The organism is bacterium (assembly GCA_023228325.1).
Taxonomy (GTDB): domain Bacteria; phylum Auribacterota; class UBA6266; order UBA6266; family UBA6266; genus UBA6266.
In genome coordinates, this window is sequence record JALOBK010000001.1 from 692,057 (window position 1) to 807,399 (window position 115,343).

The window sequence follows — 115,343 nt, forward strand, 5'->3', positions numbered from 1 at the left end:
TCATTATCCCGCCTTCTCTTACCGTCTGCCACAGGGTTTTCCCTTTTTGAGCGGAATCATCCCGGGCCGGTTCCTGGCAAAAGGCGGCCGATACGATGCATATAATAAATATTACAGCTAAAAAACAACAAAGAATTTTTTTCATCCTGTTCTCCTTTATTTAAAGATTATTCATTCTTTTATAGGCTTCTTTCCCTGCTCCGGAAGAAGGGCTGATTTCGTAAATTTCCTTATAAAGGCCTTTCGCAAGTTCCGGTTTTCCCGTCTTATCAAGACATTCGGCGGCAAGCATTTTAGATTCGGCCACCAGTTCGGGCGTCTCGGGATAAAGGACATCGATTGACAACAGTTTCATAGCGGCTTCCTCATATTTTCCCTCCGCCATAAGACGCATGCCTTCTATGTAGCAGTAAAACGCCATATCACCCTTTTCTATCGATTTTTCCCTGTCTTTGTAAGAATCCACCTGCAGGGGCCGGACTTCACCCGCCCGCAGCCGGCAGTAATCGGCCCTTATCGAACAGTGGAGGATAAGACTCTTATCTCCTGTCTCGTCCATAACTTTCCTGTAGAAAACAACCGCTTTATCGGGTTTATCGAGCGCCAGGTAACAGTCGGCTATTTTTGAAATTATACTGTCTCCGCTGACAAGCGGGTCCGGGTTCTGCAGCAGTTCATGATAAGCTTTTATCGCCTCTATAAACTTTCCCCGGCCGAAATATTCTTCCGCGGTCTTATATCCTTCGGAATAAAGGGATTCAAGTTTCACGTCTTCTTTATTAACCGTCATTTCACCGTACTGGTCCAGCTTCACGGTCAGCTCCCCGTTTTCATCTTTGACAATCTCGCCGTTTATAACCTGTCCGTTTTTAAGCTCGATGACTCTCGCTTCCGAAGCGGCCGAAACGGCAAAAAGTATAAGCGCCATTGCTATCAGGCTATATTTTCCCATTAAATTCCTCTTTCGCTTTTGCCGCCGCATCCGTATCCGCAAAATCATTTAACAGCTCCTCATAACACTGGCGGCTTTCCTCTCTCTTCCCCTCCCCGCTTAAAATCTCAACGCATTTCAGCAGCGCCTTCGAAGCGATGTCCCTGTCATCGCCGTAAAGGAGCGAAATTTTCCTGAAGTTCATTAAAGCCTTGTCCGTCTGTCCGGAAGACTCATAGCACCCGGCAATCCCGTAAAGCACAGCCGGTTTCCTGATTTCGGGAGCTTCCCTTAAAAGTTTTTTCCATATCTCAAGGCTGCCTTCATAATCGCCGTTATCCATAAGGGTGACGGCCAGTTTATACCTTGCCTCTTCAAGCGGGATATCAACCGCGTCCGCGATATCCATTTTCAGCGCGGCTTTCACCTCTTCAAGGCTTTCGCTGTTTTTGCCGCGGGCCCTCAGTATATCGGACAGGCCTATCCTGCTCATAAAAACAAGTTCCCGGTCATCGCTGTTTTTCGAGATTAACTCTTCAAGCAAAGGTCCGGCGTCATCATACCTGCCGAGCAGAATATCCGTCTGCGACACGATATAAATTTCCCAGGGGGAAAGTTCCTGGAAAGCCGACCGGACGCTTATCCCGAGATACTTTTTCCCCGAATCGGGGATATCCGCATTTATTACAGCGCCGGCGATGATATCCGCTTTCCATTTCCCGCTTTCCGAGACGGCAGATTTTTTTAACATATCCATCCACTGTTTTTTAAGGTTTTCATCCTTCTGCTCAACCGCCATATCCATAAGATTTTTCAGGGACAGGCAGACATACCTGCTTTTATCGTCTCCGGAGGAAAAAATCCCGATATATTTGTTAAACGCGGATTCTGTTTTCCCCATATTCTGTTCCAGGAAAGCCGCGCGGTATTTGAATTTGGCTTTGTCTCCGTCGGTTTTGGCGTTGTTATACGCCAGCAGGTACATTTCGACTTTCGCGTCGTTTCTTCCCGCGCCGGTGTAATATTTGTCAAGCCAGGAATAACAATCTTTAGTAACCTCGGAACCGGGATAGTTCTTTATTATATCGAGCATTGTTTTCTCGGTCTGCTCATAATCGCCCTTGTTCGCGTAAGCCTGGGCTATATCAAAATCCACAAGGACTTTTTTATATTCCGTGTTGAGCCTGGACTTGTCGATAGACGACAGCTCCTTAATGGCGTCATCGTTCCTGTTGAGGTTTATAAGGCAGGCGCCTATCTGTATCAGGATATCGGGAGCGTCATCGGAACCCGGATTCTTGCCCAGGTAGTCCCTGTAATACTGCAGGGCTTCGTCATATTTCCCCGCCGCGAAAAACACGTTGGCTTTTTCTCTTCTTGCCCTCGAGGCATACTCATCGGAAGGATATTCCGCTATCAGAGCGTCAAAATACACTACGGATTCATCCGTTTTCCCTTCATTATTCAGGCACACGCCCATCCCGAAAAGGCTCTCGGGAATGATAGCGGGGTCGTGTTTATCTTTATCCGTAATGATTCCGGAATATATTTCCGAGGCTTTTTTATAATCGGACTGCTCGATAAAAGCCGCCGCTTTCAGCGCTTTTGCCTCCGAATATATATCAGGCCGGGAACTGTTTTCCACGCACCTTGAGAATTCCGTTATCGCCTCGCCGTATTTCTTCCCGGCAAAAAACCTTTTGCCTATCGTCAGGAACGCGATAGCGACTTCCTCATCTTTGGGAAAAGTTTTTTCCATCCTGCCTGCTATGCTGAGACACCTGTCCACTTCGCCGAGTTCAAAATAACAGTATATAAGCTCCTTATAAGCCTGCTTCACATAATATTCATCTTCTATGTTTTCAATGATATAATCCGAAAGGATGATATCGCGGTAAAGGCTTCCCATATCGCGGTAACACAGGCATCTTCTCATATACGCCACAAGACCTATGTCCTGTTCGGCGTCGATTTCCCGGTACTCTTTTGTCAGCTTATTAAGCGATTCCGTTATCTGCGACCTTTCCCGTCCTGAAGATTCTTTCTGCCAGATTTCTTCTCTCTGCTTTCTCAGGACACTTATCCTGCCGGCAAGTTCGGACAACACTTCCTGTTTGGTTTTCACGTTGCGGTAGTTTTCTATGGCTTTCATCTTATTGCCCGATTCGTCATATATCTCGGCGATAAGGAACAGGGCTTTATTCGCCAGGATAGGGTTACCCGATGATGAGACAAGTTCTTTGAGGATTCCCACGGCTTTTTCGGCGCTTCCCTCTTTTTTATAAATAAAAGCTTTCAGGAAGAGCGCCTGACTCTTCGCTTCCGCGGAAGGCGGAGAGCTGATTATCGAATCGAGTATTTTTACCGCGTTACCGTACTCCCGCGCGAAATAATAATTATAAGCCTTCTTAAAAATAAACTGGCTCTTGATATCCGGATTCTGATATTTATTGACGGCGTCATCTATAATGCTGTTTGACTGGCTGTATTCCTTTTTAGCGCTGTAGCAATCCGCAAGAAGCAGGTAACATAAAGGGGTAACATTATCTTCGGGAAACTCTTTTATCATCCTTCTTAACGCGCTGACGGCCTTGTCATATTCTCCGGAGCCGAAATACGCGAACCCCAGGTTGTAATACGCCACCGGGACAAGCTCATGCGTGGGAAAATCTTCCGCTATGGTTTTGAAACAGGCCGCGGCCGGAACATAATCCGCCGCATCCAGCAGTTCTTCGCCTTTCCTGAAACTGTCCAGGGCTTCATCGGAAAATGAAACCTGACATATTAAAACAAGAAAAAATCCTATAAATATTCTGATTCTGCTGAACATATTCCAAATATCTTTTTGTGTATACGGACAATACAAACATTGACTATATCATATAATATTAAGACAAAGCGTTTAAATGGACAAGATTAAAACCGCAAATAATATCTGTGTTTAACCGGTTTATTTTAGTATAATTTATTTTCTATGGTTAAAAAACCTATAAAAGTTAAACGGTATTTCCCCCTTGAATTCCAGCTGTCAAAACGCCAGTGGGACACTTACAGGCTTAAAGAAGGCATCTTTAACGATCCGGAAGAACCGAAACCTCCGTGCCTGCCGCTTATAAGGAAAATCGTAAAAAGGATTTATGAGATTAAAGGCCATGAGCTTTTCGCGAAAAATCCTCTCAGGGCGGGAAAGCTTAACGCCGCCGGGCTTATAAACGAGGTTTTCCGGCATATCATAATGTTATACGAGAACAACACCAACCCGGAAGCGTTGAAGAAAACGCTGGATTACTCTTCAAAAAAAATGAAATCCCCGGATTTCCTCGAAACTTTCATCAGCCATTTCCCGCCCTACGACGTAATAAGGGCCAGGCGCGCGGAAAAGGAATACCTGCTGAACAAAACCGATTCAATGCCCAACACGGAACTTACCGCCCTTGAAATGATTCTTCTCCACCTGGCCAACAAAAACAAGGCCGTTTCCTCTTACCGCGAATTCTTCGACGACAAAGAACTGTCGGAGAAAACCCCTTACGCTAAAACACTGAAAGCTTTCAGGGAATTCCTTGATAAAGAGCCGGGGTTCGGCAAAAACAACAAACCCATAATAGATTTTCTTTTAGAACCCATACAGGCCTCGGAAGATTCGCTTGAAGGCCAGTTGAAATATATAAAAGATAACTGGGCGGAATTTCTCCCGGAAGATATATTAAACAGGATATTAACGGCGCTCGACGTCCTGAAAGAAGAGGAGAAAGAAGGATGGCTCGGGAAAGGGCCCAATCTGGTAATGCGCTTTAAGGACCTGTCGGATTACCCGGAATACGCGAAATATACCCATTCGCCGGAATATGAACATTTCTCCGAAGACAAAAACTGGATGTCGAAAGTTGTCATAATAGCCAAGAGCACCTACGTGTGGCTCGACCAATTATCGAAAAAATATTCCAGGCCCATAAATAAAATCGACCTGATCCCCGACGAAGAGCTCGACCGGCTCGCAGACTGGGGTTTTACCGGCCTCTGGCTTATAGGAATATGGGAAAGAAGCCCGGCGTCACAGAAAATAAAACAGATTTGCGGAAATCCCGAGGCCCTGGCATCGGCTTATTCTCTTTACGATTACACCATAAGCGCAGACCTCGGCGGCGAAACCGCTTTCCAATCACTCAAAGCAAGGGCCTGGCAGAGAGGGATACGGCTCGCGACAGATGTGGTCCCCAACCATATGGGCGTCTATTCAAAATGGGTAATAGAACACCCCGACTGGTTTATCCAGCTTGATTATCCTCCTTATCCGGGTTACAGCTTTTCAGGTCCGGACATTTCCGATGACCAACGGGTTTCGATACAGATAGAAGACGGTTACTGGACAAAAAGAGACGCCGCGGTGGTTTTCAAGCGCTACGACAAACATACGGGCTCCACAAAATACATGTACCACGGCAACGACGGCACAAGCATGCCATGGAACGACACGGCTCAACTTAACTTTTTAAAAGAAGAAGTAAGGGAAGCCGTCATACAATCCATTTTAAATGTCGCTAGGCATTTCAGCATCATCCGGCTTGACGCGGCCATGACGCTCGCGAAAAGGCATTACCAGAGGCTCTGGTTTCCCCATCCCGGAACCGGCGGCGGCATCCCTTCGCGCGCGGAAAACGGTTTAAGCACCGAAGATTTCAACCGCCTGATGCCGCGCGAATTCTGGAGAGAAGTCGTGGACAGGGTGAATAAGGAACTGCCCGATACACTGCTTCTCGCGGAAGCGTTCTGGCTGATGGAAGGGTTTTTTGTCCGCACGCTCGGGATGCACAGGGTTTACAACAGCTCTTTTATGAATATGCTTAAAATGGAAGAGAACCAGAAATACCGCCAGGTCGTCAAAAACATCCTTGAATTCAACCCGCAGATATTAAAACGGTTTGTTAATTTCCAGAACAACCCCGACGAAGAAACCGCGGTCGCGCAGTTCGGCAAAGGCGATAAATATTTCGGCGTCTGCCTGATGATGGTAACCATGCCCGGGCTTCCGATGTTCGGCCACGGCCAGATAGAGGGGTTCGCCGAGAAATACGGCATGGAATACCGGAAAGCCTACCGGGACGAAGAAACCGACTGGGACCTTGTAAAACGCCATGAAGCCGACATCTTTCCCCTGATGAAAAAGCGGCACCTGTTCAGCGAAGTCGATAATTTTCTTATGTACGATTTTTACAGGAATGACGGTTCCGTTGATGAAAATGTCTTCGCATTCTCGAATATTTGCGGAGGGGAAAAGGGCCTCGTAATATATCACAATAAATACGCGTCGACATCCGGATGGATAAAATCTTCCTGCGCGATCTCAGTTGAAACCGGACGCGGGAAAAGGCATCTCATCCGGAAAACACTCGCGGAAGGCTTGAATATAAAAAATTCCGAAAACACTTTCTATCTCTTCAGGGACTACAAGTCGGGACTCCAGTACATAAGAAACGGCCGCGACCTCCATGAAAAAGGCCTGTTCCTCGGACTTGAAGCTTACCAGTACCATTCATTCCTCGACTTCAGCGAAATCGAAGACACTAAAGGGCATTACAGGGAAATCGCGCGGCTGCTCGACGGGAAAGGCATATATGATATCCGGGAAATGCTGCGGGAAATGATACTTTCCCCTGTCCACAACTCTCTTTGCCATATAATCAATAACCATTTTATCAAAGAACTGCTTGTGCAGGATAAAAGAGCGTCGGAAGACTTACCGAACCGCCTCGAAAAGTTTTACGGCGCGGTCAAATCCTATTATGAATCCGCCGCCGACATAAAAACCATCGCCAAAGACGCCAAAAAGGAATTTGACAGCCTTTTGGACATCGCCAAATCCCCCAAAACCGGAAAAACAGGGCAATATCTGCATTCGCAGGATTTGGACAGCGTCAATTTTTTCAAAAAAGCCGTCCTGATAATCATCTTAAAACATCTTAAGGAAATATACGCCGCGGACAATATGCGGATAATCGAAGAATTATCGCTCGAGAAAGCAATCTTCCGGGAACTTAAAGAAACAGGGCAGGACGACCTCCCGGCTTCGCAGGACAGCCTGCTCCTTAAAATCGTCTCGTCGTATCCCGAAGGGCTCGGCGAGGCGAAAACCGAAAAACCGAAAGACGCGTTAAACCGCATATTCAAAGACGGCTTTGTATCCCATTACCTTGATTTTAACGAATACGAGGGCATCCTGTGGTTTAACAAGGAAAAATTCGAGATTCTGCTCTACTGGCTTTTCATCACCGCGCTGATCAACAGCCGGGAACCAGGAAAATCCGCAACCCTTTATAAGCCTGTATCGGAAATTTACAAGGCGCTGCAGAAATCCGAATATAAAGTCAACAAACTTCTGGAACTTATCGCTTAATTCTCTTATTTTCCAAACAGCCCTTTGAATTTATCTTTTATGGAGTCAACCGATCCTTTCACGCCTTCCTTAACTCCCTCGATATTTTCTCCGTCCGTTATATTTTTGAGCTGGTCAACGGCCTGCGTCGCCTGTTCACTGACGCCCGATACAATATCTGAAATACTGCCTTCAAGCGCCTTTAAATTGAAGTTGGCAAGCTGCGCGATCGTTGTTTTCGCGAGTGTCCTCGTAACAAGAAGCGTCACAAGTTTGTAGGGATCGGTAATATTCTCAAATTCCTCATCTATATTTATATCGAAAGAATAGACTTCGGGTGTTTTGCCTTTTGAATAATCTTTATAGACCGCTTTATCTATTTTCAGGCGCAGTTTATCTATCTGCCATGTCATAGGCCGGGTTTCCGCGGGTTTTTCCGCCGCAACTTTTTTCGCTTCCGCGGGTTTTTCTCCCTTTTCGGCAACAACTTTAAGCGCGTTCAGGTTCAACTCGCCCTTCGCGTTTTTTATGACAGACAGTTCCGCAAGATGTATTTTCATGTCTTCAAGATGCACGTGCTTTTTCAGCATCGCTTTTACATCGCAATCGACATATATTGCGGGGAAATCGAACATTATTTTGTCTTCGAATTCCGCCGGGTTCCTGAGCTTAAGCCCTTTAATGTCCACCGTCTGGTTCTGCAGGCCGATTGCAAGGCTCTCCATTGTAAGTTGGAGGCCTGTCATATCTTTCACGGCTTTCTCTATCGCGCCTTTAATGATAGTATCTTTAAAGACAATCAGGCCGGCGACAACAACAAGTATTATCACTATTACGGTCAGTAAAAACTTTTTCATATTCATCCCCCCGATTTTTAAAATTTAAATTCCGAAAAAGGATTAAACCCTTTCCTGACAAACAAATACCACGCGCTTGAATGGACATTTATTCCCGTCATATCAGTCGGGTCGTCAGGCCACCTGCTCTGATTCGCCACTCCCGGAAGCCCGCGCGTTCCCGGATAATACCTGCTTTCCATTATCGCTTTTTCCGTTTCGGCCAGGTAATATTTTTCTCTCTTCTTATCTCCCATGGCCTGGAATGCCGATACAATCTCGATTGTGCACGATAATTCAAGGCGGCCTTCCGTATAGTCTTGCGGCATATAGGCAAACCCGGCCATTTCTTTGCCGGACGCGTCTGCTGTTACGCTGAGTTTATAATTTTTCTCAAAAAATTCCAACGGATATTTATCCGCGTCAAGAAACACAAGATACGCCCATGCCTGAAGTTCGCTGTCAGTTTCGGAAACCGTCGTGCCTATCCTTATGCGCTTCTCACCGGGTATATACATGGAATCAAGAAACTCCTTTATCTCATTTCTGACAGATGCTTTATCTTCAAAAGGGGCAAGGGCGGCGTACGCGTCAAGATTTCCTTCGGACGATTTTGCCCTGAGCATTGTCCTGCCGTCCCCCGTAAATCCGTACCAGAGCCCGAAATCCCCCGTCTCATAAATCTCATTACCCTCTTTGTCCTGCATATCGCCCAGCCAGTCGGCTATCGCTTTCATCATATCATCATATTGCCGCTCCCCTGTTTCGCTCTTATAAAAATTAAGCGCCATGAGCAGCCAGGAGTTATCGCCTACCCACCTGTAAGAATTCCAGTCCGCCTCGCCGCTGGATGGGCGCCTCATCTGCAAAAATCCCCTTTGGGTTATGCCTGGGCCCGAAAATTCTTCCGCTTTTTTATTTAAAAAATAATCAAATATCTTTCCGGCTCTTTCATAATCCCCGTAAAGGGTAAACACCATAGCCGCCGTTGAAAGCTGGTAAGTCGAACAGATATCAACTCCTTCGGCGCCCTGAAAAAGCCCGTTTTCATTCTGGGCCGAGCAGAACCATTCATACACGGATTTTTCCTTATCATCGGCAAACCGGGTTTCCGCGGAATAAACGGGGCGGGCGGCAAAAAGGGAAACAAAAAACAGCAAAACCAAAAATAATCTTCTGAAAATAAACTCTTTAAAATCTGTTTTTCTGATTTTCATTTTATTAAAAACCGAAGATAATTTCCTTTGAACAGGGTGGCAGACTGATTGTTCCCGCCTTCGCGGACGCGGTTTCCCGGCCGTTGATTTTCATATATTTTATTTTTTTATTTACAGGTATTTTGATTTTAAATCCGCCTGAAGGAGGCGCTTTCATCCCTATATCAAGCCTGATAACTTTTTCTCCTGCAAGACATTCAAGCCTGAAACTGATTTTTCCGAAATGCGTCGGGGCATCTTTAACTTCAATGCTTTTTCCCTCTTCAAACCAGCTTTCAGGAACAGCCGGGCAAAGAACGATTTGATTGTTTTCCTCTCTTATGAGCATATTCCTCAAAAGCAGGATATAAAACGCCGCCGACCAGCCGTGCGGAACATCGCCTATGATGCCGACCGCTATTTCCCATTTCCCGTTTTTATCCTTTTTCGCGGGCATAGCTTCCATCCAGCCGCCGGGGCACGACTGGTTTTTTATTCCCCACTCGATATTCTTCAGCGCAACATCTTCCATACCCAGATACATCATCGGATGGGCAAGCAAAAAATTGTATCCCCAGAAAACTTTCTCATATTCAACAAACCATCCGCCGTCATAAGAAGAAAAACTTCCTGCCTTCTTCCAGTATTTTTTATATGACTCTTTAAAAAGCTTTTCCGGTATTTTTAGGCCGAGGCTCCTTCCGGGGAATAACGCCGGGCGGTGAGCCCATGCCATCTGTGTATCGCCGAGAATCCTGTGTCCGCCGTCAACTTTCCTGTCCGCGGGAGGCCAGTAATCGGCAAAAGCCGGCATATAGGATATCTTTTCTCTTTTTAAGACTTTTTCAAGGCTGTCATTAATCGCGTTTTCCAAAGACAAGTATTCTTTTTTAAGCCACAGGATATCTTTTGTCTTCTTAAGCGTTTTCGCCGCAAACACGGCGCACCTCAAGCCGACAAGCGCCCACCAGTTATCAAGATAAAGATGGGCGTGCGTCCCGAAATTATCCTGGCTCACCGAGGTATGAAGCAACCCGTAGAACGGGGATTTTTTAAGCTCCGGTGAAAGCTGGGGCGCTCTTTTGGATTTAATCAACCCCGCGCTTTTGATAATGCGGGGATACACTTCCTTTAAGTACTTAACATCCCTGTTCAACCTGAAATGGTCGAAAAGCGCGAAAACGCTTCCCCCGAGCCCGTCAAGGTAACCGTCCCCTATCCTGTAATTGAAAACATCGAGGGCCTTCTCCGCAATATTGCGCAGGCCGGAAATATCAATGGCATTGACAATTTCCACCGCATCGTGCAGATAAAAATACTTATAATTCAGAGGGCCGGGGCAGATTTCTTTGCCTTTCATCATTATAAGAAGATAGTAGAGCGAGGAATAAAACAGGTCGGCATACCGTTTATCGGGCAGTTCCAGTTTAAGGGGAATAATATCATCCCAGTATTTTTCGGTTTCGGAGAGTTTCTTATCAAAATCAATATTCTTAAAAGAAAAATTTGCGGCCGCTTCCCCTGAAGGGACACATATATAAACCGATTTTTCTTTACCGGCGTCCAGATTTAACCCGCAGGATAAAACCGCCCTGCCCTTATCAAACTTAGAGGCCGCGCCTTTTATATAAATACATTCTACCCCGTTGACTTTCAGGGAACTTTTACTGCCCGGCTCGACTTTCTCTATTCCCGCCGATTTGAACCTCAAAAGCGGATTGGGAACAACATCTATGACTAAAACCAGTTTTTTACTGTTTCTATCCTTATTGGTTATGGAAACGCGGGCAAGGTTTAAAACCCCGTTTCCCTTATGCTTCGCGGCAAAGATAGTCTCTTCGACAGAGCACGCACCGGCCTGCCATTTGATGATATTTATGGGGAATCTGCCTTTGTGAAGCGACCAATCGGTTTTTAATCTTTCGGGGTCGTAAATTTTGCCGGAGGTTTTATCAAATAAACTGAACTTCAGCTGGAAAGGATACGGTTCAGGGGCAAAAGAGCCGTCTTTTCCGATGAAGGTATTCCACGGATAAGCCGTCCACCCCGCCAGCCCTCTTGAATTTTCAATGTTATTCAAAAAAGCACCCCCTATAGATTAAAGAAAATATCACCAAGCGTCCAAAATAGCAAGAGATACTAAGCGCCCAATAATAGGTTGACAAATCCGCCTAATTCACTATAATTTCACAGTCTATACTGTTCTTTAAAAACATTTGTTCCCCTGTAGCTCAGTTGGTAGAGCGGATGGCTGTTAACCATTAGGTCGCTGGTTCGAGTCCAGCCGGGGGAGCCAGTTTGAAATAAAAAACCCTGCTCATTTATTGAGTAGGGTTTTTTATTAAACAGAGCAATCGAGATTAGAAATTAGAAAATCAATTGCGGTCTAATGCTCTATTGTTCTAGTTTCCCCCCCAACAAACACCTTGTAAAACCCCGCTTAATCTGATATTTTAGCTTTAAGAAACCATAGGAGAAACTGATAGTGAAATGGTGGCAAATTCATCTTATCGTGCTGTCATCTTTAACCCTTGCAGCTTGTTTTTTTATCTGTTTTATTCTCTTCGTTTTAGCGTGGGGAGGAATCGATTCCAGTTGGCTTACAAAATCCCCTGAGCTTATAGTAGCGGCTAATGTTTTATCTATACCTCTCTATATATACGCCTTGTCGAAGGGCTGGAAATATGTATATAACACTTCTATAAACTTAATATGTATAACTCTATCTCTTCATTACGCAACACCTGATCAGTTCACCACAGATGACAGAGTATTTGTTACATCTATCACCTTAGGCATTCTGGGAATAACCACATCAATTCTTTTCTCTTTCTTTTCAAGAAAAAAGCGGAAAAAAGGAAATAGCATCAACCCTCCAGCAAATCAGTCTTAAGCGTCTCAAAATAAACACCTTGCAAAATCGCATCTATTTTGATAATCTGTCTTCTGCAATTTGCAGAAGAATGATGTTTTAAGTTGTAAACTAACTTTGACATTCTATTTATAACAAGCAATTTAACTCATTATCCGAATGTAAGATAAAAAACTTTTCGGATATGGACGAAAGCCCTTAAGCTGAAAAGTTTGAGGGCTTTTTAGTTTTGAGAAAGGAAAATATAATGAGAGCGAATGAAAATGGGGACGGTTCTAATTAATAAACGGAGCTATATACCTTGTTTCCGCCTTCAATTAGGTGTTTACCCTTAGTTAATATTGATCCGATCAATATCTTGTAAAATCATACTTAATCTGATAACTTAATCTTTTCAATCTGGAAAATTAAAAACATCCAGAACAATCAAAGGCTATATGATTAAGAAAAACCGGGAAGATATAAAAACTTTACTGGATTATATATGGAAAGATGAAGAGACTCATTATCAATCTTCTCCACACAAAAATCATATTTTTGTTGTTTTGAAACGACTGGCAAAAAGAATTAACTATAAGAATGCTTAATAAACCGTTTTCAAAATGCAAAAACTTATAAGAGGGAATTCCATCACTCTTTCCCCATCACCCAAAAATAACCGACGACCAAGCACAACCTCCGTCTACCCAGGAAACCTTATTATTCGGCCCCCAACAGATATGGCTTCTTTTACTTATAAGTTCCTCCATAAATCCTGAAAGCTCATCAATGTTTTTCTTAACCCCCGCGATATCTTCCGCTGTCGCGGGAATCCAGAATGTCCACATATCATCTTCCCAGTCGGGCGAAGTATATTCCCTGAAACAGCAAATAAATAACTGCCCGCAGCTAACACATTTCACAACTCCCACATCAAGATGGCTCGATTCAAGAATGCTTTCCTCGACCCATGTCTGATTTTTGAGATTATTGTGGGTGAGCTTACCTTCTTTCGCCAAGTCTATTAAATGACAACCCATATATCTCCCGTCAAACATACCACAACTGAAACTGCGGATAGGTTTCCCTGTCGTCAAAATCCAGATATTTATCATCTTCCCATACAATTTCGGTAAAAGTTTCTAGATCCTCGCTGTATCCCCGGCACATCACTTTTAACCTTATAAAAGGATTAAAGCGGAGGATCAATTTCGCTAATTTTGGTGAAAGATTAATAGCCATAATTTTTATGTAAGCCGGTAATAACCGCGGGAAACAAAATCTAAATAACCTTTGTCCCGCAGTAACTGTAATTGCTGCCGAATTTTATCTTTAATATGCTTGTTGTCCGGATGTAATTTGCTTAATTCCCCTTCAAAAGTATATATTTCATCAAGTGTAAATTCTCTTTTGCCGAGTTTATCGACACAGCGCATAACATCAAGCAGCCAACCTTTTGCCGATATCTCTTTTTCTTCTCTTAAGAACAATGTTTTTCGCCAATTACTAAGCACTTTTTTCTTCGACTCGATTTGCCTGTTGTGAACAAAGAATATTTTCCCTGTTTGTGGAATATTATTAAGGATAATATTACAGCCAACCCAGCCGGCTCGCCGGGCTGTCAGGGCAAGAGGTTTTCTCTTCTCTATTATTTCCGGAACGAAAAAATGTTTAGGGATAACCAGAAAGTTTATTACTTCAAGGTTCGCCAAATCATAATTCAGCAGGAAAAAATTCGGGTTGTTACTGCTTGTAAGCCGCTCAAGCATTGTGCGGTACGCGCCGTCCACAATTTTTGTCCCGAGAGCGCTCTGCTTGCTTTTCAGTTCGTAATCTTCACGACAATTCACGCAATAGAAATCGGCAACGGGCTGGTTATTGGGATATTTATCAATATTAAGATGACCGCAGTTCGGGCAAAAAACGGAATTATCAACCCATTGTTCAGTCAGGATACGCGCTTTTTGTGAAGCGTTTTTGTAGTTTGCCGCCAGTTTTTTATCAAGTATTAGCTTCATATTTCAAAACATCCGAATTAATTTAACATAATAAAACAAATGGAGCAATTCCTTAATTTTGCATCGTGATTAGGAAAAGATTCCCTTGACAAGTATACGCCATTGACGTATAGTCTAAACATAGGAAAAGAAATAATATGCATATAATAGAAACTCCAATCTTTACCAAAAAAATAACAAATTTTCTTTCTGATGAAGAGTATGGCGAGTTGCAATGGGCACTTATAATTAATCCCGAAGCCGGATTAGTTATTCCGGGATGTAAAGGTTTGAGGAAATTGCGATGGACATCTTCTGGAAAGGGAAAAAGAGGCGGGCTAAGAATTATCTATTATCTATACGTAAAAGATGAAGTAATATATATGTTATTACCATATAAAAAGTCAGAACAAAAAGATTTAACAAAAAAACAAATGAAGATTTTAAGTAATCACGTGAAGGGCGGTGTATTATGAAAAAGAATGATTTTCAAGAATTATTAACAAGCATTGACCAAGCTCGAGAAATACATAAGCGCAAGTTAAAGCCGGGTAGAATTTTCAAATTTAATCCCGCGGCTGTGAAAAGAATACGCAAAAAACTTCACGTATCTCAATCCGAATTTGCTTATATGATAGGAGTGAGTATAAACACATTACAAAATTGGGAGCAAGGAAGAAGAAAACCCGAAGGACCTGCATTAGCATTGCTCAAAATAGCGGACACCAACCCAAAAACTATCCTTACTGCTTTACATATTTAGCCGGCCTATGCATCAGCAAAGCAGATTAGGGGTCAGACCTTGAAATGTGAAAAGAAAAAACAATAATATCCCTCTTTTAAACCTTACTGGTATAATGAAAACAACAAAGCAAAGGTTGATCATGAAAAAGTTTTACAGCCCGATAATACTGGTTTCGACAATTCTTATCATCTTCGCATATTACGCGCATGCTGACAGCAAAAGCTATGTGGACGGGGTTTATACCGGAGAACACTCGTTCGTAAAAGTCCGTGTCACGGTCGAAGACGGGAAGATATCGGACATTGAAATTCTCAGTCACGGAGGAGGAGGAAAAAAATACGAAAAGATGATAGAGCCGCTGAAATCAGATATTATCAAAGCTCAATCCACAGAAGTAGATTCCATAACCGGGGCAACAGTCAGCAGTAAAAACCTAAAAAAAGCCGTGGAAAACGCGCTGAAACCAAAATAAACAGGCCGCCTACTTTTTCTCAAATTGCATTTTATTAAGGAACGCTTTCCATTCGCCTCTCTGAGAGGTGATGAGACTCAAAATAAAGGGTACCGCTGCCCCCTTTTAAACTCAAAAGAAAATCTTGTGGGTAATCCGGGTAATTTCCTGTTTGAGTTTAACCATTTAAGAAGACATGAAGAATTGAATTATATCTCTCCTCTGATAAACTTCAAAAAGTTACCGAATTACTGAGCTAGTACATCTGCCCCTATTTTCTTGCGCAAATAAAACACCACAAAATATTTTATTTAAAATTGATAATCCGCTTAAATTCAGTTACAATGCAAACAAATAAGCAGCTGACAATGCCAAAGAGTTGGATTGAATGATATTCAGCCTTTGGGAAGAAGAGAGAGCTCCGACAATCGGAAAAAATTTAATACATCTTTCTCCCCAAAAGAAGATTCTCCCCGCCCAACTTTATTCCGCTTATTAAGAGATTTTATATAAGCAGTGATTAGCCAAAAACGGAGAGAAAGATGAAAAGAGCCCCGCTTTTTTTGATATCAATTTTTTTAAGTTTTGCTGCTTGTCCCCTGTTTGTTAGTGCGGAAGTGCAGGACATCGGAGCCGGCAGTACGCCGGTAGATCCTTTGACCGGACAGGTGGACGGCGTAAATTTCACTGCGGACGGAGAAGCTACACTGACTGACGGGCAGCCTCTAAATTCTAATTTCACCAATCCTGTTGCCGCGACAACCGAAGAGGACGGCACCGGCACTCTTACTTTTACCGGTTCTTCTCTTGTTTGGGGTAATGCCGGCGAAGAGGATGGAGCCCTGAAAACCGTAAATCTAACGGGCGATAACACGACGACGGTAGAGATTACGGACAACCTCTATGCCAATACCTTAAACTTCGGCGGTGATGGCGAATCAATAATAGGCGGTATGATTACTCTCGGCACTGTTACCAACAGCAGCGGCGTCAATAACTCCGGCAACCTCTTTTTCCATAACAGTTCCACTGTAACAGGCAACGTTGGCGCAGCCGGCGCCGCGCTTAACACTGTTTGCTATGACGATAATAACGGGGTAATAGATCTCCAGGGAGACGTCTTTGCCGCTACCCTGAGCTTTGGCGAGGGAGAAGAGCACAGCGAGGGCGAAATACAGATAGACGGAACAGCTGCACTCGGCGTTGTTTCCACCCTTTACGACGACTTCGGCACCCTAACGTTCGGAGGAAATGCCACTGTAACAGGTAACACCGGCGGAGCGGGCGTTATGCTTAAAGTCATAAACGCCGACGGTGAGAGCACACTAATAGATCTTCAGGGTGATGTTTATGCCGGCGTCTTAAACTTCGGCGGCGACGGCGAAGTGCGGTTACATGAGACGATGAGTTTTGACAGCGTTACCAATACTACAAGCGGCCAAGGGACTCTTACATTAAATGGCGCCGCCGCGCTTACCTGTGATATCGGTTCAACCGGAGCCGGAATTAAACTTCTAAATGTCGGTTACGGCCTTGTAACTCTTGACGGCGATATTCTCGCGGTTGCCACCAATTTCGCGGGTGATAATGAACTTCAAATTGCCGACGGACACAGTATTACCGGCGCCGTTACAACATTCACGAATAACACAGGCACACTGACATTCGCGGGCACCAGCACAATGACAGGGCAGATTGGGACAAGCACTAATCTTCTTAAAAAGGTGAATGTCGGAGCCTGGCCCGCAAAGGTTACATTCAACAATGATATCTACGCTACAGAAATCTATGTTGAAGACGACGGTGAAATCGAATTCGCCGATGGCGTGGATTACAATCGGAATGCCGCGGCGGGCAGTATTACTACCGAAAGCGATAGTTACGGTTATTTACTCTTTAAAGGTTCCAGTGTCATAAACGCTTCTGTCGGCACAACTGATGATCACTTTTATGAGATAAGGCTTGATTTCGCCGATCCTTCATCTGTAGCACAGATTACAGGCGATACTTATGTTGCGTACAACGGTGTAAACTTCGACCACGACGGTGAATTGCAGGTGGATGGGGATTTCTACGGGCCGGTTGAGAACGACAGCGGAATCGCTGACACCGCTACTATTACCTTTGGCGGCAATGCTGAGATAGATTGGCTGGGCGGGGCCGGCGTCAACACACTCAAAACAGTAAACGCAAACGGCACCGGCACTTTAGTAGAAGGCGCTGATTTCTATACCCAGACCATAAACTTTGGCGGCGACGGCGAAGTGCGGTTACATGAGACGATGAGTTTTGACAGCGTTACCAATACTACAAGCGGGCAAGGGACTCTTACATTACATGGTGCCGCCGCGCTTACCTGTGATATCGGTTCAACCGGAGACGGAATTAAACTTCTAAATGTCGGTTACGGTCTTGTAACTCTTGACGGCGACATTCTCTCTCTCTCCACCAATTTCGCGGGCGACAATGAACTGCGTCTTGCCGACGGCAGCAGTATTACCGGCGCCGTTACAAATACGACGAGCGGCGAGGGCACGCTTACATTACAAGGCGCTCACGCGCTTGTCGGTAATATCGGTTCCACCGGCGCGGGGCTCAAACTTTTAACAGTCGGGAACGGCCTCGTAACCATTGACGGAGATATTCTCGCTCTCGCCACCAATTTCGCGGGCGATAATGAACTGCGTCTTGCCGACGGCCACAGCATTACCGGCGCCGTTACAACATCAGGCAGCGGCACGGGAACTCTCACATTTGACGGCGCGACAACTACCGGCGGGGATATCGGCGTCGCCGGCACTCCCCTGAAAGCAGTCAATTTTAACGGAGCCGCCACGCTGGCCCATAACATTGCCGCTACAACGACGACAATCGCAGCGGGCAGCACTACAACTTGTAACGGAGACAGAACTGTTACGGGTAACCTTACGCTTGCCGCGGCAGCCAACGCCGTACTGGATATAGGAACCACCACCCTTGATGTTACCGGAGTTTATACGCAAAACAATCTTTCAAAATTAAACGTCGGGGTAAACGGAACAACGGCGGGACAGATTACCTCCGCAAGCAGCGCGGTTGTGAGCGCCGCAAGCGCGCTAAACCTCACTGTTTCCGATTACGTACCGAGCAATACCACTTTCACCATTATCGACGGGGCGGCAGGGGCAGGCGTTAATGTTCCCGGCATAATCAGCTCAAACAGCCCCATACTTACTTTTTCCGGAACGGTTGTAAACGGAGACCTTTTCATTACGGCCAATCGTACCAACACATACAATACTATAGCTTCCGGTAACGCCGGAGCGGTGGGCGCGATCCTCGAACAGATAGGCGCCGCAGGCGCCACCGGCGATATGCTCACAATATTGGACGCGCTCGATAGTCTGCCCGATAATGCGAGCATTCAGGATGCGCTTGATACGCTCGTTCCCCTGTTCGACAGCGGCGTGCTTAACGGCAGTAACACTATGCTCAACCAGTTTATAGGAATATCGACGGGCAGACTGGAAGGACTGTTCGCAGAGGCTCATAATTCCGGAAACGGAACAACGGGTATTTCCGCGGGAGACAACGAGCGCAAAGGTATAGATATCTGGGGTCAGGGCTTCGGCGAATATCTGCGCCAGAAACCGCGCGGTGTAAGCAACGGTTATCGCGCAACCATATGGGGTACCGCCGTCGGCGGAGATATTCCCGCTTTCGACGACAAAGTCCGCCTGGGTATCAGCGGAGGATATGCCCGGAGTGACATCAATTCAAAAGACAACCACGGACAGACCGATATAGACAGTTACCAGGGCACTTTGTACGCCGGTTATATTGACGGAGAGAAACCGTATTATGTTAATGGCGCATTCTCGTTCGCGTATAACACATACAAAAGTTCAAGGCGTATAGTTATCGGAACTGACACAAGAACCGCAAAATCCGATTACGACGGCCAGCAGTATTCGGTTATAGTTGACGGTGGATACACTTTCAGTGTGGAGCAATTTCGTATAACCCCTATTGCGTCGTTGCAGTATATGCGCCTGCACCTTGAGAGCTATACAGAAACCAACGCAGACGCGCTTAACCTGAAAGTCAAAAGTCAGAACTATGATATGTTACAATCCGGCCTCGGGATGAAATTCGAGCGCCCTTATGAGACAGAACTCGGCACTTTGATTCCCGAAATCCATGCCAGGTGGCTTTATGATTTCATAGGGGATAAACAGGAAACTACTTCAACGTTCTCCGGAGGCGGAGGTTCATTCGCAACCGAGGGTTTCGATCCCGCGCAGAACTCGCTTAATGTCGGGTGCAAGTTAGTCCTTATTACAAAAGGTAACTGGGATTTCGAAGCCAATTACGATTTCGAATATAAGGAAGATTTTTTAGCCCATACGGGCTGGGTAAACATCAGATATAACTTTTAACTTTATTTGCTTTCAAGCCGCATCTTGTTTAAAAAAGCTTTCCCCTCGCCCCTCTCAGATGTGCTGAGAGCTATACTCAAAGACTCGACAGGCCCTATGGAGTCGGATTTTTCTCCTCCCCACCAGTATTTAATATCCTCTGAAGTGATAACAACCTTTTCCCATGCGCCGTCAAATTTGAGGTTATCGATTTTTTTGCCGAAAATACACCCGTAGGAATCTTTGATTTTAAATTCAAGCCCGGTCTTCAATCCTTCGCCTTTAAAATAAAAACTGAATTCATATTTTTCGGGAAGAACACCGCTGATTTTTTTGGTGATATCAACCCAATGCCAGCCCTCGGGGCCTTTCATAACATATACTATACCCAGAGCGCTGCCTTCCTGCCCTTTTTCTTTGTTAAGCATAAGGATATCGTCTTTTGAGCTCGCTTTGCCGTAATCGTTGACATTAAAATCAACCAATTCTTTTTTGCCCAGCGCAAACGCTTTTTCCTCTTTCGAATTCGCTTCGGCCTCAGCCGTCAGGATATCCGAAAGCGCGTAAACATTATTTTCCGCGGCGGCGGCGAAAAAGTATTTTTTGCCGGGTTCGAGTTTCCTCAAAAACAGTTTTTTATCGTCATACCCGATATTCATATGCCCCATATGCGAAACATCATCCGCGTTATTAAAATCTTCTTTGTCTTTTATGGGATGTTCCGACATTTTTATTCTATAGGCGGCGATATTTCCTTCTTCCTCATGCGCCGGCCGGGCAAGTTTTAATTTCAATTCCACATCGCCCCTGTTCTGTCCGGTCACAGCTTCCAGGACCGCAGGCGCAGGAGGAAGCTTGCCGTAAAACCTGTTGGAAAGATGCACAAAGTCAATAACCGCGCTGCCGCCGGTTTTTCTTCTTCCCGTATTAAAATAAAAAGAGATTCTATCTATTGATTCAAGGTTTAATCTGAGTTTTGATAAATCGTAATAACAAAGTTCCCACGAGCCATCCCTGACTTTCGCTTTTAAATCCAGCTTTTCTGTTTTGCCGTCTTTGTCGCGCAGAATTATTTTAGGCTCGACTGTCCCCTCTTTCCAGAAGGCAAGGTACCTGTAAGGCGAAAAATCCTCAAGTAAAGGAGACACCTCAAAGAAATCTTTTCTCCCTATCTTATTGAAAATTATCTGAAGGGCTTTTTTCCCCTCCTTGACATTTTCATCCTGCCTGAAGAATCCGTAATCACCTCTTTTCGAAACCCATTCGGCGTAAGGGGGAGAATGCCTGCTCTCGTCAAAATTATCTATTATCGCCGCAAATCCGACTTTCTCCATCCCTGCCTTTATGTGTTTGTTATTCATAAAATGTTTCCAGACAGTCCCCGAAAGGTAATTCCCGAGCATAATAATGATAGGCCCCTGGTCGATTCCGAGGTATTCCCTGCTCCAGAAATCTTTTTTTATGTTATAGCTGTCGGTAAACCCGTATTTCTTGAATATCTTATCCCCGAAATTCTCATAGATATATTTCATATTCGAATAAGATTCTTCAGGTGTAAACGGCATAAAGCTGAGCGCCGCCGTCGGAGCTATCGTGCCGTCATTATCCCTGCCGTTATACGCAAGAGGAGCTCCGGGTATCACCGGCGCCGCGTAATCGCCGTATTTGCCGGGCCCCGCGCACACGTTAAGGCCCCACATATCCGGGCCGAACCCCATTTGGCTGTTATCAATGCACCATTGCCTGCCTGCCAGGGAAAATTCCCTCAAATTCTGGAAATAATCCAGGAAATAATCTTTTTTGAGCCGGGGATCCATAAAACAGAACGGCCACTGGTGAGTGTAGGCGGCGCCGTCGCCCACATAATTATACCCGCCGTAAGAGGCATGATAAAACGTGTTGCCCAGGTTAAACCAAGTCTCGACGGGAATCGGATGCGTTGGAGAAGATATCCCGAGAATAACCGGCAGGAGCCCCATTTCAGACGACGTGTACCAGCCGCCGAATCCTGTTGCGGGTTCCCACCCGATATAAAACATATTGTTTTCTTTATTTACAAACCACATCCAGTCAACATTCCTGTATATGTCATCCGCCAGTTTTTCTATCTCGGTGCCTTTAAAATATTCCCCCGCGGTAAGCACACCCGCTATGAAAGGAGATGTGTCGGACGCGTATATCCCCTCGGAGCCTATCCATTTGCCCGTATGGATATTCACCCAGTGGTAATGGTGCCCGTGTTCGTCTTCGACAGTTATTTTGCTCGGGTTCCCCGGATAAGCGATAAAACTCTGCAGTGTTTTTAAAACCCTGTCGTAAGCTTCCTCATAAGTTATCCAGCCCTGCTCGTGGGCGATACAGATAGCGGCAAGCCCGAAGCCGACAACCGAGTTGCTGCAGTTACGGTTGCCTGTAGCGTCGGGTATAAGCCCGTTTTCAGGGTTGGCTTCATCCCAAAAATATAAGAATGTCCTTCTGGCGACTTCTTTGATTAATTCGTCTTTCTCTGCATCGTCACCGGCATAACTATAAACGCACATCGAAAAAACAACCGCCGCCAAAATTACAATGTTAACGGTCTTTAAAAACATTTATATCCCTTTTATTAATAATAGATTTTAACTTCTCTCGCATCGGAAGGAACAGGTATCTTATCCGTTAAAACACCTTTCAACGGAATACCGTCAATTGCAACACCCGATATTTTTTTCCTCAAAGGAGAACAGATCACATACCCGGCTTCGGGCGGAGCGATATTGTCGAAGGAAAGTTTTATGAAACCGTCTTTTATAAAACTTTCAACTTTAAGGCTTACATCGCCGAAATATGTCGGCGCGTTCTTAAGTTCTATGACTTTGCCGTCGTCAAACCATTTTTCGGGAACGCAGGATAACAGCAGAAGAAAACCGTTTTCTTCGCGCAGGAGCATATTTCTTAAAAGCAATACATAATAACCCGCCACCCAGCCGTGGGGAACATCCCCGATTATCCCCTCTCCGATTCTCCGGAAACCCTGCCCGTCTTCAACACTCGGCATAGCCTCCATCCATCCCCCGGGACAGGACAGATTGCTGATGCTCCACTCAAGGCTTTTCAACGCCACGTCTTCCATCCCGATATACATCAGGGGATGGACAATCATTATATTATACCCCCAGAAAACCTGTTCGTACTCAACATACCATCCGCCGTCATAACCGGAAAATTTTCCGGTTACATCCCAGTAATGACGGTATGAGCGGGCAAATAAATCCTCAGGAACATCTATCCCCAGGCTTTGTCCGGGGAAAAGCGGTGTCCGGTGGGAACTGCACATCTGCGCCTCGCCCAGTATCCGGTGGTCGGGATCGACTTTTCTTTCTTCCGGAGGCCAATAATCGGCAAAAGCCGGCATATAAGATATATTTTCTCTCTCCATAACTTTCTCGATGCTGGCAAGAGCGCATTCCCTGAGGCTGTCATATTCCTTTTTCATCCATTCGGCGTCTTCTTTCTTCCCGAGGACATTTGCCGCTTCTTCTCCGGCCTTAAGGCCTATCATACTCCACCAGTTATCCTGGTACAGGTGCGACGGCAGGCTGAAATTATCCTGGCTTACAGACGGGGGCATAAGCCCGTAAAGCGCGGTATCTTTAAGCCCGGGCCTGAGATTCGGCTTCCTTTTTTCTCTTATGATTTCGCAGGCTTTCAGTATTCTCGGATATACGCTTCTCAGATATTCCTTATCTTTTGTTATCCTGTAATGTTCAAAGAGAGCGAAAGAACTTCCTCCAAGACCGTCCAGATACCCGTCACCCTCATTATAAGTAAAATATTTCAGCGCCCGGCGCGTCACTTCGCTCAAACCGACTTTATCGAACGCGCCCGCCATCTCGACGGCGTCGTGAAGGAAAAATGTTTTATAGGCAAACGGCCCCGGGTAAATTTCATCGCCGTTCATCATAATCAGCATATAGTAAATGGAAGAGTAGAAACAGTCTTCATAGCGTTTGTCGGGAACTGTGAGTTTAAGCGGCGCAATCCCTTCCCAGAATGTCCTAGTAAGCTCAAGGTTTTTTTCAAAATCCAGGTTTAAAATCTCATCGGCTGTCAACGCCGCGCCGTTTTCCGACGGGACCATAACACAATATGATTTTTCCTCACCGGCGTTTATCTCGGTTTTATAGACAACGGCTCCTTTTACTCCGGCGTTATCATCCCTGAGCCCGGCGCCCGAATTAATAACCTTATACCCCGCAAACTCAGGAACCTCAGCGGCGGAAACATTTATTTTCTCTTTCAAAAATATACTGTCTTTCCCGTCCGCCCGGATAATGTTCCCGCCCCGGCGCTCAAGGGATTTTACAAGGACTCCCCACAATTTCAGCATAGGGTTCGTCCGGACATTTACATACACTAAAAACTTTCTGGGCACAGGACTCTCGTTCCTGATTTTTATGGAAGAGAAGTTAACCATTACGCCTTTTTTCTCGAGCCGCGCAAAAATCGTTGTTTCCGCTTTGAACCCGTCGCCGCGCCAGCTGATTATATTCACGGGAAGGCTTCCCCCATCCAGCTTCCACTCAGTTTCCATAGTCTCAGGCGTATATAATTTCCCCGCTTCTATATCATATACCCAGAAACCGACCCGGAAAGGATACGGCTCAGGGCCGAAAGACCCGTCCCTTCCGACAAAAGTGTTCCACTTAAAACCTTCCCATCCCGTAAGCCCGCGCACTATATCAAGATTGCTTTTTCCGGCGATATCCGCCCAGTCCCTGAATTCTATTTCCCTGATTTCGCACCCGGGCGCGCAAACCAGCCTGATATAACGTTTGCCGACTATATTCGCGTTTACCTGCTCAGTTCCGCCGGACACCGGGGTTCCTTTAAAAACAGTGTTCCATTTTTTCTTATCATCTGAAACCTGCAGTTCAAATCTTTTCGCGTAATTTTCTCCCCAGTGTATAACAATTCCCCCGAGGTCTTTTTCTTTTCTTAAATCGATTTCAATCCATTCCGCGTCCCCGCCTTTTCCGGCCTGCCACAATGTCTCAAGGTCCGCGTCAAATATATTGTCCGGACGTTTGCTCCCGTCCGCGAAAGAAGAAGCGTCCACATACAGTTCTTCATCCGGCCCTTTTACAATAATCTCCCAGAGCGAATAGCCCCAGGAAGTCCCTCTCTCCTTAAACTGCACCTTTATATAACGCGCTGTCTTTTTGCCGAAATAAATGTCGTCGCAGAATTTTCTTATGCCGCTGTCTTTCTGATAAACCCTGTCCCATTCTCTTCCGTCTTTTGATATTTTTATTTCGTAAGACTTGCCGAACGCGGCCTCCCAGTATAGTTTCAAACCGACGATATCTTTTTCCTCTCCGAAATCGATTTCCAGCCATTCATCATCCGTAAAGTCACTGCTCCACCTGGTTGACATATTATTATCGATTACATTCTGCGGCCCCAGTTCATTATTATTTTCCTGAACAGATGAAGCCTTCACAGTCACGGAAGCTCCCGCAGCGTTAGCGGCAAATAAAAGAAAAAATGTTATCAGGGTTATAATGTTAATATTTTTCAGCCGATTTCCCATAATGCTATGATAGCAGACAAAACCATTTAAGTGAAATCCGAAACAGAAAAATAACCTCGCTGTAGAGAGTATACTTCTCTCATCGCGGATAAAAATCTGAAAAAACCATAGGAGAAAAGGGATAAATTGAGGTTAAGCTGATGACAGTGTAAAATAGGCGCCAAACCCAGAAGATAATATAGACCTCTCAACGAGATAAAACCTTACTGAGAAACCCCGCCGGAATCTTTAAAATATTTATAATACTCGCTGTCGGTTGTAAGAATTAAAGTTGTGGATTTATCAACCGTTTTTTTGTATGTTTCGAGAGTCTTTAAAAATGAATAAAACTCAGGCGATTTATTATACGCGTCAGCGTATATCTTTGTAGCCTCGGCGTCAGCCTTGCCTTTTATTTCCTCGGCAACGCGGTATGCTTCCGACTGTATCTGGTTCAGTTCTTTTGCTCTTTTTCCTTCGATTTCAGCTCTTTTCCCTTCGCCTTCCGAACGGTATTGCTCGGCTGCGCGTTTTCTTTCGGATATCATTCGCTCAAATACTTTTTTCTGAACATCGGGAACATAATTTATGCGCTTAATCCTCACATCAATAAGTTCTATGCCGTACTGAGGCACGATTTTCGATGCCTCGTCTAAAATAGCGCGCGTCAAGGCTTCCCTGCCGTAATATATTTTCTCAAGCTCTTCAACCTGCCCCATAGCATCATCATCTTTGCTTTCCGCTTTCTCTTCTATAATCCTATTGCTGTCCCTGACTGTTTCAACAAGCTTCTGGTTTGTAACCGCGTCTCTCGTAGCCGAGTCAATAATATCGTCAAGTCTCGCCTGCCCGCCGGTTTCATTACCAACTGACTGGAAAAATTTTAAAGCGTCTTTTATTCTCCATCTCGCTGTTGTATCAACCGATATATATTTTTTGTCTCCTGTTGGTATTTGATTCGGCTCGCCATCCCATTCCAATATCCACTTATCAAAATAGTTTGCCTGCTGGATAAAAGGCATTTTAAAATGAAGCCCGGCTTCGGTAATAGGCTTGCCTATCGGCTTGCCGAACTGAGTTACAACAACCTGCTGAATTTCATTTATTGTGTAAAGCGCTCCGCTTATGACAAAGACTGCGATAATAATAACTACAGTAATTAGAATTGAAAAAACCTGTTTCATTGCGCACCCCCTTGATCCTTAAGATTCATAAGAGGCAAAATACTTTTTTGGCTTGGGTCAACAATATATTTATTGCCCGCTTTGGATAAAACTTCATTCATTGTTTCCAGATACATCCTTTTTCTTGTTACATCTTTTGCGTTTTTATACTCCTCATAAACAGAAATAAATTTAGCCGCATCGCCCTTTGCCCTGTTTACTCTGTTTAGCTGATATCCTTCAGCTTCGCTTATTGTCTGTTCAGCTTCACCCCGGGCTTTGGGAATAATTTTATTGTAAGCTTCCCATGCCTGGTTAATAAGTTTTTCTTTTTCCTGTTTTGCTTCGTTTACTTCGTTAAAAGACGGTTTTACAGGATCTGGAGGGTTAACGTTCTGCAGTTTTACGGTAACTATCTGTATACCGCTGTCATATGAATCAAGAATTTTCTGAAGTTTCTCCTGCACTTCCATGTTTATTTCAACCCTGCGGGTCGTAAGAACTTCATTTACTGTGTGGTCACCGACAACCTGTCTCATAACAGCTTCTGAAATGTTCCGTATCGTCCTTTTATAATTTCTGATATTAAATAAGAGTTTTACCGGATCTTTAACCTTAAACTGGGTTATCCATTCCACAACAAGCACATTCAAATCGCCTGTCAGCATAAGTGATTCATCAAGGTAATTTTTAGGAGAGTACTGTGTTACAACGCCGGCTTTTGCGGTCCGATAACCAAATTCCTCTTTGAAGATATATTTTACTTTTACATTTGTCACATTTTCTATCAGAGGAATTTTGATATGAAGACCGGGTGTTGTCGTCCTTATATATTTGCCGAAGCGCTGAATTATACCTACTTCATCGGGGCCGGTTGAATATATTCCCGATGCCATAATACCTACCGCCGCAACAATTATTACAATGAAAAATATCCCTCCGCTGAAATGCAAGTCAGGCATTTTAATACCCATTTTCTTTAACAGCTCTTTGGGATTATCAATCTCATTTAAATCCATTATACCCCCCTTGCTATTCGCAGTAGGCTACATCATCTTCCGATTATATGTCAAGGTATTATATATTACACAACTTGCTTGTACAAAGGCATACAACTGTCAACTAATTATTTACCTGACGGCTTACTACGGGATAACAAGCGCGGTCTATCTCCGGCTTAAATATTTTTTTCCATCGATAGGCTGTTATGATATAATCCAGTTTCCGGCGATGGGGTTCGCCGTTAACCGCCTTAACAGGCTGATAACTCCTACAAAATAAAGGATACGGCTCAGGGCCGAAAGACCCGTCCCTTCCGACAAAAGTGTTCCATTTTTTCTCTTCCGAAATCGATTTCCAGCCATTCATCATCCGTAAAGTCACTGCTCCACCTGGTTGACATATTATTATCGATTACATTCTGCGGCCCCAGTTCATTATTGTTTTCCTGGACAGATGAAGCCTTTACGTTAATGGAAGCTTTCGCAGCGTTAACGGCAAATAAAAGAAAAAACGTTATCAGGGTTATAATGTTAATATTTTTCAGCCGATTTCCCATAATGCCATGATAGCAAACAAAACCATTTAAGTGAAATCCGAAAGAATGAAATTGCCTTAGGTCTCCCGCATAAAATTTATCCCTGTATTATATAAAAACCCGGACGACTATTGACTTTATGCTCTTTATGTCATATAATAGCACAGTTGTGACAATAATTGTCACAACAAGTCTTCTTAGGGAGGTAGTACGCAAGTGCAACTGACTGTTAGAGATGTATCAAAATTGATGAATGTTTCCGAGCGTTCGGTTTACCGCTGGATTAAACAGAAATCCATCCCGGTATACCGCGTGCTTGACCAGTTCAGGTTTAACCGGGCAGAGCTTTTAGAATGGGCTTTAAGCAAAAAAATTCCCGTTAATCCCGATTTCTTCCAATCCGGCAAAGAGAAAGATTTAGTTCTTCCGAGCCTTTCCGAAGTCATTAAAACGGGGGGCATCTATTACAGAGTTTCCGGCGATACAAAAGAATCTGTTTTCAAGAACATAGTGGAGCTGCTGCGCCTGCCCGGTGAATTCGACCAGGATCTGTTGATACGCCTTTTATGCGCCCGGGAAGAAATAGCTTCAACCGGTGTCGGAGACGGCATAGCAATTCCTCACGTGCGAAACCCTATAGTATTAAATGTGCCTTTCTCCATGGTTTCTTTATGCTTTCTGGAAAACCCGATAGATTTCGGCGCTTTAGATAAAAATCCGGTTAACTGTATCTTTATGGTCATCAGCCAGACCGTAAGGATACACCTGCATCTGTTATCCCGCATTGCTTTCTGCCTGCACGACGCTAAATTTAAAAAGGCCCTTCTAAGCCAGTGTTCCCGCGAAGAAATCGAACATCAACTGAGAAGAATGGAAGAAAACCTCAAATAATCCGGCGGCGGAAAAAAACATATGTTTGAATTCATATTATCAGTCCTTATCATGTTTACCAGCGGTGTCATTGCCTGCATATTCGGCCGTCATCCGCGAAAATCCTCCTTTATCGGCGCAGGAGGAGCGGTTATCGGCAGCATAACAGGATTAACCGCGGCTATCCGGACAATCTTCAATGATGTCACAATATATAAAAAAGGTATATGCGCATTTAATATCGGGGCGCTCTCAACAGGCATTGATCAGCTATCCGCTTTTTTTCTCGCGCCTCTTTTTGTCCTGGTCGCCGCTTCATCTATTTACGCTGTCCAGTACCTGAAACCATTTTACGCAAAAAAAAACATCGGCTTATTTTGGCTGTTTTTCAACCTGCTGGCATCAAGCATTGCAACTCTTGTTATTACAAGAAACGGCGTCTTCTTCCTTGTTGCGTGGGAGATAATGTCGGTTTCATCATATTTTCTGGTTACATTCGAGGATGAACACAAAAGCGTCCGACAGGCGGGCATAATTTATCTTATATCAAGCCATATCGGCGTTATGTTCCTGTTCTTCCTGTTTGTCATGATGGGCAACGCCTGCGGTTCGATGGAATTCGCGGATTTCAGCTCCGGGCTTTCAAACCTCCTGCCTGTATCGTCCATAATTTTCACACTGGCAGTCATCGGGTTCGGGGTAAAAGCGGGTTTTGTTCCGTTTCATTTCTGGCTGCCACAGGCCCATCCCGCCGCCCCAAGTCCGGTTTCGGCTTTAATGTCGGCTGTAATGATAAAAACCGGGATTTACGGGTTGCTGCGCATCCTGATGTTTATCGGCCCGCCCCGGCTGTGGTGGGGCATAGCTTTGCTGGGAATCGGGCTTATATCCGGAATTCTCGGAGTTTTATTTGCTCTTGCCCAGCATGATGTCAAACGGTTGCTCGCTTATCACAGTGTCGAAAATATAGGTATCATCGCTATCGGCATAGGATTGGGGCTTATCGGATTGAATAAAGAACTGCCGATTCTGGCTTTATTCGGTTTTGCCGGAAGCCTGTTGCATATTATTAATCATGCTTTATTTAAAGGGCTCCTGTTTCTCGGCGCCGGAGCGGTTGTACAGCAAACAGGCACAAGAAACATAGAGCTTCTCGGCGGCGTTTTTAAAAAGATGCCCGTGACAGGGATAACTTTCCTCATCGGCGCCGCGGCAATATCCGGACTGCCTCCTTTGAACGGGTTTGCCAGCGAGTTTTTAATCTATTTCGGAAGTTTCAGTTGTATAACAGATTCCTCTTTGACGCCGGCAATATCTTCCCTGCTGGCTATTACCGGACTTGCTCTTATCGGAGCCCTGGCTGTTGCATGTTTCACTAAAGTTTTCAGCATAGTATTCCTCGGCCACGCACGCTCTGCTGCTGCGGAAAAAGCATCCGAACCCGGAAAAATGATGCAGTCAAGCATGGTTTTTCTCGCTGTTTTGTGTATTTTGATAGGCATAAGCATGCCGTTGATAATTCCCGGTTTTCGGGGACTCCTGGCCGAAGTCAGCGGGCTGGCTTCTTCTGAAATAAACCTGTTTTTAGGCCAGGCGAAAACAACTTTTGTTTTTATAAATAAGATTTATCTTGTTCTTGCGGTTGTTTTTGTTTTCCTCCTTTTATTGCGAAAAAAAATGCTGGCAAAAAAACCTGTCCGGACAGCTCCGACATGGGATTGCGGATACAATCAACCGTCCCCCAAAATGCAGTATACGGGCTCATCTTTCGCCCAGCCTATAACGGATTTTTTCAATTTTATCCTGCGCGCTGATAAAAAAGCTGAACTTCCTTCGGACACATTTCCGAAGAAAATCTCCATGCACACGGAATCCAATGACATTTTTATGCGGTATATATACGAACCGTTATCTGCCAAAATTTATTCTCTGATAATGAAACTGCGCTGGATTCAGCACGGGAGGCTGCAGGTTTACATCCTTTACATTGTTGTCACTCTTTTGATTTTAATCATATGGAAGTTGGGATGATTTAATATGAAATTTGCGCTGCTAAACATAATATTGGCGTTAATTGCGGCTCCGTTATTATCGGGTATTATTAACCGCGTTAAAGCTATGTTTGCGGGCCGAAAAGGACAGCCGCTTTTTCAATTGTATTACGACCTGCATAAACTCCTGAAAAAAAGCGCGGTGTTCAGTCCGGCCACAACTTTCTTTTTCTGGGCCGGGCCTTTAACAGGATTTGCCGTTTTAGCAGGAGCATTGCTTATTGTCCCCCAGGCGCAGGGAAAAGCTTTCATACAGTTTCCGGGAGACATTATTCTTTTTATTTATTTATTTGGGCTGATGAGGTTTTTTACAGTTGTCTCAGCCATGGATACAGGTTCAAGTTTTGAGGGAATGGGAGCTTCGAGAGAAATCCAGTTTGCGGTATTTGCCGAACCCGCGTTATTTCTCGGGTTAGTGACGTTAGCCAGAAAAACGGCAAATTTATCTCTGTCCGGAATATATTCCTCGTTTTCCTGGCATGACAGCACTGTGCTTATACTTGTTTCCGCCGCGTTTTTTATTATATTTCTCGCGGAAAATTCCCGGCTGCCGGTAGATGACCCGAATACACATCTGGAATTGACGATGATTCATGAAGTCATGGTCCTCGACCACAGCGGCCCGGATCTGGCCGTCATATTTTATTCGGCCTCTTTAAAACTCTGGATATTGGGTTCCCTGGTCATCGGAGCTATTATGCCAATATACACCGGGAAGATTATTTTTGATGAACTTATTTTTTTATCGGGCATGGCTGTTTTAAGTATTGTAGTCGGTATTGTAGAGTCCTGCATGGCGCGGTTAAAACTATTAAAGGTCCCCCAATTTTTGATAGTGGGGTTTGCTCTGGCGATAATAGCTTTGATTCTTCAGATAATGTAAATGTAAAGGTGCGGTTATGGTAATAAATATATTAATAACGTTTCTTCTTATTACAAACATAGGGGTTGTCGCGTCCGGCAGGTTAACATACTGCATAAGGGTCGTGGCCGTTCAGGGCATTGTTATAGGTATTTTGCCCTGTCTGATTTACGGCAAGCTTGCGTTACTGCCTATTGTCATCGCAGCATTTACCATAGCAGTTAAAGGAATTATTTTCCCCCTGCTTTTAGGCTGGTCGCTGAAAACAGCGCAGGTAGAACGCGAAGTCGAGCCGCTGGTGAGTTATCCTTTTTCCATTATCATATCCGTACTGATATTTGCCCTGTCTTTCTGGTTAAGTTTCCATTTATCCTTGCCGGAATCTTTTTGTGTATCGCTGCTTGTCCCCGTGGCTTTCTCCACAATCATGACAGGCTTGTTTGTAATCGTAAGCAGAGTCAAAGCGTTGACACAGGTGCTGGGTTACCTGGTAATGGAAAACGGCATCTATGCTTTCGGAGCGGCATTGCTCCGCGAACAGCCTCTTCTGGTCGAACTGGGTGTTTTGCTGGATATGTTTGTGGCAGTTTTTGTGATGGGAATAGCTATTTTCCATATCAGCCGGGAATTCGACCACATCGATACTCACATCCTTGACAATCTTTCCGACAGGATTCCCGCCGATATCCGGACGACGGAGGAAACATGATATTCCTGTTGGTCCTTATCCCTTTTATCTCGGGTATCACAGCTTTTCTTCTGCGCGACAATACGGCGCGCAGAGGATTGATTGTCGCTACCGCCGCCGCGCATTCAGGATTAACCGCGGCAATCTGTTTTATGAATGTTAAAACATCTTCCAACTGGCTGTTTTTAGACGAGCTCGGGGCGTTGTTTTTGTGCATCACAAGCATTCTTTTTCTTGCCGCGGCGGTTTACTCAATAGCTTTTTTCCGGGAAGGGTCGCATTCAGAAGAAGATGAAAAACAAACGGCGCTGATTTCATTCAACACCAAGGAAGCTGTTTTCAGCGGATGTTTACTCCTGTTTTTAGGTTCTATGACACTGGTAATTATAAGCCGCCATTTCGGACTCCTGTGGGTGGCAATGGAAGCTACGACTTTAGCAAGCGCGCCCCTGATTTATTTTCACAGAAACGAGCGCTCTCTTGAAGCCACATGGAAATACCTGTTGATTTGTTCCGTCGGAATCGCGTTGGCTCTTTTAGGCAACCTTTTTCTCGGCGTAGCTGTCTCTCTTTCAGGCAAAGGGGATTTAGGTCTTATTATTTCCCAGCTCGACCTGTCCGGCTCGGAAACAAGTATACCGTGGTTGAAAGCCGCGTTTCTTTTCATATTTGTCGGCTACGGGACAAAAATGGGCCTGGCGCCATTTCATACATGGCTGCCTGACGCTCACAGCGAAGCTCCGTCGCTTGTATCCGCTTTGCTCTCGGGAGCTCTCCTCAACTGCGCGTTTCTCGGCATATTGCGCGCGCATCAGGTTTGCGCCGCATCCGGAATAGGTTCATTCAGCAAAGATATACTCGTCTTATTCGGACTTTTATCTATGGCAGCCGCAGCGATATTTATTTTCGGGCAGCATGATTACAAAAGACTGCTCGCATATTCCAGCATAGAACATATGGGGATTATGGCTTTAGGCATAGGATTAGGGCAGACTGCGGCGTTCGGCGCGCTGTTCCATGTTTTTAACCACTCAATAGTAAAAGGCTTTTTATTCTTCACAGCAGGCAATATATTTTCCGTTTACCATACCAAAGAAATAAAAAGCGTCAAAGGGATGCTCCAAATCATACCTGTTTCAGGAATTTTATGGATGCTTGGGATATTGGCAATAACGGGAACTCCTCCGTTCGGAGTGTTTGTCAGCGAGTTTATTATCTTCAGAAGCGCTATGGAACAAGGGCGCGATATTACCGCTGTTATTTACCTGATTTTACTGGCAGCTGTCTTTATAGGAATGTTCCTGATTGTTCCTGAAATGGTTCAGGGAAAGAGCCCTGAGAGCATAAAACATCCCGGGAAAAAAGAAACCATATTCAGGGTCCTTCCGGGCCTGATCTTATGCGGATTCGCATTATGGCTGGGATTCTGTATTCCCGATTGGCTGCAAAACATATTACAACGGGCATTAATAATAGTGGAAAATTTAAAATGAAAAATGAAATTATTGTCTCCAACTGCAGTCCGGTAAATTTAGAAAATATATCCGGGGTTCCTATCGGGGAATTTCAGGATAAATTATTAAAACTCTGCGGCCAGGCATGGAGGATAGTCAATTATTTTGCCGTGCCTGACAAAAAACAGTCAGTCAATCTTTTCGCAGTCTTGGCTCATGATGCAAACGGCAAATTAAATATTTTATCCAGCGAGAAAATAGAAAAAGACTTTCCGTCGCTGACGCCTGATTGCATTCAGGCACATTTGTTTGAACGTGAAATAGCCGAGAAATGGAACATTATCCCTGAAAATCATCCATGGTTAAAGCCTGTCCGGCTTCACAGGCCGCAAAACCCAACTGTATTTTTACAGGCTCAGTCGGAAGAAATACATGAAGTGGCTGTAGGTCCGGTTCACGCCGGCATTATTGAGCCGGGCCATTTCCGTTTCCAATGTTCCGGAGAAAAAGTATTGAATCTCGAAATATCGCTCGGATACCAGCACCGCGGAATAGAAAAAGCTCTCATCGGAGGGCCCGACCTCAAAACTATTCATTACATCGAAACATCCGCGGGAGATACAACAATAGGGCATACGTTAGCATACGTCCAGGCTGTAGAAGCTTTTGCTGACTGCAGCGTCAGCGCAAGAGCTCAAACGCTAAGAGGCATTATGCTTGAACTGGAACGCCTCGCAAATCATACCGGCGACCTGGGAGCGCTGGCAAACGATATAGGATACCTGCCTACTGCTTCCTACTGCGGACGTATACGCGGTGATTTCCTGAACTTAACCGCATTAATCTGCGGAAACAGGTTCGGGCGAAATATGATATGTCCCGGCGGCGTCCGGTTCGACCTCGATAAAAGAATTATCGGGGAATTCCTTAAGCGGCTGGAAAAAATATTCGCCGACCTGACTAACGCGGTGGAATTACTGTGGAATACCCCTTCGGTTATGGACCGCTTTGAGGGCGCGGGTAAAATTTCACGGGAAACAGGAGAAAAACTGGGATTGGTGGGAATTCCCGCGCGCGCATGCGGAATAATGCGTGACATACGCTTTGATTTTCCATCCGGCATATACCGCCTCGCCCAATTGCCCGTCTCCACATATAACACCGGTGATGTCTTCGCGAGGGCTTACACCAGATGGCTTGAAATACAAAAGTCAGTCGAGTTTATAAATAACCAGTGTAAATCACTGCCGGCGGGGGAAACAAAAATTTCCTGCGGCTCTTTGGTTCATGACACCATGGTTGTTTCTTTAACTGAAGGGTGGAGGGGAGAAATCTGTCACACAGCCATAACAGACGAAAAGGGTTCTTTCAAGTGTTATAAGATAGTCGACCCTTCTTTCCATAACTGGACAGGTCTGGAGATGGCGCTGAGAAACGAGCAGATATCGAATTTCCCTTTATGCAATAAGAGTTTTAATCTTTCTTATTGCGGCCATGACCTGTAACAGAAAAGGAATAATATGTTAAAAGAAATTTCAGCCCGTATAAAACAGGGTTATAAAACATCAAAGTTCCCTGAAGAAAAACCAGTATTGCCGGACCGGTTCAGGGGATATCCGGTTATTGACAATTCAAAATTTGAAAATAACCGCGAATCTTCTGATGATATTTGCCCGACAGGTTCCTTATCCTGCAAAAAGGGTTGTTCCATTGACCTTGCAAAATGCATCTTTTGCGGAGCGTGTGAATCCGCCTATCCGAAGGGAGCCATTTCTTTCTCAAATGACCACAGCCTTGCCGCGTCAAGGAAAGAGGATTTATTGGTAACCGGCAACCGGCCGTCACGCGCTACCGTCACGCAATATGAAAAATGCAAGGCTTTCGGCAAATCTCTCAAGCTTCGGCAGGTAAGCGCGGGCGGATGCAACGCATGCGAACTGGATACGAATGTTTTGACAACTCTGTTTTTTGATCTATCACGATTCGGCATTCAGTTTGTAGCGTCGCCGCGCCATGCCGACGGCCTGCTCGTAACAGGGCCCGTCACAAAAAATATGGAATACGCTTTAAAGAAAACATACGATGCCATACCCGAACCTAAATTAGTAATCGCCGTGGGGGCTTGCGCATTATCAGGAGGAATATACCGGGATCACCCGGAAACCTGCGACGGAGTTGATAATATCATCCCCGTTGACCTGTATATCCCGGGATGCCCGCCGCATCCATTCACAATTTTAGACGGGCTTCTCCGTTTGCTGGGTAAAAATATCGACCCGTCAAAAAAAAATAAGGGGCAGGGATAGATATGATTAATCTGCAAAAATATATTTTCCCGGAATTGATTGTAACCGGTATAGACGCCGGGACAAAAGAAGAAGCCATAAAACTGCTTACGGAAAAAACTTTTGCATTCAGGGCTGATTGCGCCGGAACGGCTTCGAAAGATACGGCGTATAAAGAGCTTCTGGAGCGCGAGAAGCTCCAGACCACCGGCTTGGGAGAAGGGATGGCCTTTCCCCACGCCCGCATAAAAGGATGGGGACAATTTGTAATGGCGTTAGGCATAACAAAAAAAGCGATAGATTTTTCCAGTCTTGACAAAAAACCCGTTCATTTTATATGTGTAATGATATCTTCCCAGGACGACCATTACATAATTCTCCAGGCAATGTCAGCTATAATGCGTTTTATGAGAGATACCGGGAACATAAAAACTTTGTTCGGCAATTCGAACAGCGAAGAAATAGCCGCTTCACTGATAAACTATAACCTCGAAACCGGTAAAAGTATCCTGGCCCGGGATATTCTCAGGCCTGTCAAAGCTTCGGTAACTTTAAATACAACCGTTGAAGAAACAACCCGGATAATGCATTTAAACCATCTGGATATCCTGCCTGTCGTGGACGAACACAACAATTTTTGCGGGCATATTTCATGTTTCGATATCTTTACCTACGGAATCCCCGATTTTTTCACACAGCTGCATACAGTCTCATTTGTAAAACACATAGACCCCTTTGAAAAATATTTCAAGATAAAGAAAGACCTTAAAGTCGAATCTATCGTAAACAAAAATTGCACGACTGTTTCGGAAGACGCGACTTTGCTTGAAATAGTTTTCCAGCTTGCGGTAAAAAACAACCAGAAACTTTTTGTAGTGAAACACGGGAAACTCGAAGGCGAAATAGACCGTTTCAGCATTATAGACAAAGTCTTGTTTTTCTAAAACAAAAGGATATTTGACCGTGAATACGATATTCGCTGTGCTTATTTTCGCGGTAGTATACATTTTTATCGCGTCCGAAAAACTTGAAAAAACCGTAGTCACGCTAATCGGCGCTTTTTTAATGCTGTCTTTCCGTCTCGTCCCTTTCGAAAACGCCATCGCGGCAATAGACCTGAACGTAATCTTCCTGCTGGTGGGGATGATGACATGCATTTACATACTGTCAAAGACAGGATTTTTCGAATGGATGGCGATAATCGTGGCAAAACATTCCAAAGGAGAACCCATAGCCATAATGGTTTTATTCCTTGTCATAACCGCGGTTTTTTCCGCGTTTCTGGATAATGTCACCACGATTATCCTGCTGGCTCCCGTGACGATACTGATAGCCGGCATTCTGGAAATATCCCCCGTCCCATTCCTTATATGTGAAGTCATTGCCTCAAACATCGGCGGAACCGCAACTTTAATCGGAGACCCTCCCAACATTCTTATCGGGTTACAGGCCGATTTGACTTTCAATGATTTTCTTATTAACTTAACTCCGGTAACAATCATTGTTTTCCTGTTCTTTCTCGGCACGGTATATTTTATCTTCCGCAAAAAAATCCATATCCCCGAAAACATTAAATCAAGAGTGACCGAAGCTATCCCTCATCTGGCCATAATCGACAGGCCCAATATGATACGGGCCCTGTGGGTATTAGGGCTGATTTTCCTGGGTTTCCTGACTCACGGAATTACTGAGATCGAACCGGGTATCATCGCCCTGGGCGGCAGTATGCTTATGATGATTGTCTGCAGGTCTGAAATAGATTCGACTTTTATGCGTGTTGAATGGGGAGTCATCTTCTTTTTTATCGGACTTTTTATAATAACCGCGGGACTCGAATACACGGGGGCGATTCAAATGATAGCTCAGGGCGTTATAAACATGGCCGGCACGAATATGTTTCTTTTGTGCATGATAATCCTTGTCGGCAGCGCGCTGATATCCTCATGCCTGGATAATATACCCTTCGTCATAACCATGATACCTATGGTCAAACAACTAATTATTTACCTGACGGCTTACTACGGGATAACAAACGCGGCTGAAATACAGGCACAGATAGCCCAGCCGCTATGGTGGTCCCTGGCGCTGGGAGCATGCCTCGGGGGAAACGGGACTTTGATAGGCGCGACTGCAAATGTTGTAATGGCCAAAATCAGCGACAGGAACAAACATCATATAAGTTTTTTAACTTTTTCGAAGTACGGGTTCCCTTTTATGGTCCAGTCAATCCTGATAAGCGCGGTCTATCTCTGGCTTAAATATTTTTTCCATCGATAGGCTGTTATGATATAATCCAGTTTCCGGCGATGGGGTTCGCCGTTAACCGCCTTAACAGGCTGATAACTCCTACAAAATAAAGGAGGTATTGGGATGTTAAGGTTTTTTTATGTCGCAATCGGCGGCGCCCTCGGAGCTGTATTGCGTTATGTCGTTTCCGGCTGGTCGCACCGCATCTTCCCGGGTATCCTGCCCTGGGGAACACTGGTTGTCAACCTTTCGGGTTCTCTTATCATCGGGGTTTTATGGGCAGTTTTTGAGGGAAGCATCATATCGCAAAATATCCGTTTGATGATTCTGGTAGGTATTCTCGGCTCTTACACAACATTTTCAACGTTTTCGCTGGAAAGCTTCAATTTATTCCGGGACGGAGAATACGGATTTTTCTTCCTGAACATTTTCTCTAATCTGATTTTAAGCCTTGGATGTGTTTTCGCGGGCTATATTTTAACCAATTATATCTTAACTACCGCAAAATAAAGGAGATTATAAAATGAAACTGCCCGAAGAAGGAATGCTTTTGAGAATTTTTATCGGTGAAAGCGATAAGCACAACGGAAAACCTTTGTATGAACAGATAATCCTGGAGGCGAGAAAACTCGGACTTGCGGGGGCTACCGCTCTCCGCGGTATAATGGGTTACGGCGCGGACAGCAAAATGCACACGGCAAAAGTGCTCAGGCTTTCGGAAGATCTGCCTGTAATAATCGAAATTGTCGACACGGAAGAGAACCTGAATAAAATAATCCCCTTCCTTGACAAGATTGTAACCGAAGGATTAATCACCATGGAAAAGGTGAAAGTCATCAAATACAGGCATTCTTAAAAGAATTCCCGTCCTTAAGGAAGGAACATCTTTTTCCCATTACCAGTCAAACAAACCGCTTATCCGGGGCGGAGGACATTGAATGGAACCCGGATGGGCTGGATATGGCTGATGCCGCTCTGAATGTTCTTGAAAAACGCGTTTATCCCGATTACCATATCAATTATTATATTCTTTGAAAATAACATATCTCTTTTAAACCGGAGAAGCATTGTTGCCAGTGAAATACAGCAAATATATTTTTATTGCCGTTTCCGCCTGCGCGCTTTTAATATGCGCGTCCTGCTCTTCGGTAAACAGCCGTATAAAACAAGCCGATACCATAGCCTCAAAAGCTTCTCTGCGGAAAGAACCTGTCGCGGGGAAAAATTTCCGCCTTATAACTTTCCGGAAAATAACGGATTCCAAAGCCGCCCTGCATGTTTATATTGAAGGGGACGGAAGGGCGTATGTAAATCGCGCAATGGCATCGCACAATCCCACGCCGGGAAACCCGGTAGGACTAAAACTGGCTTCAATCGACCCGTCTCCGAATATCTTATACATCGCAAGGCCTTATCAATATTATGAATCGTCTGAATCATTTGCATACCAGTCAAAATACTGGACTACTGCCAGATACTCGGATAAAGTAGCGGGCGATATAAATGAAGTAATCACACAGGTAAAAAACAAAAGTAATATCAGGGACATAATTTTAATCGGTTATTCAGGCGGCGGCGCTCTGGCGGCATTGATCGCCGCCGGAAGAAATGATGTTACCCTGCTCGTCACTGTCGCGGGAAACCTGGACACCGACTTTCATACAAGCCTGCATAATGTTTCCCCGCTTGAAGAGTCTTTGAACCCGGCGGATTTCCCGGACAAACTTAAAAATGTCAAACAGATACATTTTGTGGGAGGAAGGGATACGGTTGTGCCTCCTTCTGTTGCCGAAAGTTACCGGAAAAAAATCGCCCCGCAGCCTGAAAATTTCCGCATCATCGAGATTAAGGAAAACACTCACGGCAGGGGTTGGGAAAAGGATTGGCGCAACACGGTTAATAAATATTTTAATTCTTGACCTCGGGTTTTCGCTTCAGGACAAACACCTATTTTATACCTCTAAAATTTGTCCCGTCTTCAGGGAAATGAAATCGGCTTTGTATTCCCGTTTAAATATATCTTCCGCCGATTTCCCGCTGCAATGTGTCGGCCCGGCTTTCTTTACTTTTATTTTTCTGAAATTTTCGGCAATAGACTCAATAAAAGCCTTGTCCTTATTCATAAGGTGAAATCCGCCCAAAACCGCGTATATATTTTCTTTCGGGAAAAATCCTTTTGCTTTTTTGACCATCTTGACAACACCCGGATGGGCGCAGCCGGTAACAACGGAGATACCGTTTTCTGTTTTCAGAACCAGAGCCTGCTCGGGCATATATTCCCCTTTATATTCGCCCGCGATCTCTCCCGTAACAAAAATATTTTCTGATATTTCGGTAAAATCTCCTGTCTCATTAAGTTTGCCGCCGAGTTTTTTGACTTTGGCCTTGAATTCAGCGCTAAAATCAGGGCACGCGTAAACCGGAAGTTTTTTTCTTTTCTTCAATACTCCCCACAACCCGCCCGTATGGTCCCAGTGGTCATGAGAAATTACCACAGCCTTTAATTTTTCAATATCTGCGTTCAGGAGCTTCATATTTTTCATAAGCCAGGAACCGTTTTCCCCGGTATCAAACAATACCGTTTCGTCGATTAAAAAGGAAAGCCCCCAGCCGACACGCAGGTTTTTATGTTCAGTGGTTTTATCAAAAAGAACCTTTATTTTCATTTGCCGCCGCGCCTCATATTTTTTCCTCCAATTTTTTCCGCATAAAATTCCATGCGGCGGCAATTTCTTTTCCCGCCGGGCTGTTTTCTGAATGTTCTATTATCGTTTTCCCCTTAACCATGGCTTTCACAACAGATTCGTCAAATGGGATTTTTCCGACCAGACCGATGCCCCCTGATTTGCAGTATTCCTCTATTTTTCCCGTCATATCGGTATTAAGGTCGTATTTATTTACTATCAATTTAACAGTCACCCCGAAGTATTTCGCCGCTTTTATAACTCTGTCGGCATCATGCAATCCCGAAAGTGTAGGCTCTGTCACAACTATAGCGCAGTCCACTCCGGAGATTGAAGCGATTACGGGACAGCCTATCCCGGGCGCTCCGTCCACAATAACCCAATCGGAATTGTTTTTTTCCGCCAGTTCTTTCGCCTGCTGCCTTACCAGCGAAACAAGTTTTCCCGAATTTTCTTCCGCTATCCCGAGCCTGGCATGCACCATGGGGCCAAAGCGCGTTTCGGAAATAAACCATTCGCCCGAAATATTTTCCTCCATCCTTATAGCGCCGGCCGGACAGGCAAAGCTGCAGAAAGCGCATCCTTCGCAGGAAACAGGGTCAACAACAAAATTTTCTGCTATCGCGTTAAACCGGCATAATTTCACGCATTTGCCGCACTTAACGCATTTTTCAGCGTCAATAACGGCAGTTTTGCCGCTTCTGAATTCATTTCTCTCTTTGATATCCGGTTTCAGCAGAAGATGCAGGTCGGCAGCGTCAACATCGCAGTCAGCCATAACCTTATTTTCCGCCAACGCGGCAAACGCGCCGGTAATAACCGTTTTTCCCGTGCCGCCTTTTCCGCTGATAATAACAATCTGTTTCATTGCACCTGTCCAGCAATATCTTCATATAATTTGATAAACTCTTTTTTATACTCCGGGAAAGCCATAACAATAGGCTCCCCTTTTGAATAAGCCATCGCTATCTCTTTTTTAAAAGGTATCCGCATAAGGATCGGGATATTTTCCTTGTCACAATACAAATCTGTTTTTTCATCGCCTAAATCCGCGCGGTTAATTACAACTCCAAATGGAATTTTAAGTTTTCTCAAAACCTCAACAGCAAGCATTAGATCGTTTAATCCAAACGGTGTCGGCTCGGTTACAAGCACACAGTAGTCGCTCCTTTTCAATGTTTCAACTACGGGACATGATGTCCCCGGAGGCGCGTCAATAATCACCGTGCATTCGGTTTTAATATGTTTTTTGATTTCTCTTATCACCGGAGGCGCCATTGCTTCTCCTATATTAAGGCGGCCATGCGCAAACTCTATTGAACCGGCATACCCCGTTTCGATTTCTCCTATTTCCCTGTTTACTTCCTTTATCGCTCCTTCCGGACAGAAGTAGGAACAGCTTCCGCACCCGTGACAGAGATTCGGGAAAAACAGCGTTTTGCCCTTCCTGCCCGCTGAAGGCGGTATTACGGCTATCGCGTTATACACGCAAACCTCGCGGCAGCGGCCGCAGTAAGCGCATTTTGCCTCATCAATTTTCGGAACGGGAATAAAAACTTTTGCGGTTTTCTTTATTTCGGGTTTTAAAAAAATATGGGCATTCGGTTCTTCGGCGTCGCAATCCAGAAACTGCACATTATCATTTATGGAAAGCGCGAGGTTTACCGCCACCGTAGTTTTTCCCGTCCCGCCTTTACCGCTCGCAACTGAAATAATCATAATTTTTACACACCCGGCTTATCTGCTATCAATATTTCCTGGAAGCCGCTTTCAATTATCTCTATTTTTAATCCTTTTCCGGATAAAAATCCGCCCATATCCCGCAGGCTGAATCCGGATACATCGTGTAAATCTCCTTCCGCGGCATGGAGTTTGTTCACCACTTCAAAACCGGCTTTATTGAAATCGGCCAGAATAATCCTGCCCCCAAAATCAACAACCCTGTTAATTTCATCCATAACCCTGAAAGGATTTTTAAGATGATGGATTGTATTGACAGAAAAAACAATATTAAAACTTCTATCCTTAAAGCTTAACCGTTCCGCGTCCGCAATCCTGAAATCCACAAGGTTTTCCAGATAAAAATATTGAAGGTTTAACCTTGCAATCCTCTGTTCCTCTTCGGACACATCTATGCTCGTAAACCTGTGCCCTTCTCTTGCAAGAACAAAGGTGAAATGCCCTTTCCCGGTTCCCACCTCAAGGATACGGCCGGATACAGGGCCGGCTTTGTCAAAAATAAATTTACGCTCTTTATCTATATCAAATCCGTAACTTTGATAAAGCTTTTTGCGCTCCAGGTACCGCTTGTGATTTCCCAAAATTTCGTTTTCCAAAACTTGCCCCTTTTACTGCCTCATCATTTTTGTCCCGCACTTAGGGCAATTAATGGAATAACAGGGAACTCCCGCCTGATGGGCGGCTTCCGCTCCGCAATTCGGGCAAACACAATTTCCGCCCGGTCCCGATCCCGGACGATTTCCACCGCCGACACCTCTTCCCAAACCTTGCCCGCCTGCTCCTGAACCCCGCCCCAAAGGGCCTCTTCCATCTTTTCCCGGCATTTTTTCCTCCTCTATTTCATTCCAAACTTTGATTTTACACTCGGAGCTTGTGTAGAGCTGAATCCGCCTTTTTTATATTTTTCAACCGCTTCCCTGACAGTTCCGGAAGCTCCCGTGACTATTTCCACGCCGGCCGCCTGAAGTGTCTGAAAGGCGTTAGGCCCCACATTTCCCGTAATGACGGTTTTTACGCCTGTTCCCGCAATGAGCTGGCCTGACTGTATTCCCGCCCCGCCCATTGAATCAATATTAGGGTTTTGAATCGCCTCGAACTCAAGGTTTCCCGTATCAACAATAATAAAATATCCGCATCTGCCGAAACGCGGATCCACCGTTGAGTCTAAATCGCTTCCCGAAGAAGTAACGCATATTTTTGCGCCTGAACCTGATTTTTTGTCACTGCACATAATTCCTCCAATAATTAATGCTCATCATTTTCTTCATGCGGATGGTCGCATATTGTTTTTTCCACACCGTAACCTTTTCCCGCTCCCGGCTTGCAAAGGCTTTCCCCGCCTTTCAATGTCCCTTTTTCCAGGGCTTTAATGACATCATCCACTTTACCGCTTATACCCACAATCGTCTGTATAGCCAGTTCATTGAAAAATCCCGCGGCCCTCATGCCCATTCCGCCGCAGACAATACAGTTGACGCCTTTTTGATGCAGAAAATTCGGGATATATCCCGGCTCATGCCCGGGGTTTTTAACCGTCTCTTTTCGCCCTATTTTACCGTCTTTTATCTCAACAATTGTAAATATCGGACAACGCCCGAAATGAGCCGATACAAAATCACCATCGGTTGAAATCGCCACTTTCAAAATTACCCTCCTTAATGAGGCCATTATTTACGCGGCCAAAGGAAGCATAAATAATAAGGCCGAATTAATCCCGCCGAGCGCCGGAGAATTATCGAAGAGACTTCTATGGCACTCTTGCGAGGCGGGATATTTTTACTTATCTTTTTTTTATTTCTGCGCAGATTCTATATCTTTCAGGCGCAGGTTTATGGCATTTATTTCTTCCTGCATAGCCCTTGCTTCCGCCTTCAGCATATCTGCCTCCTGAGCGGGCGTAATATTAGCAGGATATGATAAGCCGGCATAGGGATTGTAAGGATATGAATCCCATCCAGGCCTGCCAAAAGCAAATCCTCTGCCCCAGCCGCGGCCTCTCCCTCTGCCAAAACCTCGCCCGTAACCGAAGCCCCTGCCGAAATATCTTACCCCGGCAGTCCCTCTGGAAGTTCCTTCAGGAAGAACGCAGAATCCTCTGCCGCCTCCTGTCATAGGTCCCTGGCCTAATGGCCCTGTTCCGTCAAAACCAGGCATTTCAACCACCTCCTTAAATGAAAATCATTTTCAGTTATTCCCAAAAAAATATAACCATTATTTCATACTGCAATTGCCGCAAATCCCGTAAAACTGTATTACATGGTTCTTAATATCAAAATTATATTTTTTAGATAACCCTTTTTCCGTTTTTGTTAACAGTTCAATCTCATCTTCAATAAAATCGGTATAATCTATAACCCTTTTACAATTTGTGCATACCAGGTGGTGATGGTGGGCAACTTCTTTATTCGGTCCCTCGACAAGTTCGTATCTTGCTCTGCCGTCCCCGAAATCAAATTTAAACACCAGGCCCATTTCCACAAGTATTTCCAGCGTTCTGTAAACCGTGGTCAGCCCTATTCCCGGATAGGTTTTCTTTACAGCCAGATAAATATCTTCGGCGCTCAGGTGCTTATCGGTTTTCATCAGCGCATCCAGTATAATCTCCCTTCCTGCCGTCACGCGGTACCCGCAACCGCGAAGCCTGCCCTGCCACCACGAATTTCCCCTGCATCTGCCCATAGATTCTCCCTTATTGATAATGGTTTTCATTATCAATATACTTGAGCTTTCACATTTAGTCAAGTTATTTGTTACAATTCGATAATCAGGCTTTTTTTACCGCCAACATAAGGCATATCAGCGATAGTACTATACCGGTAACAAGGAACAACCAGCCATAAGAGGCGAGGTACGCAACCAGCAGGATGCCAAGCCCGACGCCTACCAGTACCTTTGAGACCACGAAGATGATAAACATGGGTGAGGAAAGTTTCTTTACGCCGCCGATTAAATCAGCCATAATTACCCTCCCTTTTTACACAATATTCTACCAGTTTAACAGCTCTCGGTGAATTTATTAAATATAGTTGACAAAAATATATTTTTAGATTAAATTATTTTTTAGTGGTAAACAAGAGGTACTGAAGTCTTACAGCCGCAAAGGTGAAAGATGAATACCTTGCGGTTTTTTTATTGCTTCAGCGGTTTACCGCAATCTGAGAAAAAGGAGGTGTTGTTAGCAATGACAAAAGGAACAGTAAAATGGTTCAGTAATCAAAAAGGTTATGGATTTATTACTTCTGAAGACGGCAAAGATGTTTTCGTGCATCACAGTGTTATTCAGGGCGAAGGTTACAAGACTTTAGAGGAAGGCCAGCAGGTTGAATTCGATGTACAGCAAGGCCCTAAAGGTGAGCAAGCCACTAATGTAGTAAAACTATAAATCGCAAAGAAAAAAGCCCGGCATTATTATGCCGGGCTTTTTTTATACCGCATCACTAAATTCGCTCCTGTATTCGGCCGTTCCCGACAGATTACCGTTATAAGAACGGTCAAGAACCAACACCATAAAAGCTTCGTCCGGCATATCCCATTGGCTTTTTACATTATATTTTGAGGCTTTTTCAAACCCGAAGCGCGGATAATATCCGGGATGGCCAAGCACTGTTATGAAAGGGCACTTTTTTTCCTTCAATATTTTTATTCCTGCCGAAATGAGCATTGTCCCTATTCCCTGTTTCTGCACTTCAGGCATAACGGCCATGGGCCCGAGTCCCATACCCGCGACTTTTTTCTTTTTCCTGTTTATGACAACAGGGCTGAACAGGATATGCCCGACAACCCTGTCATCCAGTGTTCCCACTATGGAAAGTATATCTTTGCAATTCTTCCTCAGAGCATTTACGAGTTCCGCTTCCGTCACCTGGTTAAAAGTCCGCCGGTTTATTTCATATACCGCGGGGCGATCTTCTTCCGTCTCAATTCTTACCTTAAACATATCTATTCACCGTATAATAAACATATTCTGATGTCTGGCCTTGCTGAAAAAACTAAGTTAACATATAATAACAGCCATACTTAATTCCGCAAATATTACCGGCAAGGAGAACCGAAGATGGAGAAATTCAAAAAAGAAGTTTTGGCACTGGCCGATTTGATAGATTACCAGAAAGATTCCGTTGTAAGCAAGGAAATCATAAAAAAAGGAACAGGCACAGTAACGCTTTTCGCTTTCGACGCGGGGCAGGGATTAAGCGAACACACAGTCCCTTTTGACGCTATGGCCAATATACTGGACGGCGAAGCCCGGATAACGATAGGCAATAAACCGTTTAAAGTAAAAACCGGCGAGATGATAATAATGCCCGCAAATGAACCTCACAGAGTTAACGCCGAACAAAAATTCAAAATGCTTCTTGTGCTTATTAAAAAATAAACCTTACTTATGACAAATAAAGAACCGCACAGAATATATCTGGGAATTATACTTGTTGTAACCGCTTTTTTGTTCGGAGCCATCAGAAGCGCATTTTCCAAAATTCTTCTTCAGGAAGGAATATCAGCGCAGGTAATATTACTGTTCCAGACAATCATCGCTCTTCTGATTTTGCTTCCGTGGATATTGAAAAACGGGACAAAAAGTCTCGCCATAGGCAATTTGAAACAATTCGCCGTAAGGTGCGTCAGCGGTTTTACCGCCATAATCTGTTTTATAATATCGCTGAAATATACAACACTTGCCAAAGCTGTCCTTCTTAACAACGCTTCCCCTTTATTTCTTCCCATTCTCTCAGTTTTTTTCTTCCGCAAAAAATTGAAAATCCGGCTGCTGTTTATCCTCGCGATAGGATTCACCGGCATAATAATGATATTGAAACCTGAAACAGGAAATATGAACAGGGGCGACCTTCTGGCTTTTTTGTCGGGGGCGCTGGCAGCCGTATCAATCGTGTTCGTCCGGCTGATCCAGAAGGGAAAAAACCAAAATACCCAATCAATCATATTTTATTATTTGATTTTTATAATTATATGTTCGGGATTGCTTTCCGTTAAGCACTGGGTTATCCCCCATAACAGGATATTATGGATGTTTATACTGATCATGGGAGCCACTTATTCACTATTCCAGATAAGCTTCACAACCGCTTTTGTTCATGCCCCCGCATCCAAAATATCCCCTTTCATTTATTTCGGAGTTATATTCGCGGGCCTGATCGATTGGGCAGTCTGGAAAAACGCGCCGGACATTTTATCGGCTTTAGGCATGATAACCGTTATTATTTCGGCAATATTTTCCGTAATATTCACGGAAAAAAACCCGCCTTAAAATATTTTTTGAAGATTTTTTGCATTATAGCCGGGCTTTCCTGTTATAATCATTTTTTTGGGAGGACAACTTATGGAAGGCGAACAACAAATATCAAAAAACACAAAAGATGAAAACATCAAAGAGGTAAAAGTTTTTTTCGAAAAATGGGACACTTACCGGAAAGCCATGGATAATGACTACGCCGGCCATATGGAAGCCTACAAAGCGCTCGGCGATTTCCTGAAAACCAATATTGATAAACCCTTCGCGATTTTTGACCTCGGATGCGGCGACGCGGATCTCATGGCGCAATCTTTAAAAAATACCCTTATCCAGAGATACGAAGCGGTTGATATTTCCGACACCGCGCTGGAACTGGCGAAAAAAAATATGTCGCATCTGAACTGCGAAAAACATTTTTTCGCCGGCGACTTTATAAATGTTATACATAACAGGGAAAACTCTTTTGACGTTATCTGGGTAGGGCTTTCATTCCATCACTTATCCCTGAAACAGAAAGAAGAGCTGCTCAATAAATGTTCTTCTCTTTTGAGTAAAGACGGTTATTTTATTATTTTCGACCCTGTCTTGTATGATGACGAGACACTGGAAGGATTCAGGAAAAGATGGTGGAAAACCTGCCAGCTTTACTGGAATGCCTTAAACCATGAGGAAAAATTGTCAATTAAAGAGCACGTTGATAACTCCGATTTCCCTGAATCTCTTGCCATTTACAGAGAGCTCGGAAAAAAATACAGTTTTACCGAAGTGCAATCTATTTTCACCGACCCTACGGAAATTTATCAGGTAATATATTTTCAAAAGACATAAAAAAGAGGGCATTCGCAAGAATGCCCTCTTTTAAACTCTCCGCCTTAAACTCTTATTCGCACGCTCTCGCCGGAGTTTCAACCGTATCAACAACCGCATCCTTCGCGGTTTTGCCTGTTCCTTTGATCGGAGTGGTAACGATCTCAGGCGCTTTTTCAACATCGCCTGTCAATGTTTCCCCTGTAGCTTCGACTGTGCCTACCACTGTTTCGGTGGAATTTTTGACGACATTTCCGCCCGTTTTCACAGTCTCTCCAGTCAGCTTAAAGGGATAAGTAACCACTTTCTCCGCCGCGCTTTTATCGCCGGTCGCCTGTGTGTCCTGTGTTTCGCCTTTCTTAGCCATGGCGAACAGGGGCGATACGACAAAAACAACAACCGAAAGAGCTACCAAAAACATCAATGCCTTCCTCATGTTTCTCTCCATTGTTATGCTGTTAAAGGCCCTTTTACTAACTGTTAATTATAATACAACCTTTTTAAAAAACAATAGCTAATTTCAGTAGTATGAGCCGTCGATAAGCTCCCCGGGTGTTTCCCGCGGAAAAGCGCATGTAAACCTTTTGTCATTCAGCTTAAAAACCAATACAAAATATTTGGGTTTATCCTGGCTTTTGAAAATAAAATAAATATGGTATTTCCCTTTTCCCTCTATTTTTTTTGATTCGACATCCATTTTTCTGTTGTATGAAGGTATTTTCAGCGCAGGGAAAACAGGTTTTTCGCCTATCAGCTTGCTGTCTTTATCATATAAAAAACACATAGGTTCGAACCCCTCAAAATTCCCCTTTTCATTAACTTCAAATTTGACCAGCAGGGCCCTGTCGCCGAAATGTTTACAGCCGGAATCGGGAAGGGCTGTTATTTTGACCATGCCGAAAGATATTACATCTTCAGCCGCTTTATTTTGAACCGATTTGCCGCCTTTGACGGATTGTTTAAGCTGGTCCAACGAAGAACCGCAGGAATAAAAAGAAAGAAAAAAACACAAACAAAACTGAAAAAGATAAAACAATTTTTTCATGCCGCACCCGGGATTTTATATTATCTATCTCTTTTGATTTATCAGCGCGTTTATTTCGTCGCTCGGGCCTATTACAACGGGGCCGGCCCATATGCCTCCGCCGCCGGTCCAATCGCAAACCCTTACCGCCAGAACATTACTATCTTTAAGCATCTTCCTATCAATAAGATATATACGGGGTGTATCCCACGCGGTGCTTTTATCGGGAGGGAACCTGCCAGTCCTGCCTATCTGCAAACCGTTAAGATATGTTACATCCGCATCATCAACCGCGCCTAACAGAAGAACTATCTTCTTGCCTTCCCATTTTTTTAACTCATCTTCGGTAATCGCAAATTTACACCTGTACCACGCAATACCGTCATATCCGGGCAGGGCGTTTTTCTCCCAGCCCTCGGGCACATTAACCGGTATCCATTTATTTTCCTGATAATCCTCTTTCGCCCTTTCGGGATTATCCCCTTTTTTAATAATCCATTTCCCTTCAAGGCTCTTGTACGTAGGGATTAAAAATTTATCCTTCCACGAATACACCTCTTTCCCGGCGCGGGATATCACGGTCTCAATACCGCAGACAGAACCTTCTTGAATGTTTTTCACGGGTATATTGATATCCACCAGAGGATTATCATCTCTTTTCTTCTCTTCAAAAGTATCTTTCCCTTCCGCCACGAGATTTCCATTGTTGTCATAGACTTTCCAGCCCACATCAAACTCTTCATTTAAATCGTTAAGGAACTTATCCGGGAAAAGATGCAGCGCGATAAATCCGTTACTGACATTATCCTGTTTCCAGAAAAACTTCTGGATAAAGGGCTCATCATTATATTGAAGCATCCTGAAAGTCCCGTCAGATTGTTGTTCAATAAGGCTGACGGCGCAATTCTTGGGCCCGAACCTTCCTTTCGACTCCAATTCAAGCAATACTTCCATCAGCCTGCTTCCCGTGCAGTAATGTCCGACAAGCAGAATTGACTGGCCCGTGCCGGAATACAGCTCTATCCTTTTTTTCGCCTTTAAAAATTGAGCCAATCCTTCTGAAGCATTGCGGGGCTCATACATCCGGGTAGAAGAAGCATCTCTTAATTTGAAATATTTTTCGTCAAACAGTTCTATCAATCCCCCCTCGGGAATAGTTTTTGAAGGGACGGTCGAAGATGTGATATCAAAACATTTTTCATCTATCTCGGGCCAAATCTCGGCGGTGATGTTATGGCTTTTTAAATAAGGTAAAATGGTATATTGTGTCCTGTACATAGGGCTTACAAACACGTGGTCAAACCGGTAATTTTTTAACTTATCACTTATATGCTCTACCTGGGTAAGTCCTTTTGGCGAGAATTTCCTCTGGTTTTCTTCGGAATAATTGCCTGTGACATTACCCATTGTTTCGGCATGGCGGGTTATATAAACTTTTAAACCTTTATTTCCGTCAGCCCCGGCAGGGATGCAGACAAAAACAAAAGTGAACAGTAAAAAGAACCTTAATAAAATATTTCTTTTCCTATGCATATTCATCATTCTGTTAAATTGGGCAAAATAAGTCAACCAAAACAGTAATACTATTGAGATAATACTGGTTCATACCCGAGGATCTCAAAAAGTCCGGGGGAAGATTGCAGGTATTTTTCTTTTTTTATCTCATTAAGCCAGAATTCTTTCACCTGTTCGTTGGCGTGGACCCTGCCGTCCTTCCAGCTGCCATCCGAATAAATGGGGTGGGAATCCCAGTCGCAGCTGATATAGCAGATAGCCTTTACCCCGTATTCGTCAACAAACTTAAAAAACGGTTCAAAATACCTTTTAACGGCGTTTCTTCCGTAGCCGACACCTATGCCGGCGGGAGTCGCTTCCGCTATCATCATAGGTTTTTTATGCCCGTTGGCAAGAGCGACAAAATCTTCTATAAACTTATTCTTATGGCTGAAAAAAGAAATCGCAAACCAATCGACATATCCATCGCCGGGATACCAGTCCATAACGGGCGTTTTCATCTTATGCCCGAAAGAATGCCATACATAAGCGATATTATTGACTTCATTCTTCCTCAACCTGTCTGCAATATAACGATACGCCTCGATATATTTTTCAGGTTCGTAATGGTTATGATCCCCGTCAAACTCATATCCTATCCTGAGGTAAACAGGCCTTTTTGATTCCTTTATAAAACGCCCTATTTCATCAATGCTGCCGTCATAATCCCCGGCGGTAACCCCGTCAAGGGCATCTACCATATAAAGCCCTATTTGGAGAACGGTATCCGGATACTTATCTATCACATATTTCGCATACAGATTACCCGCTCCCCGGTCTATCGGCTCATATAACCCTTCTGCGGTATATACGGAAGTGTACGTCGTAAAACCGGCGGGGACAATGCCTATTTCCCTGACATAATCGTCAATCGCGACCGTATCCTGCCCCAGTATCAGCAGAACCTTATCTCCCGGAGGAACGAATTTCGACCGGTAATCAATCTGTTCGGCGTGTAAAACATCAAGGTTCAGCGCAAATAAAAACCCCAGGCACAAAAGTACTTTTCTCATACCTTTTCTCCCTGTTGCAGTAAATTAAGAGACAGGCGCCTTTGGCAGGGGCCTATCTCCAACTGAAATCCCAATAATTATTTTGAGCCAAGCAAAACAACACCGCATATTGCGGACAAGGCGACAACTATATAATTATAAACTGTCCAGTAACTTTCATTCTTTATGACCATTCCCACAACCGTAGCCGCCGTCAGCGCAAGAAGCAGTATCCCGATAACCTTTTTACTCATATTCTCCTCCTTTTACCTTTAAATAGGGACAGACACCTATTTAAATAGGTGTCTGTCCCTATTTGAAATTATTATCTATCCAGTTGGGCACGGGGGTATCAGACATCTCCGGATACACATGCCCTAAGTCCTTATTAACAAATAACTTAACCTTATAATGCTTTTTATCAAGCAGTTCTTGTACCTGATACGCTTCAGCAAGGGGAAAGTACGGGTCTTTATCGCCATGCAGTATATATACGGGAATTTTTTTCGTAGGCTTTCTTCTTAAAAAATTCTTAAGAAAATCGTATCTTCCGCTGCACGGGACTGCCGCTTTGAAAACCGAAGGGTTGCACAGCCCGACATTATAAGTATCCCCCGCTCCGGCAGAGTTTCCGGTGAAAATAACTTTTTTCTTATTTATATTCTTATATTTTTTTTCGACTTCCTTTACTATATCCAGAAACAGTTTGTCCACGCTTACCTTATCCCAGTCCGTATCATACGGCATTGTGGGGGCGACAACAATATATCCCCTTTTGTCGGCCGACTTCTTCCACGCGTTTATTATCTCATAGCCCGTCTGCCCGCTGCCGTGAGAACCGACAATCAGGGGATACTTCTTTGCCCTATTAAAATTCGGGGGGATATATATGTAATATATAAAACTGCCCAATTCATTTCTAACGATTTCGCCTTCTTCTGCAGGCATTTCAACCTGCTCAGCCGGCTTTTCCTCGGCTTTTGCGGTTGTTTCAACAGGAACTGCAGCAGTATTCTCTTTTTCTGCAACAACCGGTTTGCCCCATTCCCCGTTTTCGAAAACCAGGCCCGCTTTCTCCAGGGTTTCTTTCCGGAAAAGTTTTCCCTTGTATAAGACAAGCCCTTCCGCTTCCGCCTGCTCGAGCGTGTAAGTGTTGCCCCTGTACTCGTAGATGTCCTCGGCAAACGCAAAAGCGCAGATGCTGATGAAAAGTAATGTTAAGAATATTTTTTTCATTTATAAATTAATTATATAGGTTTGTAAGAATTTCTCAATGGCTTTGACTGTCTCATCTTTAAGCTTAGGAGGGCTTTGCGCTATCCAGACCGTAAAGTTATAAAGTTCCTGAGTATTTATACGTATCCATTTTTTATTTTTACGCAAAAACATCAACAGGGTGGTCAACGCTATTCTTTTATTCCCGTTCTGAAAAGGATGGTTTTTTATCATCAGATAAAATAGAATGCCCGCTTTTGGAACCAATCCCCGATAAAGCGATTGCCTGCCAAAACTCTGGAAAGGGGTTGCCAGACAACTCTCAAGTATATTGGGAAATCTTGTTGAAAAATCAGGGATGGGTTCATTAAAGGCCATCATCTCTTTGGCTAACCGAAAAGCAAGATGTTCAACCTCTTTAACAGTAATGCCGATCATTATTCTTTTCCCAGCAGTCTCAGTGTTTCACCATACTCATTCATTGTCGCTTCAACTACTTCATTTATCTCTTTTTTCGCACGATCATCCAGAGAGTCCCCCAGTATCGAAGATATAATTTCTCTGGGCACAGCATATGCTCTGCCGATTTTCTCGGCCTGTATTTGTCCCTTTTTAACCTTCTTATAAACAGCAATCCGGCTTATACCCAAAAGTTTTGCCACTTCCGGAATGCTTAAGTATTTGTATTTCTCCATCTTATAACTCCTACGTTAACAAGCTATACATAAGTTAACTAATGTTAACTAATATATTTTAGGTTAACATCATATTAATCAAAAATCAAGGCTAAAAATCATCTACTCTTATAAAGAGTATACTCTTGGAGAAGCCGTGCGGGAAAGGATTTCAGACTAAATTTGCGCTACTTACTTGATAATAACTGTCCAACTCTCCACCCATCAAACATCGCTAACGTAAAAAACAACAATAACAAAAAAACTCTCAGTTTAATTGAATCCGTTTTTATGCCAACAATAATAATTATCGCGAAACAAGTATATACCAATATTCCCCAACAACTTAGAATCGAGAGAATGGTAATCATAAAAAACTCCGGATACCCGCTGCCAATAGATGTTCCCGCAATATAGGCAAGTAATACCAGAATAGCATAAATAATTGTAGAGTTTATTAAACTAAAAAATATTCCAATCGGATATTTTTCTATTTTCATTTTGCTGTATCAGGTTTATTGACAGACTCTTTTTCTTTTTTTTCTTTAAACACTTTTTTCAAGACAACTCCCAGATAACCCTTTTCTATTTCATTCAACTCGTTCGACTCATAAATTCCGATACAATACTGAAGGAGCAAATCGCAATTCATACAATTAGATGACAACGACCATAAAGCCGCATGAAACACAGCTCCCAACATCGCTTTTTCTCTAATTTCATCATTTATTTCAGTAATTTCTTTCTTCTTAATCTTATCCAGCACCTCCGCATGCTTGCTGAGATTCAAAGCTGTTATAAGATGTTTCACTGGCTTAACCCTTGATGTGGCAAAAAATTCAGCCCACAACATATCCTCCTGGCTTCCAGTCGTAATCTCCGCATAAGGATCCGGGATAACAATATCCCTGAGAGACTTTTTATACTCTTCTAAATTATCTGTCAGTTTTGGAAGCGATTCTGTTTTCCCAATCAAAAATAACAGTAAAATTATATCCTTCTTTTGTTGCTCCGATGCCTGATTTTCAAAAAAAGTAATCAGATGCGGAATCAGAAATTCGTTTTCCTCAAAAACATATTTATAAAACCATATTGATGACCATAGGATAGTGCCTTTTTCATTAATATACGGCCTCGGGCGATTAAGAAAATGGGCGAATGCCACAGCGGGTTTCGGCTCACTAGGATAATTTAAAAACCATCTACTATCTTTCGGATCCACAGACGGTATCTTAAATTCAGATACACAAAAGTGTGTTGTTTTGCTCGCTGTTTGATTCTTAATATGATCGCGGGCTGTAACTTCGACAGTATATTCTCCTAACGGATCATCTTTATCAAAACAAACATATATTGAATTTTGGGAAGGAAGAAAATACTTCCCGGGAATTTCCCCTTTATAGCCTTCACAATCCTCAATACAGGCATCTAATGTCCCATCCGACTTGATAACTTTCAGATCAAATGTTATGTCAGCAGCATTAGATTCCACGCCGTAATTACTAAATGTAAGAAATATATTGCATTTTTCCCCTCTAAAAATTTCTCCTGCTATTGTAACTTTAGGGGGGAATTGAGAAGGAACCGCAAACCACCAATCCATCTTATAATCCTGTCTCGTGGGGAAAACACATACCTCAAAAGGTTTTTGTTCTTCCTGTTCAACCGCAACAGAAAAGCTAATTACACAAATCACGGATAAGATTATTAAAGCTCGCAGTATATTTTTCAAATTTTCACCTTTGTTCATTTAGGATAAAGACTACTTTACCCTAAATAGGAATAGCCACCTATAGTTTATTCATTCTGGCAGCGAAGGAAGCAAAAAGTACATTACACTTATTAATATACAAATTGCAATCAATAATACAACACTAATATATACAGGCTTCTTAATTTGATATCTAGATATAATTGGAAATTTTATATAATATAAACCTGACAATATTCCAACTATCGGAAATTCGACAATTAAAAAATTTGTCCCAGATTTTCCCCCAAAAACGGATGTTAAAACCAACCAAAAGAAAAATGGAATAAATAAGGCATAATAATCAATCAGAGCAAATTTCCTTTTGTATTTATTGTATATATATATATATACAATAAATACTATTACAAATAATTTAAGGAATATTTTCCAATCTAAACAAATTAAACTATCTAAATTGATTAATGCAGAGAAAAAGCCAAGATAAAAAACATAAAGCACAATAAGAAAAATCAGATATTTATTTTGCTTATCCATATGTTCCATCCTATGTTAAGCTACTCAGTTATGATGTCTCTTAATTTCTTTTATTAAGATCTCTTTCCCATTCTCTCAAAGCTTCTTCAATTAAATCTCTCGTTTCGTGTTTGCAGTTATCCCATGCCCACCAGTTATGATGGCTTGAGTGATTTGGATCAAGTCTCTCATTAAAATTTTCATCAATATACGTATCGAAAGGTTCGTCTGCAACCCTTACCGCCAATTCTCTTTCTAAACTTTCTCTAGCGGCTTGTATGTCTTCCTCCCTATCCATGTGCCATTCTCTAACCCCATTCTCACCACTCACATTTCCCCAACTATATGTATGTTCCAACTCACCATTTTGAGTCGTAAAAACATAAGTATGCGTAAGGGGATTATAGTAACTTTTTGCTCTATTTCCCCCCAACTCACGATTTGCCATATAAGTATCCATCCCCCACGGATCAACCCAGTTGATTGGGTTATTGTTACAGTAGGCATAGATGTTCGGGCCTGGGATTTGGCCAAGCGGGTCCGGCTGGATGAAACGTCCCACCTCAGGATTGTAATCTCTGAATCTATAATCATATAACCCCGTAGCCTTATCTATCGGCCGGCCGGTAAAACCATAGGGCTGGTTGATGCCTTTTTCAAAGAACAGGAAGTTCTTACCGTGAGCCGTTGAGGTTCTTTCTCCAAAAGCGGTATATTCATAGCTCTGGATTAAGTTGGAGTTAGCATCTGTGATGCCCCTGACACTCCCCCTTATGTCCTCATAATAGTATACCGAAGGTGAGGCGCTGCGGGAAAGGATTTCATCGAGGGATGAGCCTCTCAGGTAAGTTACTGCGTGGTTGCCGAGGAGACCTGACTCCTTTTCCTGTATTACTTTAAAACCGTCATAGATGTATTTTGTGTTGTTAATTAAAGGGCGCTGACCCCTTTTTCGTAGCAAAAACAAAAACCAGCAAAATTGCTATTAAAATCCGAAGTGTGTTTTTCATAGGAATTTCTATTTTCTATAAATCTGACCTTTCTTCTCTCTGAGATAATCAATTAAAGAATGGGCTAACATGATTAAGAGACTAACTAACCCAAAAGAAATAAATTTGAAAGCAGCACTAATACTTGCAAGGTTTTCATAATAAACATATGATAACTGCCTCGAAAAATAAAAATATTTCACATAGCAGTCAGACCCCATGAAAACAAAAAACGAAAGAGAGAATAATATAGCCGCAAAGATATAAATTAATATCTTTATAAAAAAATTATCAAACTTATATTTTTTCTTAAGAACAAAACAAAATAATGTCGGCAAACCGAAAAACCCCGCATAAAAAAGGAGCGAGCTTTTTATAAAAAACCATATATCTATATTTATATCAAGATGTTGAGGGTTTATTGGGTTAGTGCTCTTTATGTTAATTATAAAAATTAAAATTAAGGATAATAAATTAGGCATTATCATTTTAATCACACCTTTCTATTCCATTATTAACTGTACCATTGACAAACGTATCCCAGAAATCCAAAGTTGGCATTTGGGTATGGCTTCCAGCTGGCCCTTGATCAAAAGGAACTTCAATATTTGAAATGCCTTGTAAATCAAATGTTCTTCCCGCAGATTGAAACCAAAAATCAGAATCAACTAAACAACTAGGAGGATTATCTCCATCTTGTCCCCCTCTAATTTGCACCTGATCATTAACGCTATAAAAATTGTAAAATTCTCCAATATTATTCATGTTAGGCATATAATCTCTTACAGGTGTTCCCATAGTAATCATAATATCAATGTTAGCATTACCAGAAGCAATAACACCAACATTCCCCCCATGGCTATGTGCAACAACAATAACTCTCTCATTTGGATTATTTTCCCTGTAGCGATTTATTACGTTTGACAAACGCTCTCCGGCTTTTTGTCTATCGCTATCCGTATTATTGCTATCCCATGCAAACAGAGACACTTCTGCATCAGAAAATGTTCTCGATATGGTAGTTATATAATTCCTATCAACATCATAAATAGAGGTCGTTGTACCTGGGATAATAAATACTTTATCCATCCCCCAGGGATCAACCCAGTTGATTGGGTTGTTGTTGCAGTAGGCATAAATATTAGGCCCGGGGATTTGTCCCAGCGGGTCCGGCTGGATGAAACGTCCTATTTCAGGATTGTAGTCTCTGAGGCGATAATTATATAACCCTGTTACTTTATCAATAGGCCTTCCTGTGAATCCGTAAGGCTGGTTGATGCCTTTATCAAAGAACAAAAAGTTCTTCCCGTGAGCTGTTGAGGTTCTCTCTCCAAATGCGGTATATTCATAGCTCTGGATTAAGTTGGAGTTCGTGTCTGTAATACCCCTGACACTCCCTCTTATATCTTCATAATAGTATACCGAAGGTGAGGCCGTGCGGGAAAGGATTTCATCGAGGGATGAGCCTCTCAGGTAAGTTACTGCGTGGTTGCCGAGGAGCCCCGATTCTTTTTCCTGTATTACTTTAAAACCGTCATAGATGTATTTTGTGTTGTTGCGTGCGATTCTTCTGCTAAGGGGGTCGTAGGCATAGTTTACGTCTTTAGCGCCGACTTTGGCGGAAACCATCCTGTTATTATAATCGTATGAATATTTTTTATTGCCCTCTTTGATAATATTACCTCTCGCGTCATATTCAAAACTTACATCGCCCGCTTTAAGCAGTTGGTTTGCGTTGTTGTAGGTGTAGTATATTTCCTCCGAATCATTCAGCATCACTATTCTATTATTCGCCTTATCATATTGATACTCCGTAACAGTCCCGTTTGCCATCTCTTTAAGCAAGCGGTAGGTTTTATCGTATAAGTACTCGTGTTTCGCAAATTTGTTTATTTCCTTTACGATATTGCCGGCGTTATCGTATTCATATTTAAAGGAATCCATAACTTCTCCGGCTCCGGAACAAACATTAATTGAATCCATCCTACCATACTGATTATATTCATAATTAACTGCCATATTGTTAGGGTATTTCTTTTCAACGGTCTTTCCGCCCGGAGAATAGCTGTATTTAAACTTCTTTCCGGAGTTTTCAATAAAGATGAGCCTGTTCAGTTCGTCATAACCGTAATTAACAACATAGTTGTCATTCAACACAAATGCCCTTCTGTTTCCTTCCTTATCATATGTGTAGGCTATTACTTTGTTGGTAAGAGTGTCTCTTTCTTCAATCACCCTGTTTAAATTATCGTATTTATAAGCTACTTCGGTAAAATTGTTTTTCATAGAAATTATGTTGCCTACCGCGTCATAGTCATACTCAACAGTATCATCGGGATAAACAATCTTCGAAATCCTGCTGAAACTGTCGTATTGATAATTAACCGAGGAACCGTCAGGAAATGTTTTTCTCGCCAGCCGGCCCGCTTTATCATATATAAAATCCCTCTTCAGCCCTTCTCCATCTTCTATGCGGATGATTTTCCCCGTTTTATCGTAAATATAGCTGGTGGTATTCCCTTCCCCATCTGTAATGGATGAAATGCGCCCCATAACATCATACTCGTATCGCGTGCTTATATTTTCGGCATCAACAGTTTCTATGACTTTGCTGGTTTTACCATATTTATATTTTACGGGATTGCCGTTACCGTCAATAACTTCAAGGATATTGCCCGCTATATCGTATTTTATTTCTTTATCCGCTCTTTCCGCCGTCGACACCTTCACTATGCGGCCCGCGCCGTCATACTCAAACGCTCTTTTTATTTTATCTCTTGAGATTTCTTCAATAAGATTTCCCCTGTTGTCATATGCAGCCCTGATACCGTGCTTAAACGGGTCAATTACCGAAGTAAGATTGTTCTTAACATCATAAGTGTAAGCCCATGTGTTTCCGTTGCGGTCTGTTTTTGACAAAAGATTGCCGACTTCATCATAGGAAAAAACTACAGGGTTGCCTTCCGGATCGGTTATCTTCTCCACACGGTTAAAAAAGCCCTCTACCCAATCTAAGGCGGTAATTCTTCCCAGCGCGTCTTTAATCTCGATTAAATTCCCGAACGGGTCGTATTTATATCCCATTTCATAAGATTTGGTTCCGGATATCTTTTTTACAATCGTCGGTTTGTTTAAGGGATTATAAGTGTATTCGGTAACTAAACCCGACGGGCTTATTTCTTTATTGATGTTGCCGAGCAAATCATAAGAAAATCTTGATATAACGCCGTTGTTGTCTATTTTCAGCGCATTTCCTTTTTCGTCTCTTTCGTAAACAATTTTTCCGCCGTCAGGATAATCGACTTTGACAAGAAAACCGTTTTTGTCATATTTAAATGACGTGACCGCGTCTTCAGGATTTATTATCTTTTCAGGTTTTGCGCCCTTATAAACTATTTTCGTTGTATTGCCCAGGGAATCGATATATTCAGTAAGGCAGCTGTATTCATCAAACTCGAATTTTTCAACAGCGCCGTTGGGATAAGTTTTCCGGATTACATTTCCTTTGTCATCGTAAGCAAATAAAGTTTTGTTCCCAGCCGCGTCTATATATTCCGCTACAAGCTGGTCCTTGTTGTATTTTTTCTCTTCGGCACCGTTTTCAAAAACAATTCTTGTCAGGTTTTTGTTATCGTCATAAAAATACGTTTTGGCAAGTTTGCCAAGTTCGTAATATAAAACTTTCTTGTCTTTATCACCATATTTGAACTCATAAGTGAGTTTTTTGCCGAGAAACTGTTTTAATGTCCTGCACCGGTTGTCATAAGTCGAAACAAGCACCGTCCCATCGGAAAAAACTTTTTCCGAGAGGTTTCCGCGAGAGTCATATGAATAACTCACTTTTGAGTTATCCGGTTTGATGACTTGGGAAACCGAGCCGGCGGAAATATTGTAACTGTAAGACACCACTCTGCCCGTATTATCAGTTATTTTTGTAACACGTCCTGTCTCGCTATAGTCGAATGAGATACAATTCCCCTGCCTGTCTTTTACCTTTTTAAGAAACATGCCGGTAGAATCATATTCAAATTCCTGTTTTAGCCCTTCCAAATCGTAAAGACCGGTCATATAAGTTACTTTCTTGTTTGCATCTTTATAAAAAACACACCTTTCGCCGGCGGGGAAAGAAAGTATAAAACTGCCGTCTTTTCTTATAAGTCTGGAAAAATTGTTGGGTTTTTTGGCTGAATAAACACCGTCATTATTTTCGAAGACAAGTTTTTTCAAATCGGGAGAATATATAACAATCTCATTGCCTTCTTCTTTCAACTGCCAGAAGAAACTATGCCCCCATCCTGTTCCAAAACCACTGTCAACCTGTCTTAAGCTGTTGTAATAGCGGTTAAATGTATGGCAATCGTATTTGCCAATCAGGTCTTTTTCTGTGGAATAAAAATTTCCGTCAGGTATCAATACCGGTTCGCCCTGTTCATCTTTTGCGCTATTTTCTTCACTCCCTTCGTCGGAAGCATCTCCCTCTTCATCATCTTCATCATCTTCTTCCCCTTCTTCATCTTGCTCTTCATCTTCTTCCCCGCCACTAACACCTGACGGACCCACCCTGTATTTATCATGCTTCCAAGTTAAAGGGCCTGTGCTTCCATTCACTGTTGACCCATCGGAACCAAAGATTGTCAAATCACCTGTTGTCCCATTTCCACTATCGGTAACAGGTTCAAAAAGACCCGCCGGCAATCCATCATTTGCATAATCTCCTACTGTCTGTAAGCCCTGGTAATCGCTTAGAGGCCTTGTCTGGGAAGGCGCTCCGCCCGATGTAACGCTTCCATTTCCCGAATTCTCTAATGTGCTTAAATTTAATATCTTATCGTCCAAATTCTTAACATCAACTCCCTGATTATTTTTTATGATTTTATATTTAATGTAATCTCCATAAAATATGCCGTTCGCCTTTAAAATAGCATTCAGTTCCGGGTTCTCCTCAACCCACTTGGGGTCGTATGTCACCATCAGACCGATTCCGACCCCGGATTCATTGAATTTATGAATGTCGGCCATTACCTGCGATAGTTCAGATGACAAAGATGCTGAGGAAGAATTTACTACTGCTGTATTGTTTAATTTCAACATATCTTCATCAAGATTACTGACATCAATTCCTTCCCTGCTTTTGATAATCTTATATTTGATGTAATTTTCATAAGAAATACCGTTCGCTTTTAAAACAGCGCTCAGCTCAGGATTTTTCTCGGCCCAGTTAAGATCATATGTCACCATCAGGCCGCTTCCTGCCCCGGATTCATTGAATTTATGAATGTCGTCTATTATCGAGGATGAAACTGTTTGGCTATTTGAAGCTTCAAAATCTATAACTTTCCAGCTGCCTGAAACTATAGAAGAATTCGATGAGGAGGAATTTCCCCCAACCGAATTGTTTAATTTCAGTATATCTTCATCAAGGTTGCTCACATCAACACCTTGGTTGCTTTTTATGATCTTATATTTAATATAATCCCCATAAAATACCCCGTTTGCCTCTAAAACGGCATTCAGTTCAGGATTCTTCTCAACCCACTTGGGGTCGTATGTCACCATCAGCCCAATCCCGGCCCCGGACTCCTTGAATTTATGAATGTCATTCACTATCTGCATCATCTCAGGTGAGGTGGAGGCCGAAGAGGATTGCGCGTTATTCAACCTTTCTACCAGAGCATATATATCCTCCGCACTAGAACTACTGACTGAGGATTTACTTGAAGTTATAGGAGTACTTGTCTCCTCCGAATTGTTTAGCTTCAATATATCTTCATCAAGATTACTGACATCAATTCCTTCCCTGCTTTTGATAATCTTATATTTGATGTAATTTTCATAAGAAATACCGTTCGCTTTTAAAACAGCGCTCAGCTCAGGATTTTTCTCGGCCCAGTTAAGATCATATGTCACCATCAGGCCGCTTCCTGCCCCGGATTCATTGAATTTATGAATGTCGGCCATTACCTGCGATAGTTCAGAACCAGATGACGGCGTATTGATTACAGCAAATATGCTTAAGCCCAATAACAGAAGCAGAAGTTTTATTTTTTTCATAGAAGCTCCTTTTGTTTTTCAATTTTAAGAATGTATTCACTTCCCGGATATCTTTTTTTAAGCTCGTTATAATATTCGCCACTCTCGTCAATAAGGCCCGCCTCCTCATTGATTTTCCAGAGATAATAAAGAATGTCGTCGGAATACTCGGAATCGGGAACACTTTTCAACAGGTCTCTTAATATCGAATATGCTTTAGCCCTGTCATTCAAATAGTAACAACATAGCCCGGTCCTGAAACACGAATAACTATCTTTTTCAAAATTATCTATAGATAAATACATCTGCAGCGCTTTTTCATACTCATTTAAGTCGAAATAGATATCGGCAATTGTTTTTTTAACCGAAGGGTCTTTTGTTTTAAAATACAGAACTTCGTAATACTTCACAGCTTCAGAATAACTGCCCTGCTTATAAAGCACAGCCGCTTTATGTCTGACACCGTCGGCTATTGATTGCGGAGCGTCTTCTTTATCAAGGGCCACTTTAATGCCAAGCAATTCATATTTATTCGCTAAAGCATGATATTCCTGTTCGCGGAAAAGGTTTTCTACTCTCGCAATCTCCTCTTTAAACACTTTATAACTGCTCTTTTCCAGAACCTTGCCCAGATAATAATCAAAAAACATATTCGCTGCCTTCGCATTGCCGGCTTCCAACGCAAATTCACCCGACTTAAAAAATAACCCACCGGCGCAATTCTGGGCATCAACCGTATCTATAATGCTCAGGCATTCGCTTATGAACCCCGACTTATAAAGATATAACATCTGACTATAGAATAAATCCGCCGGCGCGGTTGAATCCAAAAAACCCTTTGCGGCGGAAATGTAATCCGGCTTTACCTTGCTGTAAGAAAGCAATTCCGGCTTTCTCAGAGAAATGATAAGAAGAATAAACATATAATCCGATTTTTCCTGAGCGGAGAGCGTATTGGATTCAATTTTAGACATATTCTCAAGAGTGCTCCGGTATTCAAACGACGAGTTCTTAAAATAATCTCTTGCCGTCGGCAAAGAATTGTCAGATACTTTAGACTCTATGGAATCAAAAGCCTTCTTCGCGGCGGACAGAGTTTCATTTTCTCCTTCCGCAAAAACGAGTAAAGGAATTAAAAATATTAATAAAAATACTACGCCGGTTTTTCTCATTTCTACTTGAGCCCCGCTCTTTCAAAACCTTTTTGAACTACAGATGATTTCATCATCAAATTCCATATAAGTTCGCTTCTGAAATTTTCAATTGCAAGAAGCATCAATCCCCTGTCTATGCCGTATGCGGTATTCGAAACCCAGTTTTCATCGATATTAAAAGCGTTTTTCAATCCGTACCTGCCCCACAAGTCGCTTTGAGAATAATAATATTTAGCGCAATTCAGAGATTCATAAGGGGTAAATATTATCGAGCCGACAGAACCTGTTATTGCGACTGTCCCGTCAAACTGGGGTTTTAACTCGCCGCAGGGCGGAGCGCCCATTGCCATAGTGTATCCATCTTTTGTCTCACAGGATGAGATTCCCCATGAGGTTCTGCCGAAACTCCGGTATTTAGGGGAATTTTCCCTGCAATACGCTATTTGAGAGATAACAGCCTTTTTGGAGTTTTCATACCAATTAATATTTTCCGCGTCTGTCTTATCCCTTAAATCAAACCAGATGTTCGCGTATTGATAGGTAAAAAGAGCCCCTGTCCAACTGACTACAAATTCTTCGCCGTTTAATCCGGACATCTTCTTTCTTTCAAAACTGTAAAATACATCTTCGGGAATATTTTCTGTAGAGCCCAACGCTAAAATCGCCATTAAAAAGATCTCATCCGTATAAAAGTTCCATTTGTATTTGATGTTCCCATCTTCCGGAGTCCACCCCATACAGAAGCGTTTTGCCCCCTTATCGAACATTTCTTCCCATCGGACTGAACCGACAATCTGATAACCTAATTCTTTTACTTCTCCGCTAAAATATTCGGATGCCGCGATCACCCCGCAGAGAAGTATCGCGGTATCAACCGTAGATACCTCGCAGTTTCCAGAACGTTCCCCCGTGTCAATCTGCAGAAAATGGAAGAAAAACCCGTCTTTCCTGTTGTTAAGACCGGCTAATGTTTTTAAACATTTAATTGTTTTACGCTCCGCCTCGTCTTTCTCTATCCAGCCATTTTCAACCCCTACGCACAACGCAGCCAGCCCGAAACCTGTCGCTGCTATGCTGCAGTCCCCGCCGCCCGACGTATCGCGGAATAAACCTGTCCTTCCGCTCTGCTCTTCCATAAAATAGAGAAACGCCCTGTACTCAACATAAGATATAAAATCCATATCATTTTCAAAGACCCGCGGTTTTTCTTCTATTTCCTCAAAGTTGATAATACCTACGACTCTCTCGAGAAAACCTTTTTTCTCGCCGCTGAAGGCATAAGCCCTTTTAAGTTCATAACCCGCTTTCGTATGGAAAACTTCAGCATCGAGAATTTCCTGGTTTGTTGCCTGGCCGTTTTTAAACCTTATAAGCTGTTTTTTCAGCTCTTCTTTGGAGCTTTCAAGCACTCTCGCAGCAGCATTAATCCTTTTTAAAGAAATATCGTAATCTATATATGCATTCCTGACATCAAGCGTTAGCCTGTTATTCAACAGCCTTCTTTTTCTCAGTTCCTGCTGGTAGTTAACATCCGAGGCTTTCATTTCGCTGTAATTCTTGCCCCAATCCCAAATATCCATATTCGCGGTGAAACCGGCCGACTTTTCTGTATCATCGCCATAATCCGTCCTGAGAAGCCTGCCTATCCTGGCGTAGGCATCAATCTGCGGAAAGAGATCTGCGCGGGAAATTTTTGTGTTAAGCCGGGCGTTTTGCTCAGCGTAATCCTGCAATATAACTTCCGGGCTTCTCTCGAACGCTACCTGCATCAACTCATCAAGCGTAAACTTTAAATCCATATTGCTCTCGGAATAAACTATCTCATAATCATAATCAAGAGGAACATCCAGCAAATAATTCAGCCTGTTTTTTGCAAGGTAGAGTTCATTCAATATTTCTATATGTTCCAGCTGGGCTTCATCCAGACGCGACTTGGTCCTTAAAACATCAACTTTAGGCACAATCCTCTGAACATACATCTTGTTGACATTACCATAGTGGGAAGCCAACAAATCTTTTGTCTCATCGGCAACCTTAAGAAGTTCTGAGAATTTATAAACGTCAAAAAAAGCCTTTTTCACTTCATACGCAACATCAAGTTTCTTTTTTTCTAATTGAATAACTGCCGCATCTTTCAGGTTTTTATAGAATTGTCTCGTGTAAAATAGTTTGCCGGCTTTCCATACAGGCTGGACAACCCCTCCGCTTATCAGCCACCCTTTATTTGTCGAATCGGAAACATAATCATCGCTTGAATAACGTATGAATCCGTCGACCTTTGGCAGCATTTCCGCGGTGCTCGCGTTAAGCTGATACTGCGCTTTCATTTCTTCGAGCTCCGCTATATCGACATCAGGGCTGTTCTTCAAAGCAATGTCCACTGCTTGACGCAGAAATAGATTTTCCGCTGAGACGTTCCCGCAAAAAAGCATAGCGGCGATCGCAACTAATACTGGATCCATTACACTGTCAAAAAAGTTTTTCATCATCTACATTGAAAATAAATATGTAATCTTTTCCCTGATAAGCCCGAAGAAGCACGTCTTGCCCGCATGAATATTCACAAAAGCGCTCATTCCGGTCTTAAGTTCATACGGAACCTGCTCTTTAAAATCTATATAAACATTTATGACATTTTCGGTAATTATTAGTTTTTTCTCTTTTTCCCAGAAAATCGGTCGGATTTCGGTAAGCTCTCCCTGAAAGACCTTATTGGGAAAAGCATAAAACTTCACGGATACCGGCTGTCCCACGCCGGCATACCTGATTCTTTTCTCATGAACGGGAAATTCAAGGATAAATTTTGTCGTATCGGCTACCTGGCAGATTCTTTCGCCTTTTTCCGCAACGGTAAACAGTTTGTCGGAAAGTTTTCCGATTACAATTCCGGCTATCGGACTTTTAACTTTAGTCATTTCAATACATTTCTGCAGATATCCCCTTCTTTTTAAGACAATTTCGAGTTCCTGCTTTTTAATTTCCAGTTCGTGGCGCGCATTGTTGTATTTCAAGCGGGTAAGTTCCAATTCGGCGGGCGCGATAACTTCTTCGTTATACAGGTTTACATTCCGGTCCAGAACCTTCCTGTGCCAGGATATTTCCCCTTCCAGTTTTTGAATCTCCTCTTTCAGGATAACTTCTTCCTCATATGAAGTGTCCATTTCGGAAAGCAATTCAAGATTCCTTATTTCGAAAAGGAGATCGCCTTTTTCAACCTTATCGCCTTCTTTAACATTGACAGAAAATATTATGCCTTCCTGAAAAGCATCAATGTAAGAATACTTTTCCGGAATAACTCTCGCTATGCCGGAAATATTCTTGTTAATCGGCGTCAGGCCAAGAACACATAAAAACACCAGAAATACGGAAAGCTTTATATAATAAATCTTTCTTATCCTTTTTCTTTCTTTTTCAGAAACCCTGAAAAGATCCGGTTTTTGAGAACCGATTTCTTCCCTGAGTTCAGGAATAACTTCTTTTTCCCCGTTCATTTTTTTCTCATCCATATTTTATTCGCCTCTTGTTGAAGTTAAATAAACCAAAGGAATGGCGCCGACAAAACTGATAATGAAAGGCAGGCTTACCATCAGCCAATGAACCGAATATTTCAACCCCAAAAAGATGCAGAACAAACCGAATAAAGTGCCCGGGAATAATGTTTTTACGGTTTGCATCAATGTAAGGCTTTCAAAAGGATTCTTTGACATCGGGCGCCATCCCGTTTTTTTAAAGGGGATGGATATCAAATCAAGTGTCACATAAAAAACGTTGTTAAGCGCCACAAGTGTGGAAAAAATTATTTCCGCTATAAGATTGAAAACGTCTTTAACGCTGCGGCATGTCACAATTTTGTGGAAAGCCATAATCAGCAATGTTCCGATAAGCATCGCGGATAATTCCAAATCTATCATCGCATAGCCCACAAAAGCATAACGTTGAAAAGTGAGCAACTGCCCCCCGAAACTGGACGAACAAAAAAACCCTCCCACCAACCAAAATAGAAGCATCATATGGGCAAAATAAGAATATACGCAGTAGGCGACATTAAATCTTGTCCCGAGCGATATTCCATTTAAAAAGACCAAAGGCCATGCCTGAAGAGTCCCACGAGCCCACCTTCTGTCTCTTCTCCTTATTTCAAGGTAATTATTCGGAACTTCTTCATAACTTATAATATCTTCACAGTAACATGTCCTGTAACCCATCTTGTCAAGATAAGCGGTTTCCCAAAAATCATGGCATATAATGCCGTCTTTGAGTTTCACTTTTGAAAAAGGCTCTATCCTGATGAGATTCCCGTGCCCGACAGACATACTGCGCTCAAAAATACGCCACATTAAAGTTACATTGAATTTCTGGGAAGATTCGGTCGCAAGCGCTATGAATTTACTAAACAGTGTTTTCGCATGTATTACCCGGATCCCTCCCTGAAAGATCGCCACATCCTTGTTCACAGGGTGTTCGGCTTTGTTTATAAACTTTTGAACTGAGCCGCAGGGCAAAACACTGTCTGCGTCGCAAACTATCATATATTCATATTGATGGCCGAAATGCTTAATCCAATCGCTTATATTACCCTGTTTTTTTTCAACCGGATTTTTCCTGTTCCTGTATCTGATTATTTCGGAGCCGAAATCTTTTCTTAATTTAATGACTGTTTCATTTTCATAATTCAAGCTGTCCCCATGGGAATCGCTTAAAATCCAAAAATGCGCATTTTCTATTTTATTCTGCTCAATAGTATATTTAATCCTTTCATATATCCCGAAAGTTTCATCTTTCAGAGGATAAACAATTGCTGTAAAAGGATTCTTTGCGGGTTTCAATTCAGGCAACAGACGCTTCCGGGAAAAGACAAAAAATACCGCTTGCGTAAGCGCAAGGCACACATTAACAATCAATACACAAAACCCTATAAGCCAAATAACAGGGAATAAAATATTGCCCCCTTCAAAAACTATCATCCCCGCCAATACATAAGTTGCAAAAAACGTCAAAACTAAAACACAAAACAAAAAAAGATATCCCTTCATATCACTTTCCATGATAATGGGTTAAGATAAATCTGGCGGCCTAAAAATATACGAGGCTTGCCTGTTAACAAAATAAATTATAGGTAAATATGCCCTATAAAACAGTTCTTGTCAATAGAGGGAAAAATACGGCAAACAACGGGATTGTCAATTAATTAAGCAGTTTTGGGAAAATCCGCTACTTGCTTTTCTTATATAGTGCCAGGATTTTGTCATCCAGGGTTTTCATATCTGAGCCTTCCTGGCTTTTGACTATCTTGTACTTTATATAGTTGGTGTAATGAATTTTGTTCGATTCCAGTATGTTGTTGAGCTCCTCGTGCTTGAAAACCCAGCGCGGGTCATAGGTGACCATCAGGTGGTTGCCTTTGCCCTCTTCGGTATACTTGTGGATATCGGCCATAATATCCTGAAGCTGTTTTTTATTATGAAACTTTATTCCCTGGACAATGACAACCGCTACGACGCATATTATTACAATAAGAAGTATAATTAATGTCGGCTTTTTCATATTCGCCCTCCCCTGTTTTAAAGTCATTCTATAACAAAAGAAGCATTAATTCTACGGTTTTATGGTGAAATGGATTGTACTTTTGGTTTTAATGGGATAAAACCTTTCGCAAGATTCCGCTAAACCTATCAAAAACATCCTGCCGCACATCGTCAACATAAGAATCAGGGCCGTTTTCCCGCTCTACAAACAGAGGCCCCTTCGCATCTATGCTACTGAAATATTTTTTAAGGTTTGCCTTAACCTGGCTCCCCTCTTTCCTTTCTTTGATAAGACGAACTATGTTATCAGCGAGCAACTCCCTTTCAGGACAAAACCTAAGCATATAGTAAACATAATAAAGATCTTTTTTTAACTTTTCATCATTTTGCCGATCGACAAAAGTAAGCAATTTATGAAAAGCAAATTTTGCTTCTGCCGGTATCTGAACATTTTGCCCATACATTGATACTGTTATCGTGGAATCAATCAGTAAATTAAAATTTCGAATCTCATTTACTTTGATTTCACGCCCAACGATTTTATTCACAATTCTTTTGGGACTCTCAGGATCAGAAATAAATTCAACTTCGGCTTTCATTTCCCCTGCTTCATCTTTCACAACAGGCACAAACGGGATTATTCTATCCATTGATACATGACGTTCCCCATATCCTAATTTCCTAATATGCTCAGCAATTGATTCCTTTCCGGAATAAGCAGTAACAGATATACCAAAATCAACATCGGTAGTGGTAATGACAGGGATGAAATCGCATAGAGCAGATACTGAATCCGGAGAATCGCCGTCCAACCGATATGGCCATATATATTTTGCATAAATATACGGCACCCAACCTCCGACAAGAACCAGATACGGCAGAAAATCGGCCAAATCATTTATAACTTTGATCAGCAATCTTTCAGCGGGAAATTCTTTAGACAATGGTTTTCCCTTCTTCTTTTAACGTTTTCAACAAATATTCCGCATGGTCTCTTCCCCTCTGCGGGAAGTTGTATAAATCCAAATAAAGTTGGAGATTCGAAACAATGTTGTAACCATTTATCACTTGGGTATTGAAAAACGCGGCGTTTTTATAGTGCGGCTTTATCAGATAGAAATTGCCGCCTTTTTTTAATTCCTTGAGGTCAAGAGCTTGTCTTAAATCCAGCGCGATATTATTGAAATCTTCGGCCGGCAAATAGCAATATACTATCGGGGTGTTCACATAATGTGTAATAAAATTCGCTCCGGTATGAAGCGCTAAAGCATACTTACCGGCACTATTTTTAGCCGTAAAATATTCCTTTAGCCAGGCCAAGATATCTTCGCGGGCTGAGTAATAAAGATACGTCTTATTAAGTTCAAATTTGTAAACTTTGAGCCATTCCTCAAGCAACTCTTCTTTGTTTTGTAACACGCTATAACCGAGTCGGCCGGAACGAATTCCACTGACAAAGCCTTGCGCATACAATGCGGACAACACTTTTGCCGCATGCGCGCGACAAACCCCAAATCCTTTCTCAAAATCCCTGGCAACCCATTTTTTATCGGGTTGAGACAGCATAGCCCGTATAATTATATTCGCTTTATCTCCCAAGAGTACTCTCATTATATTCAATCACCTTCCCAATAAATGTCCACTACAGATAAATGTCTATTAAATAATGGATATTCTCTACTAACAGACATTCTACCACAAGGCTTCGCAGAGTCAAGCAAAAGGTTTCAAATCCTTTCAAATCCGCTTTTTAAAATTTCCCTTACCTTTTCTTTCAGTTCGGCGGGCTCGATTTCGCTGATATGCGATATCCAGGAAAGCATCGCGGGGATGATTTCTTCGTAAACGCCCACTTTTGTTTCGATGAGGGCTGCGCCGTCCTTCTCAGGCTTGACTTTCTGCAGGGGGAAATACTTGCCGTACCTGAAGTATTTCGCGGCTTCTTCATCAACTTTGAATGTCACTTTCTTGTCGCGCTTTTCCGTAAACCAGATGTTCACGCTCTCATCAAGTATGGTTTTGAGGTTCCGGGGCATCTCGAAATACTCATCAAGAAGCGTTACCCCGCTGATGAAGTCCAGGCGGAATTTCATCAGCTCACCGGCCTTTACATAGGCAAGCAGATACCACAGGCCCTCATAAAAAGCCAGTTTAACCGGGCTTACCTCGTGCTCTTTTGTTTCCTTTCCTGATGGATACTCGATTTTGACCTTTATTTCATCATTTATGGCCGACTTCAGGTTCTCAAGGAAGGGATAGTCTTCCGAAAGCCGCTCTCCCTCGGGCAGTTTCACGTAAAACGGGGATGAGCTTTCGGACGATATCACCCTTTTAAGGATAGAACTGAACGAGTCATCGAATTTTTTGCCCAGAACCTTGGATATTCCGTGAAGGAAAGAAAGGAGGGAGGCCTCTTCCCTTGAAAGCATTATCTGCTTGAGGGAAAAGTTGTCCATAAATGAATAGCAGCCCCGCTCCGCTTCCTGCTTCAAAGGAAACCCCGTAGTGTCTATCAGGTTAATATCGCGCTGGATAGTCCTTAGCGATACGTTGAATTCAGCGGCAAGGTCGCTTGTTCTAATGATTTTCTTGGTTTCCAGTTTGTTCAGGATTGTAACTATACGCCGGATTTTCTTATCGAACTCTCTTCTGGAAAGCGCCAAATCCTTCGCGGGACCTGATTTCTTAAATTTCTTCCCGGCCAAACCGGCAATCATAAAGTTTCCCCTGAAATATAAAATCTCCTTTATTATAATAATACAAACGACACCATTGTGTCGCTATTAAAAAAATTATTTTTATTTTTTTTCAGGGAACGTCATAACGCTGTCGCTATTATGGGTTAATTTCGTTTTTAGAAGATGTTTTCTAACTTAAACAGCCGGAAGAGGGGCGGCCTCAATAAAATTACATATCAGGTTGGGCGTACCCTTTTCTTCGGCGCATTGATTTGCGAAGCAAATCAGCAGGGGGGACAAAAATGGAAGGGTTGAAAGTCTTAAGGAACACTCAGGTCATCATTCTGGGATTGTGCATAGCTATTGCCACAATCTTCTCAAGCGTAATCATGTCGCAGGGGTTCATGAAAATCAAAAAATTCAGCAATGAAGTCATCTCTGTCACAGGTTCGGCGGAGAAGAAAATCAAATCGGATTATATCGTATGGAATTCGGGTTTCTTCGCAAGAAACGCCGACTTAACCGCCGCATTCGAAAAGCTTAAGGAAGACCTTAAGACTGTGAAACAGTATTTGTCCGATAAGGGCATAAAAGCCGATGAAATCACGTTTGCGCAGGTAAATACCAATGTGCTCTATAAGAAAAATGAAAAGGGATACGACACAAACGAGATAGAAGGATACAAGCTTACGCAGGGAATAGAAGTCAAGTCGTATGATATAGACAGGATAGACGCCGTATCGCGCGAATCAACCGAGTTAATCAACAAAGGCATTGAGTTCATATCCGTTTCGCCCGAATACTTTTACACAAAACTCTCGGACCTCAAGATAGAGATGCTCGAAAAAGCGACCGATGACGCGAAAAAACGGGCCGAAGCGATGGCAAAATCAACGGGAAACAGCATAGGGCTGATGAGAGCCGCGAAAATGGGCGTTTTCCAGATAACACCCGTAAACTCTTACGACGTATCGTGGTACGGGAAAAATGACACCTCGTCACTGGATAAAAAAGTGACCGCGGTCGTCAATGTTGAGTTCGCGATAAAGGAGTGAGGTTAAGGTTAAGGCTGCTGTTTTTTGCCCACGAGCGCATTATAAAGAAGGGCAAAGACAGCGCAGCCGATTGCGGCGTCAAAGAAACCGTAAACCGCGCCGATTAAACTGCCGAGCGGGCTTATGCTGTAGCCGATATAATAACATCTGCCTACTATGGTGGGGTCTCCCGTATCGCCGCATGTCATAATAAACCACCATGTAAGAAGAAACATCGAAAGGGCCCACAGAATACCGCCGGCAAGAGCAAACGCTTTCACGCTGAGCTTCATAATCGCCTCCCTTTTTTCAGGTTAACTTCAAACAAAAGCCGGAGAGAAATCAAAGTCGAGGTTAAGGCTAAGGCTTAGATTATATTATCTTATTTTAAAAAGCCTGAAAAGTAAAAACAAACCGGGAAGAAAAACTACAACGGCTCTAATTAGAGTCTCTCCATAGGCTCGCCGCAGCAGACAAGTTCTCCCCCGCCCGCTTTTGTCACTTCCACTTCGTTGCCGCAAATGTTGCATTTGTAATTTTCGCCGACGCTTTCCACATTCATTTACTTATCCCCCTGTTTAAATATTAAAACTGATATCTATTTATATACGCGCGCAGGCCCGGTGTCAACGCAAAATAATTTTTCATCTCTCGCAACATACTGCCGAATAATAAGTTATAATCATGTTTATGCCTGTATGCCGGCGCTTCAAAAAAACTATGCAGGCTGTTATAAAAGAAAAACCTTAACAAAAAAGGTTTATTGATGTATTTTGTTCTTCTTTAATGACATACATGGACGGGATAAAACATGATCAAAAGATTCTTTAAAAATGTCTCTTTAAAAAGAGACCTTACGAACGGGAATATCGCCGGCCATATATGGTTTTTGTCCCTGCCTATTATCGTTACCAACCTGCTGCAGACATTATTCAACCTTGTTGATATGTTCTGGGTGGGCAAGCTCGGGCCGGACGCAATAGCCGCCGTGGCGATGAGCGGAACAATACTGATGATAGTCATGTTTTTTATGATAGGGATAGGAGCAGGGACCACAGCGCTTATTTCCCGTTTCATAGGCGCGAAAGAAAACGCGCAGGCCGACAATACGGCGATGCAGTCCATAACAATGAGTTTTTTTATTTCGGTTATCATGTCCGCGGCCGGGTATTTTTACAGCCCATGGCTTCTGGAAATACTGGGAGCGAGTTCCGAGGTCGTCATGTGCGGCACAGGCTACCTGCAGATAATATTCGCTTCGATATTCATAATGTTTTTCCTTTTCCTGATATCAGCCATTTTTCAGGGGGCGGGCGATGTTAAAACTCCCATGCTTCTACTGGCGTTTTCAACTTTGATTAACATCATTTTAGACCCTCTTCTGATATTCGGCATAGGGCCTTTCCCTGAGATGGGGATAAACGGAGCGGCATGGGCAACCGTGATATCAAGGGCGATAGGTTCAATCATCGCGCTTGAGATACTGTTGAAAGGAAGGTCTTTGATACATGTCCGGCTGAGCGAATACAGGCTGGATCTCGATATAATGTGGAGGATTTTTAAAATAGGAATTTCTTCTTCCGCGCAAATGAGCTTCCGGAGCATGATGAACCTCGCGATAATGGCTCTGGTCGCTTCCTTCGGGACATTCGCCGTTGTCGCATACGGAATCGGCACAAGGCTTGAAATGATAGTTATAATGCCCGGTTTCGGGTTCGCCGGAGCCGCCGCGACTTTAGTGGGGCAGAACCTCGGAGCCCAAAACTCTTCGCGCGCCGAAAAAAGCGGGTGGGTCGCGACAAGTTACTACGCGGTATTCATGGTCGCGATGACACTGATATTCCTGGCCTTTGCCCCATTTCTCGTATCAATATTCAATAACAATTCCGAAGTTGTCCGGCTCGGGACGACATATCTCAGGATCATGGCTTTCTCCTTTATATTTACCGCCGTCGGAATGACGCTGAACCGCTCAATAATCGGGGCCGGCGACACGTTCCCGGCAATGGTAAACACATTCATAGGATTATGGGTGGTTTTAATTCCTCTTGCGCTTTACCTTTCAAAACATACTTCGCTGGGACTCAACGGGATATGGCTGGCTATGCTTATATCATCGGCTGTTCTGGCTTTATTGAACACAATTTATTTCAAATCAGGGAAATGGAAACTGAAAAAAGTGTAAAAATCACCACTCGGTTTCTTCCTTCTGTTTCTTTATCTCTTTTCTCTGCATCGCGTTCAGGTAGTTATCAACTTCTTCCCTGCTCTCGAAAACCTTCTCGGAAGGAAGGGCTTTCACTATTTCAAAGACTTTTTTTATCTGGGGCTGAAGGTTGGAAATGACAATGCTTCCTTTATACGCTTCCACCTTTTTTCTTATCTTAAAGATTTCCGCCAGGCCCATACTGCTTATATAATTCAGGCCCGCCATATCAAAAATAATGACTTCCGTGGATTCAACAAGAAAGGGCCTGAGTTTATCCTGAAACATCATATAGGTGTTTGAATCAAGTTCCCCGGCAAGCTTAACTACATAAACGCCCTGTTTCTGTTCTTCTATTAAGATATTAAGCGCCATATTCCCATCCCCCGATCACATAACCCGTTTCATACTTTACATTCTTACATTCTCAGCCGGTTTCGTCAAGTTTTTCCGCCTTCAGTATTCTTGCTTTTTTTCTTTTTTGGGTATACAATATTCCAGATTTGATATCGCGCTTTTTCCAGCGGGGGAAAAGACTCTTTAAAAGGCGGTAACCGGTGAAAAAATTTGATGTAGCTCTGACATGGCACAGCAAAACCAATGAAAAATTCATCGGCTGGCTGAAGCGCGAATGCGAATACCGTCACCTGGCTTTCCTGCTGATTACAAGAAAAAACGCGGAAAGCGTCATTTCCGGACTCGAAAAAAGCAAACTGAAAATAAGATTCATCCTTGATAACCAGGCGGATTATTTTAACCCGAAAGACCCCTTCGTGAGGTTATGCTACGCGGTCAAAGACGCGGGCGGTTACGTGGTATGCGACCCCGATGACGCGCGGCATTCTTCAAACAAAGCCATTACCCATTATGAATTATTAAAAGCAAACATCCCCGTGCCTTTCAGCGTCGTGGTCAGAAACTGGGAACCCAAAAACTTCAAGCTGACGAAAGAAGAACTTAAAAACCTGAAAAAACCCTTCATCATAAAGCCCGCCACGGGCTTCGGGCAGAGAGGGGTCGTTAAAGACGCGAAAGGTTCCATCGAAGAAATCGCCAGGGCCCGCCATTATAACGAAGGGGACGATTTCCTTCTCCAGGAAAAAATCGAGCCGGTGACGCTCGGCGACAGGATGGCGTGGTTCAGGGTCTATTACCTTTTCGGAGAAATCATACCGTGCTGGTGGAACACAAACAACGGCTGGTACGGGCACATATCATTAAGGGAAATGTATAATTTCAGGCTCCTGCCGCTGGCAAGAATAACTTCCGAAATCGCGAGAACCACGAATATGGAATTTTTCACGACAGAAATCGCGATGACAAAGGATAAAGATAAAAAATTCGTATCCATCGATTATGTCAACGACCAGCCGGACCTTTGCGTGCTGGGCGAAAAAGCGGGCGGCGGGCCGGTTCCCTCCGTCGTCGAACATATCGCCGAAAGAATCGCGGGCATAGCATGGAGAATATCTAAGGGCTTTTCCCTGAATATACACAGGTCTATCTGGCTCGGAAAAGCTATCATGGAAGACAGCAGTATTTAGGGGATATCAGTCCGGCACCACTTTAAAAACTTTATCGTTCTCATGCACTTTACCCAGAACCTTTATCCCGACCTGCTGGCCCTGCTTCGCTTCAGCAACTTTTTCATGCTCTATCTGCATCGAATCGATCGACTGCGAGAAATCATCGTGAGCGCCTTTCACGTGGATCTCATCGCCGACTTTCAAGGGCTTGGAAAGCTTAATGATGCCGACAGATATCTTGCTGAAGTAATGGGTTATGACTCCGATTTCAACTTCTTTCATTATGCCACCTCCTCCCGATTTTTTATTTTACGCCTTTAAGCCGATTTTCTCAAGAAATGACTTTTGTTAAAAAAGACTTTATATAAAACCGATTTTCTTCTATAAATAATACATGCAGCCTATGATTAAAAAAATGTACCCGGTGCTTGAGCCTTACCTGGATTCTTTCCTGAAGGACCAGACAATACTCATAAAAAGCAGGATACAGCTGTTCACGCTGCTTACGATAATACTTTTTTTTATCGGCAATCTCTTAAGTTACATTTTTTATCCCTACGATTTCAGGACAGATGAAATTCCCATAATGGCCGTAGTCCTCATCAGCAGCGGTATCGTGCTTTTCCTGAACAAAAAAACAAAAACCATGAGGTCCGCGAAGCTCATAGCCATGCTGTTCACCGTTTTCCTGTTAATCAACATAACCAAGCTGCATATCATTTATTCAAATTATATAGAAATAGGCCCGGCTCTTTACATGTTCATGCTGTTTTTCGTCTCGTTCACCATCCCGTGGACAGCGCTTGACCTCATACCGATAACCTTCATGCACATGGCCGCTTATTCTATACTCCTGTTCCACCTTGAAAAGTATATGCCTGAAATCATGCGCGCGGTCAAAAGCCCGCAAATGCTTTTTGACGGCATAATCTTTCTCTTTCTCGGATTTGTCCTCTGCGCGGTGATAAGAAAAAAAGAAATCACAAGAGAAATCCAGAACTACATACTCCTGAAAGAAAATGAGATACAGAATATCCAGATGCAGAAAGAGCTCCAGCTCGCGAACAGGGTCCACAACACTCTTATACCCAAATCCATCAGCATGGAAAAGGCGGATATAGCCGTGACTTATATCCCGATGAATTACATCGGGGGAGATTACGCCAAATTCCATTTCATCGATAACGATAAAATAATATTTATCATATGCGATGTGACCGGGCACGGGGTATCGGCCGCTCTCCTGGTAAACAGGCTCCATACAGAATTCGAACGCCTCGCGCAGGAACACAAAGACCCCGGAATCCTCCTTAAGGAGATGAACGATTTTATCGTCAAGTCATTCGAAGGCACGGACATGTTTTTAAGCGCTTTCTGCTGTCTTCTCGATTTCGGGAAAAAGACACTTTCTTATTCAAACTACGGGCACCCGCCGCAATATATGTACAGGATATCAGATTCCGACATAACCAGGCTTGAGCCTCAGGCAACCCTGATGGGCATAATGATAGAAGACAAAGAAAAAATCCATGAATCAAAAGTCGATTTCGAGCCAAAGGATAAAATCCTGCTTTTCACGGACGGCGTGAATGAAACGATGGACAAAGACAGGGAAGAATTCGGCATCGCGCGGCTGGAAGGCTTCATTAAAAACAATCACCGGACCGGCGCGCTTTTATTCAACCAGAAACTCATAGACCAACTGAAAGATTTCAGCGGCGGCAATTTCCGGGATGATATACTGCTGATATCAATTGACGTCAAATAACGTCAGGTGTAATAAGCCATTCCAGGCTCCATTCCTTCCCGCCGCACCTTTTGAAACAAGCGACCGAAGACGTATCGAAAGAAACGGGCGTTGATTCTTCTTTCCCCCCAAGCAAAAGCCCCGCGGCCTTTTCAACAAAGGGAATATGGCTTACCACCATAATGTGCTTTGATGTTTTTGCCAGTTCAGTTATAAGTTTCCCCGGGTCGTCGCCGGGCAGGAGGTTTTTTTTCTCAAAACATTTTCTGACGCGCAGCAAATCCTTCAAAAGGCCCGCCGTCTGCCTTGTGCGCAGCCTGGCGCTGTGCCAGATTTCATCGGGCAACACCATAAAGCCGCGCAGGGATTCCGCGACTTTGATTGTTTCATACCTGCCGACATCAGATAAGGGTTTTTCGGGGTTTTCCGTTTCCGGAACCGCGGCGCCGTGCCTGACCAGATACAGCTTTGCACATTTTTTTCCCGCTGCGCACATTATACGATCCTCCTGTAAATATCCATTGATTCCGATATCAGTTTATCCATTTCAGGGCCGTCTCCTTTTCCCACTTTTATAAAATAAGCGGCTATGCTTAAATTAGCCCTTATTTTGAAAAAATTAACTTTTTTCATAAACGACCTGCCGTCTTCCACCCCGGCCTCCCGGGCATAAAATCCCAGGAACCGCTCTTCAGGATACAGTTCTTTTATCCCGGGAAGGGCGCCTAACTGGGAAGAAAACTGGGCAAGAAAATATCCGACGTCGTATTCCTTCAAAAACCTGATGGAATTCCCGAAATCAATCACCGAGACAAACAAAGTGCTGATATCATGGTTTAAATCCTGCCCTATTATGATATTTTTCGGATGATAATCCCCGTGATTCTGGATAAACGACGATGAATCCTTCTTGAAATATCCATCTTCTTCCTCTTTTACAAACTTTATTAATTTTTCGGCTTCACGCACATACGGGTTGCCGGCGCCAATGAACGATTTTAAATATGATTCAACCCTTTTTTTCTCTTTTTCCGCCGTTTCACCGGCGCTTGTGAGCTCGAGCCTTAAAGAATGCAGGCGCGCAAGCCATTTTGCCGACAATTCAAAATAGGCGCGCCCGGCGCCGGGATTTACATTCGCAAGAAGGTCGAAAAGGCTTTTTCCCCTTTGCCCTTCTTCCATTACAAGCATTTTCACGTCATCTTTATCGATGACGGAGGGAACCCTGAATGTCCCTTTTTTGAAACCCCGGGAATAAACTTCCTGTAATATTCTCGTGGATTCCTCCAGTTTTTTCCATTTTTTCCGGTCGGAGACCTGTTTCAAGATTATCCTATCCCTGAATTCATCATTTCCTTTTGTCCCCAATGTTAACTCGGTAACGGTTATATTGCTGCCCGATTTCGGTATTTCCTTGAAAAAGGGCCGGCACCGGCCGCCCCTGATTTCCGAAGCTAATTCCTTTATGCCGCGGACCGGATGGTCAAACTGGGTAGGCAATATAGCCGAAAACCCGGATGAATGGGTATCGCTTCCGGCGACCGCCGTGAATTTATGCGCGTGCCAGAATGACAGGCCAAGCACATTTTCACACGCGGTATGATTCCCGCTGAAAATCTCAACCGCGTCAATGTCCGCGCTCAGGAAATATTTTTTATCGGGTATCCTGCCGTCCCTGAAAGGATGCGCCCATACCAGAGCGGCGTCGGGCCAGTCAACCCTCAGTTCCTTAAGCGTCGTCTCTTTTTTTATGCTTTCAGCGGCTCCGAAAACAAGCACATGCCCTATTTCAGTGGCAACTTCCTGGGCGGATAATATTAAAAAATCATCTCCCACCGAAGCCTTTTTCTTTAAATCGCCCAGTTCTTCATCCGTCCACAAATACTGATGTTCGGTAATCACCATACCCTGCAGGTGTTTCCTGAAAACTTTGTTGACAAGTTCCACGGGATTTATTTTGCTGCATGAAGAGTGTTTGTTTGTATGACAATGCAATTCAAGAAGCATTAAGCCGCCGTCCTTTCAAATATTATACCGTTTTACCATATATCCCCTGATAAAATTAACATATCCGGCCTTTTCCTTTTCTTCGATACCGGAACCTGAAATCTTTTCCAAAAACTCAGATAAAGTCTGGCACTTCTCCCTTATTACGCCCCTGCGCTTTAATTCTTTCTCCACCGCAAGATATTTCGCCCTCATATCCTGTATGCCGTCAGGGATATTATAAGAGGCGGCCATCTTCTTTTTGAAGGATGAAATTTTTCTCAGGACCGTCTTTCCGAAATACCACAGAAACAGGACAAATATCAGGGCCTTAAAAAAAAGAGTGTTAACAAACCAGAATAACCCTTCCCTGTAAAACCTGTCCGCCAGACGCCGGAATTTCAAAACCGCAATATCGTAATAATCGCCAAAAGGATTCTTTTTTTCCATCAAAACCGGCATGGCGGAAGGAGGCGTCGTCTCTACAACCTTCCATCCCGCGCCTTCAAAATAAGCTTCCACCCACGCATGCGCGTCCTTGTTCCTCGCAACCCAGTAGCCGCCGGTTTCGTTTTTTTCCGTAACAAGAAAACCGGTTACATACGCCGCGGGAATTCCCATAGACCTCAGCAGAAGGACAGCGGAAGACGCGAAATATTCACAATGCCCCTTTTTCATACTGAAAAGGAATGCTTCAACAGGGTCGAATTCCCTCGACAGAGGGACCCCCAGTTTATAATCATAATTATCATGGAAATATTCCGCTATCAAACCGGCTATTTTCTTTTTGTCGCTTTCCCCTTTTGATATTTCAAGCGCTTTTTCCCTGATTTTTTCCTTAAGGTAACCCGGCACTTCAAGACACAGGGAAGGTTTTATTCCAAAATCGTTTTGCGATAACCCTTCAATCCGGTAAAAAACCGCGGGCTTATCGGACATGTCGGAAATATTCCCGAAAGCGTCAACTTTCATTCTGTCCGAACCGGAAACAACCCTGAAAGGATATTCCCCGTAAAAAACCGTCCTGCTCAGGTTCGAATCCTTGAATACGGAAATCTGCCGCAACTTTCCCCCCCCGCTGTCCTCAGAAACTATAAAACTGTTTTCCTTCCCCTCCCTGTCAAAAGGGAAATACCTGTCCCCGCCTTCGGGATTCCTCCATACGCCGCGCGAATAATAGAGATATGATTTGCCCCTCACATATCCGGGGTTATTTTCGGCAAAAATCCGCAGGCATACATTATGCTGATTAAGTTTCCAGAGAAATTCCGGGAGGCTGCCTATCATGGAGTTTCCCGTAAAAGCATCGTCAATGCTCCTGGAAATACCGCCGCTCCACAAAAACCTCATCATATAATTTTCAACCGGCCAATAAAAAGCCCTGAAGGAGAACACCGCAAGGGAAACGGCGAGATACGAGAAAAACACCGCAAGGCTTATGACAAAATAATATTTTACCTTCACGCCGCCTTTCAGGCCCCGGAAAGACTCCACGTTAATAAAAAAGAAAAACGAAATGAATAAAGCCGCCGCCATCAGCGAATGCAAAAGGATATTTGAATCATATACATCCTGCGCGCAGATTATGCACATCACCGAGCAGAAAAATATCGTTTCGCCGCTGTTATCCCGCGGATTTGCCAAATGCATTATCTGGACAGCGACAAGATACTGCGCAAGGACATACGCAAGGCGCGCAAGTATAAACCCGTTGTCAACATCCGAAGGATAAAATCTCAGCAGCAGAACAAACGGAATGGACAGATAAACATATGTCATAAAATCAACGTTAAACCGCAGAAGAGGTTTTTTTGCCTTAAAAAGTAAAATCAAGGCCGCAAAGACAACCGCGGGGAATATCACCGAGCCCATGGTAAGCGACGGGTAAAGGGCGCTCAGGAAAACAATCAAATATGAAAAAATATAACCTGTCTTTTTATAAGCCACGGTCATCCCCGCCTGTTAAATAACATCGACATTGCCTTTGACATCGTTTTTACCGAGTATTAAAGCTTCCCCTATTTCATCAGAAGCGGCGTTGGGGTCAAGCGCGCAACTCTCATCGGTTATTATAATCCTCTTTAACGCGCAACCGCTTTCCACAATATGCCTGCAGAGCCTTTCTTTTTCCCTATCCCACCCGAGAAGCACTATCACAAAAGTCGTTATGGCGGGCAGATCGTCTTCAAGCATGCCCGCAAGATTGGTTATATTGTTTTTCGGGCTGGAGTCAACGCATGACAGGAGATCCAGAATATTTTCAAAATACGCGAAACTCCTGCCGGCTCTCAGGTAATAAAGTTCCGACCCGTGGGCAAAAATATCCACAATATATTCCTTCCTCGCCAAAACATCGGCTATGGACGCCGTAAGGGAAACCGCCGATTCAAAACATTTTTTCTTTTCCCTGTCTCTCTTCCCCGGGCCCGTAAAAGTATCGAGAATCAGCGCTATCCTGCAAAAATATTCTTCCATAAACTCTTTGACCACCGGTTTCCCGAGGCGCGCCCACGCGTTCCAGTGGATGTTGCGTATTAAATCTCCCTCCACATATTCCCTGTCGCCTATATACTCCATCGAATCGCCGATGTTAGACGACATCATAAACCCGCCCGGCTGATACCTCCTGCCGACCGGGATATCAACGGATGACACCGGCCAGAACCGGGGGTAAACAACAACCGAGAAACTTACAGGCAGGTCATCCGTCTTATTCCAGACCCCGAAGGGAAAAGCTGTTTCGACCCGGTGTTTTTTTATCTCGTACACGCCTCTTCCGGAAGCTTTCATCCTGCATACGACAACCGCCTTCCCCCCGGCGGGAATAGAGACGGGGCCCGAATGCCCGACCATATTCAGCTTTATACCCGAGAAAACAGGATAAGCGGAGACCCCGAACACACAGTTTTTTCCTTCATTCACAATCGTCAACTCAAGTTCAAATTCGGAATCACACACAACTCTTTCGGGAAAAGAAACTTCCAGCCTGACCTTCATCGGCATAAACACGGAAAATATCTCCGTTATAAAAAAAATTCCGAAAATACAGCACGCAAGAAAATAAAAAGGAACGCTTATGCTCAGGCTGGCGAGACTTGTCGAAATAATAAGAAAAAAGAAGAGTATTTTACCGAAAGATGTAAGGCGTTCCCGCCATATCTTTCCCAGGTGTCGGATAAGTTTTAAGGTTATGGATTCGTATTTGAAACGCATTTTTACCGGCAATCAATATTTTTAAACCGGGATTTCGGTGTTTGAAAGTATTTCAGCGATGACATTTTCTTTTTTCACGCCGGAATACCTGGCTTTCGTATTGAGCACAAGCCTGTGAGGGAACACCGGCATCGCCATTTCCTTGACATCCTCCGGTATCACATACTCACGGCCTTCGATGTACGCCTTGGCCCGCGCGCACATAAACAGCATCAAAGCCCCTCTTGTCGATATCCCCAGTTTTATACGAGAGTCGGTCCTGCTGGAGTCAGCAATCCTTATTATATACTGGACTATTGATTCTTCCACCTTAACTTTTTTCACCTCATTCTGGATTTTTACAATGTCGGAACAGGAGATGACCTGTTTCAGATCCAGCAAAGGGTCTTCCTTTTCCCTCTCCAGTATTATCGCGGCCTCATACCGGGTATCGGGATACCCCATCTCTATCTTTACGGCAAACCTGTCCAGCTGGGCTTCCGGCAGGGGATATGTGCCGTGATACTCCACCGGGTTCTGAGTGGCCACAACAAGAAAAGGCGGGTCCAGCTTATAAGTCCTGCTGTCAAGAGAGACCTGTTTTTCATTCATCGCCTCAAGCAGGCTCGACTGCGTTCTCGGGGATGCCCTGTTAATCTCGTCGGCAAGTATGATGTTGGAAAAAATAGGGCCTTTTCTGAAAACAAAACTGCCTTCTTTCGGATTATAGACGGAGCCTCCGAGAATATCGGCGGGCAGAAGATCGGGTGTAAACTGTATCCTGGAGAAGACGCCGCCGATAGACATGGCAAGCGCCTTGGCCATCGTCGTCTTCCCGACACCGGGAACATCCTCTATCAGAATGTTTCCTCCGGCGAGAAGCGCGGTAACGATAAGCTTTACCCTGTCTTCCTTGCCCCTGATAACGTGATTGATGTTATCCATCAGTTTTTTTATTTCCTCGCGCATAATGCTCTCCTTTTTAAATAATATATATTATAGACAATAAAACGATAAATACATAAAAAAAAGGCTTCTTCCCGTTTGGAAGAAGCCTTTTGATAATCCTGATAACATCTATTCCTGGCTTATAGCATTAACCGGACAAACAGCCGCGCAAGCGCCGCAATCAACACATTTATCGGGATCTATAACATAAGGATTGCCCTCGGAAATCGCATCCACGGGACATTCCGGCTTACAGGAACCGCAAGCTACACACGCATCGCTAATTTTATACGCCATAATTTCCTCCCTTTGATTGTTCCAAAAAAATCAAACAACTATAAATATAATGACCCGAATCAAAAGTCAAGGACAATTCATCAAGTTTTGCTTGACTGCGCACCGGAATACCTTATAATCGTTCCAAATATTTTACAGAGAATAAGTAAAATAAAAACCGCGTTTAAAGAGGGTCCAGTACATGGTTTCAATAAAACCTCCGATAAATAATAAAAAACTTGCCGCATGGATAAATAAATGCGCGAAATTATGCAAGCCGGACAGGATACTCTGGATGGACGGGTCCGAAGATGAAAAAAACCGGTTCGAAAAAGAAGCTTTCCGCACAGGGGAATTGATAAGGCTCAACCAGAAAAAGCTTCCCGGCTGTGTCCTTCACAGAACCGCGATAAATGACGTGGCAAGAACCGAGAACCTGACTTTTATCTGCACTTCCAGAAAAGAAGACGCCGGGCCGACCAATAACTGGATGGAACCCTCCAAAGCTTACAGGAAAGCCGGCGCCATATTCAAAAATTCCATGAAGGGAAGGACCATGTATGTAATACCCTTCTCGATGGGCCCTGTGGGTTCCCCTTTCAGCAAAATAGGAGTGGAGCTTACCGACAGCATATACGTATGCTTAAACATGCGCATAATGACGCGCGTGGGCAGGGAAGTCTTAGAAACGCTCGGCGAAAACGGGGATTTCACAAAATGCCTCCACGGAAAAGCGGACCGGGATATCAATAAAAGGATGATACTGCATTTCCCCGAAGACAATACCATATGGAGCGTGGGTTCGGGTTACGGCGGGAATGTCCTTCTCGGCAAAAAATCCCTCGCGTTAAGAATAGCAAGCCATATGGGATACAGGGAGAACTGGATGGCGGAACACATGCTGATCCTGGGGGTGGAAGAACCTAACGGCCATATCGAGTATATCGCGGCGGCTTTCCCGAGCGCGTGCGGAAAAACCAACCTGGCAATGCTGATACCGCCCGAAGGGCTGATGAGAAAAGGTTATAAAATATGGACCGTCGGCGATGACATCGCGTGGATGAGAATCGACACCGACGGGAAACTGTGGGCCATAAATCCCGAAAACGGATTTTTCGGAGTCGCTCCGGGAACAAATTCAAAATCCAACCTCAACGCGATGAAAACCATACAAAAAAATACAATATTCACCAATGTCCTTATGAAACCCGATAAGACTGTCTGGTGGGAAGAGGGGGATGAACCTCCTCCGCCGAAAGGCATTGACTGGAAAGGCAACCCATGGAAACCCGGGCTGCAGGATGAAAACGGGAAACCCGTTTACGGGGCGCATCCCAACAGCAGGTTTACCGCGCCGGCAAGACAGTGCCCTTCTATTTCTTTCAGACTCGATGACCACCACGGTGTAAACATATCGGCTATCATCTTCGGTGGGCGGCGCGCCCAACTGGCTCCGCTGGTGTATGAAACATTCAACTGGCAGCACGGGGTTTTCACCGGGGCGACAATGGCGTCGGAAAGAACAGCGGCTCAATACGGCAAACAGGGCGAAGTGCGGCGCGACCCCATGGCTATGCTGCCTTTCTGCGGATACAACATGGGAAATTACTTTCGTCACTGGCTTAAAATGGGCGCAAAAATGAAAAAGCCGCCCAAAATATTCCATGTCAACTGGTTCAGGAAAGACGAAGACGGAAACTTCCTGTGGCCGGGTTTCGGCGAAAATATCAGAATAATAGACTGGATATTAAGAAGGTGCAGCGGAAGCACGGAAGCAAAAGAAACGCCCATAGGATATGTCCCTGACAAAAAAGACATTGATTTAACCGGTTTAAAACTCAAGCCCGGAGCGCTGGATAAACTTCTTAAAGTAAATTGTAAGGACTGGCAGGAAGAGACAGATTCAATTTCAAAATTTTTCGGTAAATTCGGCAAAACTCTTCCCAGAGAAATGACCAGGGAACTGGACAGGCTGAAAAAACGCCTTGCAAGGCGCAGGCGCAGACCCCGTTAGCAGACCACCCCGTCCGGCGGGTTCAGGTTGACGGAGCTTTCAGTAACCCAACCCCTGAGAACATACACTTTGTCCGGGGCAGACAAATTTCCCGCGGGGTAAAATAATGGACAAAACCCAGATTTCTTTACTTAAAGAAAAAGATTACTCCGAAATGGTCAAAGTCTGCGATATTTCTTTCAACAAAACCGTTACAGACCCCCTGCACCCCGATTTTTTCTCACATTATTTCGACAAAGAACCTTCCTACAGGCACAGCGACACCCTTGTGCTGAAAAGGGGCAAAAGGATAATAAGCGCCGCCACGATACTCAAAAGAAAAATAATACTGGACGGCGCGAAAATACCGGCGGGCTGTATAGCAAACGTATGCACCCTTCCGGAAGAAAGGAACAAGGGCTACATAAGGCTGCTCATGGAAAAATCCGTTGAGGTGATGAAACAGAAAGGTTTTCAACTAGGTTTTCTGCTCGGGAGGCCCGAGCTTTACAGCAGATTCGGATGGGAAAACATCACCGGCAAATCAATTGAGGCGTATAACCCGCTGAGCGGCGGCGGCAGCGGCGCGCATAACATTTCAGTAAGAAAAGCGGCCGGACACGATATTGACAGAGTAAAATCCTGTTATGATAAAAATTACGCCCGCCTTAACGGTTTTTTCGAAAGGTCCGAAAAATACTGGAAAAATTTCCTGATAAAATTCAGAAGCCTGTATCTCGGGGAATTCGGGGTTTTTATCATAGAAGAAGACGGCGCGCCCCGCGGATACGCCTGCATAGACGAAAAATCAAAAACAGTCCATGAAATATTTTTTGCGGGCAAACCCGAAAGCAGATACTTTTACGCCGTATATGATTTCCTCAAAGCCGGCAGTTTAAAAATGAGCTACTATGACCCCTGTTATACCGGGGAACTGGAAAAATCATTCGGCAAAATAACCCGCCCCGAGATAAACCATAAGATGTTCATCCTGCCTTCGGGAAAACTGAATTCAGGAGACACAGATATCAACAGCGCAAGACGCCTGAAAAAAATGTTCGGAGAAAAAAACTACACTTTTTCCCTCTGCGACAAATTCTGAAAAATCATCTGCGGTACTGAAGCCTTGATTCGGATTTTCCGGGGGGATTATATTCCTTTTTCCTGCGCGCCCCGAATTCTTCCTCTGTGGATTCCTGTTTTCCGACAAGCACATTGTATATTAATTGAAGAGACGCGTTTATAAGCCCGGCTTTTACCGAAGCGATATATGTAAAATATCTCTTGCCGGGCGAGATATCATTTTCAAACCATGCCGTTAAAGAGTATTCTGAAACACCTATGCCGTCAAGCGAGTAAACATTAACCCTGGAAAGCCCGTTTTTCCCGATAATATCCACTATCTCAGCCAGTTCAAGGGGGTTGTCAATCCCTATAAGAAGGTCTGTAAATTTCTTTTCGCCCCCGAAAAGGTCCATCCTCTTTTCGTTTTCGGGGATTTTCCTGTTATCCCCTATAAGCCCGATATCAAGAACCCCTTTATCGCCGAAATATTTTTTCGCGAGCAGGGCATATCTTTTAACCATGCCGAGATAATCGACCTGCGAAGCTTTATACCTGTATACCAAAAATGATACTTCGTCCCAGTCCAGCATCGTGAAGGGAACATTCAGAGAGTCCTGCAAAGTGATATTCCCGAAGTATAAACCTTCAAGAATCATCCTGTTTGAAGTGCCCGCCACAAAAAAACCTTCTTCATGAAGCCGGCCGATGATCCTGTTCATTCTGTAGACGGAGCGCTTGAATCTCCTTTCATTCTTATTATTTTTAAGATGCCTGATAAAGGAAGCAATGTCTTTTTCCCTCACATATTTGAAAAATTCCCTGCCTGTGGAAGGCGTAGGCTCGCAATCGAAGACTACCCATTTTATCCCGATGCCGTCCCTTTTAACCCAATCGGCAAAATCCTTCGCGAAATTTTCGGTGTTATCAAGCGTGTCCTCACAAAAATAAAGGTCTTCTTCATAGGGCAACAGGCACCACGCTCTGACATCGACACCGTGTTCCTCCGCTTTTCTCAGAAGCGAAACAAGGTCCGGATCCCCTATGTCCGCCGGCCCTATATGCAGAATAAGCGCGATATCCCTCTTTCCCAGAGCTTCGATATAGTTTTTTACTTCGCTATAGGGTAAAAACTCACACCACAAGCCTATTTTCATCTCATTGCCGGAAGAGAAAACGGTTTTCGCCCCGAAAAAACAAAAACATAAAAACGCCAAGATTAAAAACCGGAAATATCTCAAAATCACTCTTTAACCTCGATGCCGGTAAATATTGTCCAGCCAACGCTTGAGGAAATCCCGATTTTACCTTTTCGCGGAATCCCCTTCAGTTTCATCTTTGCTTCTTTCCCCTCAAACTTCAAGACCGCCCAATCACCCTTTATTTCCAATTCAATCGAATATACCCTGTTTCCTTTAAGCGGTTCTATCTCTATATTGCACCAATCACCCGCGTTCTGCCATTTTCCGTCTATAAAATGGTAATTATTAACTCCCATGACATAATTCTTTGCCGCCGAATTCTGGTAAATTCCGGCAAAAACCATTGTTTTGCCCTCTTCCAGCCCCAAAAATATCCCCTGGAGATTTTCCGCGGGATAGTATTCCCTGTGAAACTTAACCGAGATACTGCCTTTAAAACTCCTTTTTAAATCCTGTTTTTTGAGCGCGAGCATATTCCAGTACTCTTCGCCGGCATTATTTTTTACATGCCCTTTTTCAAAAATCCAGTCCCCGGAAACAATTTCCCAGTCGGATTTTTTAAAACCGGAAGAAAAACAACCGGATGAAACCAGAATAAAAACAATAAATAAAATAAAAACGTTTCTCATATACCACCTCTTCCTGTCCTCACCCATTATAAACCTTATATATTTATTTTGAAAAACTTTTAACTTTATTATAGAATGCTGTTTTAGTATAAACCCGGGCAAAGGAGGAAAACATGAAATACTTTTTAAGTTTTGCGCTTGCCGCCGCTCTTTGTACGTTCGCGGCCGCCGACCAGGCGCAGAGAGTGAACGAAAAGCTTGATAACTGCAGCAATGTGATTCTCGAAATGAAGGATATGCCGGAAAACGGGATACCCGATGACCTGCTTAAAAAATGCACCGGCATAGCCATCTTCCCCAACACAATCAAGGGCGGTTTCATATTCGGCGGAAGAGGGGGAACGGGTGTTGTCCTTTCACATGACAAAGATACCGGCGAATGGTCCGCGCCCGCGTTTGTGATGATCGGCGGTTTAAGCTTCGGGCTTCAGATAGGCGCCCAGGCGGCAGACATAGTGCTTGTAACAACTTCAAGGAAGGGCCTTGATATGCTGCTGAAAGATAATGTGACGCTCGGAGGCGACGCCGCCGTAGCGGCAGGACCTATCGGAAGGAACGCGGAGGTCTCAACAGACATACTTATGCAGACGCCTATCCTCTGCTACTCAAGGACCAAAGGTCTTTTCGCGGGAGTAGCTCTGGACGGAGCTGTAATCAGCCAGGATAAAAAAGACAATAAAACATTATACGGGGAAGCGCTGACCGCAATAGATATAGTGATAGATAAAAAAGCGGCCCCCACCGAAGAAGGCCAGAAACTCATCAACGCCATCACCAAATAGATTTTTACCGAAACGGGGCAGGTCACGTATCTGCCCCGTTTTCCCATCCCCACGCAAGAGATATTTACACTTTTTCCGCGCCGCGCATTTTTCGCCTATTTACCGACGACATTATAAGTTATGAAGGGTTTCCCGTCCGGCTTCAAAATAAAAAATATGCTACACGTTGAACAAAAATAGTGTATAATTTCTCACTAGGGGGGAGGGTATATTATGTCTTCTTTATTTTTCAGAAAACGTAATAGCGCCCAGTCTGAAAAAAGGTCCTTCAAGAGAATCCCTTTTGTCTTCGATGTAGACTATACAAGCAATAATTTCGACAGAAACAAGGGCAAAGGAATAAATCTCAGCAAGGGCGGACTGCTTCTGGGAACCGGCCTGCGGTTTACTTACGGCCAGGAATTAAAATTTTTTATCAAAGTACCCGCTTTTCAGGACCCTATCACGCTTATGGGCGCTGTAGTGAGAAGCAGGGAATCAGGCAAATACGGCGGATATGAAACAGCTGTTAATTTCAAGAACTTCTCAGGGCCGAAAAACCCTAATCTTGAAAAAATCATCCATCTTTACAGCTGAAGTATTTCCAGCCGCGGCCTGCGCGGAAACTTCTTCTCAGGAAAATACCGGTGTGTAAAAAAATCTTGACAAATATATTAGTATATTATAATATGTTAATATATTTGGAGGCAAAATGGGAAAAAGACAACTGACGCATAAGGCCGTTCTGGAAGCGGCTGTAATGCTCAAAGCCCTGGCCCATCCGGACAGGATTAAGATAGTTGAACTGCTTGCCGGCAGCGATATGCTGAGTGTCAACCAGATCGCGAAAAGCGCCGGGTTAAAACAGTCCATAACTTCACAACACCTCAAGCTCCTTAAAAACGGCGGGGCCCTGGATTCCCATAAACTCTCAAACCAGGTATTTTACAGCTTATACAAAAAGGAACTCTTAAAGCTTCTGGCGTGCATTAAAAACTGCTGCGGGCGGGAGAGAAAATGAAAGAAGCAATCACCGGTTTCGCCATAAAACATTACAAAGCCGTAATAATAATCACCTTTCTGCTGACCCTGATACTCGGGCTGCAGATACCCAAGATCAAAATAGATACCGACCCGGAAAACATGCTTTCCGAAAAAGAATTCGTGAGGGTGTTCCACAACGAGACAAAAAAGAATTTCGCGCTGTATGACTTTATAATTTTAGGCGTCATAAACGAGGAAAATCCCAACGGGGTTTTCAATAAAGAGACCCTGTCCAAAATCTACAATATCACGGAAGACATAAAACAAATCGAGCTGAAATCCGGCGGACAGGAAACAACCAGACCGGTTATCATAAGGGACATAATCAGCCCTTCAAATGCGGATAATATCAAAGAAGGCTCTTCCGCCGGCGAGATACGGTTCGAATGGCTTATGAGCAAACCTCCCGTGTCGGAAGAAGAATCGCTGGCAATAAGGGATGAAGCCATTGATAACCCCATGTTATACGGGACTATGGTTTCCGAAGACAAAAAAGCCTTATGTATTTATATCCCGATAAAAAACAAAAATCTAAGCCATGCGACTTCCCTGCGGATATTCGAAATCGCCGGGAAATATCCCGGCGCGGAGAAATACCACATAACGGGGCTTCCCGTAGCCGAAGACACTTTCGGATTTGAAATGTTCAGGCAAATGGCAATATCCGCTCCCCTCGCGGGTTTGATCATATTCCTTTTAATGTGGTCTTTTTTCAGAAAAGTTAAACTCGTAATAGCGCCGATGCTTGTAGCTGTTATCACCGTGATTTCAACGATGGGATTGCTGATAGGGTCAGGATTCACCGTACATATAATGAGTTCGATGATACCGATATTCCTTATGCCTATCGCGGTTGTCGATTCCGTCCATATATTAAGCGAATTTTTTGACAGGTATAATGTTTACAAAGACAAGAAAAAAACCATCACACACGTGATGAACCATCTCTTCATGCCGATGCTCTACACTTCCCTTACCACAACCGCCGGATTTGCTTCGCTGGCATTAACACCCATACCTCCCGTCCAGATATTCGGCCTGTTTGTCGCAGCCGGCGTAATGCTTGCCTGGGCGCTGACGGTGCTCTTCATCCCGGCGTATACGATGCTGATAAAAGATGAATCGCTTGAAAATTTCGGCCTTCCCCGCGGTGAAGAGGAAAAAACCGCCCTAACCGGAATACTGCATAATACAGGCGATTTCATATGGAAACGGTCTAAATCAATAATCGCCGTTTCAATCATCTTAACCGGGCTCAGCATATACGGATTGAGCCTTATTAAAATAAACGATAACCCCGTCAAATGGTTCACAAAAGGGCACCGGATAAGAATAGCGGACGAGGTGCTTAACAGCCATTTCGGAGGGACATACACCGCCTACCTGATACTCGACAAAGAAGATACAGGGGAGTCTTTCATAACAAATATCCGCGGGCTTAAAGAAAAAATAGAAGCAAAAAAAACAGAGGCCTCTTCGGGAAACATAGATACACTTCTTTCATATATCGACAAGGAAAAAGACATCTTCATAAAAGAAAAGAACTATGACTACACAGAATTTACGGAGAATATAACCGGCAAATCGGAAGAATTATCGTCCGACGATGAATACCCGGACGATGTGACAGAAATAATCGAAGATGAAAACATAAACAGCCAGATATTTAAAAACCCGGTTATGCTGGAATATATGGAAAAACTGCAAAACCATATGGCAGACTCAAAGATAGCCGGCAAATCAACCTCAGCCGCCGATCTTGTGAAAAAAGTTTACATGGAGCTGATGGGAGGAAACCGCAAATACTACGCGATACCGCCTACAACAAAAGCTGTTGCCCAAAGCCTGTTCCAGTTTCAGAACGGCCACAAACCCGATGACCTCTGGCATCTCTTAACCCCGGACTATAAAACGGCGAACATCTGGGTCCAGATGAAAAGCGGAGATAACAAAGATATGGAAAAAGCGTTGAAACAGGTTGACAGATTTATGGAAAACAATCCCCCTCCATTCCCCCTGGACCGCCAGTGGGCCGGACTCACATACCTTAATGTCGAATGGCAGAACAAAATGGTACACGGGATGATAAGTTCCCTGATCGGAAGTTTTATAATCGTATTGCTGATGATGATCTTCCTTTTCCGTTCACCGCTGTGGGGCATCCTTTCAATGGTGCCTCTCTCAATAACCATACTGCTGATTTACGGGTTAATAGGTTTAACGGGGAAAGACTATGACATGCCTGTGGCCGTTCTTTCGTCTTTAACCCTGGGCCTGTCTGTTGACTTTGCCATCCATTTCCTTGAAAGGGCAAGGGCCCTTTACGCTGAAAACCAGTCTGTAGAAAAAACCCTGAAAGCCATGTTCGGGGCGCCCGCAAGGGCCATCAGCAGAAACGCTATCGTAATCGCCATAGGTTTTCTGCCTTTGCTCGCGGCTCCTCTCATCCCTTATAAAACAGTGGGTTTCTTCCTGGCAAGCATAATGGCCGTTTCATCACTGGCAACTATCATTCTCCTTCCCGCCCTCATAAAAACTTTCGCTAAATCCCTGTTCAAACCGGCCGGGGCAAGGCGCTATGCGTGCAATTGCATAAAATGTATCATCAGCGTATCGGCGGGTATATTGATAATCACATGCCTTATACTGGATAACCCCGTCTTAAAATGGAAACTTCTGACGCTTATTTCGGCTGCAGTTATATTAACGGCAGGTGTTATATGCAACATATTTTCAAAACGGGAAGAGGAAAAACCGGATACAGAAAAAGAATAACAGGGGGTCTGGAAATGAAAACTTTTTTTTATATTTTTTTCGCCGTTTTCGCGGCTTTCGCAACGTTTTCGGCAGGCGAGAACGCTGATGAAATCATCAGTAAAGCCAATCTTGCCTCGTATTACCAGGGCAATGACGGCAGGGCCGATGTTTCCATGACGATAACCGATTCACAGGGAAGAGAAAGGACTCGCGAATTTACAATATTGCGCATGGATATCGGAGACGGGAAGGACCAGAAATTCTATGTTTATTTCCATGAACCCGCAGATGTCCGGAAAATGGTCTACATGGTGTGGAAACACGCGGGAAAAGATGACGACAGATGGCTTTATCTTCCCGCCATGGACCTTGTAAACAGAATAGCGGCCGGAGACAAACGCTCAAGTTTTGCGGGATCAAATTTTCTTTATGAAGATGTTTCCGGACGAGGAACGGAAGAGGATATGCATGAACTAACGGATACCACAGATAAACACTACAAAATCAGAAACACCCCCAAAGATAAACAAAATGTTGAATTCTTATATTATGATGTCTGGATTGACAAAAGTAATTTTCTGCCCGTAAAAGCGGAATACTATGATAAACAGGGCGACAAATACCGAACAGTGGAAGCCCTGGAAATAGAAACTATACAAGGGCATCCTACCGTCATAAAGTCAAAAGTAACAGACCTTCACACGGGAGGAAATACGGTTTCACATTTCTCAGGCATAAAATACGAGATAGGGCTTAAGGATGACATTTTCACTGAACGATACCTTAAAAGGGCTCCAAGACAATACCTGAAATGAAAAATATCATATTGCTGCCGGCAATAATATCATGTTTTTTATCCGTTCACGCCTTATCGGAAGAAGCGGAACCGCAAAAGAACGTGTTTGAAGCCTTAAAAGAAAAAATACCCGTACACGGTTTTATCGAATACGGTTACGGCAGCAGGATAACCCGCGATGACACGCAAAACCATGATACATTATACAATGAAGCGCGCCTGCGGCTTGACTACAACCACGCCTGGGATAATGTTGAGGTGCAGTTTAAAGGCGATGCCGTATATGACGGGTTCCAGGGAGAGGCCCTTTTTGACTGGAGAGAAACTTATGCGCTGGCGCTTCCGGCCGATTGGATGGAAGCCAAACTGGGACGTCAAATACTCACATGGGGAACAGGCGATTATCTGTTTATCAATGATATGTTTCCCAAAGACTGGGTATCATTTTTCATAGGAAGAGACGATGAATACCTTAAAGCCCCCTCCAACTCCGTCAAACTGAGTTTCTTCCCCGATATTTTCGATATCAATATGGTATGGACCCCCAAATTCACCCCTGATGAATATGTCACGGGCCAAAGGCTTTCTTATTACAACCCCCTGACACAGGAACTGTCGGGAAGCCGAAACCAGATTTACGCGGAAGACCCGAAAGGAGATATCGAAAACGGGGAATTCGCCCTGAGGATATATAAAAACATCAAAGGATATGAATTTGCGGGATACGCATATAAAGGATTTTTTAAAAGGCCTGAGGGCTTCAATACGCGGTTATGGAAAAATTATTTCCCGAAGCTTGCCGTATACGGAGGCAGTGTAAGAGGAAATGTTTTCGGCGGGATAGGAAACGCGGAATTCGGATATTATGATTCCATCGAGGACCGCGAAGGCGATAACCCCCTGATAGAAAACTCAAGCGCGAGGGGCCTGCTGGGATACACAAGGGAAATCGTCAAAGATTTTTCCGCCGGCATGCAATGGTATTTCGAATATATGAAAAACTATGATGAGTATGATGAAACTTATTTAAATGAACCCGCGCAAAAGGACCGTTTCCGGCAGCTCCTGACACTGAGGCTTACGAGATACGCAATGATGCAGAATCTTATCGTATCCCTGTTCACTTTCTATTCCCCCACGGATAACGACGCTTATTTAAGGCCGTCCGTAACTTACAGGTATAACGACCATCTCTCATTTTCCGTAGGGGGCAATATATTCCTTAAAAAATACGACCATACATTTTTCGGACAGCTTGAAGATAATACAAACATATATATCAGGGCAAGATACAGTTTCTGAAAAGGATGTCAACCATGATAGTAAGAGTTGTTACCGGCATACTGATAGGCGGATTGGCGGGCTTTGCCATAGGATATTTCGGCAAATGTTCCACGGGCGCATGCCCTATTACATCCAACCCCTATATAAGCACTGCGGTAGGCGCGGCAATAGGATTTCTCGCGGCCTGGACAAAATAAGAATTTATTTTATCCTTTTCGCGTCAAGGATAAAGTCTTTTGCCTGCAAAAGTCTCCACCCGTCCTTATATTTCAAAAGACTTATCCTGAGTTTCGCCGAACCGTCATAGGTTTTTTGTTCAAAAACAATATATCCGTCTATCAGCTGGCCGGAAGGCAGGACCATCGATTCTTCATGAGCTTCAAGAACATCATAATTCATAATATCTTTTTTAAAATCAGAGTTTTTAAGCTTGTCCTTTATATTTTTTAACTGGGATTTCTCGCTTATGCCGTAATTCAGTTTTGAAACATCCGCAAGGCAGTTGAGGTATGCGCCGACATCTCCTTTGTTAAGCGCGAGCCGCGATGTCTCAAAAACCGACTTCGGAGAAGACAGATCCGGGTAATTCTCCCTGCCGCAACCCGTTAAAGCAAAAAACGCCGCAGCCGCCGCAGCCAAAAATACGCACCATTTCATATCAAAACCCCTGTTTTTCAATATTTTATACCCTTATTATTTTCGATTTAGTATACTATAACTCTCTATGAAAAAAAAGACTTTACCGAAAATCGCAAAACTTAAAAAAACCGATCTGCGTCAACTCCGATCGCTTATCAGCGACATTCCCAATTTCAAGAAATTCGAAAAAGACTGCGCCCTTGAATTAATCGAATTCGCCCTGAAAAACAAAAACCAGGACGATTATATCATATACACGGCTAAAATAAACGGTATCCCGGCCGGTTTCATAATATACGGATGGATAGACCTGACAAAAGGCTGTTACGACCTTTACTGGATAGCGGTCGATAATAATTTCCGGGATAAAGGCATCGGGAAAAGACTTATACAAAGCATGGAAAAAAAGATTAAAAAAGACAAAGGGCGGGCGGTTTTTATAGAAACATCATCCAAAACCAACTATGCATCCACGCGCATATTCTATGAAAAATGCGGATATAAAAAAGCCGCCGTTATAAAAGATTTTTACGATAAAAACGACCATAAAATCATATACCGGAAAAATATCAGATGACGAAAACACCCGTCAATATAGCAAAAGTTCTGAAACGTTCCGGCGCGGTCGTCCCGTTTGCCGGAGAAAGAATCCTCAACGCTATATACAAGGCCGCTATCGCCAGCGGCACCCGGGACAAAAAAACCGCGGAAATGCTCGCCGACAGGGTAATAGACATACTGGACAACTGTTTTTCTTCCGAAAAGCCTCCCACAGTGGAAAACATCCAGGATATAGCCGAAAAAGTCCTTATCCAGAACGGGCAGGCGCAGACAGCAAAAGCTTTTATTCTCTACAGGTATGAAAGGACCAAGGAACGCCTTGAAAAAGGAAAAAACAAAGTCGTCCCTTTCGACAAGGTCCCTTTTTATAAAATCTACTATATTTTAAACTGGGCTATCGACCACAACCTCGAAAGAATAGAAAAAATAAATGAATATTCAAGAAAAGGCTCTTTTCCCGAACTCGTCAGCATCTGTGAAAAAAAATACCATGAAGAAACAGCGAATGCCGCTGAGTCTATTTTAAGGAAGGGCGATGAGGTCAAGGTAATCATCATTGCCGGGCCTTCATCGTCCGGCAAAACGACAACTACCATAAAAATAAATGAAATACTTAAAAAACAGGGAAAAAGGCTTGTAACCCTGAATATAGACAACTATTTCCATGATCTCGAGCTTCACCCGAAAGACGAACACGGAGATTATGATTTTGAAACGCCCGAAGCAATTGAACTTGACCTTGTCAATACCCATATACATCAGCTGCTTGAAGGCAAGACCATAAAAATGCCGACATACAATTTCAAGACCGGGAAAAGGTCGGAAAACTTTGTCCCGCTGAAACTGAACGCGGGAGAAATAATATTAATCGACAGCCTGCACGGCCTGAACAAAAAAATGACCGGCTCGATAGATCCGCGCATAAAATTCAACCTGTACATAGAAACCCTGCTGCAAATGAAAGACAACAACAACGAATTTATCCGGTGGACGGATTTAAGGCTTCTCCGGCGGATGAGCCGTGATTCAAAATACAGAAGTTACAACCCGCAACAGACCCTCGAACACTGGCATTATGTAAGAAGCAGCGAACTGAAGTACATTATTCCTTTTGTGAATTCAGCGGATTTTATAGTAAACAGCGCAATGCCGTATGAAATACCCGTAATGAAAAAAATTCTCTTAAAGGATTTCCGTTCTTTTGAAAACAGCCTTAAAAACAACCCTTCCAAAGAAGACGCTTACCTCCGGGCAAAAAGGGTGATAACCCTGCTTGAATCGTTCGAAGAAGCGCCTGATTTATCATCCATACCGCAGGATTCCGTCATCAGAGAGTTCATAGGCGGCAGCAAATACAAATATTAAGATTCACTCCGACACGCTTACCGTTTTACTGTAAGTGGAAACATTGCCGTTCGCGTCTTCCGCAAGAACATAAATCCTGTAAATCCCTCCCGCGGAAGGCACGGTTATATCAACCGAAGAGCCATCCCCTCCAACAGCTATAGGCACTTCCTCATTAACATAATGGGCCAGTATCCCCTCTTTTGCGGTTGACGCGAAATAGGAAAATTTAACATCCTCATCTTCGGGTTCGGAATATTCGACTTCCGCGTGTATCTTCTCCCCGGGCTGAAGATTTTTATACCGGCTCAGGATAAGGTTCCTGACCAGAGGAGGCTGATTCTCGATCTTGCGGCCCGTGTAAAAACTCTGCATCCGGAGGTACGGGAGCTTCTTTTGAGACTTATAACTCAGATTCCACCACGTTCTCGATTCCTGGGTTGTATCACCCAGATGAAAAACATATCCGCCGAGACAATATCCTCTGTATTTTTTTATCTGTTCCGATAATCCTATATAAAGGTTAGATTTTAACTTGTCGGAAAGCTCAACGGATTTCATATTAGCGTCTTTCGCGCTGTTCCATGGACCGTAAGGCCCGTACTCAGTGACTATGTACGGAATATCCAGCTCCTGTGTTATCTTTTTATGCGCCGCGGGCAGGCCGCCGTAGATGTTAATTCCCAGAATATCCAGGCTCGGGACATACTTTTTGACGTAATCAACCGCTGTAGTAAAAGACGTGGTGTAGATTACGGGATGATTCGGGTCTATTTTATGGACATCCCTGATAAGTTCCTCGAGAAATCTGCAGAAACCAATCCTTTCCTCTTCGTTCTTAGTAAAAAAAATAGTCTCGTTTCCCAGATTCCAGAACAATATCGCGGGATCATCCATATTCCGCTTAATATAATCCAGCGTTTCTTCCCTGCGCTCATTAACATATTTCCGATCGGTCATATAACTGCATTTGCCGTCTTCATAGACACTGTTAAACCATACCCCCGCATCAACATAAAGCCCGTATTCGCGGGCTGTCCGGAGATACCCGGCGCTTCCCTGGTCTATGCCCCATGTCCTGACGGAATTCGCTCCCATTTCTTTAGCCATAAAAAGATAATCGGTCCCGTCCTCTCCTGTGGCCCTGCCTACGCCAACGCCCTTTAAATCAAAATCTTCGCCGTTTACCGTTAACCGCCAGTTTCCCTTTGTCCCCTCGATTTTCACGATATTCCCCGCCGAAACGTTATTCCGGCTGCCGCCGGCAAAACAACCCGCGAAGAGAAAAAGGCCCGCGCCGAGCAAATATATCAACTTCATAATACACTCCTTTTTTAATATAATAATAATATCATTTAAATATGGATAATCTCAAACATCTTATAAAAACAAGAAGAAGCGTCCGGCGGTTCAAAAACAAAAACGTTCCCGGAAAAATCCTGCTTGAAATAATTGAAGCCGGGATCCAGGCTCCCAGCGGCTTGAACAATCAACCGTGGAAATTCCAGTTCATAACTGAACCCGGATTAAAAAAGACCATATCCGGATTTACTCTCAGCCGATACTCAAAAATAATATGTGAAGCTCCCGCCCTCATCCTGGTATATCTTGATGAACAGAAAATTTACAACAGGGACAAAGACCTGATGTCCGCGGGCGCATGCATCGAAAACATGCTGCTGCGCATCCACTCAAAAAAAATCGGGGCCGTCTGGCTGGGGGAAATACTCAATAAAAAGGATATGCTGCAGAAAATGCTGGGCAGGGAAAAAAACCTGGACCTCGCCGCGGTAATAGCCGTGGGTTACCCGGATGAAAAACCGAAACACCCGGGGAGAAGAAAAGTATCCTCTTTTCTGTTGCGGGGTTAACAGGCCGCCGGGACGGCAAACTTACAGTCTTTCCCTCTTTTAAGCGCTTTTTTCCTGTGTTCGGTGCCGAACAGGAAGACAGGCTTTTTCATATATTCAACCGCGTCTTCTATCATCGCTTCCACAAAATTGGTATATGTCCAGCCCTCGGCCCGGATCTGTTTTATGGCTCCGGCGTCAGGACTTATATCGGGGTTGGGATTAACGTCTATAACATAGAGATTATTTTTGCTGTCCATCCGGAAATCCACGCGCGCATATCCCTTTTTAATGATTGTATTGAATATTACCGAACAGGCCCTGAATACTTTCCCGGCCTGGGTTTTTGTGATATCCGCCGGACATACATGCACCGTGGATTTATATTCCATGCTTTCAATATTCCATTTCGCGTCATATGAAATGATCCTGTATTTTCTGTTATCGGGATACCGGAATTCTATTTCCGATATCGGGAATATTTTAGTACCTGCCTTTGTATTGATTAAAAAACAGTTAAACTCTCTCCCGTCAATATACTCTTCGGCAATCAAACCTTCAGAGTAAACCTGAAGTAAAGTCTCAAGCCTGGCTTTCGCTTCCTGAGGCGACCCGAAGATATTCTGTTCCGAAATACCCGTGCTTCCGTCTTCACTGAGGGGTTTGACGATAACGGGATATCTTAATTTTGACACGCCGTCGAAATGCGACGGGTTCCTGATTTCCACCGCACGGGGACATTTTATCCCCATATCTTTCAGAAAAAACCTGTAATTATACTTATTCAGGCAAAGTCCCAACGCCAGAGGGGGGGACCCCGTATAAGGAACTTTTAAAAGCTCCAGAAGGGTCACTATATTCATCTCGAACTCCGGCCTGCCGAATATGCTCTCACACAGATTAAAAATTACATCAGTCCGGCTTTTATGAATATCGGCGACCATTCTCTGAATATCGTTATTTATATCAATCTTCAAAACCTCCCAGCCTATTTTGACCAGGGAACGTTCAACCGCGTTGATATGGTTGTGTATGTATTCATCGGTCATCCCCGGTTCAAGATCCGCAATAAGGTCGGGTTCGTTAAACAGAAGCGCAGCTCTCAACTTTTTCTCCTATCTTATATCTTTTAACGGCATTTACGATTATCCTTTTGATTATGTCTTCATATTCTATACCGAGTTTTTTTGCCATTATAATAAGGTCGCTGTACTCGGGAGAAAGCCCGGGAAGCGGGTTAATCTCGATAAAATAAGCATTTGAGTTCTCATCAACCCTGAAATCCATCCTCGCGATATCCCTGCAATGAAGGCAATCATAAGCGGCTAACGCCAGCTTTTCAATTTTTGCGACAATTTTGTCATCAAGCCCGGGAGGACATGTATACTTTACAAGCTTCTTATAATTCCTTTTCACTTCCAGAGAGTAAATAAAATCTTTTTTGGTATTTTCCTTAAAACCTATCTCCATCATGCCCAGTATAACCGGAGGATTATTCCCGATGACACCCACAGTGATTTCCCGGCCCCTGATAAACTGCTCTATCAAAACAGGCTGCGCCGGATAATTTTTAAAGACCCATCCGACCTGGACTTTAAGTTCATCGAAATTATTCACTTTCGAATTTATTCTTATACCCTTGCTTGAACCTTCCCATGCGGGCTTGACTATCAGGGGAAAGGCGGGGAGGTTGTCTTCCTTAAGCTCCGCCGCATCCGAAATAACCGAAAATTCAGGCGTATTTACACCGCATGATTTGACGACATGCTTGGTCATGGATTTATCCAGCGTCAGAGCAAGAGTAAGAGGGTCGGAATGCGTATAAGGTATTTTGAGCAACTCAAGCAAAGCCGGAATCTGAGCTTCTCTCGCTCTTCCGTTAACACCCTCCGCGATATTGAAGACCAGCGAAGGCTGTTCTTTTTTCAGCTTGCCTATAACCTGTTCGCCGCCGCCGAATTTAACCGCCTCATGGCCCATTTTTACGATAGCGGACGCTATCGCGTCCACGGTTTTTTCGCTGTCAAATTCCTCAAGAGCATCTTCCGATGCCAACGTGAGATCCTTAAAATCCGTTTTCAGATTATATGTAATTCCTATTTTCATACAAATACCCACATCTTTTTAATTTCTGTTATTTCCCAAGACCGGAGTGGTTAAGGCTCTATATATTCATACCTGTCGCCGCGATAATTTTTAAGCGTCCACTTTTTGCCTTTATGCTCAACCACATAATTTGGAGAGACAGGGATCTTGCCTCCGCCTCCCGGAGCGTCGATAACATACATAGGGACCGCGTAACCGCTGATGTAACCGCGCAGTTTTTCAATTATTTCAACGCCTGTCCTGACTGAGGTCCTGAAGTGCGCGGTTCCTCTCGCGGGATCGCACTGATAAATATAATAAGGCCTTACCCTGTTTTTCATCGCCTTGATAAACAGTTCACTCATAATTTCCGGTTTGTCATTTATTCCCTTGAGGAGGACTGTCTGGCTGCCGAGCACTACCCCCGAATCCGCGAGTATGTTCAAAGCTTTCTCAACATCGGGAGTCAACTCGCGGGGGTGATTTATGTGTATGCTCATCCACACGGGATGATATTTTTTTAACATTGAAACAAGCGACTCGTCAATCCGCATGGGAAGAAATATCGGCACCCTGGTCCCTATCCTCACCACCTGAACACTCGGTATTTTTTTTATGCTTGAAAGAATCATCTCCAGCTTATCCTCGGCAAGAGTCAAAGGATCCCCGCCGGAAACAACTACATCCCTTATCTGCGGATGATCGGACAGATATTTTACTATCTTATCCATCATTTTCGCGGTAAGGACATGTTTAGAGCTGCCCGCAAGCCTCTTGCGGGTACAATGCCTGCAATAGGACGCGCATTCATCGGTAGCAAGAAGCAGAACCCTGTCCGGGTACCTGTGAACCAGTCCGGGAACAGGACAATCTTTTTCCTCGCCGCAAGGGTCTTCATAATCGAATTCGGTCACAACCCCCTCACTGGCTGTCGGAACACATTGTTTTCTTATAGGACAGTCGGGGCTGAAAGGATCTATAAGACTCAGGAAATAAGGCGTCACCCCGAAAACCAGTCTTTCTTTTAAGTCGAGCCCCTGTTTTTCTTCCTGAGTTAAAGCTACATACTTCGAAATCTCTTCCACCGTCGTAATCCTGTTCCTGAGCTGCCATTTCCAATCATACCACCTGGACTTCTTCACCTTATAAGAACTGGAACCATCAGACGATGTAGATTTCGCCGCACCATCTTTTTTCATTTTTTCCCTTCAACTTCCCTGGTTACAGATTTATCCCCGCTTTGCGGGGAAGCTTTCGATGTCTCCTGCTGTTTGTTTTCTTCTTTTTTATCTGCATTATCGGGGTGGACTGAGCTTACCCGTTCAATTTTCTTGCCTTTCCTGTCTTTCATCCACTCAAGGATCTCTTTCATAGAATACCTGTACTGTCTTCCGACCTTTGAAAAAGGGAACTTTTCGCTCTTCCTGAGCTTCCATAAGGTAGTCCGGGAAACCCGCAGGATATCCCTGACCTCTTTTTCTGTCATCAATTCTTTTTCTTTACTTTCACCCATAAAAACTCCCTACCACTTAACATTAAAACACAATAAACACCCTACTAAGACCTAATAATACATAACTTAACATAGTTTGTCAATAGTAAACTGCAAAAGACATTAAAAGACTTGCCTCTACATTGATAACCAATGCCGGATGTTCATCTTTGTTAATATTTGATTAATGTGAGATATATTGTGAAAGGATGTCCGTTAACACAGCAAAAAAATCCCCCCGCAGTTCCGCATGGCAGAGCGTTATCCGCGGGGGGATGATGTTACCTTCTTTCGATAATCCTCTTAATTACCTTCTTTGCGCCGAAAAACTTCCTTGTGAACTCGGCCGCTTTTTCCGGATCATACTCACCGCAGGAAAATATATTTATGTAGGATGTTCCCGTATTCTCGGCAAAATGACCCGTAATCGAACTGGTTTCTATAAACTGAAGAAGTGAATATCCCGCTGTGTGCTCATTATTCAAACCAAAATAGGGCGTCAGACACTCACCGTACTTCTCCATTTTCAGAAGCTCGCACAACTTGTCGACATATTCCCTCAGCTTAGCCTCGGATCTCATGACCTGAAGATTGCAATCATAAAGATCCAAAATTGTTTCAACACCGAAAGAAACTTTTTTTGCGGTAGTTTCAACAATCTGTTCTTTAACAAGCTCTCTCATTTTCTCTTTTTTCTCCTTATCACATCGACATTGTTGGGGAGACAGAAAAGCCGGCGTCAAAATCCGGATACAATTTACTGCCTCCAAATTCCGTTTCCCGCACTGCTCTGTTATCTATGTAAACCTTATTCAGGTTAATTTTATGCTTCAAATTTTTTCCTTCCGACATATAAAAACCGGCTATTGCGGAGCCGAGCGCCCGTGTTAAGGCTTCAACCAGCTTATTGACATAAAAATACCCGCGCGAAAAGAAGATATCGACTGCGGCATAATTTAAATAAGGACGGCTATATACGGCAAGATAAAAACGGTTCATTACGGCTATTCCGGAAACACATCCGGAACGCGCAAAATCCAGGAGCTTTGCACGCAGCCAGGCCGGTTCGCCCGCCGCGCTCTCATTCAGCATTTCTTTTAACAGACTCTCAACACATTGAAGGTTATAAATGTTTTTTACGTCCCGAAACCCCGCGAGAAAGCGCCTTGGCGCCAAGCCGGCATTTCTTTCCCCGTAAAAAACACCTTTTCGTTCTTCAGCTAAACCTTCCATTCCTTTTTTTTCCTCTACTCTATATTGTTAAAAAATCCCACCCCCTAAGTTTCTCAACCGGAAAAACACCCTGTTTTTCCGACATTCCGCGAATAAACCAGATAAGTTTATGAATTTTGCGGAATTTTGCAAGCATTTTTTTTAAAAAGAACCCTTTATTATACAACAACCTGTAATTTAGCGTCTTCGGAAAGCAAATATTTTGTCACATATTCCTCAATGGCAAGCGCGGTGGTGTACCCGGGTTCATAGCCGATTACGGTTTTTGCCTTTGACAGGTCCGCTTCAGTAAAGTTCTGATAGAAACCGTACGGATTGTCAAAGTAAACAGGCTTTCTGGCTGAATTAAGGACCTTATTCAAAATCTCTATTATTTCATTGAAAGATGTGGAACTGCCCGCGCCTATATTAACAACCGCGCTTTCCTCCGCCGCCAAAGCTCCCGCCGTAGCGGCAACAACATCCTTTATATATACAAAATCCCTTTTTTGCTCGCCCCATTTAAATATCTTCGGCCTTTTTCCCTCTATCATCTGCCTGGCGAGCTGGTATATCATGCTTGCCGCGAGACCCTTGTGATACTCTCCCGGACCGAACACATTGAAATATCTCAGTCCGACAACTTTGATCCTTGAATAATATGTCGCGGCAAGATTCTCCATAACCCACTTTGAGAAACCGTATATGTTATTGGGCCTGCCGCCGTCTTCCTCTTTCATTCTCCGGCTCTGGCTGCCGTAAACCGCCGCTGATGAAGCATAAACGACCGGCGCCGACTTTTCAACCGCGAGATCCAGTATGTTCCTGAAGCTTTCCACGTTATCATACATCATCTTCCTCTCATCCATGACCGTGGTATCGGTTATGGACGCGATGTGGAAAATGGCATTTATCTTTGCAGATTTGACGGCATTAATCCATTCCCTGCCGGCAACATTCGAGGCAATGACATCGCCTTTAAACCCTTCAAGATTCTTAAAACTGGATTGCCGGAAATCATCGACGACAATTATACGCGAATCATGGAAATGCTCCTGAAGATACATGGCAAGATTTGAACCGACAAAGCCCGCTCCGCCGGTAACAATGATACTTTTCATTATTTATATTTCCCTTATGTTGTATCTCTTAATATAAATAAATTAAAATTTAAAAAATTAATAACACATTTGGGGGAAAAAATAAAGCCATATTTACTAAAAAAACAATCCGGCGGCGCGGCTTCTCAGATTGAAGAAGCTAAATCAACGGCTTTTTTAAATCTTGAATCGTACGGGGCATTAACGGAAAACGCCCCGGTCAGCGAATTTTCCGGAAAAGACAGTTCCATCGCGTGAAGGCAATAGCCTTCTTTCCATTGCTTTATCCCGCAGCCGTAAACTGAATCTCCCATAACGGGATATCCTAAAAGGCTTAAATGAACCCTTATCTGATGCGTTCTGCCCGTTACAGGCTCGGCCCTGAGGAGAGAAAAATTTTTATAACGCCTGATTACATGGAAATAAGTTAAAGCATCTTTAAAAACATCTTTCTTGTTATTATCCCTGAAATAGGCATGTTCCTTTAAAGGCGCCCTTTTCTCGACGGAGTCAAAATCACATACACCGTTTACGATAACGTGGTACACTTTTTTCACCTTTCTTGTTTCAATGAGCCTGGCGAAAACCCTGTGGCTGTCAATATTCAGCGAGACCGCAATGCAGCCGCTTGTCCACCTGTCAAGGCGGTTTAACAATCTCGGCCGCACATCTTCGGGAAGATATTCCCGTATAAACTGTATAAGGGTATTTTCATTTTCCCCGAAGCAGGGATGGACCACTATCGGCGCAGGTTTGTTCAGAAACAGCACCCCGGATTTTTCACAAAGTATAAGTTTTGAAATGTCCATAAACAAAATTTGAACAAAAGCATACAACTAAAGATTGTTTTTTGCAATAATATAGCATACCTGAACGCGGGGGTGATGATGAAAAAATCGGTATACGCAAAATGCCCTGTATGCGGATCCATGCTTGAAGTCAACACAGATAACGGCTCAATAATAAGGCATTTTAAACCTAAGGAGAATAAAGAAGGAGAGGATTCCCTCTCAACAGCCTTAAAAGACCTGAAAGACAGGGAAACAAAACTCGATGAATCTTTTTCAAAAGGAAAAGACGCCGAAAAAAGCAAATCCGACAGGCTGGAAAAAATCTTTAACGAAGAAAAAGAAAGGGCGCGGAAAGAAAAAGACATCAAGCCCGGACTGAGGGAAATAGACCTTGACTGAGAACAGTTGGGCAGGAAAGGCTGAGATCAAGGTTTAGGATAAGGAAAAAAAATAAAAAAAGAATTTGTTTTTTAATTGTGAGGCCATGAATAAGGTTCCGATAAAAATAATACTTTTACTGCTAAACATTATTTTCGCCGCCCAAATCAACGCGGGCGCCGCCGATAAAAAAGACGACCAATTCATCAAATACCTTACAAGCGCGAAAAAACCCTATATTTTCACGGAACATAAATTAAAAAACGGGAAAGGCGGTTTTGTAAATACGGCTCTCTGCAGAAGTTTTTACGACCCGCTGTGCGATCCTCCTACCCCGTATACAAAAATCCGAAAAGGGGGAGAGCAGTTTGCCATAGACGCCGTAAGAGTAAATACGGGCCGCGATGAGATTGTTTACGTTATATCAGATTCCGACAACAAACCGTACGGCCCGGCCGACGGGTTTGAAGACGGACTGGGCAATTCGGCGTTTTTATACGACCAGGCTATGACAATATTCTGCCTCATAGACGCGGGGATGACGGACTACGCGCAAAAAATAATCAACACTTACGCCGGCAAGGTCTTCATAATGTTTGACGGCTACCAGTATGAGGAAAGGCATCCGAGGGACCAGGGCGAATGGCTCGCTCCGGTAGCCCATAATATGATAGCGCTGGGTTTCGATAAGTTCCAGGATAACGGACAAATCCCAAAGGAACTGGATAGTTACGATTCCAGGTTCGCGGGCTACCCGATCCTTTCACCGGGCTACGAATTCGGATACATAATCTACGGGAATACGGCCATAATGGACAACAAACTCGATTTCCCGAGAGTAACAGAATTTAACGATTATCAGGATTCTGACGATATCGAACACCTTAAGGAACTGGGAGTAGACCCCGCGACCCTGCCTCATCCCGAAGAAGGATTTTTCTACGGGGCTTTCTGGCCTTACGGGATGTTCTGCAATGTTTATGATATTGACGAAGAAATAGAAGAAGGCGCCGACATACCCAAAAGCGCGTCGAGGCTGTGGCCCGACCAGCTGGTGGGATACTCGAAATATTTCATGAATTATGAATATGTTTACCGTGAATGGGGGTCTTATTCGGGGGACAACCTGTGGCTTTGCCTGTCAATACTGTTTTACACTTACAAAACCGGCGATACGTCATACCTTCCCACCGCATATAAGATACTGGACACGATAGTTGATAACCTGCAGGACTTTAACGGCGGAATACATTTCGGTTATTACGGCCCGCTTGAAACAACTCCCGAGGCGACAGAACATTCGCTCGACTGGATGTTCTGCTGGAACTGGATAGAAAAACTTAAAAGCAAAGGGTTTATCGACAATGAACGTTACAAACTTTACAAAGAAGTGACCTACGGTAATTTAAACCTCAATCCTTCCGACATAAAAATAATAAATGTCACGGACCTGCCCGATGACGATAAAGCGGTCAAGGGAGCCAAATGGATGATGCAATTCCTGGGCATACCGTATTCGATAATAAACATACGGGCCGGAGATGTTAACCCTCCCATACTGGGGACAAAAGTCCTGATCCTTCCGAATACGCCCGTATCAAAATTAAACTGCATAACAAAACTTCAGGAATTCATGGATAAAGGAGGCTGTATATTCGGAACATGCCGCTCGGCGCTCTACAATTCCCTGATGGGGGTCAAGTTCCTCGGCGTCCAGGAAGTCGGGCCGATACAGAATTTCGGAAGAAATATCGTTATCACAAAAATCTATAAAGACGGTATAGACAACCCTTCGGAAATGATGGATGTCAACGAAAATTATATGCCCGACCTGTCCGAATCCAGGAAAGAACCCGAAGAAATAGACAACTGGGAAGAATTAGACGGAAGGCTTACATTCGCTTTCGAAGCCGCTCCCCCTTATGAAAATATTCTGGTCTGGTCATCCCCTGATTATAAACGAAGCAGGCTTGTTTACTACCTGCATGACCAGGGAACGGGAGAAGTGAGAGGGCCCATAAGCGAGTTGAATTCGGGGCATACCCCGAACATCAGCGCGAAAGAAGAAAGGACAAACAATTCGGGCAATCCCATATCGACCAACCATTATACCATCATCCCCATACTTTACGGGGCAAACGAAGACGGGAAAATATCACTCCTGCAGGCTTCCGTTGACCTGGACGGTATAGAGAACTGGGATTATCTCACCTATAAATACGAGCCGGCGGGGGATTTCCTCTATTTTAAAAAACACGGGAAAAACAACGAGGGCAAATCAATTTATTTCAGAGGCGATATTTTTGACTTTTTCTACAATGTAATGACCCAGCAGGAAGTAAAAGGAATAAAATACAGCCCTTACATATCAACTTACATCCCCAATATGAAAGCCCATTCACAGATACTAGAAAACGCCCTTACATGGTTTTTCACAAAAGACCTTGAGCCTTATTATACAGTCAACAAACCCAAACCGTTCTCGATGGATTCAAAGTCCTACGAAACCGACAGAATGGAGGGAAACCTGTCGGCATACCTCTGGAGAGAAAAAAACCTGAAACATCTCGGAGTAAAAAACTTTCTTGAACATTCAGTCTGGGGAGACGCCGATTACGGCGTCCGCCTTCCTCCCGGATATATCGAAACGGGAAGAGATGATAACGGCGACGGCGAGGCGGACGACATTTATTATGAAAAACCCTGGCTTTGCGACGCGCAGACATGGGGTTCTCCGGATACATGGGAAAGAGGAAAAATGTTCATAAGGGGGCAGTTTGATTTCGTCAAAGCGCTTGACACAATAGCTTCCTGGGCAGCTATTTACTTCATAGAAGAAGGGAACGAGCCCCTGGCGAGGGAGATGATGAAAGAAGCGGAACGGCTTATGAGAGTAAGTGTCACGGACGGAAACAAACAAATTTCCGCTTACGAATACTGGGACCTCCCGAACAACGCTTTTGATGATGATTTCGGCGACGCGATATGGCTTGAAGGGACAGGCCAGATGGCTTACTGTTACAAACTTCTCGGGGATTATGAGAAATCAATTGAACTTATAAAGGCGATTTACGACACTTCATATGAGTTCCCGAACGGCGCAAGAGGCGTTCCTTATTCCTGGCCCAAGAATAACGTCATAGATACCAGAGGCCCCGACATTATAGATGATGTTGTAAGGGAAGACGCTTTATGCCTGGCGGCAACAACATGGGCGTACCTTGCTAAAAATGAGGCGGAAATCTTCGCAAAGGCGCATTTCCCAAGGAAAACCCTGGATAAAAAAAGAAAGGCTCTCTTAAATAAGTTGCAATTTTCAACACAAAGTGAATCAGTATTTTCCAACCAAAATGAGCAGTAAGTCCGCTAATTGTGTCCATTATATCAACACATTAACTTGACACTTCTGTCTTTTAAGCGTATATTTAAATGTGAGTTCCGATAACCGGAGAAAATAAAAATGTCTTTTTTAATCATTAATTATGAACTCCCGACAGAAAAGATAGTTGAGATAAAGCCGTCTCCCGAAATCCTGATAGGGCGCGGAACGACCAACCACATAAATTTAAGCGATAAATCAGTCTCAAGAAAACACGCGAAGCTATGCTATGAAATAAACCGCTGGCGCATTGAAGATGTAGGAAGCAGTTACGGCCTGTGCATCAATGACAAGCGCATAAACGAACACTACCTGAAAACAGGAGACAAAATCACCATCGGGAATACCGAAATAATATTTACCGAGACTCTCACCGAAGATAAGAAATCCGGGAATAAGACGCTTCTTGACACGACAGGTTCCTCTACGCATGAAGTTGAAACGGATATTATGTCAATACTCGCGGGCGGCGATACCAGTTACCTGGAACAGACCATCAAGAAAGACGACGTCAGTTCCATAAAAGAGATGAAAATAAATCTCGCTTTCCTGTTCAAGCTGACATCGCGTATTGCCGATATCCTTAACAGGGAAGAACTTTTTGACGAGCTTTGCCATAACATACTCTCCCATTTCGAAGCCGATTGCGTCGCCATTATGCTTAAATCAGGGGGAGATTCAATCCTGAAAATCGCCGCCCTGCTCAAAAGAGAAAACGCTCCGGAAAGCCTGCCTTCTTTCTCGGCAACGACATTCGACAAGGTATTGAACGAAAATGTGGCTGTGCTCGCGACGCCGAAAGAGGCTTCGGCCAAAAACGGCCTTTCCGGAAGCATTATGGTCACGCCGCTGAGAATGAACAAAATATGCATAGGGGCCATACACGTAGAGTCAACCGATAAGGAAAAATATGATGATTCAACTCTTAATCTCCTGTCGGCGATTGTCCACCAAATCGATAACGCGCTGAAAAACATCGAATTAAAAGAAAAATTAAAGGAAGAGAAATACGAACTTGAAACCGCATTGAATATCACCCACCAGATAATAGGGAAAGATTCAGCCATCCAGGAATTATTAAGCAAAATCGCGGTTGTCGCGCCGACAAATTCAACTGTCCTGATAGAAGGGGAAAGCGGAACGGGAAAAGAACTGGTTGCAAGGGCGATCCATTTCAACAGCAAACTCAAGGATAACGCTTTTGTTGTCGTAAACTGCGCGACTTTTACGAAAAACCTGGCGGCAAGCGAACTTTTCGGGCATGTTAAAGGCTCTTTTACGGGAGCCGCGTACAACAAAAAAGGCCTTTTTGAAAAAGCCAACGGCGGGACTATAGTGCTTGATGAAATAGGAGAACTCGACTCAGGGGTACAGGCAAACCTGTTAAGAGTGCTTGAACACGAAGAGTTTTATAATGTGGGAGGCACCCAGCCCGTGAAAGTTGAGGTCCGGCTGATAGCGTCCACGAACCAGGACCTGGGAGAAGCCGTTAAAAGAGGGACTTTCCGGCAGGATCTTTATTACAGGCTTAATATAATTAACTTTAAAATTCCGCCGCTGCGGGACCGGACGGAAGACATCCCTCCGCTTGTAAAGCATTTTATGAAAATCTTTGTGGAAAACAGCCCGAGAAAAATCAAGGCCATATCAAAAGAAGCGCTGGATGTGCTGCAGGCATACAGGTGGCCGGGCAATGTAAGGGAACTTAAAAATGTTATTGAAAAAACAATGATTCTCGGGAAAAATGACCCTATATTGCCGAATGATCTTCCTTACGAAATACTCCGCGGGTCAGCAACCAAAACCATAGATACGGCTTCCGCCATGCTTTCCCTCAAAGAAATAGAGAAAAAACATATAGCAAGGACGCTGGAACTGACAGGCTGGAACAAGAAAAAAACCTCTGAGATGCTTGGGATAGACCGTACAACCCTGTATAAGAAAATCCAGGCATACCGGATAGAAGAAAAAAAATAACCAATGGACGACAAATTCGATAAATACGACCCGAGCCTCCACAAGACGGAACCGCCGGTGAATATTCCCGCCGGAACCGAAATCGAACAGGAGATGCCGCAGAGAATAAGCGATTACAAAATCATCGGGACCATCGGGCACGGGGCTATGGGAGTCGTGTATGAAGCTTATCAGCCGTCACTCAAAAGAAAAGTCGCGATAAAAGTAATTCCAAACTCGTTAAGCGCTTTTACCGAAATCGTCAAACGTTTTGAAATCGAAGCCACATCAGCGGCGCAACTAAGGCATCCGAACATAGTAACCATCTTCGAATTCGGCAAGGATAAACACATCTATTTCTATGCAATGGAATACATACAGGGGAAAACACTTGAGGATAAGCTTAAAAAGGAAAAAATCTCTCTTGAAGAAGCGTTGAACATAATAGTCCAGGTGGGAGAGGGGCTCAATTACGCCCATGAACACGGCATAATACACAGGGATATCAAACCGTCAAATATAATAATAGACGAAGAAGGGCACCCTTTAATAGCGGATTTCGGCCTCGCGAAAGTCGAAGCAACCGAAGAAATCACGTCGAATAAAGTGATAGGGACCCCTTCCTATATGTCTCCCGAACAGGCAGACCCGGAATTAAAGAATAAACTGGATAAGCGGTCCGATATTTTTTCTCTCGGCGTGCTTCTCTACAGGATACTTATCGGAGAAGTCCCGTTCAAAGGACGTTCCAACCTGGAAATAATCAAAAAAATTGTGGAGCAGGACCCCAGATATCCGAGAAAGGCAAACCCGGAAATCCCGGTGGATATAGAAGCGGTCATCTTAAAAGCAATGGAAAAAAAACCCGATAAACGCTACCAGACAGTACGCGAGTTTATCGATGATATCAACCGGTTCCGGAACGGAGAGCTCGTCCTGGCAAGAAGGCCGACCTCTTTTGACAGGATGATAAGAAGAATAAGAAAATACAAATTCCTGTCCATGGCAATCGCGGCCATCGTAATAATAAGCGGTTCCAGCGGCAGTTATATCATAAGCCAGAAAATCCTTGAAATGGCAAAAT

Annotated in this window: 109 protein-coding genes, 1 tRNA gene and 2 riboswitches (2 of these 112 running past the window's edge); of the genes, 43 read left to right on the forward strand and 67 right to left on the reverse strand. The window is 43.6% G+C overall.

The genetic code is table 11. The features are described from left to right. The 3 genes in view from M0R36_03200 to M0R36_03210 are tightly spaced (at most 15 nt apart) and all read right to left on the reverse strand, a layout consistent with a single transcriptional unit that may run on beyond the window. A protein-coding gene (locus tag M0R36_03200; protein MCK9554809.1) for a MotA/TolQ/ExbB proton channel family protein crosses the window boundary here: on the reverse strand, nucleotides 1–145 show its beginning. The gene continues 710 nt to the left of window position 1, outside the view; 145 of the gene's 855 nt are visible here — the first part of the coding sequence; the start codon lies at nucleotides 143–145; its stop codon lies off the left edge, out of view. 15 nt (nucleotides 146–160) lie between these two features. Next, nucleotides 161–952, reverse strand: a complete 792-nt coding sequence (locus M0R36_03205) for a hypothetical protein (GenBank protein ID MCK9554810.1) — start codon at nucleotides 950–952, stop codon at nucleotides 161–163. Then, a complete protein-coding gene (locus tag M0R36_03210) occupies nucleotides 939–3,761 on the reverse strand; it encodes a tetratricopeptide repeat protein (protein MCK9554811.1) in 2,823 nt (940 codons plus the stop codon). The genes M0R36_03205 and M0R36_03210 overlap by 14 nt, the downstream gene beginning before the upstream one ends. Before the next feature lie 144 nt (nucleotides 3,762–3,905). Here M0R36_03210 and M0R36_03215 point away from each other — a divergent pair, with 144 nt between their 5' ends. Next, nucleotides 3,906–7,325, forward strand: a complete 3,420-nt coding sequence (locus tag M0R36_03215) for an alpha-amylase family glycosyl hydrolase (protein ID MCK9554812.1) — start codon at nucleotides 3,906–3,908, stop codon at nucleotides 7,323–7,325. 5 nt (nucleotides 7,326–7,330) lie between these two features. On the opposite strand, the gene M0R36_03220 is transcribed toward M0R36_03215, so the two are convergent. Genes M0R36_03220 through M0R36_03230 form a run of 3 tightly spaced genes read right to left on the reverse strand, consistent with a single transcriptional unit; the run spans nucleotide 7,331 to nucleotide 11,416 of the window. Further along, a complete protein-coding gene (locus M0R36_03220; GenBank protein ID MCK9554813.1) occupies nucleotides 7,331–8,161 on the reverse strand; it encodes an AsmA family protein in 831 nt (276 codons plus the stop codon). Between the two features lie 17 nt (nucleotides 8,162–8,178). Further along, a complete protein-coding gene (locus M0R36_03225) occupies nucleotides 8,179–9,357 on the reverse strand; it encodes a hypothetical protein (protein ID MCK9554814.1) in 1,179 nt (392 codons plus the stop codon). Between the two features lie 4 nt (nucleotides 9,358–9,361). Next, nucleotides 9,362–11,416: a hypothetical protein gene (locus M0R36_03230; GenBank protein MCK9554815.1), complete on the reverse strand. Its 2,055-nt coding sequence runs from the start codon at nucleotides 11,414–11,416 to the stop codon at nucleotides 9,362–9,364. A 140-nt stretch (nucleotides 11,417–11,556) separates the two neighbouring features. Between M0R36_03230 and M0R36_03235 the strand changes: the two genes are divergently transcribed. Then, nucleotides 11,557–11,632, forward strand: a tRNA-Asn gene (locus tag M0R36_03235). A gap of 189 nt (nucleotides 11,633–11,821) precedes the next feature. After that, nucleotides 11,822–12,229, forward strand: a complete 408-nt coding sequence (locus tag M0R36_03240; GenBank protein MCK9554816.1) for a hypothetical protein — start codon at nucleotides 11,822–11,824, stop codon at nucleotides 12,227–12,229. A gap of 623 nt (nucleotides 12,230–12,852) precedes the next feature. Here the strand turns inward: M0R36_03240 and M0R36_03245 are convergent. From M0R36_03245 to M0R36_03255, 3 genes are read right to left on the reverse strand one after another with little or no spacing between them, the layout of a single operon-like run. After that, a complete protein-coding gene (locus M0R36_03245) occupies nucleotides 12,853–13,227 on the reverse strand; it encodes a hypothetical protein (GenBank protein MCK9554817.1) in 375 nt (124 codons plus the stop codon). 10 nt (nucleotides 13,228–13,237) lie between these two features. Next, nucleotides 13,238–13,429: a hypothetical protein gene (locus M0R36_03250; GenBank protein ID MCK9554818.1), complete on the reverse strand. Its 192-nt coding sequence runs from the start codon at nucleotides 13,427–13,429 to the stop codon at nucleotides 13,238–13,240. A 5-nt stretch (nucleotides 13,430–13,434) separates the two neighbouring features. Further along, entirely contained in the window at nucleotides 13,435–14,205 is a 771-nt protein-coding gene (locus M0R36_03255; protein ID MCK9554819.1) for a restriction endonuclease, read from the reverse strand. A 137-nt stretch (nucleotides 14,206–14,342) separates the two neighbouring features. Between M0R36_03255 and M0R36_03260 the strand changes: the two genes are divergently transcribed. The 4 genes from M0R36_03260 (at nucleotide 14,343) to M0R36_03275 (ending at nucleotide 19,798) form a co-directional block, all read left to right on the forward strand. Continuing rightward, nucleotides 14,343–14,660, forward strand: coding sequence for a hypothetical protein (locus tag M0R36_03260; protein ID MCK9554820.1), 318 nt, complete (start codon nucleotides 14,343–14,345; stop codon nucleotides 14,658–14,660). Beyond that, a complete protein-coding gene (locus M0R36_03265; protein ID MCK9554821.1) occupies nucleotides 14,657–14,947 on the forward strand; it encodes a type II toxin-antitoxin system MqsA family antitoxin in 291 nt (96 codons plus the stop codon). The genes M0R36_03260 and M0R36_03265 overlap by 4 nt, the downstream gene beginning before the upstream one ends. Nucleotides 14,948–15,041: 94 nt before the next feature. After that, nucleotides 15,042–15,401: an FMN-binding protein gene (locus M0R36_03270; GenBank protein ID MCK9554822.1), complete on the forward strand. Its 360-nt coding sequence runs from the start codon at nucleotides 15,042–15,044 to the stop codon at nucleotides 15,399–15,401. A gap of 521 nt (nucleotides 15,402–15,922) precedes the next feature. Further along, a complete protein-coding gene (locus M0R36_03275; GenBank protein MCK9554823.1) occupies nucleotides 15,923–19,798 on the forward strand; it encodes an autotransporter domain-containing protein in 3,876 nt (1,291 codons plus the stop codon). A 2-nt stretch (nucleotides 19,799–19,800) separates the two neighbouring features. Here M0R36_03275 and M0R36_03280 read toward each other — a convergent pair whose 3' ends face one another. The 5 genes from M0R36_03280 to M0R36_03300 form a co-directional block, all read right to left on the reverse strand. After that, entirely contained in the window at nucleotides 19,801–22,368 is a 2,568-nt protein-coding gene (locus M0R36_03280; protein ID MCK9554824.1) for a hypothetical protein, read from the reverse strand. Nucleotides 22,369–22,382: 14 nt separating this feature from the next. Beyond that, the gene (locus M0R36_03285; GenBank protein MCK9554825.1) at nucleotides 22,383–25,349 is read right to left on the reverse strand and encodes a discoidin domain-containing protein; all 2,967 of its coding nucleotides are present in this window, start codon (nucleotides 25,347–25,349) and stop codon (nucleotides 22,383–22,385) included. A gap of 203 nt (nucleotides 25,350–25,552) precedes the next feature. Continuing rightward, nucleotides 25,553–26,512, reverse strand: a complete 960-nt coding sequence (gene hflC, locus M0R36_03290) for a protease modulator HflC (protein ID MCK9554826.1) — start codon at nucleotides 26,510–26,512, stop codon at nucleotides 25,553–25,555. Further along, nucleotides 26,509–27,510, reverse strand: a complete 1,002-nt coding sequence (gene hflK, locus M0R36_03295; GenBank protein MCK9554827.1) for an FtsH protease activity modulator HflK — start codon at nucleotides 27,508–27,510, stop codon at nucleotides 26,509–26,511. The genes hflC and hflK overlap by 4 nt, the downstream gene beginning before the upstream one ends. A 198-nt stretch (nucleotides 27,511–27,708) precedes the next feature. Beyond that, a riboswitch (Fluoride riboswitch) is annotated at nucleotides 27,709–27,771 on the forward strand. 11 nt (nucleotides 27,772–27,782) lie between these two features. After that, entirely contained in the window at nucleotides 27,783–28,049 is a 267-nt protein-coding gene (locus M0R36_03300) for a discoidin domain-containing protein (GenBank protein ID MCK9554828.1), read from the reverse strand. Between the two features lie 195 nt (nucleotides 28,050–28,244). Between M0R36_03300 and M0R36_03305 the strand changes: the two genes are divergently transcribed. The 12 genes from M0R36_03305 to M0R36_03360 all read left to right on the forward strand — a co-directional run bounded on the left by M0R36_03305 (nucleotide 28,245) and on the right by M0R36_03360 (nucleotide 40,404). Continuing rightward, a complete protein-coding gene (locus tag M0R36_03305) occupies nucleotides 28,245–28,919 on the forward strand; it encodes a PTS sugar transporter subunit IIA (protein MCK9554829.1) in 675 nt (224 codons plus the stop codon). 21 nt (nucleotides 28,920–28,940) lie between these two features. Beyond that, a complete protein-coding gene (locus M0R36_03310) occupies nucleotides 28,941–30,929 on the forward strand; it encodes a hydrogenase (GenBank protein MCK9554830.1) in 1,989 nt (662 codons plus the stop codon). A gap of 6 nt (nucleotides 30,930–30,935) precedes the next feature. Then, nucleotides 30,936–31,832, forward strand: coding sequence for an NADH-quinone oxidoreductase subunit H (locus tag M0R36_03315; protein ID MCK9554831.1), 897 nt, complete (start codon nucleotides 30,936–30,938; stop codon nucleotides 31,830–31,832). 16 nt (nucleotides 31,833–31,848) lie between these two features. After that, entirely contained in the window at nucleotides 31,849–32,520 is a 672-nt protein-coding gene (locus M0R36_03320) for a hydrogenase (GenBank protein MCK9554832.1), read from the forward strand. Further along, complete coding sequence (locus tag M0R36_03325; GenBank protein ID MCK9554833.1) at nucleotides 32,517–33,992, forward strand: NADH dehydrogenase FAD-containing subunit; 1,476 nt, start codon at nucleotides 32,517–32,519, stop codon at nucleotides 33,990–33,992. The genes M0R36_03320 and M0R36_03325 overlap by 4 nt, the downstream gene beginning before the upstream one ends. Then, nucleotides 33,989–35,458 (forward strand): hydrogenase, encoded by a 1,470-nt coding sequence (locus M0R36_03330; protein ID MCK9554834.1) that lies wholly within the window; start codon nucleotides 33,989–33,991, stop codon nucleotides 35,456–35,458. Before M0R36_03325 ends, M0R36_03330 begins: the two co-directional genes overlap by 4 nt. A 15-nt stretch (nucleotides 35,459–35,473) precedes the next feature. Then, nucleotides 35,474–36,259 (forward strand): NADH-quinone oxidoreductase subunit NuoB, encoded by a 786-nt coding sequence (gene nuoB / locus M0R36_03335; GenBank protein MCK9554835.1) that lies wholly within the window; start codon nucleotides 35,474–35,476, stop codon nucleotides 36,257–36,259. Nucleotides 36,260–36,261: 2 nt separating this feature from the next. Further along, the gene (locus M0R36_03340; GenBank protein MCK9554836.1) at nucleotides 36,262–37,182 is read left to right on the forward strand and encodes a PTS sugar transporter subunit IIA; all 921 of its coding nucleotides are present in this window, start codon (nucleotides 36,262–36,264) and stop codon (nucleotides 37,180–37,182) included. Nucleotides 37,183–37,201: 19 nt separating this feature from the next. Continuing rightward, nucleotides 37,202–38,515, forward strand: coding sequence for an ArsB/NhaD family transporter (locus M0R36_03345; GenBank protein ID MCK9554837.1), 1,314 nt, complete (start codon nucleotides 37,202–37,204; stop codon nucleotides 38,513–38,515). 16 nt (nucleotides 38,516–38,531) lie between these two features. After that, a riboswitch (Fluoride riboswitch) is annotated at nucleotides 38,532–38,594 on the forward strand. 14 nt (nucleotides 38,595–38,608) lie between these two features. Then, on the forward strand, nucleotides 38,609–38,995 hold the full coding sequence (crcB, locus tag M0R36_03350) for a fluoride efflux transporter CrcB (protein MCK9554838.1): 387 nt from the start codon (nucleotides 38,609–38,611) through the stop codon (nucleotides 38,993–38,995). Between the two features lie 13 nt (nucleotides 38,996–39,008). After that, the gene (locus tag M0R36_03355; protein MCK9554839.1) at nucleotides 39,009–39,341 is read left to right on the forward strand and encodes a DUF190 domain-containing protein; all 333 of its coding nucleotides are present in this window, start codon (nucleotides 39,009–39,011) and stop codon (nucleotides 39,339–39,341) included. Between the two features lie 220 nt (nucleotides 39,342–39,561). Next, the gene (locus M0R36_03360; GenBank protein MCK9554840.1) at nucleotides 39,562–40,404 is read left to right on the forward strand and encodes an alpha/beta hydrolase; all 843 of its coding nucleotides are present in this window, start codon (nucleotides 39,562–39,564) and stop codon (nucleotides 40,402–40,404) included. A gap of 33 nt (nucleotides 40,405–40,437) precedes the next feature. Here M0R36_03360 and M0R36_03365 read toward each other — a convergent pair whose 3' ends face one another. From M0R36_03365 to M0R36_03410, 10 genes are all read right to left on the reverse strand, one after another. After that, the gene (locus M0R36_03365; protein MCK9554841.1) at nucleotides 40,438–41,151 is read right to left on the reverse strand and encodes an MBL fold metallo-hydrolase; all 714 of its coding nucleotides are present in this window, start codon (nucleotides 41,149–41,151) and stop codon (nucleotides 40,438–40,440) included. 13 nt (nucleotides 41,152–41,164) lie between these two features. Next, the gene (locus M0R36_03370) at nucleotides 41,165–42,037 is read right to left on the reverse strand and encodes a 4Fe-4S binding protein (protein ID MCK9554842.1); all 873 of its coding nucleotides are present in this window, start codon (nucleotides 42,035–42,037) and stop codon (nucleotides 41,165–41,167) included. Continuing rightward, nucleotides 42,034–42,888, reverse strand: a complete 855-nt coding sequence (locus M0R36_03375) for an ATP-binding protein (protein MCK9554843.1) — start codon at nucleotides 42,886–42,888, stop codon at nucleotides 42,034–42,036. Before M0R36_03375 ends, M0R36_03370 begins: the two co-directional genes overlap by 4 nt. A 5-nt stretch (nucleotides 42,889–42,893) precedes the next feature. Continuing rightward, complete coding sequence (locus M0R36_03380; GenBank protein ID MCK9554844.1) at nucleotides 42,894–43,505, reverse strand: class I SAM-dependent methyltransferase; 612 nt, start codon at nucleotides 43,503–43,505, stop codon at nucleotides 42,894–42,896. 12 nt (nucleotides 43,506–43,517) lie between these two features. Beyond that, nucleotides 43,518–43,733, reverse strand: a complete 216-nt coding sequence (locus tag M0R36_03385) for a hypothetical protein (GenBank protein MCK9554845.1) — start codon at nucleotides 43,731–43,733, stop codon at nucleotides 43,518–43,520. An 11-nt stretch (nucleotides 43,734–43,744) separates the two neighbouring features. After that, entirely contained in the window at nucleotides 43,745–44,140 is a 396-nt protein-coding gene (locus tag M0R36_03390) for a NifB/NifX family molybdenum-iron cluster-binding protein (protein ID MCK9554846.1), read from the reverse strand. A 14-nt stretch (nucleotides 44,141–44,154) separates the two neighbouring features. After that, nucleotides 44,155–44,547: a NifB/NifX family molybdenum-iron cluster-binding protein gene (locus tag M0R36_03395; protein MCK9554847.1), complete on the reverse strand. Its 393-nt coding sequence runs from the start codon at nucleotides 44,545–44,547 to the stop codon at nucleotides 44,155–44,157. A gap of 153 nt (nucleotides 44,548–44,700) precedes the next feature. Continuing rightward, nucleotides 44,701–45,063 (reverse strand): DUF5320 domain-containing protein, encoded by a 363-nt coding sequence (locus tag M0R36_03400; protein ID MCK9554848.1) that lies wholly within the window; start codon nucleotides 45,061–45,063, stop codon nucleotides 44,701–44,703. Between the two features lie 57 nt (nucleotides 45,064–45,120). Then, nucleotides 45,121–45,588: a transcriptional repressor gene (locus M0R36_03405; protein MCK9554849.1), complete on the reverse strand. Its 468-nt coding sequence runs from the start codon at nucleotides 45,586–45,588 to the stop codon at nucleotides 45,121–45,123. 85 nt (nucleotides 45,589–45,673) lie between these two features. Next, nucleotides 45,674–45,868: a hypothetical protein gene (locus M0R36_03410; GenBank protein MCK9554850.1), complete on the reverse strand. Its 195-nt coding sequence runs from the start codon at nucleotides 45,866–45,868 to the stop codon at nucleotides 45,674–45,676. 222 nt (nucleotides 45,869–46,090) lie between these two features. Here M0R36_03410 and M0R36_03415 point away from each other — a divergent pair, with 222 nt between their 5' ends. Then, on the forward strand, nucleotides 46,091–46,291 hold the full coding sequence (locus tag M0R36_03415) for a cold-shock protein (GenBank protein ID MCK9554851.1): 201 nt from the start codon (nucleotides 46,091–46,093) through the stop codon (nucleotides 46,289–46,291). A gap of 42 nt (nucleotides 46,292–46,333) precedes the next feature. On the opposite strand, the gene M0R36_03420 is transcribed toward M0R36_03415, so the two are convergent. Then, nucleotides 46,334–46,846, reverse strand: a complete 513-nt coding sequence (locus tag M0R36_03420; protein MCK9554852.1) for an N-acetyltransferase — start codon at nucleotides 46,844–46,846, stop codon at nucleotides 46,334–46,336. A 117-nt stretch (nucleotides 46,847–46,963) separates the two neighbouring features. Here M0R36_03420 and M0R36_03425 point away from each other — a divergent pair, with 117 nt between their 5' ends. The 3 genes from M0R36_03425 (at nucleotide 46,964) to M0R36_03435 (ending at nucleotide 48,988) form a co-directional block, all read left to right on the forward strand. After that, the gene (locus M0R36_03425; GenBank protein MCK9554853.1) at nucleotides 46,964–47,284 is read left to right on the forward strand and encodes a cupin domain-containing protein; all 321 of its coding nucleotides are present in this window, start codon (nucleotides 46,964–46,966) and stop codon (nucleotides 47,282–47,284) included. Between the two features lie 9 nt (nucleotides 47,285–47,293). Further along, entirely contained in the window at nucleotides 47,294–48,175 is an 882-nt protein-coding gene (locus tag M0R36_03430) for a DMT family transporter (protein ID MCK9554854.1), read from the forward strand. Nucleotides 48,176–48,247: 72 nt separating this feature from the next. Next, complete coding sequence (locus M0R36_03435; GenBank protein MCK9554855.1) at nucleotides 48,248–48,988, forward strand: class I SAM-dependent methyltransferase; 741 nt, start codon at nucleotides 48,248–48,250, stop codon at nucleotides 48,986–48,988. A gap of 52 nt (nucleotides 48,989–49,040) precedes the next feature. Here the strand turns inward: M0R36_03435 and M0R36_03440 are convergent, their stop codons facing one another. The 20 genes from M0R36_03440 to M0R36_03535 form a co-directional block, all read right to left on the reverse strand. Further along, nucleotides 49,041–49,403 carry a hypothetical protein gene (locus tag M0R36_03440; protein ID MCK9554856.1) on the reverse strand — a complete coding sequence of 121 codons (363 nt, stop codon included), beginning with the start codon at nucleotides 49,401–49,403 and terminating at the stop codon, nucleotides 49,041–49,043. 84 nt (nucleotides 49,404–49,487) lie between these two features. Further along, nucleotides 49,488–50,012 carry a hypothetical protein gene (locus M0R36_03445; GenBank protein MCK9554857.1) on the reverse strand — a complete coding sequence of 175 codons (525 nt, stop codon included), beginning with the start codon at nucleotides 50,010–50,012 and terminating at the stop codon, nucleotides 49,488–49,490. 24 nt (nucleotides 50,013–50,036) lie between these two features. Then, complete coding sequence (locus M0R36_03450) at nucleotides 50,037–51,533, reverse strand: histidine phosphatase family protein (protein ID MCK9554858.1); 1,497 nt, start codon at nucleotides 51,531–51,533, stop codon at nucleotides 50,037–50,039. Nucleotides 51,534–51,574: 41 nt separating this feature from the next. Beyond that, the gene (locus M0R36_03455) at nucleotides 51,575–52,558 is read right to left on the reverse strand and encodes a glycoside hydrolase family 26 protein (protein MCK9554859.1); all 984 of its coding nucleotides are present in this window, start codon (nucleotides 52,556–52,558) and stop codon (nucleotides 51,575–51,577) included. Nucleotides 52,559–52,635: 77 nt separating this feature from the next. Beyond that, on the reverse strand, nucleotides 52,636–52,791 hold the full coding sequence (locus M0R36_03460) for a hypothetical protein (protein MCK9554860.1): 156 nt from the start codon (nucleotides 52,789–52,791) through the stop codon (nucleotides 52,636–52,638). Between the two features lie 58 nt (nucleotides 52,792–52,849). After that, nucleotides 52,850–53,773 (reverse strand): dienelactone hydrolase family protein, encoded by a 924-nt coding sequence (locus M0R36_03465; protein ID MCK9554861.1) that lies wholly within the window; start codon nucleotides 53,771–53,773, stop codon nucleotides 52,850–52,852. Next, nucleotides 53,774–54,190, reverse strand: a complete 417-nt coding sequence (locus tag M0R36_03470; GenBank protein MCK9554862.1) for a type II toxin-antitoxin system death-on-curing family toxin — start codon at nucleotides 54,188–54,190, stop codon at nucleotides 53,774–53,776. Then, the gene (locus tag M0R36_03475) at nucleotides 54,190–54,447 is read right to left on the reverse strand and encodes a helix-turn-helix domain-containing protein (GenBank protein ID MCK9554863.1); all 258 of its coding nucleotides are present in this window, start codon (nucleotides 54,445–54,447) and stop codon (nucleotides 54,190–54,192) included. The genes M0R36_03470 and M0R36_03475 overlap by 1 nt, the downstream gene beginning before the upstream one ends. A 475-nt stretch (nucleotides 54,448–54,922) precedes the next feature. Continuing rightward, on the reverse strand, nucleotides 54,923–56,176 hold the full coding sequence (locus M0R36_03480; GenBank protein MCK9554864.1) for a hypothetical protein: 1,254 nt from the start codon (nucleotides 56,174–56,176) through the stop codon (nucleotides 54,923–54,925). 51 nt (nucleotides 56,177–56,227) lie between these two features. Next, nucleotides 56,228–56,674: a hypothetical protein gene (locus M0R36_03485; GenBank protein MCK9554865.1), complete on the reverse strand. Its 447-nt coding sequence runs from the start codon at nucleotides 56,672–56,674 to the stop codon at nucleotides 56,228–56,230. 40 nt (nucleotides 56,675–56,714) lie between these two features. Then, nucleotides 56,715–57,614, reverse strand: coding sequence for an RHS repeat-associated core domain-containing protein (locus tag M0R36_03490; GenBank protein MCK9554866.1), 900 nt, complete (start codon nucleotides 57,612–57,614; stop codon nucleotides 56,715–56,717). A 517-nt stretch (nucleotides 57,615–58,131) separates the two neighbouring features. After that, complete coding sequence (locus tag M0R36_03495) at nucleotides 58,132–63,693, reverse strand: DUF6531 domain-containing protein (GenBank protein ID MCK9554867.1); 5,562 nt, start codon at nucleotides 63,691–63,693, stop codon at nucleotides 58,132–58,134. Continuing rightward, the gene (locus M0R36_03500) at nucleotides 63,690–64,844 is read right to left on the reverse strand and encodes a tetratricopeptide repeat protein (protein ID MCK9554868.1); all 1,155 of its coding nucleotides are present in this window, start codon (nucleotides 64,842–64,844) and stop codon (nucleotides 63,690–63,692) included. The genes M0R36_03495 and M0R36_03500 overlap by 4 nt, the downstream gene beginning before the upstream one ends. A 2-nt stretch (nucleotides 64,845–64,846) precedes the next feature. Next, nucleotides 64,847–67,315: a TolC family protein gene (locus M0R36_03505; protein ID MCK9554869.1), complete on the reverse strand. Its 2,469-nt coding sequence runs from the start codon at nucleotides 67,313–67,315 to the stop codon at nucleotides 64,847–64,849. After that, nucleotides 67,316–68,332 (reverse strand): efflux RND transporter periplasmic adaptor subunit, encoded by a 1,017-nt coding sequence (locus M0R36_03510; protein MCK9554870.1) that lies wholly within the window; start codon nucleotides 68,330–68,332, stop codon nucleotides 67,316–67,318. A gap of 3 nt (nucleotides 68,333–68,335) precedes the next feature. After that, the gene (locus M0R36_03515; protein ID MCK9554871.1) at nucleotides 68,336–69,871 is read right to left on the reverse strand and encodes a hypothetical protein; all 1,536 of its coding nucleotides are present in this window, start codon (nucleotides 69,869–69,871) and stop codon (nucleotides 68,336–68,338) included. Between the two features lie 166 nt (nucleotides 69,872–70,037). Beyond that, entirely contained in the window at nucleotides 70,038–70,370 is a 333-nt protein-coding gene (locus M0R36_03520; protein ID MCK9554872.1) for a hypothetical protein, read from the reverse strand. Between the two features lie 88 nt (nucleotides 70,371–70,458). After that, entirely contained in the window at nucleotides 70,459–71,202 is a 744-nt protein-coding gene (locus tag M0R36_03525) for a nucleotidyltransferase domain-containing protein (GenBank protein ID MCK9554873.1), read from the reverse strand. An 85-nt stretch (nucleotides 71,203–71,287) separates the two neighbouring features. Beyond that, nucleotides 71,288–71,962: a type IV toxin-antitoxin system AbiEi family antitoxin gene (locus tag M0R36_03530; GenBank protein MCK9554874.1), complete on the reverse strand. Its 675-nt coding sequence runs from the start codon at nucleotides 71,960–71,962 to the stop codon at nucleotides 71,288–71,290. A 116-nt stretch (nucleotides 71,963–72,078) separates the two neighbouring features. Further along, a complete protein-coding gene (locus tag M0R36_03535) occupies nucleotides 72,079–73,068 on the reverse strand; it encodes a WYL domain-containing protein (GenBank protein ID MCK9554875.1) in 990 nt (329 codons plus the stop codon). Nucleotides 73,069–73,331: 263 nt separating this feature from the next. Here M0R36_03535 and M0R36_03540 point away from each other — a divergent pair, with 263 nt between their 5' ends. After that, on the forward strand, nucleotides 73,332–74,084 hold the full coding sequence (locus M0R36_03540) for an SIMPL domain-containing protein (protein ID MCK9554876.1): 753 nt from the start codon (nucleotides 73,332–73,334) through the stop codon (nucleotides 74,082–74,084). Nucleotides 74,085–74,092: 8 nt separating this feature from the next. Here M0R36_03540 and M0R36_03545 read toward each other — a convergent pair whose 3' ends face one another. Then, entirely contained in the window at nucleotides 74,093–74,356 is a 264-nt protein-coding gene (locus tag M0R36_03545; protein ID MCK9554877.1) for a hypothetical protein, read from the reverse strand. Between the two features lie 149 nt (nucleotides 74,357–74,505). Continuing rightward, nucleotides 74,506–74,625, reverse strand: a complete 120-nt coding sequence (locus tag M0R36_03550) for a desulfoferrodoxin FeS4 iron-binding domain-containing protein (GenBank protein ID MCK9554878.1) — start codon at nucleotides 74,623–74,625, stop codon at nucleotides 74,506–74,508. Between the two features lie 249 nt (nucleotides 74,626–74,874). Between M0R36_03550 and M0R36_03555 the strand changes: the two genes are divergently transcribed. After that, nucleotides 74,875–76,248 (forward strand): MATE family efflux transporter, encoded by a 1,374-nt coding sequence (locus tag M0R36_03555; GenBank protein ID MCK9554879.1) that lies wholly within the window; start codon nucleotides 74,875–74,877, stop codon nucleotides 76,246–76,248. A gap of 3 nt (nucleotides 76,249–76,251) precedes the next feature. Here M0R36_03555 and M0R36_03560 read toward each other — a convergent pair whose 3' ends face one another. Then, complete coding sequence (locus M0R36_03560) at nucleotides 76,252–76,644, reverse strand: STAS domain-containing protein (protein MCK9554880.1); 393 nt, start codon at nucleotides 76,642–76,644, stop codon at nucleotides 76,252–76,254. A gap of 182 nt (nucleotides 76,645–76,826) precedes the next feature. Between M0R36_03560 and M0R36_03565 the strand changes: the two genes are divergently transcribed. Continuing rightward, entirely contained in the window at nucleotides 76,827–77,813 is a 987-nt protein-coding gene (locus M0R36_03565; protein ID MCK9554881.1) for a hypothetical protein, read from the forward strand. A gap of 6 nt (nucleotides 77,814–77,819) precedes the next feature. Here M0R36_03565 and M0R36_03570 read toward each other — a convergent pair whose 3' ends face one another. Then, the gene (locus M0R36_03570; GenBank protein ID MCK9554882.1) at nucleotides 77,820–78,077 is read right to left on the reverse strand and encodes a hypothetical protein; all 258 of its coding nucleotides are present in this window, start codon (nucleotides 78,075–78,077) and stop codon (nucleotides 77,820–77,822) included. Between the two features lie 121 nt (nucleotides 78,078–78,198). On the opposite strand from M0R36_03570, the gene M0R36_03575 reads away from it, so the two are divergent. Continuing rightward, entirely contained in the window at nucleotides 78,199–79,563 is a 1,365-nt protein-coding gene (locus M0R36_03575; protein ID MCK9554883.1) for a serine/threonine-protein phosphatase, read from the forward strand. Here M0R36_03575 and M0R36_03580 read toward each other — a convergent pair. From M0R36_03580 to M0R36_03605, 6 genes are all read right to left on the reverse strand, one after another. Beyond that, complete coding sequence (locus M0R36_03580) at nucleotides 79,556–80,038, reverse strand: histidine phosphatase family protein (GenBank protein MCK9554884.1); 483 nt, start codon at nucleotides 80,036–80,038, stop codon at nucleotides 79,556–79,558. The genes M0R36_03575 and M0R36_03580 overlap by 8 nt on opposite strands. Further along, on the reverse strand, nucleotides 80,038–81,549 hold the full coding sequence (locus tag M0R36_03585) for a phosphotransferase (protein MCK9554885.1): 1,512 nt from the start codon (nucleotides 81,547–81,549) through the stop codon (nucleotides 80,038–80,040). Before M0R36_03585 ends, M0R36_03580 begins: the two co-directional genes overlap by 1 nt. A 15-nt stretch (nucleotides 81,550–81,564) precedes the next feature. Next, complete coding sequence (locus M0R36_03590) at nucleotides 81,565–83,475, reverse strand: transglutaminase-like domain-containing protein (protein ID MCK9554886.1); 1,911 nt, start codon at nucleotides 83,473–83,475, stop codon at nucleotides 81,565–81,567. 15 nt (nucleotides 83,476–83,490) lie between these two features. Continuing rightward, nucleotides 83,491–84,741: a DUF58 domain-containing protein gene (locus tag M0R36_03595; GenBank protein MCK9554887.1), complete on the reverse strand. Its 1,251-nt coding sequence runs from the start codon at nucleotides 84,739–84,741 to the stop codon at nucleotides 83,491–83,493. A gap of 21 nt (nucleotides 84,742–84,762) precedes the next feature. Then, nucleotides 84,763–85,689: a MoxR family ATPase gene (locus M0R36_03600; protein ID MCK9554888.1), complete on the reverse strand. Its 927-nt coding sequence runs from the start codon at nucleotides 85,687–85,689 to the stop codon at nucleotides 84,763–84,765. A gap of 108 nt (nucleotides 85,690–85,797) precedes the next feature. Then, nucleotides 85,798–85,965 carry a 4Fe-4S binding protein gene (locus tag M0R36_03605; protein MCK9554889.1) on the reverse strand — a complete coding sequence of 56 codons (168 nt, stop codon included), beginning with the start codon at nucleotides 85,963–85,965 and terminating at the stop codon, nucleotides 85,798–85,800. Between the two features lie 181 nt (nucleotides 85,966–86,146). Between M0R36_03605 and M0R36_03610 the strand changes: the two genes are divergently transcribed. Beyond that, complete coding sequence (locus tag M0R36_03610; GenBank protein MCK9554890.1) at nucleotides 86,147–87,958, forward strand: phosphoenolpyruvate carboxykinase (GTP); 1,812 nt, start codon at nucleotides 86,147–86,149, stop codon at nucleotides 87,956–87,958. A 106-nt stretch (nucleotides 87,959–88,064) separates the two neighbouring features. Further along, nucleotides 88,065–89,039 (forward strand): GNAT family N-acetyltransferase, encoded by a 975-nt coding sequence (locus M0R36_03615; protein ID MCK9554891.1) that lies wholly within the window; start codon nucleotides 88,065–88,067, stop codon nucleotides 89,037–89,039. Between the two features lie 4 nt (nucleotides 89,040–89,043). Here the strand turns inward: M0R36_03615 and M0R36_03620 are convergent, their stop codons facing one another. Then, nucleotides 89,044–90,156, reverse strand: coding sequence for a hypothetical protein (locus tag M0R36_03620; GenBank protein MCK9554892.1), 1,113 nt, complete (start codon nucleotides 90,154–90,156; stop codon nucleotides 89,044–89,046). An 86-nt stretch (nucleotides 90,157–90,242) separates the two neighbouring features. After that, nucleotides 90,243–90,830, reverse strand: coding sequence for a hypothetical protein (locus M0R36_03625; protein ID MCK9554893.1), 588 nt, complete (start codon nucleotides 90,828–90,830; stop codon nucleotides 90,243–90,245). 113 nt (nucleotides 90,831–90,943) lie between these two features. On the opposite strand from M0R36_03625, the gene M0R36_03630 reads away from it, so the two are divergent. The 7 genes from M0R36_03630 (at nucleotide 90,944) to M0R36_03660 (ending at nucleotide 97,669) form a co-directional block, all read left to right on the forward strand. Beyond that, entirely contained in the window at nucleotides 90,944–91,612 is a 669-nt protein-coding gene (locus M0R36_03630; protein ID MCK9554894.1) for a lipid-binding SYLF domain-containing protein, read from the forward strand. 213 nt (nucleotides 91,613–91,825) lie between these two features. Continuing rightward, complete coding sequence (locus M0R36_03635) at nucleotides 91,826–92,188, forward strand: PilZ domain-containing protein (GenBank protein ID MCK9554895.1); 363 nt, start codon at nucleotides 91,826–91,828, stop codon at nucleotides 92,186–92,188. A 115-nt stretch (nucleotides 92,189–92,303) separates the two neighbouring features. Further along, nucleotides 92,304–92,612 carry a metalloregulator ArsR/SmtB family transcription factor gene (locus M0R36_03640; protein ID MCK9554896.1) on the forward strand — a complete coding sequence of 103 codons (309 nt, stop codon included), beginning with the start codon at nucleotides 92,304–92,306 and terminating at the stop codon, nucleotides 92,610–92,612. After that, on the forward strand, nucleotides 92,609–95,410 hold the full coding sequence (locus M0R36_03645; protein MCK9554897.1) for an MMPL family transporter: 2,802 nt from the start codon (nucleotides 92,609–92,611) through the stop codon (nucleotides 95,408–95,410). The genes M0R36_03640 and M0R36_03645 overlap by 4 nt, the downstream gene beginning before the upstream one ends. Before the next feature lie 14 nt (nucleotides 95,411–95,424). After that, nucleotides 95,425–96,207 (forward strand): outer membrane lipoprotein-sorting protein, encoded by a 783-nt coding sequence (locus M0R36_03650; protein ID MCK9554898.1) that lies wholly within the window; start codon nucleotides 95,425–95,427, stop codon nucleotides 96,205–96,207. After that, the gene (locus tag M0R36_03655) at nucleotides 96,204–97,490 is read left to right on the forward strand and encodes a hypothetical protein (GenBank protein MCK9554899.1); all 1,287 of its coding nucleotides are present in this window, start codon (nucleotides 96,204–96,206) and stop codon (nucleotides 97,488–97,490) included. The genes M0R36_03650 and M0R36_03655 overlap by 4 nt, the downstream gene beginning before the upstream one ends. A gap of 14 nt (nucleotides 97,491–97,504) precedes the next feature. Further along, the gene (locus M0R36_03660; protein ID MCK9554900.1) at nucleotides 97,505–97,669 is read left to right on the forward strand and encodes a DUF6132 family protein; all 165 of its coding nucleotides are present in this window, start codon (nucleotides 97,505–97,507) and stop codon (nucleotides 97,667–97,669) included. 4 nt (nucleotides 97,670–97,673) lie between these two features. Here the strand turns inward: M0R36_03660 and M0R36_03665 are convergent, their stop codons facing one another. Beyond that, nucleotides 97,674–98,129 (reverse strand): hypothetical protein, encoded by a 456-nt coding sequence (locus M0R36_03665; protein ID MCK9554901.1) that lies wholly within the window; start codon nucleotides 98,127–98,129, stop codon nucleotides 97,674–97,676. Nucleotides 98,130–98,196: 67 nt separating this feature from the next. Here M0R36_03665 and M0R36_03670 point away from each other — a divergent pair, with 67 nt between their 5' ends. Then, nucleotides 98,197–98,688, forward strand: coding sequence for a GNAT family N-acetyltransferase (locus tag M0R36_03670; GenBank protein MCK9554902.1), 492 nt, complete (start codon nucleotides 98,197–98,199; stop codon nucleotides 98,686–98,688). Then, a complete protein-coding gene (locus M0R36_03675; GenBank protein ID MCK9554903.1) occupies nucleotides 98,685–100,037 on the forward strand; it encodes an ATP cone domain-containing protein in 1,353 nt (450 codons plus the stop codon). The genes M0R36_03670 and M0R36_03675 overlap by 4 nt, the downstream gene beginning before the upstream one ends. A gap of 3 nt (nucleotides 100,038–100,040) precedes the next feature. Here M0R36_03675 and M0R36_03680 read toward each other — a convergent pair whose 3' ends face one another. Continuing rightward, the gene (locus M0R36_03680; GenBank protein MCK9554904.1) at nucleotides 100,041–101,336 is read right to left on the reverse strand and encodes a hypothetical protein; all 1,296 of its coding nucleotides are present in this window, start codon (nucleotides 101,334–101,336) and stop codon (nucleotides 100,041–100,043) included. A 41-nt stretch (nucleotides 101,337–101,377) separates the two neighbouring features. Here M0R36_03680 and M0R36_03685 point away from each other — a divergent pair, with 41 nt between their 5' ends. Then, nucleotides 101,378–101,887 carry a nitroreductase family protein gene (locus M0R36_03685; GenBank protein ID MCK9554905.1) on the forward strand — a complete coding sequence of 170 codons (510 nt, stop codon included), beginning with the start codon at nucleotides 101,378–101,380 and terminating at the stop codon, nucleotides 101,885–101,887. Here M0R36_03685 and M0R36_03690 read toward each other — a convergent pair. The 8 genes from M0R36_03690 to M0R36_03725 form a co-directional block, all read right to left on the reverse strand. Then, the gene (locus M0R36_03690; GenBank protein MCK9554906.1) at nucleotides 101,884–102,972 is read right to left on the reverse strand and encodes an ATP-grasp domain-containing protein; all 1,089 of its coding nucleotides are present in this window, start codon (nucleotides 102,970–102,972) and stop codon (nucleotides 101,884–101,886) included. The genes M0R36_03685 and M0R36_03690 overlap by 4 nt on opposite strands. Continuing rightward, the gene (locus M0R36_03695; protein ID MCK9554907.1) at nucleotides 102,950–103,972 is read right to left on the reverse strand and encodes an ATP-grasp domain-containing protein; all 1,023 of its coding nucleotides are present in this window, start codon (nucleotides 103,970–103,972) and stop codon (nucleotides 102,950–102,952) included. Before M0R36_03695 ends, M0R36_03690 begins: the two co-directional genes overlap by 23 nt. A gap of 50 nt (nucleotides 103,973–104,022) precedes the next feature. Beyond that, the gene (locus tag M0R36_03700) at nucleotides 104,023–105,150 is read right to left on the reverse strand and encodes a KamA family radical SAM protein (protein ID MCK9554908.1); all 1,128 of its coding nucleotides are present in this window, start codon (nucleotides 105,148–105,150) and stop codon (nucleotides 104,023–104,025) included. Further along, entirely contained in the window at nucleotides 105,147–105,464 is a 318-nt protein-coding gene (locus M0R36_03705; GenBank protein ID MCK9554909.1) for a helix-turn-helix domain-containing protein, read from the reverse strand. The genes M0R36_03700 and M0R36_03705 overlap by 4 nt, the downstream gene beginning before the upstream one ends. Nucleotides 105,465–105,724: 260 nt before the next feature. Continuing rightward, nucleotides 105,725–106,126, reverse strand: a complete 402-nt coding sequence (locus M0R36_03710) for an S-adenosylmethionine decarboxylase (protein ID MCK9554910.1) — start codon at nucleotides 106,124–106,126, stop codon at nucleotides 105,725–105,727. A gap of 19 nt (nucleotides 106,127–106,145) precedes the next feature. After that, nucleotides 106,146–106,676, reverse strand: coding sequence for a hypothetical protein (locus M0R36_03715; GenBank protein ID MCK9554911.1), 531 nt, complete (start codon nucleotides 106,674–106,676; stop codon nucleotides 106,146–106,148). Nucleotides 106,677–106,834: 158 nt separating this feature from the next. Then, the gene (gene rfaD, locus M0R36_03720) at nucleotides 106,835–107,776 is read right to left on the reverse strand and encodes an ADP-glyceromanno-heptose 6-epimerase (GenBank protein ID MCK9554912.1); all 942 of its coding nucleotides are present in this window, start codon (nucleotides 107,774–107,776) and stop codon (nucleotides 106,835–106,837) included. Between the two features lie 125 nt (nucleotides 107,777–107,901). Further along, nucleotides 107,902–108,564, reverse strand: coding sequence for an RNA pseudouridine synthase (locus M0R36_03725; GenBank protein MCK9554913.1), 663 nt, complete (start codon nucleotides 108,562–108,564; stop codon nucleotides 107,902–107,904). 78 nt (nucleotides 108,565–108,642) lie between these two features. Here M0R36_03725 and M0R36_03730 point away from each other — a divergent pair, with 78 nt between their 5' ends. The 4 genes from M0R36_03730 to M0R36_03745 form a co-directional block, all read left to right on the forward strand. Next, nucleotides 108,643–108,945: a hypothetical protein gene (locus M0R36_03730; GenBank protein ID MCK9554914.1), complete on the forward strand. Its 303-nt coding sequence runs from the start codon at nucleotides 108,643–108,645 to the stop codon at nucleotides 108,943–108,945. Nucleotides 108,946–109,030: 85 nt separating this feature from the next. Then, complete coding sequence (locus M0R36_03735) at nucleotides 109,031–112,285, forward strand: hypothetical protein (GenBank protein ID MCK9554915.1); 3,255 nt, start codon at nucleotides 109,031–109,033, stop codon at nucleotides 112,283–112,285. Nucleotides 112,286–112,384: 99 nt separating this feature from the next. Further along, a complete protein-coding gene (locus M0R36_03740; protein MCK9554916.1) occupies nucleotides 112,385–114,280 on the forward strand; it encodes a sigma 54-interacting transcriptional regulator in 1,896 nt (631 codons plus the stop codon). Between the two features lie 3 nt (nucleotides 114,281–114,283). After that, nucleotides 114,284–115,343, forward strand: partial view of a protein kinase gene (locus M0R36_03745; protein ID MCK9554917.1) — the 5' end (the start) only. The gene runs 1,760 nt beyond the window's last position; the window shows 1,060 of its 2,820 coding nt (coding positions 1–1,060); its start codon is at nucleotides 114,284–114,286; its stop codon lies beyond the right edge, outside the window.

Excerpts from the sequence above, each read along its gene's own strand:
- M0R36_03205 (MCK9554810.1), bottom strand. The coding sequence starts at position 952 with ATGGGAAAATATAGCCTGATAGCAATGGCGCTTATACTTTTTGCCGTT.
- M0R36_03210 (MCK9554811.1), bottom strand. The coding sequence starts at position 3,761 with ATGTTCAGCAGAATCAGAATATTTATAGGATTTTTTCTTGTTTTAATA.
- M0R36_03215 (MCK9554812.1), top strand. The coding sequence starts at position 3,906 with ATGGTTAAAAAACCTATAAAAGTTAAACGGTATTTCCCCCTTGAATTC.
- M0R36_03220 (MCK9554813.1), bottom strand. The coding sequence starts at position 8,161 with ATGAAAAAGTTTTTACTGACCGTAATAGTGATAATACTTGTTGTTGTC.
- M0R36_03225 (MCK9554814.1), bottom strand. The coding sequence starts at position 9,357 with ATGAAAATCAGAAAAACAGATTTTAAAGAGTTTATTTTCAGAAGATTA.
- M0R36_03245 (MCK9554817.1), bottom strand. The coding sequence starts at position 13,227 with ATGGGTTGTCATTTAATAGACTTGGCGAAAGAAGGTAAGCTCACCCAC.
- M0R36_03250 (MCK9554818.1), bottom strand. The coding sequence starts at position 13,429 with ATGGCTATTAATCTTTCACCAAAATTAGCGAAATTGATCCTCCGCTTT.
- M0R36_03255 (MCK9554819.1), bottom strand. The coding sequence starts at position 14,205 with ATGAAGCTAATACTTGATAAAAAACTGGCGGCAAACTACAAAAACGCT.
- M0R36_03260 (MCK9554820.1), top strand. The coding sequence starts at position 14,343 with ATGCATATAATAGAAACTCCAATCTTTACCAAAAAAATAACAAATTTT.
- M0R36_03265 (MCK9554821.1), top strand. The coding sequence starts at position 14,657 with ATGAAAAAGAATGATTTTCAAGAATTATTAACAAGCATTGACCAAGCT.
- M0R36_03270 (MCK9554822.1), top strand. The coding sequence starts at position 15,042 with ATGAAAACAACAAAGCAAAGGTTGATCATGAAAAAGTTTTACAGCCCG.
- M0R36_03275 (MCK9554823.1), top strand. The coding sequence starts at position 15,923 with ATGAAAAGAGCCCCGCTTTTTTTGATATCAATTTTTTTAAGTTTTGCT.
- M0R36_03280 (MCK9554824.1), bottom strand. The coding sequence starts at position 22,368 with ATGTTTTTAAAGACCGTTAACATTGTAATTTTGGCGGCGGTTGTTTTT.
- M0R36_03285 (MCK9554825.1), bottom strand. The coding sequence starts at position 25,349 with ATGGGAAATCGGCTGAAAAATATTAACATTATAACCCTGATAACATTT.
- hflC (MCK9554826.1), bottom strand. The coding sequence starts at position 26,512 with ATGAAACAGGTTTTTTCAATTCTAATTACTGTAGTTATTATTATCGCA.
- hflK (MCK9554827.1), bottom strand. The coding sequence starts at position 27,510 with ATGGATTTAAATGAGATTGATAATCCCAAAGAGCTGTTAAAGAAAATG.
- M0R36_03300 (MCK9554828.1), bottom strand. The coding sequence starts at position 28,049 with ATGGGAAATCGGCTGAAAAATATTAACATTATAACCCTGATAACGTTT.
- M0R36_03310 (MCK9554830.1), top strand. The coding sequence starts at position 28,941 with ATGTTTGAATTCATATTATCAGTCCTTATCATGTTTACCAGCGGTGTC.
- M0R36_03315 (MCK9554831.1), top strand. The coding sequence starts at position 30,936 with ATGAAATTTGCGCTGCTAAACATAATATTGGCGTTAATTGCGGCTCCG.
- M0R36_03320 (MCK9554832.1), top strand. The coding sequence starts at position 31,849 with ATGGTAATAAATATATTAATAACGTTTCTTCTTATTACAAACATAGGG.
- M0R36_03325 (MCK9554833.1), top strand. The coding sequence starts at position 32,517 with ATGATATTCCTGTTGGTCCTTATCCCTTTTATCTCGGGTATCACAGCT.
- M0R36_03330 (MCK9554834.1), top strand. The coding sequence starts at position 33,989 with ATGAAAAATGAAATTATTGTCTCCAACTGCAGTCCGGTAAATTTAGAA.
- nuoB (MCK9554835.1), top strand. The coding sequence starts at position 35,474 with ATGTTAAAAGAAATTTCAGCCCGTATAAAACAGGGTTATAAAACATCA.
- M0R36_03340 (MCK9554836.1), top strand. The coding sequence starts at position 36,262 with ATGATTAATCTGCAAAAATATATTTTCCCGGAATTGATTGTAACCGGT.
- crcB (MCK9554838.1), top strand. The coding sequence starts at position 38,609 with ATGTTAAGGTTTTTTTATGTCGCAATCGGCGGCGCCCTCGGAGCTGTA.
- M0R36_03355 (MCK9554839.1), top strand. The coding sequence starts at position 39,009 with ATGAAACTGCCCGAAGAAGGAATGCTTTTGAGAATTTTTATCGGTGAA.
- M0R36_03365 (MCK9554841.1), bottom strand. The coding sequence starts at position 41,151 with ATGAAAATAAAGGTTCTTTTTGATAAAACCACTGAACATAAAAACCTG.
- M0R36_03370 (MCK9554842.1), bottom strand. The coding sequence starts at position 42,037 with ATGAAACAGATTGTTATTATCAGCGGAAAAGGCGGCACGGGAAAAACG.
- M0R36_03375 (MCK9554843.1), bottom strand. The coding sequence starts at position 42,888 with ATGATTATTTCAGTTGCGAGCGGTAAAGGCGGGACGGGAAAAACTACG.
- M0R36_03385 (MCK9554845.1), bottom strand. The coding sequence starts at position 43,733 with ATGCCGGGAAAAGATGGAAGAGGCCCTTTGGGGCGGGGTTCAGGAGCA.
- M0R36_03390 (MCK9554846.1), bottom strand. The coding sequence starts at position 44,140 with ATGTGCAGTGACAAAAAATCAGGTTCAGGCGCAAAAATATGCGTTACT.
- M0R36_03400 (MCK9554848.1), bottom strand. The coding sequence starts at position 45,063 with ATGCCTGGTTTTGACGGAACAGGGCCATTAGGCCAGGGACCTATGACA.
- M0R36_03405 (MCK9554849.1), bottom strand. The coding sequence starts at position 45,588 with ATGGGCAGATGCAGGGGAAATTCGTGGTGGCAGGGCAGGCTTCGCGGT.
- M0R36_03410 (MCK9554850.1), bottom strand. The coding sequence starts at position 45,868 with ATGGCTGATTTAATCGGCGGCGTAAAGAAACTTTCCTCACCCATGTTT.
- M0R36_03415 (MCK9554851.1), top strand. The coding sequence starts at position 46,091 with ATGACAAAAGGAACAGTAAAATGGTTCAGTAATCAAAAAGGTTATGGA.
- M0R36_03420 (MCK9554852.1), bottom strand. The coding sequence starts at position 46,846 with ATGTTTAAGGTAAGAATTGAGACGGAAGAAGATCGCCCCGCGGTATAT.
- M0R36_03425 (MCK9554853.1), top strand. The coding sequence starts at position 46,964 with ATGGAGAAATTCAAAAAAGAAGTTTTGGCACTGGCCGATTTGATAGAT.
- M0R36_03430 (MCK9554854.1), top strand. The coding sequence starts at position 47,294 with ATGACAAATAAAGAACCGCACAGAATATATCTGGGAATTATACTTGTT.
- M0R36_03435 (MCK9554855.1), top strand. The coding sequence starts at position 48,248 with ATGGAAGGCGAACAACAAATATCAAAAAACACAAAAGATGAAAACATC.
- M0R36_03440 (MCK9554856.1), bottom strand. The coding sequence starts at position 49,403 with ATGAGGAAGGCATTGATGTTTTTGGTAGCTCTTTCGGTTGTTGTTTTT.
- M0R36_03445 (MCK9554857.1), bottom strand. The coding sequence starts at position 50,012 with ATGAAAAAATTGTTTTATCTTTTTCAGTTTTGTTTGTGTTTTTTTCTT.
- M0R36_03450 (MCK9554858.1), bottom strand. The coding sequence starts at position 51,533 with ATGATGAATATGCATAGGAAAAGAAATATTTTATTAAGGTTCTTTTTA.
- M0R36_03455 (MCK9554859.1), bottom strand. The coding sequence starts at position 52,558 with ATGAGAAAAGTACTTTTGTGCCTGGGGTTTTTATTTGCGCTGAACCTT.
- M0R36_03460 (MCK9554860.1), bottom strand. The coding sequence starts at position 52,791 with ATGAGTAAAAAGGTTATCGGGATACTGCTTCTTGCGCTGACGGCGGCT.
- M0R36_03465 (MCK9554861.1), bottom strand. The coding sequence starts at position 53,773 with ATGAAAAAAATATTCTTAACATTACTTTTCATCAGCATCTGCGCTTTT.
- M0R36_03470 (MCK9554862.1), bottom strand. The coding sequence starts at position 54,190 with ATGATCGGCATTACTGTTAAAGAGGTTGAACATCTTGCTTTTCGGTTA.
- M0R36_03475 (MCK9554863.1), bottom strand. The coding sequence starts at position 54,447 with ATGGAGAAATACAAATACTTAAGCATTCCGGAAGTGGCAAAACTTTTG.
- M0R36_03480 (MCK9554864.1), bottom strand. The coding sequence starts at position 56,176 with ATGAACAAAGGTGAAAATTTGAAAAATATACTGCGAGCTTTAATAATC.
- M0R36_03485 (MCK9554865.1), bottom strand. The coding sequence starts at position 56,674 with ATGGATAAGCAAAATAAATATCTGATTTTTCTTATTGTGCTTTATGTT.
- M0R36_03495 (MCK9554867.1), bottom strand. The coding sequence starts at position 63,693 with ATGAAAAAAATAAAACTTCTGCTTCTGTTATTGGGCTTAAGCATATTT.
- M0R36_03500 (MCK9554868.1), bottom strand. The coding sequence starts at position 64,844 with ATGAGAAAAACCGGCGTAGTATTTTTATTAATATTTTTAATTCCTTTA.
- M0R36_03505 (MCK9554869.1), bottom strand. The coding sequence starts at position 67,315 with ATGATGAAAAACTTTTTTGACAGTGTAATGGATCCAGTATTAGTTGCG.
- M0R36_03510 (MCK9554870.1), bottom strand. The coding sequence starts at position 68,332 with ATGGATGAGAAAAAAATGAACGGGGAAAAAGAAGTTATTCCTGAACTC.
- M0R36_03515 (MCK9554871.1), bottom strand. The coding sequence starts at position 69,871 with ATGGAAAGTGATATGAAGGGATATCTTTTTTTGTTTTGTGTTTTAGTT.
- M0R36_03520 (MCK9554872.1), bottom strand. The coding sequence starts at position 70,370 with ATGAAAAAGCCGACATTAATTATACTTCTTATTGTAATAATATGCGTC.
- M0R36_03530 (MCK9554874.1), bottom strand. The coding sequence starts at position 71,962 with ATGAGAGTACTCTTGGGAGATAAAGCGAATATAATTATACGGGCTATG.
- M0R36_03535 (MCK9554875.1), bottom strand. The coding sequence starts at position 73,068 with ATGATTGCCGGTTTGGCCGGGAAGAAATTTAAGAAATCAGGTCCCGCG.
- M0R36_03540 (MCK9554876.1), top strand. The coding sequence starts at position 73,332 with ATGGAAGGGTTGAAAGTCTTAAGGAACACTCAGGTCATCATTCTGGGA.
- M0R36_03545 (MCK9554877.1), bottom strand. The coding sequence starts at position 74,356 with ATGAAGCTCAGCGTGAAAGCGTTTGCTCTTGCCGGCGGTATTCTGTGG.
- M0R36_03550 (MCK9554878.1), bottom strand. The coding sequence starts at position 74,625 with ATGAATGTGGAAAGCGTCGGCGAAAATTACAAATGCAACATTTGCGGC.
- M0R36_03555 (MCK9554879.1), top strand. The coding sequence starts at position 74,875 with ATGATCAAAAGATTCTTTAAAAATGTCTCTTTAAAAAGAGACCTTACG.
- M0R36_03560 (MCK9554880.1), bottom strand. The coding sequence starts at position 76,644 with ATGGCGCTTAATATCTTAATAGAAGAACAGAAACAGGGCGTTTATGTA.
- M0R36_03570 (MCK9554882.1), bottom strand. The coding sequence starts at position 78,077 with ATGAAAGAAGTTGAAATCGGAGTCATAACCCATTACTTCAGCAAGATA.
- M0R36_03575 (MCK9554883.1), top strand. The coding sequence starts at position 78,199 with ATGATTAAAAAAATGTACCCGGTGCTTGAGCCTTACCTGGATTCTTTC.
- M0R36_03580 (MCK9554884.1), bottom strand. The coding sequence starts at position 80,038 with ATGTGCGCAGCGGGAAAAAAATGTGCAAAGCTGTATCTGGTCAGGCAC.
- M0R36_03585 (MCK9554885.1), bottom strand. The coding sequence starts at position 81,549 with ATGCTTCTTGAATTGCATTGTCATACAAACAAACACTCTTCATGCAGC.
- M0R36_03595 (MCK9554887.1), bottom strand. The coding sequence starts at position 84,741 with ATGCGTTTCAAATACGAATCCATAACCTTAAAACTTATCCGACACCTG.
- M0R36_03600 (MCK9554888.1), bottom strand. The coding sequence starts at position 85,689 with ATGCGCGAGGAAATAAAAAAACTGATGGATAACATCAATCACGTTATC.
- M0R36_03605 (MCK9554889.1), bottom strand. The coding sequence starts at position 85,965 with ATGGCGTATAAAATTAGCGATGCGTGTGTAGCTTGCGGTTCCTGTAAG.
- M0R36_03610 (MCK9554890.1), top strand. The coding sequence starts at position 86,147 with ATGGTTTCAATAAAACCTCCGATAAATAATAAAAAACTTGCCGCATGG.
- M0R36_03615 (MCK9554891.1), top strand. The coding sequence starts at position 88,065 with ATGGACAAAACCCAGATTTCTTTACTTAAAGAAAAAGATTACTCCGAA.
- M0R36_03620 (MCK9554892.1), bottom strand. The coding sequence starts at position 90,156 with ATGAAAATAGGCTTGTGGTGTGAGTTTTTACCCTATAGCGAAGTAAAA.
- M0R36_03625 (MCK9554893.1), bottom strand. The coding sequence starts at position 90,830 with ATGAGAAACGTTTTTATTTTATTTATTGTTTTTATTCTGGTTTCATCC.
- M0R36_03630 (MCK9554894.1), top strand. The coding sequence starts at position 90,944 with ATGAAATACTTTTTAAGTTTTGCGCTTGCCGCCGCTCTTTGTACGTTC.
- M0R36_03635 (MCK9554895.1), top strand. The coding sequence starts at position 91,826 with ATGTCTTCTTTATTTTTCAGAAAACGTAATAGCGCCCAGTCTGAAAAA.
- M0R36_03640 (MCK9554896.1), top strand. The coding sequence starts at position 92,304 with ATGGGAAAAAGACAACTGACGCATAAGGCCGTTCTGGAAGCGGCTGTA.
- M0R36_03645 (MCK9554897.1), top strand. The coding sequence starts at position 92,609 with ATGAAAGAAGCAATCACCGGTTTCGCCATAAAACATTACAAAGCCGTA.
- M0R36_03650 (MCK9554898.1), top strand. The coding sequence starts at position 95,425 with ATGAAAACTTTTTTTTATATTTTTTTCGCCGTTTTCGCGGCTTTCGCA.
- M0R36_03655 (MCK9554899.1), top strand. The coding sequence starts at position 96,204 with ATGAAAAATATCATATTGCTGCCGGCAATAATATCATGTTTTTTATCC.
- M0R36_03660 (MCK9554900.1), top strand. The coding sequence starts at position 97,505 with ATGATAGTAAGAGTTGTTACCGGCATACTGATAGGCGGATTGGCGGGC.
- M0R36_03665 (MCK9554901.1), bottom strand. The coding sequence starts at position 98,129 with ATGAAATGGTGCGTATTTTTGGCTGCGGCGGCTGCGGCGTTTTTTGCT.
- M0R36_03670 (MCK9554902.1), top strand. The coding sequence starts at position 98,197 with ATGAAAAAAAAGACTTTACCGAAAATCGCAAAACTTAAAAAAACCGAT.
- M0R36_03675 (MCK9554903.1), top strand. The coding sequence starts at position 98,685 with ATGACGAAAACACCCGTCAATATAGCAAAAGTTCTGAAACGTTCCGGC.
- M0R36_03680 (MCK9554904.1), bottom strand. The coding sequence starts at position 101,336 with ATGAAGTTGATATATTTGCTCGGCGCGGGCCTTTTTCTCTTCGCGGGT.
- M0R36_03685 (MCK9554905.1), top strand. The coding sequence starts at position 101,378 with ATGGATAATCTCAAACATCTTATAAAAACAAGAAGAAGCGTCCGGCGG.
- M0R36_03695 (MCK9554907.1), bottom strand. The coding sequence starts at position 103,972 with ATGAAAATAGGAATTACATATAATCTGAAAACGGATTTTAAGGATCTC.
- M0R36_03700 (MCK9554908.1), bottom strand. The coding sequence starts at position 105,150 with ATGAAAAAAGATGGTGCGGCGAAATCTACATCGTCTGATGGTTCCAGT.
- M0R36_03705 (MCK9554909.1), bottom strand. The coding sequence starts at position 105,464 with ATGGGTGAAAGTAAAGAAAAAGAATTGATGACAGAAAAAGAGGTCAGG.
- M0R36_03710 (MCK9554910.1), bottom strand. The coding sequence starts at position 106,126 with ATGAGAGAGCTTGTTAAAGAACAGATTGTTGAAACTACCGCAAAAAAA.
- M0R36_03715 (MCK9554911.1), bottom strand. The coding sequence starts at position 106,676 with ATGGAAGGTTTAGCTGAAGAACGAAAAGGTGTTTTTTACGGGGAAAGA.
- rfaD (MCK9554912.1), bottom strand. The coding sequence starts at position 107,776 with ATGAAAAGTATCATTGTTACCGGCGGAGCGGGCTTTGTCGGTTCAAAT.
- M0R36_03725 (MCK9554913.1), bottom strand. The coding sequence starts at position 108,564 with ATGGACATTTCAAAACTTATACTTTGTGAAAAATCCGGGGTGCTGTTT.
- M0R36_03730 (MCK9554914.1), top strand. The coding sequence starts at position 108,643 with ATGAAAAAATCGGTATACGCAAAATGCCCTGTATGCGGATCCATGCTT.
- M0R36_03735 (MCK9554915.1), top strand. The coding sequence starts at position 109,031 with ATGAATAAGGTTCCGATAAAAATAATACTTTTACTGCTAAACATTATT.
- M0R36_03740 (MCK9554916.1), top strand. The coding sequence starts at position 112,385 with ATGTCTTTTTTAATCATTAATTATGAACTCCCGACAGAAAAGATAGTT.